The organism is Methylobacterium sp. PvP105, from assembly GCF_017876975.1.
GTDB lineage: Bacteria > Pseudomonadota > Alphaproteobacteria > Rhizobiales > Beijerinckiaceae > Methylobacterium > Methylobacterium radiotolerans.
Genome location: NZ_JAGIPA010000001.1, coordinates 611,815 through 722,819, shown reverse-complemented (window position 1 = coordinate 722,819; position 111,005 = coordinate 611,815). Strand labels below are relative to the sequence as shown.

Below are 111,005 nucleotides of genomic sequence, written 5' to 3'. Positions count from 1 at the left end.
ATTTTGACGTCGGGACCGTTGGATTCGTAGGAGCGCGTCAGCGGATTCGGACCCTTCGGCCGATTCCGGCCGCGCATCCGTCGATTCTGGTTTGGTCTCATCGGTCTGTAATGACCCTCGTTCACGCAAACGACTGTCTACGGAGGCGCCCGGGCGGATCTCGTGGCGCAGTCCGGCCAAGCGCATCCGGCGGCGCCGCGCGTGGGACCGCTCTTCGGTCCGCGCGTCTGCCTGACCATCCCTCGAACCAGGCGCCCGGTGAAAGCCGCCGATCCTCAGTCGATTGTCAGGTTCGAATGTGTCGTCCCGCCGCGCTGGCACCGGCGCGTTCTGGTTCGACGGTCTAGGGGGATCAGCGAACCAGCCGGCGACCCACGGTCACCACCGACCTTACAGCCGTCCGTCTTAACGGACGGTTCGCGATCTTCAAGCCGACTCTAGCGTTCCCCGGTTGATGCAACAAGCAATTTTTCGGTGCCGGGATGGTTGACCCTGACTTAGGCATCCCTGTGGCCGGAAAAAAGACCCTCCGGCCGATCGAAACTCAGCACCCGGTCGTGACCGGCGAGGTCGCGGGTCAATCCGCGGGCGCGGTAGCCTGCGGCGCGCGCCAGATCCGTCACGGCCGCCGCCTGATCGTAGCCGATCTCGAGCACGAGCAGGCCGCCCGGGGCGAGACACGCCCCCGCGCCGCCCAGGATCCGCCGGTATGCCTCGAGGCCGTCGGCACCGCCGTCGAGGGCAGCGGCCGGGTCGTGCCCGCGGACCTCGCGCTCCAGGGTCCCGATGACGGCGCGGGCGATGTAGGGCGGGTTCGAGACCACGAGGTCGAAGCAGCCCCATAGGGCGTCGCACCAGTCACCGGCCACGAAGCGCGCCCGGTCGCCGACGCCGTTCGTGACGGCGTTGTCCCGGGCAACGCGCAGGGCGCCCTCGGAACGATCGAGCCCGACGCCGGTGGCGCGGGGTCGCTCGGACAGGAGGGCCGTCAGGATGCAGCCCGACCCGGTCCCCAGGTCCAGGCAGCGGAGCGGAGCGGCGCGGTCGGGCCGCGCCGCCAGCGCGACCTCGACCAGGATCTCGGTGTCCGGGCGCGGCACGAGCGTGTCGGGCCCCAGCCGGAACGGCAGGCCCCAGAACTCCCAGGCGCCCAGGATGCGGGCGACCGGCTCGCCGGCGAGCCGCCGGGCCAGCGCCGCCGCGAGGGACGCAGCGTCCGCTGGGCCCAGGCGCCGGCCCCCCTCGATCAGCAGGTCTCTTGTCTCCAGGCCCAGGATGCCGAGCAGGAGGAACCGGGCGTCGCCCGCGGCTTCGGCAACGCCGCCGGCGTGCAAACGCGCCGTCAGCGCGCGGAGCGCCTCGCGGCGCGACAGATCCTGGAGCGCGTCCGGCGTCACGGCGCGGATCAGGCCATGCCCTCGGCGGCCAGGAGCTCAGCCTGGTGCTCGGTGATGAGGGCGTCCACCACCTCGTCGAGGGCGGTCCCGGCCATCACCTCCTCGAGCTTGTAGAGGGTCAGGTTGATCCGGTGATCGGTCACGCGACCCTGCGGAAAGTTGTAGGTCCGGATCCGCTCGCTGCGGTCGCCGGAGCCGACCTGCGCCTTGCGGTCGGCCGCGCGCGCCGAATCCTTGGCGTTGCGCTCGGCCTCGTAGAGCCGCGCCCGCAGGAGCGCCATGGCGCGGGCCCGGTTCTTGTGCTGCGACCGCTCCTCCTGGACGAAGACGACGATGCCGGTCGGCAGGTGGGTGATGCGGATCGCCGATTCCGTCTTGTTGACGTGCTGGCCGCCCGCGCCCTGGGCCCGCATCGTGTCGATCTTCAGGTCGGCGTCGTTGACGTGGATGTCGACCTCCTCGGCCTCGGGCAGCACCGCCACGGTGGCGGCCGAGGTGTGGATCCGGCCCTGCGTCTCGGTGTCGGGCACCCTCTGCACTCGGTGAGCACCGCTCTCGAACTTGAGGCGGGCGAAGACGCCACGTCCCTTCACCTCGGCCACCACCTCGCGGAAGCCGCCGACGGTGCCCTCGCTCTCGGAGATCACCTCGACCCGCCAGCCCTTCGACTCGGCGTATTTCGCGTACATCCGGAACAGGTCGCCGGCGAAGAGGGCGGCCTCGTCGCCGCCGGTGCCGGCGCGGACTTCCAGGATCGCGCTCTTCTCGTCGGCGGCGTCCTTGGGCAGGAGCAGGAGCTGGAGGGCCCGGTGGGCGGTCTCGAGCGCCGCCAGCGCCTCCGGCTTCTCCTCGGCGGCGAGCGCGCGCATCTCCGGATCCGTGCCGGGCTCGTCGATCAGGGCCTCGACGCCCGCGAGGTTCTCCAGCGCGGCGCGGTAGGCGCGGATCGCCGCCACGACCGGGTCGAGGTCGGACAGCTCGCGGGAGAGCTGGACCACCGTCTCGGGATCGATCTCGCCGGAGGCGAGCTGCGCGGTGACGATGTCGTGCCGCGCCAGGATGGCGTCGAGGCGCTCGGTGGGAAAGGGGATCATCGCCCGTGTTTCTGCAGGTCTGCGCGCGCCGTTCCGGGCCGGGCGCGGGTCTCGTCCCGGGGACGGAGACGCGTGGCTTCGAGGGTGTAGGACCCGGTAGGACGTCCCCCAAATCCACGCCTCGTCCGTCCGAGAGCGGAAGCCGCGGCGCGTCGACCGAAATCGTCGTGGCGTTGCCGTACAACCCCGGCCGAATGTTCGGCAAGGGTCGCGTTCGCGCTTAGATAGGGATGCCGTGCGCGTGCGCGAAGGCCGTGAGCGCCGGGCGCAGGGAGTCGCCGTCGTGCATCCGCGCCATCTCGGCGTCGATGAGCTCGGCGACGGCGGCCGCGTCGAGGCTCAGCACCATCGCCTTGACGGGGCCGATCGCGGCCGGCGACATCGACAGCTGGCGGTAGCCGAGGCCGATCAGCGCCATGGCGTCGAGGGGCCGGCCGCCGATCTCGCCGCAGACCGTCACCGGGCAGGAGGCCGCGTTGGCCCGCTCGGCGATCAGCCGGAACGCGCGCAGCGCCGCGACACTCAGCGGATCGAACCGGTCGGCGACCCGCCGGTTCTCGCGGTCCACCGCGAACAGGAACTGCATCAGGTCGTTCGATCCGACCGAGAGGAAATCGGCCTCCTTGGCGATCTCGTCGATCTGGAACAGGAGCGAGGGCACCTCGATCATCGCGCCGAGGCGGCAATCGGTCGGGAGCCGGTAGCCGTGGCGTCGCAGGTAGGCCTTCTCGCGCTCGACGATGCCGCGGGCGCGCACGAACTCGTCCACCGTGGCGACCATCGGGAACATGATCTTGAGCGGGTCGCCGTCGGCGGCCTTGAGGAGCGCGCGCAACTGCATGCGCAGCAGCGCCGGCCGGTCGAGGCCGATGCGGATGGCCCGCCAGCCGAGTGCCGGGTTCTCCTCCTCGAGCTTGGCCATGTAGGGCAGGATCTTGTCGCCCCCGATGTCGAGGGTGCGGACCGTGACGGACTTGCCCGCCGAGGCCGCGAAGACCTTGCGGTACAGCTCCTCCTGCTCGGCCGCCGACGGCATGCGCTGCGCCACCATGAACTGCAGTTCGGTGCGGAACAGCCCGACTCCCTCGGCCCCGGTCTCCTGCAGGTGGCTGAAATCGACCAGCAGGCCGGCGTTGAGGTGCAGGCCGACCCGCACGCCGTCGCGGGTCTGGGCCGGGACGTCGCGCAGCGCGCGGTACTGCTCCTGCCGGCGGGCGCGCAGGCGCACCATCTCGGCGTAGGCGGCCTCGACCTCGGGGCCGGGCCGGACATGGATCTCGCCGGCCACGCCGTCGACGATGATGGCGTCGCCCGCGTCGCACAGGGCGGCGGCGTTCTCCACCTCGCCCACCGCCGGGATACCGAGCGCCCGGGCGACGATCGCCACGTGGCTCGTCGGACCGCCCTCCTCGAGGACGATGCCGCGCAGGGTCGACGCCTCGTAATCGAGGAGCGCCGCCGGCCCCATGGTGCGCGCCACCAGGATGGCGTTCTCGGGCAGGACCAGGGCGCCGGCCGCCTCGGGACCGATCAGGGTGCGCAGGACGCGGTTGGCGAGGTCGTCGAGATCGTGCAGCCGCTCGCGCAGGTAGGGATCCGACTGCCGCATCATGCGGGCGCGGTTGTCCGATTGGACCCGCTCGACCGCGGCCTCCGCGGTCAGGCCGGAGCCTACGGCCTCGCGCATCCGGCGGAGCCAGCCCTTGTCGTGGGCGAACATCCGGACGGTCTCGAGGACCTCACGGGATTCGGCGGTGCCGATCCGGTCGCCGCGCTCCACCAGCGCGTCGATCGCCGAGCGGACCTCCTCGATCGCCGCGTCGAGGCGGGCGACCTCGCGCTCGACGTTCTCGGCGATCAGCGTCTTCACCACGACGCGGGGCTCGTGGAGCACCACGTAGCCCAGGCCGATCCCGTCCGCGAGGGCGATGCCCCGGGCCAGGACCGGGCGCCGGGCCGCGGTGCCGGCGTCCGGCGCCAAGCCCTCCAGCTCGCCCGAGGCGATCATCTCCGAGAGCACCATCGCGGTGGTCTGGAGCGCCTCGATCTCTTCCTCGGAGTAGACGCGGTAGGTCTTGTTCTGGACCGTCAGGACGCCGAGCGTGTTGCCGGCGCGCAGCAGCGGCACGCCCAGGAAGGCGTGGTAGGCCTCCTCGCCCGTCTCAGGCCGGTACGAGAAGGCCGGGTGGTTCTGTGCGTCCGAGAGGGAGAGCGGCTCCGCCGTGCGCGCGATGAGGCCGACGAGGCCCTCGTCGGTGCGCATGCGGGTCTGGTGCACCGCCTCGCGGTTCAGGCCCTCGGTGGCGAACAGCTCGAGCGTGTTGTCGTCGCGCAGCACGTAGACCGAGCAGACCTCGGCCACGACGTTGGCGGCGATCAGGACGACGATGCGGTCGAGGCGCGCCTGGGGGCTGACCGGCTCCGCCATCGCTTCGCGGAGGCGGCGCAGCAGCAGGCGCGGGCCTCCGGGCGCAGCGGGCATCGGTTCGTCGTTCCAGCGTCGGTGAGTGGCCTTGGCGTCGACCACCCTGCAACCTTGGCGCCAAACCCGGGACGGGCCGGCGCCGGATGGACCGGACCGCTGATCCCAGAGGCGTTCTGGGATCGGCGGATCGGCCCGTGACTGTTCAGTTCACACCACGCGCCCCGCTCGAACCCGCGTCCCAGGCTCAGGCCTGATCCAGGCCGTATAGCGAGTGAAGCGTGCGCACGGCAAGCTCCGTATAGGCGGCGTCGATCAGCACGGAGAACTTGATCTCCGAGGTGGTGATCGCGCGGATGTTGATACCCTTCTCGGCGAGCGCCCGGAACGCCTTCGCGGCGACGCCCGCGTGGCTGCGCATCCCGACGCCGATCGCCGACACCTTCACCACGTCGGTGGCACCCTCGATCTGCGCGTAGCCGATCTGCGCGCGGGCCTCGTCGAGGATCTTCCGGGCACGCTCGTACTCGGCGGACGGAACCGTGAAGGTCATGTCGGTGGTCGACTGGTCACCCGACACGGTCTGGATGATCATGTCGACGTTGATGTTGGCGTCGGCCAGCGGCCCGAAGATCGCGGCCGCGACGCCCGGGCTGTCCTTGACCTTGCGCAGGGTGATCTGCGCCTCGTCCCGGGAGAAGGCGATCCCGGTGATGATCTGCTGTTCCACGATGTCGTCCTCGTCGCAGATGAGGGTACCGGGACGCGCGGCGTCCGGCGGATCGAAGGAGGACCGGACCGTGGTCGGCACCCGGTGGACCATGGCGAGCTCCACCGAGCGGACCTGCAGCACCTTGGCGCCGAGCGAGGCCATCTCCAGCATCTCCTCGAAGGTCACCCGCTCCATGCGGCGGGCCTTCGGGACGATGCGCGGGTCCGTGGTGTAGACGCCGTCCACGTCCGTGTAGATGTCGCAGCGCTCGGCCCCGATCGCGGCCGCCACGGCCACCGCGGAGGTGTCGGAGCCGCCGCGGCCCAGCGTCGTCACCCGGCCGGTCTCGTCGTGGACGCCCTGGAAGCCGGCGATGACCGCGACCTCCCCCTTGGCGAAGCCCGCCTCGAGGTTGCTCGGGTCGATCTCGGCGATGCGGGCCGAGCCGTGCGCGTCCGACGTCACGACCGGGATCTGCCAGCCCTGCCAGGAGCGGGCCTTGATCCCGTCCTTCTGCAGGGCGATCGCCAGGAGGCCGGCGGTGACGAGCTCGCCGGACGCCACGACGGCGTCGTACTCGCGCGGATCGTAGAGCGGGTTCGCGTCCTTGACCCAGTCGACCAGCTCGTTGGTCTTGCCCGACATGGCCGAGACGATCACGGCGACGTCGTAGCCGGCCGCGACCTCGCGGGCGACGTGGCGCGCCACGTTGCGGATACGGTCGACGTTGGCGACGGAGGTGCCGCCGAATTTCATCACCAGACGGGGCATGGTCTCTCGGTCGCGGGTTCCCGGTGGCGATTGAACGGGCCGCTGCAGCCCCGTCCGGACGGTGCCCGGCGGGTACAAGCGGCCCGGGGGAGTGTCAACAACCGGCCAAGCATGGCGCCCGCGCGCCGCGGCGACTTCCGGGCGATCGCCGTGCTAGAGCGCGGGCACGACGCAGCCACGAAACCGCGCGGCGGATCCCGGCCGCCGGCATGAGGACGGAACACGATGGACAGGTCAGCCACGGACCGGGTCACGGAAGGCTTCGTCGACCGCGCCGAGGTTGCGCGCTTCGACGCGCTCGCAGCCACGTGGTGGGACGAGACCGGCCCGATGCGCGTCCTGCACCGGTTCAACCCGGTGCGGCTCGCCTACATCCGCGACGCCCTCTGCCGGCGCTTCGGTCGCGACCCGAAAGCCCCCTTCCCGCTCGACGGGCTGACGATCTGCGACGTCGGCTGCGGCGGCGGAGTTCTCTCGGAGCCGCTGGCCCGTCTCGGCGCCCGGGTGACCGGGCTCGACCCGGCCGAGCAGAACGTCGCGGTCGCCCGAACCCATGCCGAGGCGGCCCGGGTGCCGGTGGATTACCGCGGGCAGACCATCGAGGCGGTGGTCGCCGGCGGCGAGAGCTTCGACGCGGTGCTGATCATGGAGGTCGTCGAGCACGTCTCCGACATGCCGGCCTTCGTGCGGACCGCCTGCGCGGCGGTGAAGCCCGGCGGCATGCTGTTCGGGGCCACCCTCAACCGGACGCTGCGCTCCTTCGCGCTCGCCATCGTCGGCGCCGAGTACGTGCTCGGCTGGCTGCCGCGCGGCACGCACGACTGGGAGAAGTTCGTGACGCCGGACGAGCTCGCCCGCGCGATCCGGGCCGGCGGCCTCGACGTCACCGACACGGTCGGCGTCGTCTACAACCCGCTCACGGACGGGTGGCGCACCGGCCGCGACAAGGCGGTGAACTACATGGTCGCGGCCGAGCGGTCGGCGTGAACCGGTCGCGTCCGCCGCCGTTGCCATCGCGGCGGAGGACGCGGCGATGCTCGAGAAGATTCCCGGTGTGCTCGGCGAGGCGCTGTCGGGGCTGAAGGCGGGCCTGGACAAGACGACGTCCCGCGCTGACTTCCCCGACGTGCCCGAGACCGTGACGCTGTCGAGCCCGGCCTTCGCCGACGGGGCGGACTTGCCCGCCCGCTTCACGGCCGACGGCGCGGGCGTGTCGCCGCCCCTCGCCTGGAGCGGGCTGCCGGCGGGCACCGCCGCCCTCGTCCTCCTCGTGGAGGATGCGGGCAGCCCGACGCCCCGGCCGCTGGTCCATCTCATAGCCTGGTCGGTCCCGCCGGAACCCGCCGGCCTGTTGGAGGGTGCGCTGCCGGGTCCCGGCCACGCGGGCACCGTGGAGGCCGTGGGCCGGAACAGCTTCCTGCGCGCGGAATGGCTGCCGCCGGACCCGCCCACCGGCCACGGGCCGCACCCATACCTCTTCCAGATCTACGCGCTGCGGCAGCCCCTCGCCCTTGCCGAGGCGCCGGGCCGCGGCGCGCTGATCGAGGCCATGCGCGGTCAGGTCCTCGCGAAGGGGATATTGACCGGCGTTTACCATCGTCCCTGATCCGGCCGATACCGATGCGATACAGCTCAGCCCTGCAGAACTCGCGCGTTGTGCCGCATTCGTGATCTCAGTATTGTGTCGACCAACGAAGCGGTCTGGGCAGACCGCCTGAAAAATGGCTGGAGGTCGGGCCTGTGGGCGTCGGCGTGCGCACGAAGCGGCGGGGCGGCAGCAGTGTGGCGCGCGCGCTCGCTGTGTCGGATGTCGGGACTTGGACCTGGCACATCGCCGACGATGTTCTCCGGTGCGACCCCGTCGCGGCGACGATGCTGGGCCTGCCCCGAACGAAGAGCGGCAGCGGGACGACTTTCGGGGCCTTCCTCGACCGCATCCACCCGGAGGATCAGCGGCGGATCGCGTCGATCCTCGACGACCTCCGCCGGCAGGGCGGCCTGTACATCGCGCAGTACCGGACGGTTCCGGCGCCGGGCGAGGTCCGGTGGATCCTCGCGCGTGGCCGCTTCATCCTCGACGCGCAGGGCGGCGTCAGCGAGGCCCACGGGATCGTCATCGACGTGACCGAGCGCGGCCGCGACGGCTTCCTCGACGAATCCGCCTTCTGCGCGACCGACGTGGCCGCCGGCGGCATCGACCGGGTCGCCGAGATGGCCCTGGCCCTCTACAACGCCGCCGAGGACGGCCTGCCCCGGCCGGGGTTCGAGCGCCTGAAGCCGCTGCTCGACGTGCTGCTGCACGAGATCGGCCGGCAGCTCGTGCTCGCGCCGGCCGTGCCGGATCTCGACAGGGTTCACTGAGCCGCCCCGCCTCCGCTCGATGCCCGTCGCGCCTTGCCTTCCGGGGGCGAATCCTGATATGGCCGCGCCATCCCGCGATGCGTGAGCCGTGATCGCCGGACGCGACGCCGCGTCCAGCCTCGTGACCACGTTCCCGACACCCTACACAACGGACGGCCCTCCGGGCTCGAGAGACCCATGAAGATCCGCAACTCCCTCAAGTCCCTGCGTGGCCGCCACCGCGACAACCAGCTCGTGCGCCGCAAGGGCCGGGTCTACGTGATCAACAAGACCCAGAAGCGCTTCAAGGCCCGCCAGGGCTGAGGCCGCTCCGCCCGGTCAGGCCGGGTCGGACGACGATCGACGTTGGGACGGCCGTACCCGAAGGGGCGCGGCCGTTTCCGCATGCGCGCGGCACCGCGGCACGTTGACGGATCCCGGGCCGGCGCACAGTCTGGCCGCATGACGCCGACCCGCCTCCTCGCCGCCCTGGTCTGCCTGTCGGGCCTCGCCCTGGACATCCCGGCGGCGCGAGCGGCTCCGGAGACCGGGCGTCCCGGCCGCACCGCTCCCGAGGGGAAGCCGGCCCCCAAGCCGCCGAGCCTCGACGACCTGTTCGCCCGCCTGCGCGCCAGCGAGGACCCGGCCGAGGCCAAGGGCATCGCCCGGCTGATCGAGCGGCGCATGGCCGGGTCGGGCAGCCCGACCGCCGACCTCCTCACCGACCGCGCCCGGCAGGCGGTCACCGCACACGACTTCCCCCTGGCGGCCGAGCTGATGGACCGCGTCACCGCCCTCGAGCCGAACTGGTCGGAGGGCTGGAACCGGCGCGCGACGGTGTTCTGGCTCCTGTCCGACAAGGACGACGCCCTGGCGGACCTGCAGCGGGCCCTGGTGCTGGAGCCGCGCCACTTCGAGGCCTGGGCCGCGATGGGCCGGATCTACGAATCGCTCGACGACAAGGCGCGGGCGCTCGCCGCCTTCCGGCGGGCGCGGGCGCTCTACCCGCAGATGGAGAAGATCGGCGAGGCGATCAACCGCCTCACTCCGGAGGTCGACGGCCGCGACCTGTGAGCCGGGTGACCGCCGTCCTCCTCACCCTCCTGGCCCTGCCCTTCGCCCTCGCCGGGCTCGTCCTCGCGGCCGGCGCACTGGCGACGCTGGCCATCACCCTGCGGGTCGGCGCCGCCCACCCGCCGGCAGGCCCGTTCGTGGCGGTCACCGGCGGCCGGCTCGCGACCCTGCAGGACGGGCCGGCCGACGGACCGCCCGTCGTGCTCCTGCACGGCGCCTCGGCCAACGCGTCGGATCCGATGGAGGGGATCGGCCACCGGCTCGCGGCGCGGGGTTTCCGGGTCATCGCCTTCGACCGGCCGGGCTTCGGCTGGAGCGACCGGATCGGTGGCGGCGACACCGCGCCCCCCACGGCGCAAGCCGCCTTGATCGCCGAGGCGCTGGAACGGATGGGTGTCGGCCCGGCGCTCGTCTTCGGCCATTCCTGGGCCGGCGCCCTGGCCCTCGCCCTCGCGCTGGATCACCCGGACCGGGTGTCGGCCCTCGCCCTCGCAGCGCCGGTGGCGATGCCCATGCCGGACCGGATGCCCGATCTGCCCTGGTACTGGCGGCTCGCCGTGACCCCGCCGGTGGCGTGGCTGCTCAGCCGGACGGTCGGGCCGCCCATCGCGCAGCACTTCCTGCCCGAGGCGGCGCGACGGGTCTTTCAGCCGCAACCGCCGCGGGCAGATTACCCGGAGCTGGCGCGGTCGGACCTGGTCCTGCGGCCCGGAACCCTGCTCGCCAACGTCCAGGACCTGCTCGGCCTGCCGCGCGCCGTCGCGGCGCAGGGTCCGCGCTACGGCACGATCCGCGTGCCCACCCTGGTGATCTCCGGCGAGGCGGACCCGATCGTCCGCGCCGACGCGCAGGCGGTGCCGCTGGCCCGCGCGATCCCCGGGGCGCGGCTCGTGCTGCTACCGGGCATCGGCCACATGCTCCAGTACGTCGCCGCCGATCGCGTCACCGAGGAGGTGGCCCGACTCGCCGGCGCAACGGGCACGGCCGGTCCGGAGGCGGCCGTCGCGCACTGACGCGCCGGCCGGTCTTGAACTCGTATCCCGGTGCCATCAGGCCTTCTCGGCATGCTCGCGAGTGATGAAGGTCAGACGCACGAGGTTGGTGGCGCCCGGCGTGCCGAACGGCAGGCCGGCCACCACGATCACCCGGTCCCCCACGGCGGCGAACTTCTCGCGCACGGCGAACTTGGCGGCCCGGAACGACATGTCGTCCACGTCGCTGGCGTCCTTGGTGACGATCGGGTGCGTGCCCCAGGCCAGGGCGAGGCGCCGCGCCGTCTCGCGCCGGGGCGTGAGGGCGATCACGGTGGCGTTCGGGCGCTCGCGCGACAGGCGCAGGGCCGTGGAACCGGAATTGGTCCAGGCCATGATCGCGTCGAGGCTCAGCGCGTCGACCATCTGGTGCGCCGCCGCCGCGATGGCGTCGGCCGCCGTCTCGTCCGGGGTCGCGCTCTGCGCCCGGATGATCGACCAGTAGATCGCGTCCCGCTCCACCTGCTCGGCGATGCGGTTCATGGTCTCCACGGCCCCGATCGGGTGGGCGCCCGAGGCGCTCTCCGCGGAGAGCATCACGGCGTCCGCCCCCTCGTAGACCGCTGTGGCGACGTCGGAGACCTCGGCGCGGGTCGGCACAGGCGCGGTGATCATCGACTCGAGCATCTGGGTCGCCACGACCACCGGCTTGCCGTAGCGCCGGGCGCCGCGGGTGATGCGCTTCTGCACGCCCGGCACCTGCTCCAGGGGCATCTCGACACCGAGGTCACCGCGGGCGACCATCAGCCCGTCGGAGATCTCGATGATCTCGTCGAGGCGCGCCAGCGCCTGCGGCTTCTCGATCTTGGCCATCACCAGGGCGCGGCCGGCGCAGACCTTCTTCACCTCGGCCACGTCCTCGGGGCGCTGGACGAACGACACGGCGATCCAGTCGGCACCGGCGTTCAGACCGGCATCGAGGTCGGCCCGGTCCTTGTCGGTCATCGCCGGCACCGGGATCACGGTGTGCGGCAGGGACACGCCCTTCCGGTTCGAGATCCGGCCACCGACCTCGACGCGGGTCACGGCGCGATTGTGCGCCGTCTCGAGCACGGTCAGCCGCAGCTTGCCGTCGTCGACCAGGATGGCGTGGCCCGGCTCCAGCGCCTCCAGGATCTCGGGATGCGGCAGGTGGCAGCGTGCGGCGTCGCCGGGCGTCGGGTCGCCGTCGAGCACGAAGGTGCCCCCGGCCTCGATCATCGCGGCGCCCTCCGCGAAGGTGCCGAGCCGCAGCTTCGGCCCCTGCAGGTCGACCAGAATGCCGATCGGCCGCTTCGCCTCGCGCTCGATGGTGCGGATCGCCTCGACCTTCTCGGGCAGCTTCTCGCGCGGCAGGTGGCTCATGTTGAGCCGGAATACGTCGACGCCCGCGCGGAACAGCCGCTCGATCATCTCCGGCGAATCGGAGGCCGGACCGAGGGTGGCGACGATCTTCGTGCGGCGTGACCGTTTCAAGCGTATTTCCTCCGTGTTCTCGTTGCCGCGCAGCGTCGAGCGCCGGCGGTTAGAAGATCTGGCTCAGGGAGCGCCGATCGGCTGTGAGCATCCCCAGCCGGACAGCGTCAAGGCCGCAATCACGGCCGCCGTCGTCACATTACGGTTTCGCCGGCGCGTCTGCCCGGTTCGGATCCGTGAGCTGGATGGTCCAGCTCTTCTGCTCGCCGGTGTCGACTTCGAAGAAGCCGTTCCGGTCGTAGCCGCGGGCGAGACAATCCTCGATCCCGCGAATCGTGAACTCCGAATCGCGGGTGCACATCAGCGAACGGCCGCTCCACTCGCCGCCGCGCGTGTAGTCGACCGCGAAGACGTAGTAGAACCGCGCCGCCAGCGCGCCCTTGAGCAGCGTCTCGCAGGCTTTCGGCGCCAGATCCCACCAGCCCTCCGTCACCCACCCCTGGGGGTCGCGGTAGCCGAGCGAGATCCCGACCTTGCTGGCGGTCTGGTTGCACAGGCGCAGGTCCGCCCTGGCGGGACTCGCGCCGAGGAGCGCGAGGCCGAGGACCGTGACTGCCGGGAGGAGCTGAGCCGCCGAGACGCGAGACCTAGTTGACGAGGATGATGCGGCAGTCGTTGACATTGGTGCAGGTCGGACCGGGGTTCACGAGGTCGCCGAGGGCCGCGAAGAAGGCGGTGGAGTCGTTCTGCTCCAGCATCGCGGCCGGGTCGAGGCCGGCGGCCCGGGCCCGCTTGAGGGTCGTGGGGTCGACGAGGCCGCCCGCCGGGTCGGTGGCGAGGCCCCGCCCGCCGTCGGTCCCGTCGGTGTCGGCGCTGATGCCGAAGATGCCGGGCTCGCCGTCGAGCGCGACCGCCAGCGCCAGGGCGTATTCCTGGTTCGGGCCGCCATGGCCCTCGCCGCGGATGGTGACGGTGAGCTCGCCGCCGGAGATCAGCGCGACGCGCTTGCCGGCCGCCTTGTGGCGCTTGGCCTCGGCCGCGTGCTCGGCCGCGACCTCGCGGGCCTCGCCCTCCAGGTCGGCGCCCAGCAGGATCGGCTCGTAGCCGGCCGCGCGGGCCGCCTCGGCGGCGGCGTTCAGGGCGTCGATCGGCCGGGCGATGATGCGGTACTCGGCGCGGGCGAAGGCGGGATCGCCGGCCTTCGGCGTCTCGTTGTTGGGGTCGTTCAGGAGGCGCACCGCCTCCTCGGGCAGCGGGATGCCGCGCTTCTCGCAGATGGCCCGGGCATCGGCCAGGGTCGACGGATCGGGCACGGTCGGTCCGGAGGCGATCACCGCCGGATCGTCGAAGGGCACGTCCGAGATCGCCAGGGTCAGGACGCGCCGGGCGTTGCGGGCCGCGAGGGCGAGACGGCCGCCCTTGATCCGCGAGATGTGCTTGCGCACGGTGTTGATCTCGCCGATGGGCGCGCCGGAGCGGAGCATCGCCCGGGTGATCGCCTGCTTCTCCACGAGGGTCAGGTCGCCGGCCGGGGCGATCCAGTTGGCCGAGCCGCCGCCCGAGAGCAGCACCAGCACCTCGTCGTCCGGGCCGGCCTCGGTGGCGAGCCGCAGCGCCTCCCGGGTCGCCGAGATGCCGGCCTCGTCGGGGACCGGGTGGCCCGCCTCGACCATGTGGATGCCCGGCGCGTCCTGTCCGTAGCCGTGGCGCGCCACCGCGAGGCCGACGATCCGGTCATCCCCGAGGCCGTGCTTCTGGCGGTAGAAGCGGCTCGCTACGGCGCTCATGCTGCCGGCGGCCTTGCCGGCGGCCAGGATGATCAGACGGCCCGGGCTCGGCTCCGGCAGGTGCGGCGGCAGGCAGAGATCCGGGTGGGCGGCGCGGATCGCGGCCGTGAGGATCGAATCGAGGAGCGCGCGCTGGTCCCGGGTGGCCGCGTCGGCGACGGGCGGAACGGTCTCGGTCATGGCGTTGAACGGGCTCCTCTCTCCATTGTGTCGCGCGATCCCCGCCCGTTTCTTCCCTGGGCGGCGGGCCCGTTTCTTGCCGTGAGCGCACGATCCTTGATAGGTGATCTGCCCGAGCGGCCGCGCGACGGCAAGCGCCATCGGCGCCCTCGCACAGATCTGAAGACCTCTCGGAAGACCTCGGAGCCCCGTGACCCGTCCGGAGACAGAAACGGCCGTCGCGCCCCCACATCCCTGCGAGATCATTCCCGGCGATCCCGCCTGCGGCCTCGTCATCGCCTGCGACCACGCCTCGAACTTCGTCCCGCCGGACATCGCGCTCGGCGTGCCCGCGTCGGAATATGCCCGGCACATCGCCTACGACATCGGCGCGGCGGCGGTGACGCGCAGCCTCGCGGCGCAGCTCGGCGCCCCGGCGATCCTGACGAACTTCTCCCGCCTCATCATCGACCCGAACCGCGGGCGCGCCGATCCGACCCTGGTGATGCGCCTGTCCGACGGTGCCGTCGTGCCGGGCAACGCCCGGATCGACGAGGCCGGGAAGCAGGCCCGGATCGCCCGCTTCTACGCGCCGTTCGACGCGGCCATCGACGACGCGATCGCCGCCGCCCAGTCAGCCGGCCGGCCGCCGGTGCTCCTGACCATGCACAGCTTCACGCCCTACTGGCGCGGGATCGCGCGGCCCTGGCAGGTCGGCATCCTGTACGACCGGGACGAGCGCTTCGCCCGCCCGCTCATCCGCGCGCTGGAGGCCGATCCGGCCGGGCTCACCGTCGGCGACAACCAGCCCTACGGCGGCGGCCTGCCGGGCGACACGATCGACCGCCACGCCACCGCCCGCGGCCTCGCGAACGCCCTCGTCGAGATCCGCCAGGACCTGATCGCCGGCGCGGACGGTCAGGCTGAGTGGGCCGCGCGCTTCGCCCGCATCCTGCGCCCGCTGCTCGCGGCTTGATCTCCGTCCGGCCGGTCCCGAAATCGGGAGCGGCCCGCCAGACCTGAAGAGAGTTGCGACGAATGAGCGAGATCGATCCCCGGACCCAGACGGAACTCGAGGCCGCGGTGTTCCGCCGCCTCGTCGCGCATCTGCGCGAGCGGACGGACGTGCAGAACATCGACCTGATGAACCTGGCGGGCTTCTGCCGGAACTGCCTGTCGAACTGGCTCAAGGACGCCGCCGACGGCGCGGGCGTGGCCCTGACCAAGGACGAGAGCCGCGAGGCGGTCTACGGGATGCCCTACGCCGAGTGGAAGGCGCGCTTCCAGACGGAGGCGAGTCCGGAGCAGCAGGCCGGCTTCGCGGCCGCGCCGCCCAAGGACCACTGAGGCTGCGCCCGCGTCGCGGCGGATCGGCTAAGCTTCCAGTAAGGCCGGCCCGTTAACCACGGGTCCAGGGCGCAACCGCGCCGCGCATTCGGGAGAGCCCCATGAACGCCCATTCGATGCCCACCGCCGCGCAGCGGCCCGGCGGCGACGTCTCGTCGGCCGAGGGCGTGGCCGCGGACGAGCTGAAGCAGTTCATCGAGCGCCTGGAGCGTCTCGAGGAGGAGAAGGCCGGCATCATGGGCGACATCAAGGAGGTGTTCGCCGAGCTGAAGGGCCGGGGCTTCGACGCGAAGGCGGTTCGCACGATCCTGCGCATCCGCAAGCAGGACCACAGCGAGCGCCAGGAGCAGGAGGCGATCCTCGAGCTCTACATGCAGGCCCTCGGCATGGCGTAGTCGGACCGGGCGGCGAAGCGGCCGCCCGATCTGCAGCCCCGCTTCCGACAGGACCGCATCGCAGCGGTGGCCGGAACCTGCACGGCAATGTCGATCGTGTCCCGACTTGGCCGGCCCCGACCACCCATCCGGCCGCTCACCGGCGCGGTGGTGTCCGACGCGGTGACGGCCGGGGACAGCGAGTGGGTGTCGGTGAGCCGCGCCCCGCCCCGCCTCCGGCCGTCGATGATCGGCTAGGTCGCGACGCTCGAGGGGCTGCCGTGCAGACTGCTGGTCGAGCACGCCGCGCATTCACGTCGCGGACGGAAGCGCGCGGCATCCGATCCACGGCATGAGCCCCGACACTGACAGACGCGTGACGGATCCCAAGGATCGTATCCCGAGGATCCGTCCGAAGGATCCCCCTCCCGCCGGGAGAGGGACCGATCTCAGGCCGCGCGCTTGGCCCGGTTCAGCAGCTTGCGGTTGACCAGCACCTCGGCGATCTGCACCGCGTTGAGGGCCGCGCCCTTGCGGAGGTTGTCCGAGACGCACCAGAAGTTCAGGCCGTTCTCCACCGTCGCGTCCTCGCGGATGCGCGAGATGTAGGTCGCGTCCTCGCCGGCCGCCTCGTGGGGAGTCATGTAGCCGCCGTTCTCGCGCTTATCGATCACCAGCACGCCGGGGGCGGCGCGCAGGATCTCGGTGGCCTTCTCGGCCGAGAGCGGCTGCTCGAACTCGATGTTCACCGATTCCGCGTGCCCGATGAAGACCGGAACGCGAACGGCGGTCGCCGTCAGCTTGATCTTCGGGTCGAGCATCTTCTTGGTCTCGGCGACCATCTTCCACTCTTCCTTCGTGTAGCCATCCTCCATGAACACGTCGATGTGGGGGATGACGTTGAAGGCGATGCGCTTGGTGAACTTGCCGCCCTGCTTGATCTCGCCGGCGGTGAACACGGCGCGGGTCTGGTTGAACAGCTCGTCCATCGCCTCCTTGCCGGCGCCGGAGACCGACTGGTAGGTCGACACGACGACGCGCCTGATCGTGGCCGCCTCGTGGAGGGGCTTGAGCGCGACGACCAGCTGCGCGGTCGAGCAGTTCGGGTTGGCGATGATGTTGCGCTTGGTGAAGCCCACGACCGCGTCGGCGTTCACCTCGGGCACGATCAGCGGCACGTCGGCGTCGTAGCGGAACGCCGACGAGTTATCGATGACCACGCAGCCCTGCTGGCCGATGCGGGGCGACCACTCCTTCGAAGCCTCGCCGCCGGCCGACATCAGGCAGATGTCGGTGTCGGAGAAGTCGTACGTGTCCAGCGTTTTGACCTTGAGCGTCTTGTCGCCGTAGGAGACTTCCTGACCCTGGCTGCGGCGCGAAGCCAGCGCCACGACCTCGTCGGCGGGGAACGCCCGCTCGGCCAGGATATCGAGCATCTCGCGGCCCACGTTGCCCGTGGCGCCGACGACGGCGACCTTGTAACCCATCTCTCGTCTCCGCGCGGAAAACCCCGACCGATCCGGGTGCCGCGCCTGTGCCAGTACAATCGGCCGAAGGATCGTTCGTGCCGGACGCGCCCGCCAAACGGGCGCGGCCGCAGACCCCGTCCTCCGCAGAGGTGGGGGCGACGGCCGGGTCGAGCAAGGCGCGCAAGGGCGCGCGCTGTCAAGGCCGCCGACAGCGCAACACTCGATTCACCCTGCCTCCGGAAACCCGGTGACGGCCTCCAGCCGGGAGAGGGAATTCAATCCTTCGGCGCGACCCTGACCGCCCATCCCCGCGGCCTCCCGCCGCCACGGAGCACGCCCCTGACCGGAACAGCGCACCTCGTCGATCGGATCGGGCTCGGCGTGCCGGGCGGCCGGGCCGCGCGCGGGCCGGACACCCCGGGCTCTCCGGGCTCTCTGGGCGTGCGCATCGTCCTGGCCTCCGCGGCGATCGCGCTGCTGTGGGCCCTCCCCCGCTGGCCCGGCGAGACCTCGACCTCCGCGCCCGCGCCGCCGCCGGCCGCGGAGACCGCCTTCGTCCCGTCGGTTCAGGCCTCGCCGGCACCGCCCGCGGCCTCGGTCGCCCAGTTCGGCCTCGCGGAGCCGGGGCTCGATCCGGTGCGTGTGTCCGCCCGCGTCGATCCGCGGACCGGGCTGCGCGAGGACACCCTGATCCGCGGCGACGTCGCGGCGATCGAGGCGCCGGCGCTGCGGGTCCAGCTCACCCGCGGGTTCCGCTCCGGCGCACCGCCGACGCTCTTCGTCCTCATGGCCCGGCGCGCCGCGAACGGTCCGGCCCTCGACCGGCCAGCCCTGGCCGTGGCCCGGACCGGCGCCCGCGACCAGATCCGCACCAAGTTCGGTGCGGTCGAGACCCTGGAGGTGACCTTCGCGGGCCCCGCGCAGCGGACCTGCACCGGCTTCGTCACCCGCGACACGGCGTTCCAGCTCGACGGATGGCTCTGCGCGCCCCTCGCGCGCCCGCCGGAGCCGCAGGCCCTCGGCTGCATGCTCGACGCGCTGAGCCTCGTCGACCTCGCCGATGCCGCCACGACGGCGGCCTTCTCGGTCGCGCCCGATCCGGCGGGCGCGTGCCCGGCATCGTCCGGGACAGAGCCGCCCGGGAGGGCCGGATCGTTAATCCGGCGGCCGCAAAATAAAAAATGAGGCCGGAGTGTGGCAAAACGCACAAGCTCAGCCATAAGGGCGGAACAACAGCCTCGCCCAAGCGTCTTATCGTCAAAGGCGGCGAACTGTTAAGCTTCGGTCGCCATACTGATGGCACTCAAGGACAAGGTTGGCCATGCGCTCGCTCAAGATCGCCCTTCTCGGCGTCGTCGCCGCCACCGGCCTCGGCGCTCTGGCCTCCGCGCCCGCCCAGGCTCAGGATGGCTACATCACCGGCCCGATCTACCGGGTCAGCCGGCCCCTGCCGATCCGCGTGCGTCCGCGCAGCTGGCTCGACGCCGGCAACGTGCCGCTGACCTCGAACGTTCCGGGCGCCGGCGGCTCGCGTAACCCGGCCCTGAACCCCTACCTGATCGCGGCGTCGAACCAGCTGACCCCGCCCTACGGCCCGACCGACCGCTTCGGCCGCGGCATCCTTCCGGACCCGATCACCAACGGACCGTTCATCGGCGCCCGCTCCTCGGCGATCCGCAACGTCGACCTCTCCTTCGTCGACCGGCTGGATCCGACCTCGCCGCTCTACGGCCGCCCCTACTGAGCGGCCCGACCAGACAACATAATGTTCGCGAAGCGCGGGTCCTCGGGCCCGCGTTTTTCGTTGGCGGGCATGCCGGCCCACGCCTTCACCGGGGCTGGATATCCTGTATGCCAAGTGCCGCGGGAGCGCGTGGGCTGCCGAGGCCGGGAACTGAGCGATGAAGCCGTTCGACTGGGTGACCGGGTATCCGTCGCTGCGGATGCCGATGTTCGGGCGCAACTGCGTGGCGACCTCGCACGCGCTGGCAGCGCAGGCCGGCATTCAGATGCTCCAGGCCGGCGGCAACGCCGTCGACGCGGCGATCGCCACGGCGGCCACCAAGACCGTCACCGAGCCGTGCAGCAACGGTCTCGGCTCCGATGCCTTCTGCATCCTGTGGGACGGGAAGGCGTTGCACGGCCTCAACGCTTCGGGCGGGGCTCCGGCCGCCTGGAGCCGGGACTACTTCCTGCAGAAGTACGGCGCCGCCGAGCGGCCGCCGATGCGCGGCTGGGACTCGGTCACCGTGCCGGGCGCGGTCGCCGCCTGGGCGGCGCTGAGCGAGCGCTTCGGCCGGCTCCCCTTCGCCGACCTGATGCAGCCCGCGATCCGCATCGCCGAGCGCGGCTACCTCGCCCCGGCCGTGGTCCAGCAGAAATGGGCGGCCGCGGCCCGGATCGAGGCGATCACCCGCCAGCCGGGCTTCTCGGAGTTCTTCCTGCCGCGGGGCCGGGCACCGGATGTCGGCGAGCTGGTGACCTTTCCCGGCGCCGAGAAGACCCTGCGGCTGATCGGCGAGACCAAGGGCGAGGCCTTCTACCGGGGCGAGATCGCCGAGGCGATCGCCGCGCACGCGCGGGCCAACGGCGGCGCGATGACCGCCGCCGACCTCGCGGCGTTCCGCCCCGAATGGGTCACGCCGACCGCGAAGGATTACCACGGCTACACGTTGCACGAGATCCCGCCGAACGGCCAGGGCATCGCGGCGCAGATCGCGCTGGGCCTCCTGGAGCAGTTCGACCTCGGCGGCCTGCCGGTCGACGGGCCGGAGTCGCAGCACCTGCAGATCGAGGCGATGAAGCTCGCCTTCAGCGACACCTACCGGTACGTCGCCGACCCGCGCGGGATGGAGGTGACGCCGGAGGCCATGCTCGACCCCGCCTACCTCGCGGAGCGCGCCAAGCTGATCGACCGGAATCGCGCCCAGGTCTTCGGGCCGGGCAAGCCGCCCGCGGGCGGCACGATCTACCTCACCGCCGCCGACGAGTCCGGCATGATGGTGAGCTTCATCCAGTCGAACTTCATGGGCTTCGGCTCGGGCGTCGTCGTCCCGGGCTGGGGCATCTCCCTGCAGAACCGCGGCTACGGCTTCGTGCTCGATGCGGAGAGCCCGAACGTGGTGGCGCCCGGCAAGCGGCCGTTCCACACCATCATCCCAGGCTTCCTCACGAAGGACGGTGCGCCGGTGATGAGCTTCGGCGTGATGGGCGGCAACATGCAGCCGCAGGGGCACGTCCAGACGCTGGTGCGGATGATCGACCACGGCCAGAACCCGCAGGCGGCCTGCGACGCGCCGCGCTGGCGGGTCAACGAGGGCCTCGACATCAACGTCGAGGCGGCGATGCCGGGCGCGACGCTAGAGCGCCTGAAGGCCCTCGGCCACCAACTCGAGGTGATCGAGGACAGCTACCAGGATTTCGGCGCCGGCCAGTTCATCTGGCGGATGGGCGATCCCGCCGTCGAGGGCTACGTGGCCGCGAGCGACCCGCGCCGCGACGGGCAGGCCGTCGTCTGGTGACGCGCTACTTGACCTGCACGCTGTCCACCACTTGCCGGAACTTGGCGAGGACGCCGTCGCGCTGATCCTGCCGCACGACGCCGAGGGCGCGGATGTAGCCGTCCGGTGCGAACCGGATGGTCTGCATCACCACCACCGGCTGATTGGTCGGCTGGTCGAGGGCGCGGGCCACGATCTCGTGCCAGTCGACACCGTTCGAGCGGTAGCTCTGCGCCCGCTCGATGACGAAGTCCTTGAGGGTCTGATTGGACGCCAGGGCGGCGCGGGCGAAGCCGTCGCGCTGCTCGGCCCCGGGCGGCTGCTGCACCGCCTGCGCCAGGACCAGGATCGGCTGCTCCAGATTCTGCATCTGGTCCTTGGGCCCGCTGGTGAGGAGGACCGAGTTGCCGGCCATCACTCGCACCGGCCGGAAGCCCGCCATGTCGGCGATGCGGAAAGGCAGCGCGTCGACCTGCTGGGTCAGCGAGAGGGCCGGCCGGAGCTTGACGCCGGTCACCATCTTGCGCATCGAGGCCTCGGTCTCGGCGTCGGGCAGTGCCTGGGCGATGATCAGCCCGGTCACGGTCGGCGTGCCGACGACGAGGATCCACTTCCGGATCGCCGGCGCGGACGAGCCGGGATCGGCGGGCTGCTCACCGGTGTAGAGCATGCCCTCGTTGTCGCCGATCTTGACCTCCTCGCGCTTCTCGACCGCGAAGCCCTGGCTGAGGAGGTTGGCGTCGGTGAAGCCGCTGACGAGCTCCGCGAAGGCGTTCGCGGGCAGTTCGACGACCGACACGGTCGCGCCGCCCTCCTTCCGCTCGAAGCCCGAGAAGCGCCGCGACAGCGACATGTCGGCGGGCGGGTCGAAGCCGAAGCGCGAGCCCGCGGGATAGACGGGATCGCCGGCCCGGGCGGCCGAGCCGAGGCTGGCCGCGAGCGCGGCTGCGCACAGAACCCGTCCGAGACGCAGCGTCAGGTTGCGCATCCGCATCGAAAACCGGTTCTCCTGGTGGACCCAACTTTGGGTTAGTCCGCACCCGATGGGTCTGCCGGGCGACCTGTTCTGTCAAGCCGGCAACGCGGCGCGCCTGCGTTCACGATGAAGGGAAAGCGCGAGCGCGGCGGCGGCGGCGATTCCGACGCCGTAGGCGAGGAGATTCCACGGCGAGAAGATGGAGCCGAGGAGGAGCTGACCCGGCAGGGTCGTCCGGAAGGCGTCCAGGGCCGGCGTATGGACGAGCCGGCTGGTCTCGATGAGCGCGGCGGCCGCGAAGGCGGCGATCAGGCAGATGCGCAGGCCCCAGCTGCCGGGTCGCAGGGCCGCGACCAGAAGGAACAGCATCGCCCCCCACAGGAGGCCGCCACCGTAATGGTGGATCGCGAGCGGCAGGCGCCAGGGCGGCACGCGCAGCAGCAATCCCAGGGCGATCACCGCGGCCGCGAGGCCGAGATGGGTCGCCCGCGCCAGCGGCAGAGTCCGCCGCGCCGGCGCCGTCGGCGCGATCGGCCAGGTCGCGATGCCGTTCGCCCGGGCGACCAGGGTGTAGGACACGATCATCAGCAGGAACCAGGACGAGAGCTTGGCCACCGGGACGACCGACCAGTGCTGCCGCTGACTCGGGTAGAGCCACGTGCCGGAGAGCGTGCCGAAACTCTCGGCGAACCAGATGAACAGCGCGACGAGCAGCAGGCCGAGCAGCAGCGGCATGGTGCGGTGTTCCCGCCAGACCTTGAAGTACACGGTCGCGGGGGCGAAGGCCGCGAACGCGACCGCGATGAGGCCGGCGCGCAGGTCGATGCCGCGGTGATCGATGAGGAAGTTGACGTAGATCGCCACTGACAGGACCGCGAGCAGGCGCAGGCTCGGGTGCCGGGTGAAACGGAAATCGAACAGGCGCCAGACGCGGGCAAGATAGCTGCCGACGGCCGCCTACATGAAGCCCGTGAACAGCGGGACGCCGCCGAGCCGGAACAGGTTCGCCTCCGGGTAGACCCAGCTGCCGATCGCGGTCTTGTGGATCTCCATCGCCGTGCCGATGACGTGGAAGACCAGGATCACACGGGCCTCCGACCACGTCTCCATCCGCAGCCGCAGCATCGCGACCTGGAGCAAGAGGGCGGCGAGGAACAGCGCGTCGTAGCGGGCGATCGGCGCGTGGGCCGGCCAGACGAGGCGCGTGCCGAGCATCAGCGCCAGAAGCAGGCCCCCGAACAGGCAGGCCCAGCCCTGCTTGAGCCCGAATCGGACGAATTCGTAGAGCCCGGCCGCGGCGCGGCCGCGCGCAAGCGCCGCCTCCTGGAGGCGGCCCTCGGCCGCGACGAAGCCGGCGAGCGCCGGCCACTGCGCCGCCGCACTGTCGCGCGCGCGCGGGATCGGGACCGGCGTTACGGACGGCTCCGCGTCCGGGTCTCGCTCGCGCGTCATGCCGGGCCCGGCACCGTGACGCGCCGCAGGGTGAGATTGCAGCGACCGCCCGGCGGCAGGAACGCGGGGCCGTCCGCCGCAGCCAGCAGGTCGCCGTCCGCGTAGAGCCGGTCGATGCCGTGGAAGACCAGCCGCGACGCGCCGCCCATCACCAGCGCGTCGCCGGCCTGCAGGCGGATCGAGCGGGTCGGGCCCGACCGGCTCAAGCCGCCGTACCGGAACAGGGCCGCCGCGCCGAGGGACAGCGACACGACCGGCGCCGCGAGATCCGCCTCGTCGCGATCCTGGTGGAGGCCCATGCGGGTGCCCGGGGCGTAGAGGTTGATGAGGCAGGCTTCCGGCGGTGCCGGGTAGGCCGCGAGCGCCGCCCACGCCGCGCGGGCGGTCGGCGGCAGGGCCGGCCATGGCCGCCCGGTCTCGGGATGGTCCGGCTGGTAGCGGTAGCCCGCGACGTCCGAGACCCAGCCGAGCGGGCCGGCATTGGACATCCGGACCGAGAATGGCTTTCCGGTGCGGGGCATGCGCGGCGTGACGGGCGGTGCCTCGGCGAGGATCGCGGCGATCTCGGAGGCGAGCCGCGCACGGGCCGTCGCGTCGAGGAAGCCGGGGTGGTGGATCAGGCCCGGAGCGAGTTCCGTCGCCACTCAGCGGCCCGCGTCGACGTCCTGGTCCAGCACGGTCTTCGACGCGACCGTGGTGTCGGCGTTCAGGCGGTAGACCAGCGGCACGCCGGTCCGGATCTGGAGGTCCGGCACCTGCGCCTCGGTCAGGCCGTCGAGGACCATGACGAGGGCGCGCAGCGAGTTGCCGTGGGCCGCCACGAGGACCCGCTGGCCGGCCATCACGGGCGGGAGGATCGTCGCCACGTAGCAGGGCAGCACCCGCGCGGCCGTGTCCTTCAAGCTCTCGCCGCCGGGCGGCCGCACGTCGTAGCCCCGGCGCCAGGCGTGGACCTGCGCGTCGCCCCAGCGGGCGCGGGCCTCGTCCTTGTTGAGGCCGGAAAGGTCGCCGTAATCGCGCTCGTTCAGGGCGCGCTCGCGCAGGATCGGGATCTCGGAGAGGCCCATCTCCTCCAGCACCAGCGCGCAGGTGCGCTGCGCCCGGATCAGTGCGGAGGTGAAGGCCACGTCGAAGCCGTAGCCGTCCCGCTTCAGACCACGGCCGGCGGCCCGCGCCTCGGCGACGCCGCGCTCGGTCAGGTCCGGGTCGCGCCAGCCCGTGAACAGGTTCCGGAGGTTCCACTCGCTCTGGCCGTGCCGGACGAGGACGAGGAGCCGCTCCATCGCCGTCGCGCCGCCGGTCACAGGTCGAGCACGTCGGTCATGGTGTAGAGCCCCGGCGGCTTGGGATGGGCCCAGAGCGCGGCCTTGACGGCGCCCGTGGCGAACAGGCCCCGGTCGGCGGCGTGGTGGCTGATCGTCAGGCTCTCGCCGGTGCCGGCGAAGATCACGCTGTGATCGCCCACGACGCTGCCGCCCCGCAGGGTAGCGAAGCCGATGTCGCCCGGCCGGCGGGCACCGGTATGCCCGTCCCGGGTCGAGACCCGGACCGCCTTCAGGTCGACGCCGCGGCCCTCGGCGGCGGCCTCGCCCAGCATCAGCGCGGTGCCGGAGGGGGCATCCACCTTCATGCGGTGGTGCATCTCGGCGATCTCGATGTCGAACTCGTCGCCCAGGGCCTTGGCCACCCGGCGGACCAGGGCAGCCATCAGGTTGATGCCGAGCGACATGTTGCCGGACTGCACGATGCGGGCGTGGTAGGAGGCCGCCTTCAGCTTGGCGAAGTCCTCCTCCGACAGCCCGGTCGTGCCGACGACGTGCACGATGCGCGCCTGGGCGGCGAGCTCGGCGAAGGCCACCGTGGCGGCCGGCGCGGTGAAGTCGAGGACGCCGTCGGCGGCCGCGAAGGCCGTCAGAGCGTCGTCGGTGACGGGCACGTCGAGGGGCGGCAGGCCGGCGAGCACGCCGGCGTCCTGGCCGAGCGCCGGCGAGCCGTCGCGCTCGATCGCCGCCGAGAGCGTGCAGCCCTCGGCCTGCGCCACCGCGCGGATCAGCATTCGCCCCATGCGCCCGTCGGCGCCGACTACCACGAGCCGCATTCCGTTCCCCAGCTAGCCGTCACACGCAGGCGGGAACAGGACCGCGCCGGCCCCGCCCCTGCCCGCCACGCTGTCCGGGCGCCCGCTCCGCCGCACGGGCGGCGGGAGCCCGGTCGCTCTCACTCCTTCTCGGGAGCGATCTGCTCGAGCCCGCCGATATGCTTCTGCGCGTAGAGCGGCAGGCCGATCTGCTTGATCAACTCCAGCTGGGTCTCGAGGAAGTCGATGTGACCCTCCTCGTCCTCGGCCAGATCCTCGAAGAGGCGCTTGGACACGCGGTCGTTGATCGAGTCGCAGTACTTCGCGGCCTCGAGGTAGAGGCTGCGGGCCTCGTTCTCGGCGGCGAGATCGGATTCCAGGATCTCCTGGACATTCTGGCCGATCCGCAGCGGGTCGAGTTCCTGTAGGTTCGGGAACCCGTCGAGGAACAGGATCCGGTCGATGAACCGATCGGCGTGGTTCATCTCCTCGATCGATTCCTTGCGCCAGAACTTCGCCAGCTCGACGTAGCCCCAGTCATTGAGCATGCGGAAATGCAGCCAGTACTGGCTGACGGCGGTCAGCTCGCTGCGCAGGCCGCGATTCAGATACTCGATGACCTTGGTGTCGCCCTTCATGCCCCCGTACTCCTTACCGTGCTCTCAGGCGGGGGGTAGAAGCATCAGGCCGCGACTCCCTCATCCGCAGTTTGGAACTTCACCAAACTACACGCGCTGGCGCAAGCCGTCGAGCAAGCATGGCTGCTCTCCGCCGCCGCGGCCTCGCCCAACGCGTTCTGCATGATCGCCCGGATCGTACGGGCGCAGCGCCCGCATTTCGGGCTGCAGCCGAGGCAGGCATAGACCTGCGCGGGCGTGCGCGGGCAGCCGGGTCCGGGCGCCAGGCAGCCGCGGACCGCGCCGTCCGATATGACGTTACAAGAACAGACGATCATGCGCGCCGCAAATCCCGTCATCCCCGTGCCCGCCGCGGTCGTCGACGACCGTCCGGAGCACCCGTGCCAGTTTAGAAGAGTTGAAAAGTAGCTGACTTTTCAATACCTTATTGGCCGCGGTCGACATGGCACCGCGGGTCGCGCGGGTCAAGGGCGTGCGATCTAAGTGTGCCCCAACTGTCAGGCGGGCCTTCAGCGGGCGAGCTCGCGCAGGCCGAGCCGGATGAGCACCTTGGCCTCGGCGCCCTCCCCCGCGCCCTTCAGCGCGGCCGCGATGGCGGCGGCGGCCTGGACCTGCGGGTAGCCGAGATTGACCAGGGCCGAGACGGCGTCCGTCACCGGCTGCGGGGCGGCGCCCTCCTCGACGGCGCCCGCGAGGGCGACCAGCGCCGGGTCGACGGGCGCGAAGGCCGGGGCCTTGTCTTTGAGCTCGGCGGCGAGCCGGGCGGCGAGGCGCGGCCCGACCCCCGGGGCCCGGCTGATCGAACCCTTGTCGCCGGTGGCGATGGCGCTCGCCAGCGCCTCGGGCTCGAGCACCGAGAGCACGCCGAGCGCCACCCGGGCGCCGACGCCCTGGACGGTCTGGAGCAGGCGGAACCACTCCCGCTCGGCGTCCGAGCGGAAGCCGTAGAGGCGGATCATGTCCTCGCGGACGTGGGTCTCGATCGACAGCTCTGCGGGCTCGCCGACCTTGGGCATGCGCTGCAGGGTCCGCGCCGAGCAGTGCACGATGTAGCCGACTCCCGACACGTCGAGGATCACGAAATCCTCGCCGAACGAGTCCACGACGCCCTTGAGCTTGCCGATCATGCCACGCCTGCCGCTGTCCCGGGTTGCCTACAGAACCGCGGCGGCCTCCGCCAGACGTGCTTGAGCGCGCAGGGAGATCATGAAATCACGGGCCCGCGCCGGTCGAGCTTGGCCGGTCACGGGGGGATGACATGCGCGCGCCACTTCTTGTCCTGATCGGCCTGCTCTGCGCCGGCCCGGCCCGGGCGGCGGAAAACCCGGCGGCCCCGCCCGCACCGGTCGCCCCGAGTGCCGATCCGACCCAGGTCCGGCCCGGCAGCTACGTCCTCGATCCGGATCACGGCAAGGTCACGTGGTCGGTCTCGCATCTCGGCTACTCGACCTATTACGGCCAGTTCACCGGACTCAGCGGCACGCTCCAGCTCGACCCGAAGGCGCCGGAGAAGAGCCGCCTCGAGGTGACCGTGCCGCTCGGCGGCGTCATCACCGGCAGCGCGCGGCTGAACGAGCACCTCGCGGCCCCGGACTTCTTCGACACGGCCAAGTTCCCGACCGCCACCTTCACCGCCACCAAGGTCGAGCCGACCAGCCCGACGACCGCGCGGATCACCGGCGACCTCAACCTGCGCGGGACGGTCCGGCCGTTCGCGATCGACGCCACCTTCAACCAGGCCGGCATCCATCCGGTGGATCAGCGCTACACGGTGGGCTTCGACGGGCGCGCCGTCGTCAAGCGCTCGGATTTCGGCATCAACGCCTACCTGCCGCAGCTCGGTGACGAGGTCAGCCTGCGCATCGAGGGCGAGTTCAAGGCCACGCCCTGACGGCCGGTCCGCCGGCCGGCCGCGAGTTCTCCCGGGTGGCGATGCCGGGGGCGCCGGCGTCCCGCGGCGTCCGCGGCGGTGCCGGACAGCGGATGCGAGCCGGGGCGGCGGGTGACGCCCCGGCGCCGGGGGTGTAGTCAGCCGCCGTCGCGGCGCCGCGGCAAGGGGGCGGCCCTCACAGGTCCTCGTTCCTCACGGGCGACGCCCGACATTGTCCCGAGCGGGGCGCGCCACCGCGCCGATCGATGCTCACCCTGGAGGCCAGAGCCGTGCGGCGTGTCGGTGTCCCCACTCTTGCCCTGACGCTGTGTCTCGCGGGGACGGCCGCCGCGCAGGTGCCGGCGGCGCCCTCGCCCCTCGACAATTACGCGTCGGCGGCGGCCACGACCATCATCGCCGAGCAGGCCTGTCCGGGCGTGCAGGTCCGGGCCGGGCAGCTGACGACGCTCCGCCTCGCGGCCCGGGTCAATGCCGGGCAGGAGGCGATGCTGGAGGAGAAGCTGCGGACCCGCGCCACGCAGGTGCGCCAGCAGCTCGCCGCCGACGGCCGGGACACCTGGTGCGCGCAGGCGCTCGCCGCCTTCGGCCCGGAGGGAAGCGTCGCGAAGGGCATCCTGGCGACCGGCGCGCCGATCCGCTGACGCCGCCCGGCAGGCCGCAGCGGATTGACATGGCGCCGCCGCGCCCGTACTGACCTCGCACGGCGCGCGGCCTCTGCTGGGGTCCGCGCGTTTCGCGTTGTCCGGGCCGAACGCCCGCGCAATGACTTCAAACAAGAAGCCGGTCCAGGGGCAGCCGTCCCGGAGGCCGTTCGAGAACACGAGAGAACGATGTTCGCAGTCATCAAGACGGGCGGTAAGCAGTACCGCGTCGCCGCCAACGACACCATCACGATCGCCTCCCTGGCAGGCGAGGCCGGCGAGGCCGTGACCTTCGGCGAGGTCCTCCTGTTCGCCGACGGCGCGGGCGCGACCCAGGTCGGCGCCCCGACCCTGTCGGGCATCAGCGTCACGGGCGAGATCGTGCGCCACGGCCGCGACAAGAAGGTCATCGCCTTCAAGAAGCGCCGCCGGCAGAACTCCCGCCGCAAGCGCGGCCATCGCCAGGACCACACGGTCGTGCGCATCACCGGCATTTCGGCCTGACGCACGCCAGACGCTGGGCGCGTACGGTCCCCTGAGAGGGATCGATCCGCGACCGCATCCAAGCCACTCAGAATTCGGAGCTCATCCCATGGCACACAAGAAGGCTGGCGGCTCGTCCCGCAACGGTCGCGACTCGGAAGGCCGGCGCCTCGGCGTCAAGAAGTTCGGCTCGGAGGCCGTGATTCCGGGCAACATCATCGTGCGTCAGCGCGGCACCAAATGGCATCCCGGCGCCAATGTCGGCATGGGCAAGGACCACACGATCTTCGCGCTGGTACCGGGCCATGTCCGCTTCGAGACGCGCCGCGGGCGCGCCTTCGTAGGTGTTACCCCGCTGGCCGAGGCCGCGGAATAAGAGGCGGGCGCCCTGAGTGGCGAAGCTGGCGTCCCGCCCGGTGTCCCACACCGGACCGGAGACGTCGTTGCCGAGCCCCTGACGGGCCAGGTCGGACGGAACACCGGGGAGGATGGGACGCCATCCTCCCCTTCGTCGTCTTGAGGCGGTGGCCCGGAGCCGGGAACGCCGCCCTGCGAGGGCACGATGTTCCCCGATCTGACCCGCGATGACGTTTTCCGGATCGAGACACGGCGGCTGTGGCTGCGCTGGCCGACAGCCAAAGACAGGGACGCGATCCTGAAGCTGGCCGGCGACCCGTCTGTGGCCGCGATGCTGGCGCGTGTGCCGCACCCGCTCCCGGCCCCGGCGGTGGACGCGTTCCTGCTGCAGGCGCGCTCGCAGAACGCCGCCGGGTCGGCGCTCACGCTCGCCCTCGCGCCTCGGGCGGCGCCGGGCAGCCTCATCGGTGTCATCAGCATCGAGGAGCGGACCGACGCGGCCCCGGAGCTCGGCTACTGGCTCGGGCAGCCCTACTGGGGCAGCGGCCTGATGGCCGAGGCCGTCACGGCCCTGTGCCACGCCTTCTTCGCCTATACCGGCGGGACGGAACTCGCAGCGTCCGCCCGCACGGTCAACCCCGCGTCCCGGCGCGTGCTGGAGACCTGCGGCTTCGTGCAGGCCGGCAGCGCGACCCGGCCGTTCCCGGCGCGCGGCGCGGATCTGCCGGTCGATCTCTTCAGCCTCGACCGGCGGCGCTGGCAGGCTTCGCCGTCGGAGCCGGCGATGACGCGGGCCGCCTGAGGCGGTCCCGCGGCGCCGGGGCTGGCCGGCGGCCGCTCACAGGGTGATGGTGCGGGTCGCGAATCCGCGCCCGACAAAGGATTCAGGTCGTGAAGTTCCTCGACGAAGCCAAGGTCTATGTCCGCTCCGGTGACGGCGGTCCCGGCTGCGTCTCGTTCCGGCGCGAGAAGTTCATCGAGTTCGGAGGACCGAACGGCGGCGACGGCGGCCGGGGCGGCGATGTCTGGGTGGAATGCGTCGAGGGTCTCAACACCCTGATCGACTACCGATACCAGCAGCACTTCAAGGCGAAGAAGGGCGAGCACGGCATGGGCTCGAACTGCCACGGCGCCAACGGCGCCGACACGGTCCTGAAGGTCCCGGCCGGCACGCAGATCTTCTCCGAAGACGGCGAGACGCTTCTCGCCGACCTGACCGAGGTCGGCCAGAAGATCCGTCTCGCGAAGGGCGGCAACGGCGGCTTCGGCAACGCCTACTTCACGACGTCCACCAATCGCGCCCCGAAGCACGCCAACCCCGGCCAGGAAGGCCAGGAGATGTGGATCTGGCTGCGGCTCAAGCTGATCGCCGATGCCGGCCTCGTCGGCCTCCCGAATGCCGGAAAGTCGACCTTCCTGGCGAGCGTCACCGCGGCGAAGCCGAAGATCGCCGACTACCCGTTCACGACCCTGCATCCCGGCCTCGGCGTGGTGCGGTCGGACGGGCGCGAGTTCGTGCTCGCCGACATCCCGGGCCTGATCGAGGGTGCCCACGAGGGCGTCGGCCTCGGCGACAAGTTCCTCGCCCATGTCGAGCGCTGCCGGGTGCTGCTGCACCTCGTGGACGGCACGAGCGAGCATGCCGGCAAGACCTACAAGCTGGTCCGCGGCGAGATCGAGGCCTACGGCAACGGCCTCGCGGAGAAGCCCGAGATCGTGGCGCTCTCGAAGGCCGACGCCCTCGACGCCGACACCCTCAAGAGCCAGGTGGCGAAGCTGAAGCGCGCCGCCGGCCGCGCGCCGCTGATCCTGTCCTCGGCGAGCCGCAAGGGCGTTCCCGAGGCGCTGCGGGCGCTCCAAACCGAGATCGACGCCAGCGCCGAGGCCGAGCGGAAGCCGGTAGCCGCCTGGCAGCCGTAGCCCTCGACCGACTGTTCAAAGGGCGGCTCTTGGTTCACACCCGCCGTCGACGCGCCGTCCCGCAAGAATCATGATCCCTGCCCTCGAAGAATTTCGCCGTGTGGTCATCAAGGTCGGCTCGGCCCTGCTGGTCGACCGCAGTGCCGGCCGCCTGCGCCATGCCTGGCTCGCGGCGCTGGCCGAGGACATCGCGGAGTTGCACGGGCGCGGCGTCGACGTTCTGGTCGTGTCGTCCGGCAGCATCGCCCTCGGCCGGACGGTGCTGGGTTTGCCGCCCGGCGTCCTGCGCCTGGAGGAGAGCCAGGGCGCGGCCTCGGTGGGGCAGATCACGCTGGCGCGCCACTGGGCCGAAGCTCTGGGCCATCACGGCATCGTCGCAGGCCAGATCCTCGTGACGCCGCAGGACACCGAGGAGCGCCGCCGCTACCTCAACGCCCGCGCCACCGTGCTGAAGCTCCTGGAGATGCGCGCGGTCCCGGTCGTGAACGAGAACGACACGGTGGCGACCTCGGAGATCCGCTACGGCGACAACGACCGGCTCGCCGCCCGGGTCGCCACCATGATCGACGCCGACGTGCTGGTGCTGTTCTCGGACATCGACGGCCTCTACACCGCGCCGCCCAAGAGCGATCCGGACGCCCGCCACCTCGCCGTGGTCGAGCGCATCACCCCGGAGATCGAGGCGATGGCCGGCGGCCCGGCCTCCGAGCTGTCGCGGGGCGGCATGCGCACCAAGGTCGAGGCCGCCAAGATCGCCGCCTCGGGCGGCACGCACCTGGTCATCGCGGACGGACGCGGGAAGAACCCGCTCAAGGCCGTGCGGGACGGCGCGCGCTGCACGTGGTTCCTGTCGGGCTCCACGCCGACGGCCGCCCGGAAGACCTGGATCGCCGGCTCCCTCGAGCCACGCGGCACGCTGACGATCGACGCGGGTGCCGAGCAGGCGCTCCGGAGCGGGGCCAGCCTGCTCCCGGTGGGCGTGCGGGCGATCGAGGGCAGCTTCTCGCGCGGCGACGCCGTGATGATCCGCGATCCGGAGGGCCGGATCCTGGGCCGCGGCCTGGTGGCGTACGACAGCGCCGAGGCCGCGCTGATCATCGGTCATCCGAGCGCGCGCATTCCGGAACTGCTCAATTATCCCGGTCGCGCCTGGATGGTGCACCGCGATGACTTGGCACTGTTCTAGAAGTCGCGGACATAAGCTAATCTATATACAATTTTTCCTCTCAATTACCGTCACAATTCCCGGCCCGGCACTCTTGTCGGGACGGCGCTCGATGTGCAAATACGGCGCTTTCCCCCGTCCGGGTCGCGCGTGCGGCCGTCGACAACCGAGGACGCCAGCGTGCCCGTCCTGAACCTGAGATCGGACTTCGCCGAGGCCGATGCCCTCCCGGAGCAGATGGGGGCGATCGGCCGTCGCGCCCGGGCGGCGGCGCGGCGCATGGCGCTGGCCTCGGCGCGGACCAAGGACGCGGCGCTCAAGCTGATCGCCGAGCGGATCCGCGCGAGCCGCGACGAGATCCTGAGCGAGAACGCGCGGGACGTGGCCGCGGCCCGGAGCGCGGGTCAGACCGCCGCGCTGATCGACCGGCTCACCCTCGACCCTGGGCGCCTCGCGGCCATCGCGGACGCCGTCGAGAAGGTCGGGTCGCTGGCCGACCCGGTCGGTCGCCAGCTCGCCGCGATCGAGCGGCCGAACGGCCTGCTGATCGAGCGCATCGCGGTGCCGCTCGGGGTCGTCGGCGTGATCTTCGAGGCGCGGCCCAACGTGACGGCGGATGCCGGAGCGCTCTGCCTCAAGGCCGGCAACGCGGCGATCCTTCGCGCCGGTTCGGACAGCCATCGCAGCGCCATGGCGATCGCGAGGGCCATGAGCCGGGGGCTCGCCGATGCCGGCCTGCCGGAGGACGCGATCCAGCTGGTGCCGACCCGCGACCGCGCCGCGGTCGGGCTGATGCTCGCCGGCCTCGACGGCTGCGTGGACGTGATCGTCCCGCGCGGCGGCCGCGGCCTCGTGGAGCGCGTCCAGGCCGAGGCGCGCGTTCCGGTCTTCGCCCATCTCGACGGCATCAACCACGTCTACGTCGCCGCGGCGGCCGACCTCGACATGGCCCGCACCGTGCTGCTCAACAGCAAGATGCGCCGGACCAGCGTCTGCGGCGCCGCCGAGACCCTGCTGGTCGACCGTGCCTGCGCGGCGACGCACCTCGCGCCGCTGGTCCAGGCCCTGCTCGACGCCGGCTGCGCGGTCCGGGGCGATGCCGCGACGCGCGCGGTCGATCCGCGCGTGACGGCCGCTTCCGAGGAGGATTGGCACACCGAGTACCTCGACGCGATCATCGCGGTGCGGGTGGTGGACGGGATCGAGGCCGCCATCGAGCACATCGAGACCTACGGATCGCATCACACGGACGCGATCATCACCGAGAACGACGCCGAGGCGACCCGTTTCCTGGCCGAAGTCGACTCGGCGATCGTCACGCACAACGCCTCCACGCAGTTCGCCGACGGCGGCGAGTTCGGCTTCGGGGCCGAGATCGGCATCGCCACGGGGCGGATGCACGCGCGCGGGCCGGTGGGCGTCGAGCAGCTCACCACGTTCAAGTACCGGGTCCACGGCACCGGCCAGATTCGCCCGTGATCCGACCTGAAGGTCCGGCGTGCGGCTGACCCTGCCGCCGAGCGCCCCCGGCATGCGGATCGGCCTCTACGGCGGATCCTTCAATCCGGCCCATCTGGGCCACCGGCACGTGACCCTCTCGGCCCTGCGGCGGCTCGGGCTCGATCGCGTCTGGTGGCTGGTGAGCCCGGGCAATCCGCTGAAGAGCCGGTGCGCCCTCCCCTCCGTCGCAGCGCGGTGCGCCCAGGCGCGCGAGATCGCCCGGCACCCCCGGATCGCCGTGACAGGGATCGAGGCGGCGCTCGGCGTCCGCTTCACGGTCCAGACGCTGCGGTTCCTCACGCGCCGGTGTCCGGGCGTCCACTTCGTCTGGATCATGGGGGCCGATTCCCTCGGCACCTTCCATCGCTGGAAGGGTTTCGCCGAGATCGCGCGACTCGTGCCGATCGCCGTCATCGACCGGCCCGGCTTCACCATGACGCCGCTGAGCGCCCGGGCCGCGCAACGCCTCGCCGACGCCCGGGTCCCCGAGGCGGCGGCATCGACGCTCGCGCTACGGTCGCCGCCGGCCTGGGTGTTCCTCCACGGGCCCCGCTCGACCCTCTCGTCCACGCAGATCCGCGCGCGCAGGGGCGCGCCGACGCCGCGACCGCAGCCTGCGCGGTTGCAATCGGGGCGCGATACCGCCAATTTCACCTGATCCCGCAAGGCCCGACGTCGCCGTGCGGCAGAACGAGGAACCAGGACTCTGCCCGAGACCAGTCGCACGGAGACGATCCGCACCCCCGTCCAAGCCCCGGTCGAAGCCGGTCAGGCGCGCTCGGACGATCTGAAGGCACTCGCCCTCGAATGCCTCGACGACATGAAGGCCGAGGAGACGATCGCGATCGATCTGGCCGGCAAGACCTCGCTCGCCGACACGATGATCATCACGTCGGGTCGCTCGCAGCGGCACGTCGGGTCGATCGCCGACAAGATCATCCAGGAGATGAAGAACCGCGGCTTCGGCAATGCCCGGGTCGAGGGCATGCCGGCCTGCGACTGGGTGCTGATCGACGCCGGCGACGTGCTGGTGCACATCTTCCGCCCCGAAGTCCGCGGCTTCTACAATCTCGAGAAGATGTGGGGCGCCGACCGTCCCGTCGGGCTCGCGGCCGGCTAGGCCGGACCGAGGTCCATGCGCCTGATCCTGGCCGCGGTCGGACGGCTGAAGGCCGGGCCGGAGCGCGAGCTCGCGTCACGATATCGCGACCGCGCCGCACAACTCGGACGCGGCCTCGGCTTCCCGTCCTGCGACAACGTCGAGATTCCGGAATCCCGGGCCCGTCGCGCCCCCGACCGGTGCGCCGAGGAGGCGGCGGCGCTCGCGACCTATCTGCCCTCCGGCGGAGTCCTCGTCGCCTACGACGAGCGCGGCCGGGCCGATCTCGGCAGCGAGGCCCTGGCAGAACGCGTCGCCGGCTGGCGCGATGCGGCCCGGCCGGCTCTGGTCGTGACGATCGGTGGGCCGGACGGGCTGGACGCCTCAATTCGGACGCGGGCCGAGTTGATCCTGTCGTTCGGGGCCGCCACCCTGCCCCACGGACTCGTTCGCGTGCTCGCCCTCGAACAACTCTATCGCAGCCTCACGATCCTGGCCGGACACCCCTACCATCGCGGTGAGGCGGGCTGAACGGCCGTGGGGAAGTCCGAGACCGAGGCCGAGTCCAACCCCGTGCCGCGGCGCGGACGCGCGGCATTCGCCCTGCTGGCCGTGCTGTCGATCACCGTGGCCGCGCGCGCCGAGGCCCCGAAGCCCACGGACCCCGAGGCGATACAGCGGGCCAACGAGGAGCGGGAGCGCCGGGCCGAGAACCTGAAACGCGTGCAGGACGCCCTGGCCGCCAGCGCCGGACAGCGCGCGCAGTTCGAGGCCGAGATCGCCGCGATCGGGTCTGACCGCGCGAAGCTCGACACAGCCCTCCTCGACGCGAACCGGCAGGCGCAGGCGACGGAAGATCGCCTGAGCCGCCTCGAGGAGCGCCTGAAGGCGATGAGCGAGAGCGAGGCCGCGATCCGGCACTCGCTGCAGGGTCGGCGCGGCATCGTCGCCGAGATCCTGGCGGCGCTCCAGCGCATGGGCCGTCGTCCGCCACCGGCCGTGCTGGTGAGTCCCGAGGACGTGCTGGCCGCGATCCGGACCTCGATGCTGCTCGGCGCGGTGGTGCCGGAACTGCGCGGTGAGGTCGACACGCTCGCGGCCGATCTCGCGGAAATGATCAGGCTGCGCGGTTTGATCGCGCAGGACAAGGAAGGGCTCTCGAGCGATCTCGCCGGCTGGGCGAGGGAGCAGCAGCGCCTCCAGGCCCTCGTCGCGGCCCGGCGCGCACGGCAGGCGGAGGTTGAGAGCGGCCTGACCGCCGAACGGCGCCGGGCCACCGAGCTCGGCGCGCAGGCCAAGACCCTGAAGGATCTGCTCGACCGCACGGAGGCGGAGGTCGCGGCGGCGAAGCGCTCCGCCGAGGAGGCCAAGGCCGCCGCGGAGCGCGAAGTGCGCATCACCCAGGAGCGGTTCGCCGCGGCCGGCTTCCGCGATCCCGCGCGGCTGGCCCCCAAGGTGCACTTCGCCGAGGCACGGGGCGAAGTGCCGCGGCCGGTGAGCGGTCGCGTCGCACGGGGATTCAACCAGCCCGATGGCAATGGGGGGACGACGCGCGGCGTGTCGTTCACGACCCGCCCGAAGGCTTCGGTCTCCTCCCCGGCCGACGGGTGGGTGCAGTTCGCCGGGCCGTTTCGGTCCTATGGCCAACTCTTGATCATCAACGCGGGCGACGGCTACTATCTTCTGCTCGCGGGAATGGACCAGATCAGCGTCGAGGTCGGTCAGTTCGTGCTCGCGGGCGAACCGGTCGGCAGCATGGGCGACAAGGGTGCGGGTCCCGGCGGGTCCGAGGGTGATCCCACGCTCTACGTCGAGTTCAAGAAGGACGGCGGCTCCATCGATCCGGAGCCGTGGTGGGCGAAGAGCCCGAATAATACGGTACTTGGCGAGAAGGTTCGCGGCTGATGCGCAAGACTTCCCTGATCATGCTCGGCGCCTTCCTCGGTGCCGGAACGTCCATGGTGGCGACCCAGACCGACTTCCTGTCGGGTCCGCGGGCCGTGGCCGCCTCGGCCGAGACCTACCGCCAGCTCAGCCTGTTCGGCGACGTCTTCGAGAAGGTCCGCACCGACTACGTCGAGAAGCCGGACGAGTCGAAGATGATCGAGGCGGCCGTCAACGGCATGCTGACGTCGCTCGATCCGCACTCGAGCTACATGGACGCCAAGGCGTTCCGCGACATGCAGACCACCACCCGCGGCGAGTTCGGCGGGCTCGGCATCGAGGTCACGATGGAGGACGGCCTGATCAAGGTCGTCACGCCGATCGACGACACCCCCGCGGCGAAGGCGGGCCTGCTCGCGAACGACATCATCACGCAGATCGATGACGACCAGGTCCAGGGCCTCACCCTGAACCAGGCGGTCGACAAGATGCGCGGCCCGGTGAACTCGAGCGTGAAGCTCAAGATCACCCGCAAGGAATCGAAGGATCCGATCGACGTCACGCTCACCCGCGACGTCATCAAGATCAAGCCGGTGCGCTCGAAGATCGAGGGCGGCGACGTCGCCTATATCCGCCTCACCCAGTTCAACGAGCAGACCTTCGACGGCATGCGGGCCGCGATCGACAAGCTCACCGGCGAGATCGGTGCCGACAAGATCAAAGGCTACATCGTCGACCTGCGCAACAACCCGGGCGGCCTGCTCGATCAGGCCGTGATGGTCTCGGACGCCTTCCTCGATCGCGGCGAGATCGTCTCCACCCGCGGCCGCAACCCGGACGAGACCCAGCGCTTCTCCGCCAAGGCGGGGGATCTGACCAAGGGCAAGCCCATCGTGGTGCTGGTCAACGGCGGCTCCGCCTCGGCCTCCGAGATCGTGGCCGGCGCCCTCCAGGATCACAAGCGCGCGACCATCATGGGGACGCGCTCCTTCGGCAAGGGCTCGGTGCAGTCGATCATCCCGCTCGGCGGCTCAGGCGCCCTCCGGCTCACCACGGCGCGCTACTACACGCCGTCGGGCCGCTCGATCCAGGCCAAGGGCATCGAGCCGGACGTCGAGGTCACGCAGGACGTGCCGGACGAGCTCAAGGGCAAGGACGAGACGAAGGGTGAGGCCGGGCTCAAGGGCCACCTGAAGCAGAAGGACACCGACGAGCGCGGCGGATCCTCCGCCTACGTCCCGCCGGACCCGGCCAAGGACAAGCAGCTGATCTCGGCCGTCGACTTCCTCCACGGCATCCAGAAGGGCGCCGCCAACGGGACGCCCGCGCCGCAGCAGCAGAAGCCGAGCCTGCCGAACTGATCACGCGGCCTCGCGCTGCGCCAGGACCCGATCCCGCCCGGCCACCCCCGGGCGGGATTTCCCGTTCTGGGACCGAGCATTAGCGGAACGTTAACCATACCCGGCCGCAATGGATCCGAGGGTTGGGACCGCGCCGACCGGCGCAGGAACCGCGATCCCGTATCGAGAGCCGCTTGACCGAGTCCACCGACGATATCCTCACGCGCCCCCTCGGGGTGCCGGAGGCGGCGCCGGCGCAGCCCGAAGGCCGGATCGGACGCCTCGTCGCGGCTGGCCGCCGGCCCCGGGTCGCGGCCGCCGCGCTCGCGGCCAGCTTCGTGGTGGCGGCCGGCCTGGTGCTCGCGCTGGGGGACCCGCACGGCGGTGAGCCCCGCGTCCAGGTGGCGATCACGATGCGCGAACCCGCGGCCCGCCCGGCCGCGCAGGCGCCAGCCGCACAGCAGCCCCAGGTGATCACGACGGAACCCGGAACCGCGCCGCTCCAGCGCAGTGCCGAGGAGGTCGAGACCGCCTCCGGCGTCACGGTCGTGCGCCCGGCCGGCAGCGGGCCGAGCGAGGCGGTGGTGATCCGTGTGCCGCCGCCGAGCGCCCCCCGTCTCGCCCAGGCCCCGGATCCGCGGATCAGCGAATCCGGCCGCCACGGTCTCATGCCGAAGCTGGGCGAGGGCCGCATCCGCGCCCTCGACGTGTACGCCCGATCGGAAGAGGCCGGCTCGGGGCCGCGCATCGCGATCGTGGTGACCGGTCTCGGTGTCGGCCAGGCCGCCACCGCCGGCGCCACCGCGCGCCTGCCCGCCGCCGTGAGTCTCGCCTTCCTGCCCTACGGCGGCGAGGTCGAGCGCGCCGCCGCGCGCGCCAGGGACGCGGGCCACGAAGTGTTCCTGCAACTCCCGATGGAGCCCTTCGACTATCCCGACAGCGACCCGGGCCCGCAGACGCTGCTCACCGCGTTGAAGGGGCTGGAGAATGCCGATCGGCAGGCCTGGGCGATGGCGCGCTTCCCGGGCTATGTCGGCGTCGTGAACTACATGGGCTCGAAGCTCATGGCCGATGCGGCGTTCGAGCCGGTCCTGCGCGAGATCGGCGCCCGCGGTTTGGGGTTCCTCGACGACGGCACGGCTCCGAAGCCCGCGGTCGCGCCCGCCAACAAGGGGAAGACGCCGGTCGCCCGCGCCGAGATCGTCCTCGACGCCACGCCGCGCGCCGACGCGATCGACGCCGCACTCGCCCAGGCCGAGGCTCGGGCCCGCGCCAACGGCTTCGCCCTGGTCTCGGCGACCGGGACACCGCTGAGCGTCGATCGGATCGCGCGCTGGGCGAAGGAGATCGAGTCCCGCGGGCTGCGCCTCGTGCCGGCGAGCGTGGCGCTGCGCGGCGCCCGCGACAAGCGAGTCTCCACGGCTGATTGAACGCGACCGTGTCGAAAGTCAGCGCAAGTAGATCCGGCACCGTCCGGATCGGTGAAGACTTGGTCGACGTTGCCGCCTCGCCCACCCCTGACCTATGGTCGCCGCGATGGTAACGGATTCGGACCCAGGCACTGCCCTGCCCTATCGCCCCTGCGTGGGCATCGCCCTGATCGCGCCGTCGGGCGGCGTCTTCGTCGGGCGTCGCAGCAAGGAGGCGGGTCCCGAGCACGTCGACGGTCCGCACATGTGGCAGATGCCGCAGGGCGGCATCGATCCCGGTGAGGATGCGGAAGCCGCCGCACGGCGCGAGCTCTACGAGGAGACCAACGTCCCGCCGGAGGCGGTGAAGCTCCTCGCCGAGATCCCGGACTGGCTGCCCTACGACCTGCCCCCGGCGGTGATGAAGCAGGCCTGGAAGGGCCGCTACCGTGGCCAGACGCAGAAATGGTTCGCCTACGGCTTCGTCGGCAGCGAGGACCTGATCGACGTGCTCCGGCCCGGCGGCGGCGCTCACAAGGCGGAATTCGACGCTTGGCGCTGGGCGCAACTCTCCGAACTTCCGGACCTGATCGTCCCATTCAAGCGGCCGGTCTACGAGCGGGTCGTCGCGGCCTTCTCCGGCCTCGATCGCTGGGCGGCGCGGTCATGACCGCGCGGACGGGGCGCTGAGGCCGTGCGCTGGCTCGCGGTCCCGGTCGCTCTCGCCCTGGCGTGGCTCGCCTTCACGATGAGCCCGCTCTGGTCGCTCTACGACCTCGCTCAGGCGGTGCGTCGGCACGACGCCGCCTATGTCGAGAGTCACGTGAACTTCAGGACGCTGCGGCTGTCGCTGGTCCGGCAGATCACCGCCGCGATGCGCGCGGCCTCTGAGAGCGATCCCGACCTGGAGCCGCGCGACCGCCAGCGCCTGAACGACGCCGCCTACGGGCTCGCCCTGGCGCTCGCCGAGACGATGGTGACGCCGGAGACGGTGATGGATCTGCTGGCCAACGGCTGGCCCGACAAGCTCGACGTCGAGCGGCCGGACGGCACCCGGTCTGAGGGCTTGGTCATCCGCGGCCTCGGGCGGCTCATACCCTACTACGCGGCTCTGGAGATGCGCGGCTTCCGCGCGGTCGTGATCCCGATCCCGCCGGAGGGGCCCCGCCCGGAACGCACGCGGATCCGGCTGCGGCTGCGCGGCCTGAGCTGGCGCCTCGTGGATATCGAGATGGCCGACATGCTGCGCGAGCAGATCGCCGCCAAGCTCAGCCGCGCGCTGGCGCGCGCCAAGATCGGCGCCAGCGCCGGCGAGGAGCGCTGACGGGCGCCGCGCCCCGGACGGCCGCGGCTCGCTACTTCGCCTTCGGGGCGCCCGCCGCGTCCTTGGGCTCGCGCGCCTCGATCAGGTCCTCGGCCTTCTCCTCGTCGGTGTCGCCGCTCTGCTCGATGGTCTTGCTCGGATTGGCCAGGAGGGAGCGCACGATCCCGAGCAGGACCTCGCACTCGCCCGGAAACTTGTAGCTCTCGAGGACGATGGCGGCGTCGCGCAGGGTCCGGAGGTCGCGGACCAGCTGCGCGTTAGCGTCCTCACGGAGCTCGCTCTTCTTGGCGATCGCCTCCTCGATCTGCGCGCCCTTCACGTCGCAGGCCGCCCGGGCCGGCGATGCGGCGACCGCGGCGGCGAGCGCGAGGCCGATTGCGGGAAGAGAGCGCCACATGGCGGGTATCCTCGGAGGTCCGGTTCAGAAGGATCGGAGGGGCGCGGTGCGCAGGACATCCTGCGTCAGCGCCACGAGCTGGCTCGGACGGTAGGGCTTCGGCACGAAGACCGAGCCCGGAACCGCCTCGCAGGTTGCCAGGGAAGCCCGGCCCCCGGAGGTGTAGACCACCGGGAGATCGGGCGAGAGCCGGCGGGCGCACCGGGCGAGCGACAGGCCGTCCGTGTTGCGGGCCAGATCGATATCGGTGAAGAGCAGGTCGACGCTCTCCCGGGACAGGATCGCCTCGGCCTCCCAGGCATCGGCGGCGGTGAGCACCCGGTACCCCTCGTCGAGGAGCGCCTCGGCGGCCAGCTCGCACACGGTCGGCTCATCCTCGACGACCAGGATCGTGGCGACGCCCCGGTCCGGGACGGGCAGGGTCGGGCAGACGAAAGCGGCGGCGAACGGAACCATGACGCAACTCCCACTCACCCGGCGGGGGCACGATGTCCCCGAGCCGGATCGCTGGGGCAACGGCCCCTTCCGACGCGGCGTTCACCGTGTTTGCATCGAATTGCTCGGGTTTGGTGAGCGGCGCGTTAACCGCGGCCCGGCGTCCGTGAACGAAGGCGTTCGAATGGTTAACGGAGCGTTACCGGCCCGCGACGGCGAGGCCGAACGGTGAACCGCCGCTGGCAGCTGGGCGTCGGCCTGCTCCTCACCGGTATGGCGGGCTACGTCGACGCCCTCGGCTTCGTGAGACTGGGCGGCCTCTACACGTCGTTCATGAGCGGCAACACCACGCAGCTCGCCGTTCTCGGCGCCCAGGTCGAGCTGCACCGCATGATCCTCCCCGCGATCCTGATCCTCGCGTTCCTCACGGGATCGGTCCTGGGGAGCGGGCTGGCGATCCTCGTGCCGCCGCGGTGGACGACGCCGGCGGTCCTCGCCTACGAGTCCCTGCTGATCCTCGCCGGTCTGGGACTCGGCCTCCAGTCGCCCGAGCTCGGCCTCGCGGCCTTCTTCGTCGCCGTGGCGATGGGATCCCAGAACGCGGTGCTGGCGCAGGTGAAGGGGTTCAGGGCCGGCACGACCTTCGTGACCGGCGCGCTCTTCAGCCTCGGCCAGAAGATCGCGCAGGCCCTGACACGCACCGGGGATCCTCTCGGCTGGCTCGGCGACGCCTCCGTCTGGATCTCGCTGCTGTTCGGCGCCTATCTGGGCGCGCACGCCTACCAGCAGGTCGGCCTGTACGCGCTGATCGCCCCGGCGGCGATCTCGGGCGGGCTGGCGTTGATTACCGCGTTCCTGGTCTTGCGCACCGCGCCGCCGGCCGCGAAGGTCCCCCCGACATGAGCAGCCCCGTCAGCAACCCGTCCCTCACCAGTCACGTCGCCGCGCTGGAGCCCGGCGAGCACGTGCTCGCCGCGCACTTCCTCAAGGACGTGCCGGCCCTGGCGCTCAGCGACGGCACGGTCGCGCTGGTGCGGGCGGACGGGATCGCGCGCGTCGCCGCGCATCCCGACAGCGGGATCCTCGTCGCGGCCGGCGGTGTCGACCGGCTGGTCACGGGGGGCGACGACGGGCGCGTGGTGGCGATCCGCGCCGACGGGGGGATGGAGCAGCTCGGCCTCGCCAAGGGCGGTGCCTGGATCGACGCGCTGGCGGTCCATCCCGACGGTGGCGTGGCGTGGTCGGCCGGCCGCTCCGTCGTGGCCCGGGACGCCAAGGGCCGCGAGAAGACCTTCGAGGCGCCGTCCTCCGCGCGCGGCCTCGTCTTCGCGCCCAAGGGGTACCGGCTGGGTGTCGCCCACTACAACGGCGTGAGCCTCTGGTACCCCAATCTGGAGACGCCCGCCGAGGTGGTCACCTGGAAGGGCTCGCATATCGACGTGACGTGGTCGCCGGACGGGCGCTTCGTGGTGTCGACCATGCAGGAGAACAGCCTGCACGGCTGGCGCCTGCAGCCGGACCGCGGCCACATGCGGATGTCGGGCTATCCCGGCAAGGTCCGCTCCATGTCGTGGTCGTTCGACGGCAACTGGCTCGCCACGAGCGGGGCCGAGGCGGCGATCGTGTGGCCGTTCGACTCCAAGGAGGGTCCGACCGGCAAGGCGCCGCGCGAATGCGGCGTCCGCCCCGCCCGCGTCTCCCGCGTGGCCTTCCACCCTAGGGCGCCGGTGCTGGCCATGGGCTACGAGGACGGCTGCATCCTGCTCGTCCGCTTCACCGACGCGGCCGAGCTGCTGGTGCGCCCCGCCGTCCAGGGAAGCGGCGTGACGGCGCTCGGCTGGGACGCGCGCGGCGGCCGGCTGCTGTTCGGCTGCACCGACGGCAAGGCCGGCCTCCTGACGCTGCCGGGCTGAGCCCACGGAGGCGAGCGTCGTCGCGCCCGCGGCTGGAACCGGGGCCCCGTGCGTGCTCTTTGTCGGGGGTCGATTCCCCGCCGGAGGCCAGACATGTTTCGCGTGTTCCGCACCTTCGGCCTCGCCCTCGGCCTGCTCGGAGGCGTGGTCGCCGCGCAGGCCCCCGAATTCGCGCAGCAATACGCGCAGCGCCTCGGCGGCGCCGCCGACGAACTCCGTCGGCAGGTGGCGGTCCTCGAATCCGACGCGCAGGCCACCGGCACGACGCGCGAGGGCGCCATCGACCGGCTGCGCGCCAGCCCGGACCAGCTCGTCGCCCGCCGCGGTGAGGCCGCCCAGGCCGACATCGCCCGTCTCGCCCGCCTGCGCGCCCAGCAGCAGGCCCTGGCCGCGGCGACGAGCCCCCTCGGCCGGGTGGTGGCGATGCTGCGCGATCCCGACCTGCCGGTGGCCGAGGCCGCCTACCGCGAGTTCCGCCCGGCCGTACCCACGAGCGCCGACGGCCTCGCCGCGGGTCTGATCGGTTTTTTTGTCGCGTGGGGTGGCTGGCGCGTCGCCTCGGATGTCGGCCGACGAGCGGTCCGTCGGCGCCCGCGGGAATCCGCGACCGCGGCGTGAGCGCGGTTCGCGCGGGCAAGACTGTGGCGCAACGTCTACAGCGGCTTGCGCGAGCCTTGCGTATCGAGCAGGGATCCGGCCGTCCCGGTCCGGGAGAAGGCGCAAGATGCCGCGCGCGTCGAACTCCACCACCATCGATCCGGCGCTCGACGCCGCCGCGCTGCTGCGGCGCATCGGCTTCTTCGGCCTGTTCGTGGTTCTCCCGGTCCTGGCGCAGGTCGCGCGCCGCGCCTCGGTGATCCTCGCGCCGATCGCCGTGATCCTCCTGATCATCGCCAGCGTCATCGACCGGCGGCAGCGCCCGGTCCGCCCGGCGACCTACCGTCTCCTGACCGCTCCGGCCTTCCTGGCCGGCATGCTGGTCGTGCTGTGGTCGGCCCTGTCGCTCACCTGGACGCCCTTCCTCGGGCCCGCGCTGGAGCGGCTCGCCAATCTCGGCGCAACGATCGGCCTCGCCCTCCTGGGCTACCTCGCCCTCCCCGACCGGATGCGCTCGGCGAATCTCTACCTCCTGCCACTCGGCGTCGTGGCGGGGGCGATCGTGGCGATCATGCTCGGGCTGTTCGGCGCCCACCTCGCGCCGTCCGGCGTCGAGGATGACGGCGCGCTCGATCGCGGCCTTGTCCTGCTCATCCTGCTGCTCTGGCCGGCCCTCGCGTGGCTGCGATCCCGCCGCCGCGACCGGGAGGCGCTGGGCCTCGCGCTGCTGGTCGCCCTCGCCCTCACGGTCCAGCCGGACGGGACCCAGATCGCCGCCCTGTCGGTCGGCGCCGTCGCCTTCGCGCTGACGAGCTACCGCCAGGGGCTCGGCGTGATGCTCACCGCCACCCTCTCGGCCGCCCTGCTGGCCGCGGCGCCGCTGCTGCCCTTCCTGGCGCGGCCGGTGGGGGCCGCGCTGCTCGGGCCGGTCGCCCCCGCGGTGCTGTCGCTGAAGAGCTGGCAGAAGGTCGTGACCTCCGATCCGGTGCGGCTGATCACCGGGCACGGCTTCGAGACGGCCCTGCGCGGACGGCTGGTCGGCCTGCTGCCGGCCAACGCGCCGACAACGGCGCTCTTCGAGTTCTGGTACGAGCTCGGCATCGTCGGCGCGCTCGCTGCCGCCTTCGCCCTCTACGCCTCGATCCGGCGGGCCGGCCGGGACGGCCCGGCCCTGGTGCCCGGCGCGATGGGCTGCTTCGCGGCCGCCTTCACGGTGGCCTGCCTGAGCGTGGGGCTGACCGCGGTGTGGTGGCTGACCACCCTCGCCATCGCCATCGTGGTCTTCGTCGCGGTGGAGCGCGGCCAGTTCCGGACCAGTCGGCCGAAGGTCGCCAAGCTGCACCGCCTGCAGACGCGGGGGGAGTGAGCGGTCAGGCGCGCAGGAAGCCGTGCAGGCGGATCCAGGCCAGGAACAGGCCGGGCCACGCCGCCGCGGGTGTGCCGGGCGCGCCGAGGCCGAAGCCGTGGCCGCCGCGCTCGAACAGGTGCAGCTCGGCCGGGACCCGCGCCTTCCGCAGCGCCGAGAACATCAGCAGCGGATGGTCGGCCACTGCGACGGGATCGTCGATCGCCTGGACCAGGAAGGTCGGCGGCGTCTCCGGCCCGACCTGCAGGTCCACCGAGTAGGTCTTCATCTCGTCGGGGGTGACGTCGTCGCCGACCAGGATGCGGCGGGTCGCGGTCCGGTCGAACGGCTTGCGCATGGTGATGACCGGGTAGATCAGACCGGCCAGCGCGGGCCGGATCGGCTGGGCGTCGGTCGCGTCGACGCCCGCGTACAGGTCCCGGGCGCTCCCGACCGCGGTCTCGCCCATCAGGTGGCCGCCCGCCGAGAAGCCGAGGACGCCGACCCGCGCGGGATCGATGCCGAACTCCGCGCCGCGTGCCCGGACCAGCCGGAGGGCGCGCTGTGCGTCCTGACGCGGTGCGTCCGGTCCCGAGCCCCACCCCTCCGCCGGCAGGCGGTAGACGAGGAGGAAGACGGTGACGCCGGCGGCGTTCAGGACGCGGCCGACCGGGACGCCCTCGTTGCCGATGGCGATGAACTCGTACCCGCCGCCGGCCGCGACGATCATCGCGGCGCCGTTGGGATTGGCCGGCCGCATGACCAGCAGACAGGGTCGCGACACGCGCGTGATGTCGCCGAACGTCCCCTCGACGTAGCGGTAGCCGTCCGCGTGCGGTCCGTCACCGCCGCCCGGCGGCGCGCCGGGCCACAGCTCGATCACCTGCAGATCCGCGCCGGGGAGCGAGCGTGGCAGCGCCCGGACCGACTCGTGCGGGAGGGGCGGCGGTGCCGTCTCCGCGGCCCCTCCCGCCCCGGTGCCGCGCAGCCCGAGGGCGCTTCCGAGACCGGCGAGCAGGAAACGGCGGTCGAGGCGCAAGGGCATCTCCCGGATGCGGCCGCGGGCGGGACCGCCGCGCGGCGAACCCGGCTCCCGCAGGAGCGCGGGTGCAACGTCCGTCGGAGCGGCACGGGTTCCGTCGCGGCGGCGCGCCTCAGCCCTTCCGCGCGATGACCGCGACGTAGAAGCCGTCGGTCCCGGTCCGCAGCGGGCTCATCTGGATCCCGTGGGCCGTCTTCCGCACCGCTGCCCGGAGCGACTCCGGTCCTGCCGTCAGCACCTCATCGGCGGGGACGACGTCGAAGCGGCCGCGCCAGCCCGACAGGAGGCCGGAGACGGCCGCGTCGTTCTCGGCCGAGAGCAGCGAGCAGGTGATATAGACGATCCGCCCGCCGGGCCTGACCAGCCGCGCCGCCCGATCGAGGACCTGGGCCTGCTCGGTGGTCCGCAGCGCGAGGCTCCCGGGCCGCAGCCGCCACTTGGCATCGGGATTCCGGCGCCACGTGCCGGACCCGGTGCAGGGCGCGTCGACCACGACCCGGTCGACCTTGCCGTCGAGATCCGCGAGGACATCGGCCCGCGCCTTGCCGCTGCGCGGGGTCCGCACCTCGGCCTGCGCACCGGACCGGCGCAGGCGCTCGTGGATCGGCGCGAGCCGGCGCGGATCGCCGTCGGTGGCGATGAGGCGGGCGCTGTTCCCGGTCTCAGCCGCGAGCGCCAGGGTCTTGCCGCCGCCGCCCGCGCAGAGGTCGACGATGGTCTCCCCGGCGCGGGGCGCGGCGAGGAGCGCGGCGAGCTGCGAACCCTCGTCCTGGATCTCGTACCAGCCCTCAAGGAACTCCGCCTCGACGTGGAGCGCCGGACCGCGGCCGTCGGCGCCGATCGGGACGCGGAGGCCCGCCGGCGCGTGCGGTGTCGGCGCCGCGTCGAAGGCCGCGAGCGCCGGCAGGATCGCGTCGCGGTCGCCGCGCAGGGCGTTCACCCGGATATCGAGGGGCGCCCGCCGCGCCAGCGCCTTCAGCTCCGGGACGAGGTCTTCGCCGAGCGTGGCCGCGAGGTCCGGGAGCACGAAGGCCGGGGCGTCCCCCGCCACTTCCGGAGGCGCGTCCTGCAGCGACCCGCCGTCGAGGCGCGCGTGCTCGTCGTCGCTGAGGGGGGCCGGCGCGAAGCGCTCGCCGGTGAACAGGTCCGCGACCGAAGCGGCGGCGAGTCCCTGCTGGAGGCGCAGCGTCCCGATCAGGATGGCGCGCGGCGTGTCCGCGCCCATGATCCAGGCCGCCGAGGCCCGCCGCCGCAGGGCGTCGTAGACGAGGCTGGCGATGCCCGCGCGGTCGCCCGAGCCGGCGAAGCGGTGGGCGAGGCCCCAGTCCTTGAGGGCGTCGGCGGCCGGTCGACGGCGCTCGGCGATATCGGTCAGGACTTCGATGGCGGCAGAGCAGCGAGCGGCGGGAGTCAGGGGTCAGATCCTTCGGAATGCCTCGACGACGACGTGAAACGGCCACGCTTGGCCCACGATGCCGCCACGTTACGGCCGAGCTTCCTGCACCTTCGCGGCGCAGACCGTGCTGCGGGCGGCTCGCCGTGCGGGCCGCCGCGTGTCGTATGGCATCCGCCCGCGCCGGACCAGACCGGTCCGTCGCCGGGCGCATCCCGGGAGTACCCAGCCCATGACGTCCACCGTTCGCGTCGCCCTCGCGGCCCTGGTCACCGCCACGCTCGCCGCCTGCGCGAGTGCGCCCGCCGCCCAGCCGGAGCTGACGCCGGTGCCGCGTCCGCGCGTCGATGCCAAGACGCAGCTGGAATACGGCAACCCGCCCCCGCCGCCCGGCCGCTACTGAGACGTCCGCGCGGGGGTGCGGTTCAGGCCGCTTCCCGCGCCCGGCGGGCCTCGTACGCCTTGAGGCCCGTGTAGACCGCGGTCAGGAGCGGGAACGGCACTTCCGGTGCCAGCCGCTCGCCGCGGGCGATCAGGTCGCCGATCACGTGGTCCGCCTCGATCCGGCCCCTGTTCTCGATGTCGCGCAGCATCGAGGCCGTGAAGGTCGAACCCGCCGCCGTCAGCTGCGCCCGCGCCCGCTCCGCCACGACGGCCCGCGGCTCGAAACCGCTCGCCGCCGCGACGCTCGTGCACTCCGCGTGCAGCGCGGTGATCAGCGCGGTGCCCCCGGGCGCCGCCACGATGTCGCCGACCGCGGCGCGCATGAGCGTGGTCGCCCCGGCGAGCGTCGCCAGGAACACCCACTTCTCCCACATCTCCTGCAGGATCACGTCGCTCAGGCGCGGCTGGAACTTGAGGCCGCGCATCAGCGCGTCGACCGCCTCGATCCGCGACGAGCGCGACCCGTCGCGCTCGCCGTAGGTGATGCTGCACAGCTCGCTCATGTGGCGGATCGCGCCGTCCGGCGCGAGCGTCGCGGCGATCGCGCAGGAGCCGCCGAGCACCCGCTCGGCGCCGAACCGGGCGTCGAGGACGTCGAGATGCGACATGCCGTTGAGCACGGGCAGGATCGCGGTGTCGGGCCCGACGGCCGGCGCCAGGTCCGCGACGGCGCTGTCGAGGTCGTAGGCCTTGCACGACAGCAGGATCAGGTCGAACCGCCCGGCCCCGGCCAGCTTATCGGCCGTGACGGTGGGCGGATCGGGCAGGTGCAGGTCGCCGAGCGGCGAGCGGACGTTCAGGCCGTCCGCCGCCAGCTTCGCCGCCCGCGCCGGCCGCACCAGGAAGGTCACGTCGGCGCCCGCCTCGGCGAGGCGCGCCCCGTAATAGCCGCCGGTCGCGCCGGCCCCGACGATCAGCGTGCGCATCGGTCCCTCAGGTCCGCGACGGGTAGTTCGGGCTCTCGCGGGTGATCGTCACGTCGTGGACGTGGCTCTCGCGCAGGCCGGCATTGGTGATGCGGATGAACTGCGCCCGCTCCTGGAACTCGGGGATCGTGGCGCCGCCGACGTAGCCCATGGCGGCGCGCAGGCCGCCGGCGAGCTGGTGAAGGACGTTGCCCACCGGGCCCTTGTAGGGGACCTGCCCCTCGATTCCCTCCGGCACGAGCTTGTGGGTGTCGTTCACCTCGGCCTGGAAGTAGCGGTCGGCCGAGCCGCGGGCCATGGCGCCCACCGAGCCCATGCCGCGGTACGACTTGTACGAACGGCCCTGGTAGAGGAACACCTCGCCGGGCGCCTCGTCGGTCCCGGCGAGCAGCGAGCCGAGCATCGCCACCGAGGCGCCGGCCGCGATCGCCTTGGCGAGATCGCCGGAATACTTGATGCCGCCGTCGGCGATGACCGGGATGTCGGCCTCGCCGGCCGCCTCGACGGCCTCCATCAGCGCGGTGAGCTGCGGCACGCCGACGCCCGCAACGATGCGGGTCGTGCAGATCGAGCCCGGGCCGATGCCGACCTTGATGGCGTCGGCGCCGGCATCGATCAGCGCCTTGGCGCCGTCCCGCGTCGCGACGTTGCCGGCCACGACCTGCACGGCGTTCGAGAGCTGCTTCACCCGGGCGACGGCGTCGAGCACCTTGATCGAGTGGCCGTGGGCGGTGTCCACCACGATGACGTCGCAGCCGGCGTCGATCAGGCGCTCGGCCCGCTCGAAGCCGCTGTCGCCCGTCGTCGTGGCGGCGGCGACGCGCAGGCGGCCCTGCTCGTCCTTGACGGCGTTCGGGTAGGCGACGCGCTTCTCGATGTCCTTGACGGTGATCAGGCCGATGCAGCGGTAATGGTCGTCGACGACCAGCAGCTTCTCGATCCGGAACTGGTGGAGCAGCCGCTTGGCCTCGTCCTGCGTCACGCCCTCGCGGACCGTGATCAGGCGGTCGCGGGTCATCAGCTCGGCGACCGGCTGGTTGGAGTTCGTCGCGAAGCGGACGTCGCGGTTGGTCAGGATGCCGACGAGCTTGCCCCGCGAGCCGTTGGGGCCGCGCTCGACCACCGGGATCCCCGAGATGCGGTTGAGCTTCATCACCTCGAAGGCGTCGGCGAGGGTCTCGTCGGGGTGGATGGTGATGGGGTTCATCACCATGCCGGACTCGTACTTCTTGACGAGGCGGACCTGCTCGGCCTGCTCCGGCGGCTCGAGGTTGCGGTGGATGACGCCCATGCCGCCGTTGGCCGCCATGGCGATGGCCATCGGCGCCTCGGTGACGGTGTCCATCGCCGAGGCGAGGATCGGCAGGTTCAGGGGGATCGTGCGGGTCAGCCGCGAGGCGACGCTGACCTCGGTCGGCATCACCGAGGAGGCGGCGGGCCGCAGGAGCACGTCGTCGAAGGTGAGGCCCTCGATGATCGATGCGGTTTCTACTCGGGCCATGTGCCAACTTTCCTCGGACGGCGGCGCGTTGGGGGTCGCGCTACGGGATCGGGTTGGCAAGTGCCAGTATCACGGGCTCCGCGAGGGCGCCAATGCGCGGTTGATGCGTCGCAGCGCGAAAACGCGCATGGCTCGGGGCTTATCCACGCCCGGTCGAGGCGCGCGGCGGCGTCCTGACGGGATCTCAGCCGTCAGGACCGAGGCCCCCCGCCGTCTACCGAGGGGAGCGGGCACGGCGGCGAGCGGCCTAGCGCATCGCCGGCGCGGCCGGGCCCTTGTCGGTGTACTCGGGCGGCAGGCCGATATAGTCGCCGAGCATGCCGTCGATGCCCGGAGCGCGGCCGAACGCCTCGCAGTCGGGGTCGAGGGGCGCCTCGCCGAGGGTCGTGATGCGGATCCGGTCCCAGGTCGGGATCGTGTTGGGGGCCGTGAACGGGTCGTCGCCGGTCGCCAGCATGTAGCCGAAATCCTGGCCGAACTCGCCGGCGAGGTCGTAGGCGTCGCTGGCGCGGGAGAAGCGCGGCTGGCTGGTGAAGGAGTTCGCCGCGCCGCCCCACACCATGGCGGCCCGCTGCTCGCGACGCCGGTCCAGCGCCTCGGCCTCGACGGTCAGGCTGCCGAGCCCGATCGGCACGCGCGGGATCGGCACGCGCCCGACGCCCTCGGCGAAGCTCAGGCCGAGCTGCGACGCCACGGTCACGCCCGCGGAGCCCGCGATGGTCGCGCCGGCCCCGAGGAGATCGGTCGGCTCGACGCGGGTGACCTGCGCCCGCACGGTCAGGTCGGCATCACGGCTCGTGACGATGTCGTACTTCAGCGACAGGTCGTAGCAGAGCGCCCGGTCGGCGGCGTTCGCGATGAGGCGCCGCTCGGCCGCGGTCAGCGGGGCGGCACCGGACACGTCCGCGTGGAACGCCGTCGGGATGATGCGCACCGTGCGGGCCTTCGCCAGGGCCGGCCGGTCGACGTAGATCCGCGAGGCCGAGGCGACCTGATCGCTGGACTTCAGCCGGTCGTAGCGCGTGAGCGAGCCGCGATCGTTGAGCAGGACGGTGCCGCAGGCGGCCACCATCGACAGGAGGGCGACGCCGGCGGCGATCCGCGGCAGGGAGCGGATCTTGCTGGGGCTGGACTGCATCGAGTTCCTCGCGCGCCGGCCCCGGGCCGGCTGAAGCGGCCTCACGGACGCGTGATGGAAACTTAGCCATTGGAGCACCCGCGAAAAAGGTGGCTCCGCGCCGCTGCTCAACCTCTGTTGCACGATGGATACATTCGCGAAACACGAGGGTGCGAGGTGGCCGCGCTGCCGTGCAACCGCGGCGGCGCGCCATGCGTCTGCTGTGTGATGCCTGCCACCGCCCAAAGACCGCTCTGGATCGTCCCCCTGACGGTCGCCACCGCGCTGTTCATGGAGAACACCGATTCCACGGTGATCGCCACGGCGCTCCCGAGCATCGCGGCGAGCCTTCACGAGGACCCGATCGCCCTCAAGCTCGCGCTGACCTCCTACCTGGTCAGCCTCGCGATCTTCATCCCCGTAAGCGGCTGGATGGCGGACCGGTACGGGTCGCGGACCGTGTTCCGCGCGGCCCTCGTGGTGTTCATGGCGGGCTCGCTCGCCTGCGCGGCCGCGAACGGGCTCGCGTGGTTCGTCGCCGCGCGGTTCCTCCAGGGCATGGGCGGCGCCATGATGGTGCCGGTCGGACGGCTCGTGGTGCTGCGCAGCGTGCCGAAATCGCAGCTCGTCACGGCGCTGGCCTACCTGACCTTCCCGGCCCTCGTCGGCCCGGTGCTGGGTCCGCCGGTGGGCGGCCTGATCACCACGTGGTTCGACTGGCGCTGGATCTTCTTCATCAACCTGCCGATCGGCTGCGCCGGAATCGTCCTGGCGAGCCTGTACTTCGAGGATGTGCGCGAGCCGGAGCGGCCGCCCCTCGATCTCCTCGGCTTCGTGCTGCTCGGGACCGGCCTCGCCGCCCTGATGCTCGGCCTCGCCTCCCTCGGCCGCCACCTGCTGCCGGCGGCCGTCTCGTGGGGCTGCCTCGCCGCGGGCGCGGTGCTCCTGCCCCTCTACTGGGCGCATGCCCGGCGGGTGGCCTACCCGATCGTCCGGCTCGACCTGATGCAGCGGCCGACCTTCCGAGTCGCGGTGCTCGGCGGCAGCCTGTTCCGGATCGGCACCGGTGCCATCCCGTTCCTGCTGCCGCTGATGCTGCAGGTCGGCTTCGGGCTCGACGCGCTGCAGTCCGGCCTGATCACCTTCGCGGCGGCGGCCGGCGCGATGTTCGTGAAGACCCTGGGTCCGCGAATCCTGCGCCGCACCGGCTTCCGCGCGCTGATGGTCTGGAACGCGCTGCTCGCCTCGGCCTTCCTGGCGGTCAACGGGTTCTACACCGCGCAGACGTCCCACTGGATCATGGTGATCCTGCTGTTCGTCGGCGGCTGCTCGCGCTCCATCCAATTCACCTGCGTCAACGCCATCGCGTACGCCGATCTCGAATCGAAGGAGATGAGCGCGGCCACGAGCTTCGCCAGCGTCTGCCAGCAGCTGTCGCTGAGCCTCGGCGTCACGCTCGGCGCGCTGGCGCTCGAGGGAAATGCCGGGTTTCACGGTCGGACGGAGATCCAGGCGTCGGATTTCGGGCCCGCCTTCTTCGCCGTCGCCGTGATCTCGGCGGCCTCGGCACTGGCCTTCCGCAACCTGTCGCCGGATGCCGGCGCGGAGATCTCCGGGCGGAAGATGGCTGCCGCGCCGCCCGCCCCGACGACCGAGATGAGGCCGCGGCACGGCTGATCAGGCCGCGGCGCGGGCCGGCGGCCTGCCGGCAGCGCGCTTGCCGCCGTTCCGCGGCGCGCTGCCCTTGCCGGACGCCTTCGCGGCGGCGGGCTTCGCGCTCGGCGCCGCCGCGCGGGTTCCGGCGCGCCAGCCCTGCCAGCTGAGGGCGCCCGGACCGCTCAGGGCGTACATGAGGAACCCGCCCGCGAGGCCGAGATCGGCCAGCATCAGCGCGCGCTCGGCGACCGCGGCGGGTCCCACATAGTACCAGAACGGGTGGAGCACGAAGGCCGTCACGGCGGCGAACAGCGCGAGCGCCAAGCCGGTGAGCCCGGGCAGGACCCCGAGGATCAGGGCGAGCGGTCCGAATACCTGGACCAGCACGGCGGCGGTGGCGACGCCATTGGGAAACGGCATCCCGGCCCCCGCGAGCGTCAGCGCGAATCCCGACACGTTGAGCGCCCGGGCGATCCCGGTCGGCAGGAGCGCGGCGGCCAGCAGCAGGCGCGCGACGAGGAGGGTTCCGTCCTGGGCGCGGGCGAGCATGGGCGTGTCCGGTCGGCGGGGATCAGGACCGGAGCTTTGCAACTTTCCGCTGAAGACCGCGTTAAGGGCGCCCGTTCAACCGCCGACGCCGCCGCGGAAGAGTCGGCCGCGCTCGGTCCAGGCGACCACGAGGAGCGCCAGGGCGCCCAGACTGGCGTAGCCGATCGCCACGGGAAGCACCGTGCCGTCGAAGGACTGGCCGATCAGGAAGCCGCAGAGCGCGCCCAGGATCGTCGTGTAGAAACCCAGGAACGACGAGGCCGTGCCGGCGATGGCGCCGAGCGGCTCCAGCGCGAGGGCGTTGAAATTCGGCATCGCGAAGCTGATCAGGAACTGGTTCACCGCGAGGATCGAGAGGAACAGCGCCAGCGGCGGGTGGCCGCGATAGGCGAGGCCGACGCCGACCTGCACCAAGCCGACCAGCGTGAACGCGATGACGCCGCTGTGCGACATCGCTCGCATCCCGAGCCGCCGGACCACGCGGGCGTTGATCAGCGTCGCCGCGCCCATGGCGCCGGCCACGAGCCCGAAGGCCAGCGGGAAGAGCGGGCCGAGGTGGTACAGGCCGGTATCGAAGACCTGCTGGGCCGAGCCGACGTAGCCCATGATGCAGCCGGTCATCAGCCCGAGCGCGGTGGCGTAGCCGACGGCGACGCGGGTCTTCAGCGTCAGCCGAATCGCCTCCCAGGTCGCGGCCGGCGAGAGCGGCCGGCGGTACTCCGGGTGCAGGGTCTCGGGCATCCGCAGGGAGAACCAGAGCGTCAGCCAGAAGGCGAGGACCAGCATCGAGACGAAGACGTAGACCCACGAGCCCAGCGCCAGCATCATGCCGCCGATCGCCGGCGCGATCATCGGGACGATCAGGAACACCATCATGGTGAGCGACATCACGCTCGCCATCTCGCGGCCGGCGAACCGGTCGCGCACGATCGCCACCGACAGCACCCGCCCGCCGGCGGCGCCGATGCCCTGGATGATCCGCGCGGCGAGCAGCCAGCCGAAACTCGGCGCCACCATGGCGAGGCCGCAGCCGACCACGTAAATGGCGAGGCTCGCCAGCAGCACCGGCCGGCGCCCGAGGGCGTCGGAGACCGGTCCGTAGACGATCTGCGCGAAGCCGAAGCCGATCATGTAGACGTAGACGAGGAGCTGCAGCCGGTTGGGATCGGGCACGGCGAAGCGCGCCTCGATGGCCGGGAACGCGGGCAGCAGGTTGTCGATGGAGATTGCCGTCACCGCCATCATCAGGGCGATGATGGCGACGAACTCGGCGAAGCCCGGCCCCGACCAGGGTCGCGGGGCGCGGACGTCCTGGACCGGCGGGACGGGCCGAATCGCGATGGTCACGGCGGGCTCTCGGAATGCGCTGGAACGCGCCGACCAGGGCTCGTCCTTCGCGGCGCAGTTGTGACAACCCTGCCCGCGCCGCGCAGTTCAGGCCGGCAGCGGGCGCAGGACCGGCTCGCTCGGTTTCCGACCGACGAAGGCGGCCATCATGGCGGCGACCAGGCAGAGCAGGCCGGCCGACACGAAGGCACCGAGATAGGTGCCGCTCTCGGTCCGGACCATGCCGGCGAGCCACGCCGCGGACGCCGCGCCGATCTGGTGCGCGGCCGCGATCCAGCCGAACATCAGCGCGGCGTTCTCCTCCCCGAAGGATTTGCCCGCGAGCTGGACGGTGGGCGGAACCGTGGCGATCCAGTCGAGCCCGTAGAAGACCGCGAACAGCGACAATCCGTAGAAGCTGTAATCGAACGAGTAGGGCAGGAAGATCAGCGAGAGGCCGCGCAGCCCGTAGTACCAGGCGAGGAGCTTGCGCGAGTCGAACCGGTCGGTGAGCCAGCCCGACGCCGTGGTGCCGATCAGGTCGCAGATCCCCATCAGCGCCAGAAGGCCGGCGGCCGTGACCTCGGCGATGCCGTGATCGATGCAGGCCGGGATCAGGTGGGTGCCGATCAGCCCGTTGGTCGAGGCGCCGCAGATGAAGAACGTCCCGGCGAGCAGCCAGAAATCCCGGGAGCGCAGGCCGATGCGCAGACCGCGAAGCGCCCGCACGGCCGGGTTCTCGGTCAGAACCGGCGTCGGCGTCACCGCGTCCTCGCCGTAGCGGGGTAGCCCGAGATCTGCCGGTCGGTCGCGCAGGAACAGAGCGGCCAGCGGGATCAACGCCAGGGTCGCGCCGGCGACCACCAGGGAGACGGACCGCCACCCCTGCCCCACCGCGATCGAGGCCAGCATCGGCAGGAAGACGAGCTGCCCCGTTGCGCTGCTCGCGGTCAGCAGGCCGAGCACGAGGCCCCGGCGCTTGGCGAACCAGCGACCTGCCACGGTGGCGCCGAGCACGTTGGCCACCATGCCGGATCCGGATCCGACGACCAGGCCCCAGAGCAGGACCATCTGCCACGGCGCGGTCATCAGGCTCGTGGCGGCGGTGCCGATCGCCAGGATCAGCAGCGCGCCGCAGACCGAGCGCCGCAGGCCGAACCGCTCGATGATCGCCACCGCGAACGGGCCGATCATCCCGTACAGGAAGATATTGAGCGCGATGCCGACGCCGATCGTGGCCGCCGTCCAGCCGAACTCCCGCTCCCAGGGGACGATCAGCACGCTCGGCGTGGCGCGGACCCCGGCCCCGACGAGCAGGACCAGGAAGGTCACCGCGACGACGGTCCAGGCATAGTGCAGGCGCGAGCCGGGGCGCGTCTCTGTCAGGGCGGTCATGGACGGGCTCCGGAAGCGGTGCAGATCGGTCAGGCGGCGGAGATCAGGGCCTCCGCCACCGCGGAGACGGTCGCGGGATCGACCCGGGCATTGATGCGGCTCTGCGCCTCGCGCCAGTAGGGCGTCGCGACCGCGAGAGCCTCCCGGCCCGACGCGGTCAGGGACACGCGGCGCTCGCGCGGATCCGCCGCGCCGGGGGTGATGGCGACGAGGCCGCGGCGCTTGAGCGGGTCGAGGTTGCGGCCCATCGTGGTCCGCTCCAGCGCCGCCTCGGCAGCGAGGCGCGAGACCGGGACCGGCCCGAGCCGGTCCAGATGGCGCAGGATCGCGAATTGCGTCACCCGGAGGCCGGTCGGCTTCAGGGCGGCGTCATAGCTCGCCGTCAGCGCCCGCGTGGCGCGACGCAGGGCGGAGCAGGTGCACGGCTCGGGCGACGGGGCGCTCATGGCATAGGTGTATATGCACGCATCGCGCGCCCGGCAAGCCGACGCTGACGGTTCGCGACGATCGACACCCGTCGGCGCGGAAACGGCCGGGCGCCGTCATCGACACGGCCGGTCACGCTGCTATCGCTGGGGCGAGTGACCCGGTTCGGGAGAAGCGCGATGACACTCGAGACCGCGACGGCGTTGTCCTCCTCGGAGCAGAAGACGGCCCGCGCCGGGCTGATAGAGGCGGCCGCCGACATCGTCACCGAGCAGGGCGGCCCGGGCGGCTTCGTCCGCGACCTGTTCGGCCGCGTGACACCGGAGGATCTCGCCCCCTACGACGCCTCGGTCCTGGCGGACCTCGCCGCCCGCGCCCGCGCCTTCCTGTCCGAGCCCCGCAGGCCCGGCGACCCGGCGCGGATGCGCCTGAGCGACCGCGAGCTGGTGCGCGACGGCCGTCCGTGCGAGACGACGGTCCTCGAGGTCATCAACGACAACCGGCGATTCCTGCTGGACTCGACCCTGGCTGAACTGACCGAGCAGGGCCTCGCTCCGCAGCTCGTCGCGCACCCGATCCTCGGCGTGGAGCGGGACGGCGCGGGCGGGCTCATCCGGGTGGTCGGAGAGACGACCGCTGACGCGCAGGGGAGTCTCGCGCGCGAGAGCTTCATCCACATCCATCTCGACCGCCTGGCGGTTGAGACCGGCGAGCGGCTCCTGAACGCCCTCGCGGCCGTCTACCGCGACGTCGCCCTGGCGGGTGACGACCGCGACGCCATGCTGGCGCGCCTCACCGACCTCGCCGCCGATCTCGGGCGCGGGCCGACGCCGATGCCGGAAACGGAGACCGAGGAGGCGCGCGCCTTCCTCGAATGGCTGACGGACGGCCAGTTCCTCATCCTCGGCATGCAGGAGCACGGCATCGCCGGCGAAGCCCACCCACTGGTCGAGGGGTCGAGCCTCGGCGTGCTCCGCGATCCCGGCGCCACGCCCCTGCGCCGGGGCCGGACGCCGGTGGACTACACGCCGGAGATCCTCGCATTCCTGGAGGAGCCGCAGCCGCTGATCATCACCAAGGCCAGCGTGAAGTCGCGGGTCCACCGCTCGGCCTACCTGGACTATGTCGGCGTCAAGCTGTTCTCCGGCCTCGGCAAACTCTCGGGCGAGGTGCGGATCGTCGGCCTGTTCACCGCCTCCGCCTACACGAGCCCAGCCCGCGAGGTGCCCGTGCTGCGCCGGAAGGTGGAGGCCGTGGTCGATCGCGCCGGCCTGGACCCGACGAGCCATGCCGGCCGGAGCCTCCTCGCCGTGCTGGAGGGCTACCCGCGGGACGAGCTCTTCCAGATCGACAGCGAGCGGCTCTACCGGTTCACCCTGGCGATCGCCGCGCTGGCCGACCGGCCGCGGGTCCGCGTGCTGTCCCGCCCCGACCGGTTCGGCCGGTTCGTCTCGCTGCTCGTCTACGTCCCGAAGGACCGCTACGATTCCGCGGTTCGCGGCCGGATCGGCAGCTATCTGGCCGAGACCTACCGCGGGCGGCTCAGCGCGGCCTACCCCGACTATCCGGAAGGCTCGCTGGCCCGGATCCACTACATCATCGGCCTGCCCGATCAGGGCAGCCCCGAGCACGATCCCGCCTCCCTCGAGGCCGGGATCGTCGCCCTGGTCCGGACCTGGGGCGACGCGCTGCGGGCGGCGCTGGCCGAATCCCAGGGCGGCGACCGCGCGCGCCGGCTGGCCGCCCGATACGGCGACGCGTTCTCGGCCGCCTACCGGGACGATTTCCAGCCCGAGAGCGCCGTCGCGGACGTGCTGATCCTCGACGGCCTCGGTGAGACGCAGCCGCGGGCTGTCCATCTCGATCGGCGCCCCAGCGACGCCGCCGCGCAGGTCCGCCTAAAGGCGTTCTCGCGCGGCACGGCGATCGCGCTGTCCGACCGGGTCCCGGCGCTGGAGAATCTCGGCTTCCGCGTCCTCAACGAGCGCACGTACCAGATCGCGCCGTCCGGCACGGAGGAGGCCGCGCGGGTCTGGCTGCACGACATGCTGATCGAGCGCGCCACCGGCGCCCCGATCGACCTCGCGGCGCTGGAGCGGCCGCTGGAGGCGGCGATGCTCGCCATCGCGGACGGCATCGCGGAGTCCGACGGCTACAACCGGCTCGTCCTGGAGGCTGCCCTGCCCTGGCGGGAGGCGGCCCTGCTCCGGGCCCTCGGCCGCTACCTGCGCCAGCTGCGCATCCGCTACGGGCAGGACTATCTCGCGGGCACGCTGAGCCGCCACGCCGGGATCGCGCGCGCGATCGTGGCCCTGTTCCGCGCCCGGTTCGACCCCGCCCTCGCCGGCGACCGGACAGCCCAGGAGGCGGAGGTGCGCGCCGGCATCGAGACCGCCCTCGCCGGTGTCACGAGCCTCGACGACGACCGGATCCTGCGTCGGTTCGTCAATCTCGTCGAGGCGGCGGTGCGGACGAACTTCTACCAGACCGGCGCCGACGGGCAGCCTCGGGAGACGATCAGCTTCAAGTTCGCCTGCGCGAAGGTGACGGCGATGCCGCTGCCGCGGCCGTTCTTCGAGATCTTCGTCTACGCGCCCCGCGTCGAGGGCGTGCACCTGCGCTTCGGCTACGTCGCCCGTGGCGGGCTGCGCTGGTCCGACCGGCCGGAGGATTTCCGCACCGAGATCCTCGGCCTCGTGAAGGCCCAGCAGGTGAAGAACGCCGTGATCGTGCCGGTCGGCGCGAAGGGCGGCTTCTTCCCGAAGCGGCTGCCGCCGGCCTCCGACCGGGCCGGCTGGATGCAGGAGGGGACCGAGAGCTACCGGATCTTCATCCGCACGCTCCTCGAGCTGACCGACAACATCGTCGACAACGCCATCGTGCCGCCGCCCGACACGGTGCGGCACGATCCCGACGACGCCTATCTGGTGGTGGCGGCCGACAAGGGTACGGCCACCTTCTCGGACATCGCCAACGCCCTCTCGCTGGAGAAGGGCCACTGGCTGGGCGACGCGTTCGCGTCCGGCGGCAGCCAGGGCTACGACCACAAGGGCATGGGCATCACTGCCCGCGGCGCCTGGGAGGCGGTGCGCCGGCACTTCCGCGAGATCGATGTCGACGTGCAGACCGACCCCATCGTCACGGTCGGCGTCGGCGACATGTCGGGCGACGTGTTCGGCAACGGCATGCTGCTCTCCGCGAGCCTCCGCCTGATCGCGGCCTTCGACCACCGCGACATCTTCCTCGACCCGAACCCGGACGCCGCGCGCAGCTTCGCCGAGCGGCGGCGTCTGTTCGACCTGGGGCGGTCCTCCTGGGCGGACTACGACAGGAGCCTGATCTCGGACGGCGGCGGCGTGTTCTCGCGCAGCCTGAAGACCGTGCCGCTCTCGGACGCGATTCGGTCCGCACTGGGCTTCGATCGGTCCGAAGCGACGCCTACCGAATTGATGCTGGCGATCCTGAAGGCGCCCGCCGACCTGCTCTGGTTCGGCGGTATCGGCACCTATGTCCGGGCCACCACCGAGACCGACGAGGATGCCGGCGACCGCGCCAACGATGCCCTGCGCATCACCGGGCCGGAGCTGCGCGCGAAGGTCATCGGCGAGGGCGCGAATCTCGGCCTGACGCAGCGCGGACGCATCGAGGCGGCGCGCGCGGGCGTCCGGCTCAACACCGACGCCATCGACAACTCGGCCGGCGTGAACACCTCGGACGTCGAGGTCAATATCAAGATCGCGCTCATGACGCCGGAGCGGGACGGGAGGCTCAGCTACGAGGCGCGCAACGCCCTTCTCGCCGACATGACCGACGAGGTGGGGCGCCTCGTGCTGCGCAACAACGAGTTGCAGACGCTCGCCCTGTCCCTCGCCCAGCGCGGCGGCCTCGGCGAGACCGGCTTCGCGATGCGGACGATGCAGGCGCTGGAGGCGGAGGGGCGGCTCGACCGGGCGGTGGAGTTCCTGCCGGACGACGGCACGCTCGCCGAGCGCATGCGGCGGAACGAGGGGCTGACCCGGCCGGAATACGCGGTGCTGCTGGCCTACGCGAAGCTGTCGCTGCACGACGCGATCCTCGAGAGCGCCGTGCCGAACGACCCGTATTTCGACCGCGAGCTGCAGCGCTACTTCCCGAAAGCCCTGCGCGATCGCTTCCCGGACGCCGTCAAGGGCCATCGGCTGCGCCGCGAGATCATCGCCACGGCACTCGCCAACATCATCGTCAACCGCGGCGGCCCGTCGCTGGTGACGCGCCTCGTCGACGGCACCGGGGCCGACGCCGCGACCATCGCCAAGGCCTACGCGGTAACTCGCGACGCGTTCGGCCTGATGGAGCTGAACCTCGCCATCGACGGCCTCGCGGGCCGGGTCTCCGGCACGGGGCAGCTCGACCTCTACGCGGAGGTGCAGGATCTGCTGACGAACCGCATCGTGTGGTTCATCCGCAACCTCGACCTGAGCGGCGGCCTCGCGCCGGTGGTCGCCCGCTATAGGGACGGCATCGCCGCCGTGGAGGCGGCCCTGCCCAAGGTGCTCGGCGACGAGGCGCTGGCGACGATCGGCGCCCGCGAGTCTGAGCTGACCGGGCACGGCATGGCGCCGACCCAGGCGCGGCGCCTCGCCTCGCTCGGGGCGCTGGTCTCCGGCCCCGACATCGTCCGGGTGGCCGAGGCCAGCGGCCGGCCGGTCGAGGAGGTCGCGGCGACGCATTTCGCCCTGGAACACGCCTTCCGCCTGGACGATCTCGCCGCCGCGGCCCGGACCGTGCCGGTGGCCGACACGTTCGACCGCGTCGCCCTGGAGCGGGCGGGCGCCGGCATCGCCGCCGCGCACCGCAAGCTCACGGCCGAGGTGGTGGCGGATCTCGGCGCCGGGCCGGACGCGGTGGAGGCCTGGATCCGGGCGCGCGGCGCACCGCTCGCCCGGATCCGCGAGGCCGTCGACGCGATCAGCGCGTCCGGCCTGACGGTGTCCAAGGCGACCGTGGCGGCGAGCCTGCTCGGCGACCTCGTCCGGACCGACTGAGCGATCAGGCGCCGAGCGCGGATGCCGGGGCGGCGCCCTGGCGCCCGCGACTGACCGCGGTGAGCACCAGCCCGAGACCGGCGAGCGACACCGCCGCGGCGATCAGCGGCAGCTGGCCGTAACCGGCCCCGAGCGTCAGCGCCGTGCCGCCGATCCAGGCGCCGGCGGCGTTGCCGAGATTGAAGGCGCCCTGGTTCAACGTGGAGGCGAGGTTCGGGGCGTCGCTGGCCGCCTCCACGACCCAGATCTGCAGGGGCGAGACGAGGGCGAAGACCAGCCCCGACCAGAGCACCACCACCGCCACCGTGAGCACGGGATGGTGCGCGACCGCGGCGAGCACCAGCAGGGCCGCCACGATGCCCAGGAAACTGCCGATGATCGTAGCCATCGGACCGCGGTCGGCCAGATGGCCGCCCAGCAGATTGCCGACGGTCAGGCCTGTGCCGGCGGCGAACAGCACGCCGGTCACGCCCTGCGGCGTGAAACCGGTCACCCCGGTCAGGAACGGCGTGACGTAGGTGAACACCGTGAAGAAGCTCACCGAGGACAGGGTCGAGATCAGCATCGGCCGCAGCACCGGCCAGCGCCCGAGCGCGCGGAACTCGCTGACGAGCCGGCCGCGCGTCCCGGGGAGCCCATCCGGCACGCAGAGCTGGATCGCGAGCCCCGCCGCGAGCCCGATCACGACCACCGCCCAGAAGGTCGAGCGCCAGCCCGCCTCCTGCCCGAGGGCGGTGCCGAGCGGCACGCCGAGCACATTGGCGAGGGTGAGGCCCGCGAACATCAGCGAGACCGCCTGCGTCCGCTTCTCCCGCGGCACGAGATCCCGCGCCACGACGGCGCCGATGCCGAAGAACGCGCCGTGGGCGAAGGCCGTCAGGATCCGCGCGGCCATCAGGAGGCCGTAGCTGGGTGCCAGCGCGCAACCGAGGTTGCCCGCGAGGAACACGGCCATCAGCGCGAGGAGCGCGGTCTTGCGCGGCAGTCCCGCGGTAGCGATGGCCACGATCGGCGCGCCGACGACCACGCCCATGGCGTAGCCCGAGACCAGATAGCCCGCCTGCGGAATGGTGACGCCGAAGCTCTGCGCCACCTCCGGGAGCAGGCCCATGATGACGAATTCGGTGGTGCCGATCCCGAACGAGGCGACGGCGAGGGCGAGGATCGGCAGAGGCGGCACGGGGACGTCCTTCGGCGCGGGCGGGTTCCGATGGTGCAGAGCAGCATCGCAGCGCGGTCGCCGTTGGATAGCGTCGGGGGCGCGGCGCACAGTTGCGCGACGCGCAGGGGCACGGGACGTCGGTGCGCGTCCACCGCCGCGGCCCGATCAGGGTGCTGCCGATCGGTCGAGCGGCGCGCCGGGAACGCGGAACAGCCCAGTCCTTGGTCGTCCCCTTACTCGGCCAGCACCTTCTTCCGGCCCCGCGATTTGGCGGCCGGCGCGGGCGGCGCCTCGGGTGCGGCCGCGGTCCCGCCGCGGGTCTTGCGGCGCTGCTGTCCGAGGCCGAGGGCGCGGGCCAGCTCGGATCGCTGCGCCGAATAGCTCGCCGCGGTCATCGGATAGTCCCGCGGCAAACCCCACTTCTCGCGGTAGGCCTCGGGCGTCAGGCCGCGCAGCGTCAGGTGCCGCCGGAGCGTCTTGTACGGCTTCCCGTCCTCGAAGCTGACAATATGATCAGTCGTGACCGACTTGCGGATCTGGGACGGACTTAATTTTTCAACCGCCGAATTCGCGGCGCGACCTTGAGTTGTCAAACCGTTCAGCGCCGCGTGGATCCCGCCGATCAATCCGGGAAGTTCCGACACCGGAACGGAATTGTTCGACACGTAAGCGGCGACGATATCGACTGCGAGCCCGATCGCCGGGCCGTGCTCGCTGCCTGCGTTCTCACTCACGTCAAACCTCAGGAGTTACAGTTGTTCGGGTCGATCAATCCCTATCGGATGCGATCGAAGTCTGAGCGTCTTTAGCATAGTATACGCGAAATCTCAATCGTATTCGTGATGGACAAGTCAGATCGCTGCGTCGCTGCCGGATCCTGCCGCCACGAGGCCGTTGACGGGCCATTAACCACGTCGCCGCTAGGGTTCGTTAACCATGCCGGCAACCTGTTCTGGGGCGGCGTGACCTGTAATCTCCGCACGCGGGTGCCGGGGACTTTGGCGGAGACCGGGATCAGGTGCGGACGGCGGCTGACCGGTGGGAACGGCGGAGGATGCGGCTCGTCGCGGCGGCGCTCGGAGTCGCGCTCGCGGCGCCCGCGGCAGCCCAGCGGTTCGATGCGACGAGCCCTGTCACCGGGCAGCCCGACAATCCCGGTATCGGCCAGGACACGGCCCCGAACGGTCTGCCCGCGCTCAAGCGCAGCATCCCGGACGGCCTGAACCGCGACCAGACCCGCGGCGCGCTCGGCGGCGACGCGACCGGCGGCGAGCAGACCGGCGGCGACAGCCTCCGATCACCGCTCTCGCCCCCCGCGCCCACGCAGATCCCGGGTCAGCCCGGCTTGTCCCAGCTCAGCACCCGCGTCACCACGGGGGGACGGCGCACCGGCGGATCCTCGACGGCGCCGGCCAACCTCGCGCCGTCGACCCTCCTGCGCACGCGGGCCGCGCCGCCGCGGCGGATCGGCTCCGCGACGCGGCGAGTGACCCAGGACGTGACGCAGATCCCGCCGCCGGCGCTGCGGCTGACGCCGGTGGTCCAACAGGCAGTGGTCGGCGTTCCGAACCCGCAGGTCGTGACGCCGATCCGGCCGACCCTCCCGTTCCAGTCCATCGCGCCGGCTCTCGGGCTCCTGACCCCGGGCTTCATCCTTGGCACCGACCTGGCGCGCGCGATCCCGACCGACCCGGCCTACGCGCCGATCGGCTATCAGGTCGGGACCTTCACGGTGCTCCCGACCTTCGCGCAGAGCGTCGGCTACGACACGAATCCGGACCAGACCACCCGCCAGATCGCCAAGGGCTCGGTCGCGCTGCGCACCGACGCCACGGTCGACTTCCGCAGCAACTGGGCCTCCAGCTCGCTCCAGGGCTCTCTCCGGGGATCCTACCTGGAGACGCCGCAGAACGAGGCGGCGAGCCGCCCCGCGGCCGACGGCGTGGTCCGGCTGCGCATCGACGCCAACCGGGACCTGCGCATCGACGCGGAGGGGCGGTTCCTGGTGGACACGCAGCGGACGTCGAGCGCCAACCTCCAGGCCGCCACCGCCACGACGCGGCCGCTCCTGGCCGTCTACGGCGGTTCGCTCGGGGCCACGGAGACGTTCAACCGCCTGTCGGTCACCCTGCGTGGGTCCGTCGACCGCTCCGAGTTCGACAATGCGCGCCTCGCGGACGGGACGATCGTCAACCAGTCCGACCGCAACCTGAACCAGTACAGCCTGCAACTGCGCACGGCCTACGAGATCAATCCGGATTTCAGCCCGTTCATCGATCTGCTCGGCGATACGCGCGTCTACGACCAGCGCTTCGACGCGACGGGCATCCGACGGGATTCGGACGGCATCGCGGTCGCCTTCGGAACGAGCATCGGCCTCGCGCGCTCGGTGACGGGCGAGATCTCGGCCGGCATCCAGCACCGGACCTACGTCGATCCGAGCCTGCGCGACATCAACGCCCCGCTGCTCAACGCGGCCCTCGTCTGGGCGGCGAGCCCGCTCACCACCGTGCGGTTCACCGCCGCGACCGGCGTTACCGAGACGACGATCCCGGGCTCCAGCGGCGTGCTCACCGAGGTCGCCACGCTGGAAGTGCAGCATGACCTGCTGCGCAACCTCTCGATCGTCCTCGGCGGATCGTATCTCCGGAACGACTACCAGAGCAGCAGCATCCGCGAGAACGGCTTCTCGGCGACCGCGCGGCTCGACTACCACTTCACCCGCTGGCTGACCCTGCGCGGCACTTACATCTATCAGAAGTTTGACAGCACGGTCGCCGGATCCAGCTTCCGGGAGAACACCTTCCTGCTCGGCCTGCGGGTGAACCCCTGAGGCGGCGTCAGAACCGTTCCGTCCAGGGACGCAGTTCCAGCTCGGAGGTCCAGACGCTTCGGTCCTGACGCAGGAGGTCGCGATAGGCCCGGGCGATGGCGTCGGGATCGAGGTGGCTGTCGGGCGCCTCCGGCGGCTCGCCGCCGCGGGCCGGATTGCGGATCGCGCCGTCGATCACGATGTGGGCGACGTGAATGCCCCGGGGCTGCAATTCGCGAGCGAGGCTCTGGCCGAGTCCCCGCAGGGCGAACTTCCCCATGGCGAACGGCGACGACTCGGCGAAGCCCTTCACGCTCGCCGACGCGCCGGTCAGCAGGATCGCGCCGTGGCGGCGCGGCAGCATCCGGCGCGCCGCGGCCTGCGCCACCAGGAATCCGCCATACGCCGACACCATCAGGGCCCGGGCAACCGCGTCCGGATCGAGGTCGGCGACCGGGCCGCGGAGGCGGCCGCTCGCGTTGTAGACGACGACGTCCGGGGGGCCGCCGAGCGCGGGTTCGAGGCGGGCGAACAGGGCCTCGACCTCCGCGGGCTGGCTGGCGTCGCAGGCGTGGACCGCCGCGCCCGTCTCGGCCGCCAGCGCGGCGAGCTTGTCGACGTTCCGGGCGGCGAGGCCGACCGCCATGCCGTCGGCCGCAAGCACGCGCGCGAGCGACGCGCTGAGGCCGGAGCCTGCCCCGACGATCAGGGCTCTTGAATAGGTCGGGATCATCGTGCCCTCCTCCGCTGGCCCGCCCCGGGCCGATAGGAACCTTTTCGGTCGCCGGTCATCACGTCAGTCCCGGCGTTGCGCGAAGAACGCCCTGAGCAGGGCCGCCGCCTCGCGCTCGCGGAAACCACCGTAGACTTCCGGCGCGTGGTGACAGGTCGGCTGGTCGAAGACGCGCGGCCCGTGCTCGACCCCGCCCCCCTTCGGATCGGCCGCGCCGTAGTAGAGCCGCCGGATCCGGGCGAAGGATATCGCGCCGGCACACATCGGGCACGGTTCCAGGGTGACGTAGAGATCGCAGCCGACGAGGCGCTCGGTGCCGAGCGTGGCGCAGGCCGCGCGGATCGCCAGGATCTCCGCATGCGCCGTCGGATCGTGCAGTTCGCGCGGCCGATTGTGGGCGACCGCCAGGACGGTCCCGTCCCGGACCACCGCGGCGCCGACCGGGACCTCCCCGGCCGCGGCCGCGGCGCGGGCGGCCGCGAAAGCGTGATCGAGCGCGGTCAGGCTTCCGGACGCTTCCGCCCTGGCCGGATGGATCGGATCGGCAGCCAAGCTGTTCTCATTCCACTGACGCGACGGGCATCGGGCAGCGGGCTCGCCTGATCCAGGTCAATGTTAAGGCCTGGAACATTCCGCCGACCGTGACCGTTTCAGGAACCAGTGCGGCGTCGCCGCAGATCGAGCAAGAGGACAACGCCATGAGCAGCACCACCGACAAGATCAAGGGCGTCGCCAACGAGGCCCTCGGCAAGGCCAAGCAGGGCATCGGCGACGTGACCGGCAACGACAAGCTCAAGGCCGAGGGCGCCGCTCAGGAGCTCAAGGGCAAGGCCCAGGGCACGGTCGGCGACGCCAAGAGCGCGGTGAAGTCCGCCACCGACAAGCTCTGATCGTCGAGCGCGACCGGAACGGAACCCGCCGCGCGCGGGTTCCACAACTGAACCGACCCGAATAACGCGAGGATGCCATGATCGGTTGGGCTGTCACGTTTCTCGTCGTCGCTCTCGTGGCGGCGCTCCTCGGTTTCGGCGGCATCGCCGGCACGGCGATGGAGGCGGCCAAGATCGTCTTCTTCGTGGCGATCGCGCTGTTCCTGATCTCCGCCGTGTTCGGTGTGATGCGCGGGCGTTCGCCCAGGCTCTGACGCCGACGGGTCCCCGACCCGCGATCCGGTCTTCGAGGCGGTCCCAGCGGGCCGCCTCTTTGCGTTGAGGGCACCTGCCCCCGTGCACAACCCGTCTCGCCTGTCGAGACCGGCTCTGATAAGCGGCAAGCATGAGCGACTTGCCGAACGACGATAAGCCGGAGGGGACCGCCCGTCCGGCCCCCGAGTCAGCGCGCACCGAGGGTTGGGCGCCGCCGACCGATGCGGGCCGCGCCGACACCGAGGGCGACGGGTCCGCCAAGTCCGCCGCGAAGAAGGCCGCCCGAAAGGCCAAGCCGCAGCCTCCTCAGCAGACGGTCCCTGCGCCGGAGCCCGAACCCGCCTCGTCCGCCGACACCGAGGGCCTGATCGAGACGCCGCCCGGCGAGCGCATCGCGAAGGCGATGGCTCGGGCTGGCATCGCCTCGCGGCGCGACGCCGAGACGATGATTGTGGCCGGACGCGTGAGCGTCAACGGCGAGACGCTGACGTCCCCCGCCCGCAACGTCACCGAGAACGACCGCATCCTGATCGATGGCGAGCCGATGCCGTCGCGGGAGCGCAGCCGCCTGTGGATCTTCCACAAGCCGCGGGGCGTGGTGACGACCGCCCGGGATCCGGAGGGCCGGCAGACGGTGTTCGACGTGCTCCCGGAGGATCTACCCCGGGTCGTGGCTGTCGGACGGCTCGACATCAACACCGAGGGGCTGCTGCTCCTCACCAACGATGGTGGGCTCGCCAAGGTGATCGCGCATCCTGACACGGGCTGGCTGCGCCGCTACCGGGTCCGCGCCCACGGCGACACCGATCAGGCCCAACTCGACCGGCTGGCCAAGGGCGTCACCATCGACGGGATGGAGTACGGCCCCGTCGAGGCGACGCTCGACCGGGTGCAGGGCGACAACGTCTGGCTGACACTCGGCCTGCGCGAGGGCAAGAACCGCGAAGTCAAGCGCATCCTGGAGCATCTCGGGCTCTCGGTGAACCGGCTGATCCGGCTCTCCTTCGGGCCGTTCCAGCTCGGCGACCTAGAAGTCGGTCTGGTCGAGGAGGTGCGGACCCGCGTGCTCAAGGATCAGCTCGGCAAGAGCCTCGCCGAGCAGGCCGGCGTGGATTTCGACAGCCCGGTCCGCGAGCCGATCGCGCCGTTCGGCGGCACCCGCCCGGCGGATCGCGATGCCAAGTCCGCGCAGCCGGCGCCGGCCCGGCGCAACGCCGCGCGTCCCGCGCCGGCGCCGCGCGTCTCGACCGGAGGCGCCGGTCCCGGACCGCGTAGCTCCACGTGGCGCGATGAGGACGCGGCGAAGCCCCGGGGCACGCGCGTGCCCCGGCGCGGCGCGGATCCCCGGACCGCACAGGCGGCCGCGGCGGAACGCGGCCGCGAGCGCGTCGGCTCGATCCGCGCCGGTGAGCGCCGGGTCGTCGTCGAGCGGCTGTCCGCCACACCGGCGGAGCCGGCCCCCGTCGCCAAGCCGAAGCGCCGCTTCGCCGACCGCGGAGCGCCGGAGCGACAGGAACGCCCCGCCGGTCCGCGCAACGAGCGCCGCGGCGACGAGCGCCCGCGTCGCGAGACCGCGCGGAGCGACGCACCGCGTGACGAGCGGCGATTCGACGAGCGCGGCGGCAAGTCCGGAGGACGGCGCGAACGGACGTTCGAGGCCGGGCCGACCGAGGGGACGTCGCGCAAGCCGGGCGGGTTCCGCGGCTCGAAGCCGGCCGGCGCTGGGGGCAAGCCCGCGTTCGGCGGCCCGAAGACGGGGGCGCCGCGTCCCGGCGGAAGTCGCCCCGGTGGCAAGCCCGGCGGATTCACCGGTAAGGCGGGCGGCCAGGGCACGCGCAGCGGCCCGGGCGGCGGCCCGAGCGCGGGCGGCCGTCCCGGTGCGCCGCGCGGCGGCGCCCGGCCCGGCGGCGGCAGGCCGCCCCGCGGGACGCGATGAGGATCGTCGGCGGCGCGTGGCGAGGCCGCCGGCTTGCCGCGCCGCGCACCGACGCCATCCGGCCGACCTCGGACCGGCTGCGCGAGTCGGTGTTCAACGTGCTCGCGCACGCCTATGACGACGCCGTGGCCGGCGCCCGGGTCCTCGACCTGTTCGCCGGCACGGGCGCCCTCGGCTTCGAGGCGCTGTCGCGGGGCGCGACCTACGCCCTCCTCGTCGACGAGGGCGCCGAGGCGCGCGCGGTGATCCGCGAGAATATCGAGGCCCTCGGTGCCGAAGGCGTGACGCGCCTGTTCCGGCGGGACGCGACCCGCCTCGGCCCGGCTTCCACAGCGGGCACCTTCTCGCTTGTCTTCTGCGATCCGCCCTACGGCCGCGATCTCGCGCCCCGCGCCCTGAGAAGCGCCGCCGAGGGCGCGTGGCTCGCGCCGGGGGCTCTCATCGTCGTCGAGGAAGTCGAGGCCGCTCAGCTCGTCTGGCCGGCCGGCTTCGCGGAGCTGGAGCGGCGCGTCTACGGCGACACGGCCGTGGCGATCGCCCGGTTCGCCGCCTGAATCGCCCCTAGTCCCGAATGCTCGGAGCCGGATCCGCAGCGCCGACCTGGGGCCCGAAATGGATCGCCAGCCAGACGGTGGGCGATTCGGTCCATTCGACACGGTGCCGACGATGGGGCGCGATCAGCACGGCGTCGCCCGCGACCAGGCGACGGGCCTGAGCCTCATCGGCGAACCGCAGGTCGGCCGCGCCCGTCAGGACAGCGACCCATTCGGCATGCGGCTGGTCGTAGTAGAAGCCCGGCGGGCTCGCCTGACCGGTTGAGACGATGCGCTCCACCCGCAGGCCCGCATCCGAGACCAGGACCGACACGATCTCGTCGTCCGCCCGGAGCGGCAGATCGGCGAGCAGACGGGTCACGCGTGTCGGGAGTGGATCCATGACCCCGCCTGGAGGGCGCGCGTGACGCCGGTTCGGCGCCAGGCGACGCCGCATGTCATGCGTTGCGCGACGGGCCGGGCGCCTGCGCTGCCGCCTCGTCCGCCGACCGGGTATGGCCGATCCGCGCCGCGGACTTCACGAGCGAGAGCACGTCGCGGCGCATCTGATCGTCGGCGATCTGATTGTACGCCCGGAGCAATTCGACGGCGCCGGCAACGCGCAGGAGCGCGGGACCGCTATCGGTCGTCGCCTCGGGCTCCGGCTCGAAGAAGCTCGAGACCGGAACCCCGAGCCGCTCGGCGATGGCCTGGAGGCGACCGGCACCGACACGATTCTTACCGGTCTCGTATTTCTGGACCTGCTGGAAGCTGACGCCCAGCGCGCTGGCCAGCGCGGACTGGCTCAGCCCGTTCGCCGCCCGAAGGAACGCGATGCGGCTGCCGACCCCGTGATCGATGGCTGTGGTCTGCTTCGGCTTGGGGGTTGGGTTCGCCATAGTTGGTAGTCCGGATGTTCTTGCTGTTGGCAGGCTTGCTCGCCCGGATCCGGGGCGCCAATCACAACCGACAGGTGCAACATTGCGCGGCCAAGATCCAGACCTGACATCTGTTAGTGCCACAGGTCAGCCGCGCGCGCAACGAATGGTTACGCTTTCGAAATCTTAGGTCCGGAAGACCGCGATCCGGGCCCTCCAATGCCCGCCAGCGGAACAACTCAAATACCGTGCCTAGTCAAATATAAGTGAGTTGGATCGGCTAAAAAATCACTTTCTAAGACTGTAGGGCGCGATCGGGTTGCCTACGCCGCGCTCGCCCATGGCGCCGATCCCTTCGAAGCCTGCGTGATGGGAAACGGTCGATTCACGGCGCGACGCCGCGCGATGCCGGCGGACTTACGCCGCCGGGCCGAGCCAGTCGGCGACGATTCGCAACTGCTCGTCGTCGAGCAGCGCCGGCGCGTGGCCGCAATCGGGGATCTCGACACGCCGCGTCGGCGGTCCCCGCCGGGTCATCTCGTCGGCGGTCGAGGCGAGGAGCAGTTCCGAGTGCGCACCGCGCAGGAGCAGGACCGGACAGGTGATCGCGTCCCAGTCGCGCCACATGCTCACGCTGTAGACGCGGCCCGGACGGAACGCGTCGCCGATGCCGGGATCGTAGTGGGGCCGCCAGCCGCCGTTCGGCTCCTGGAAGAAGCTGTGCTTGGCGATGTGTCGCCACTGCTCGTCGGTGAGCGGCCCGAAGGCACCCAGCACCGTGCGCAGGCGCGACTCGCCCGATGCGAGGTTGTGGTGGAGCCGGGGCGCGTCGCGCAGGCGCGATCCGATCTCGCGGATCGGCGCCCAGGGCAGGAACGGGCCGATATCGTTGATCACCATGCGGCGGATCGGGGACCGGGCGGCGGCGGCCAGGACCATGCCGGTCAGGCCACCGAGGGAGGTGCCGACCCAGTCGATCTTCCCGGGAACCCGGAGATGGGCGATGAGCGCGGCCATGTCGGCGGCGTATTGCGGCAGGCCGTAGAGTTCCGGATCCTTCAACCAGCCGCTCAGGCCGCGCCCGGGCAGGTCCGGGCAGATCACCCGGTAGCCGAGCTTCGCCAGCCGGTAGCCCAGGGCGTCGAAATCGCGGCCCTGGCGACTGAGGCCGTGGACGCAGACGACGACGTGCGGGCTGTCCGGGTCGCCCCACTCCACGTAGGCGATGCGGTGGAAATCGTGGGGTGCGTAGGCCTGGAAATGGCCGGTCCGGAACGGCACGTCGGCGCGGCATAGGTCGTCGAGCCGCGGCATGGTCTCGGGTCCGGTATCCGGCGCCGCGGTGCCGGCGGTCACGGGGTCTCCGTGCGCGCGGCAGCCTCGCGGGCGAGACGGCCGGTCGTCTGGTGGAGGTCGACCATCTGGTCGGTCAGCCGACGGGCCTGCTCCTGCAGGAACGCGATGTTCAGCGCCGCGACCTCGCGGGCGTCGGCCGCCTTGGCGACGCGGTCCGCGAAGTCCAGGCTCGCGCGGACATTGGTGTCGGACGCGACGAGCATCCGGTGACCGATCTCGCGCATCGCCGCCATGGCATGGACGGCGTTGTCCTCGAAGGCGTTGTATAGCCGGGCGCCGGCGGCATCCCACTGCTCGCGCATCCGGCGAGCACCCGCCACGTTGCTGTCGGTGAGCTGGTGCGCGGTCTCGCGGCTGGATCCCATCACCGAGCGCCAGCCCTCGAAGCTCTGCGCCATCGACGCCTCGAAGGCATTCAGAGCCATCTCGCCCGCCTCGGCGAAGCGCTCGTACGCCTCGCGCGCGCGGGCGACGCCGCTCTCGGCCACGGCGCGGCCGGTCTCCCCGGAGATCGTCGGCAGGTTGTCGTTCCCCACAATGGTCTCCCGGATGGGCCGGTCGCACGCGGCCTCGACGACGCATGGCTGGGATACGGGCATCCGCCAGCGCCGTTCCCCCGTCAACCGGGCCCTGTAACAGAATCCGCCCCCGGCCCACATTGTCCCGGCGACCGCGATTGACAGGCGGGGCGGCCGCGAAATCATCGTCGCGCGGAGCGCACGCCACGCCCGCCGCCCGATCAGAAGGCTGCACGATGACGGGAACCAGTCCGACCCGAGCCGAACTCCGTGAGAACGGCTCCCACCCGTTCGAGGCCGGGCTCGCGCGCCGGGCGGCCAACTACGTGCCCCTGACCCCCGTGAGCCTGCTGGCGCGGGCCGCCGCCGCGGCGGGCGCGCGGACCGCCGTGATCGACGGCGACCGGCGCCTCACCTACGCGGACCTCTACGCGCGCTGCCGGCGCCTGGCCGCGGGCCTCGCGGCCCGGGGGATCGGGCCGCTCGACACCGTGGCGATCCTTGCGCCGAACGTCCCGGAGATGATCGAGGCGCATTTCGCCGTGCCGATGCTCGGCGCGGTGCTGAACCCGCTCAACACCCGCCTCGACGCAGCGACGATCGCGTTCTCGCTGCGGCACGGGGGCGCCCGGGCGCTCCTCGTCGAGGCCGAGTATGCCGGTCTGGCCGCGCGCGCCCTGGCGGATCTCGCCGAGCCGATCCTCGTCGTGGCGATCGGCGATTCCGGGATCGACGGGGCGCTGTCCTACGGGGATCTGCTGGCGGAGGGCGATCCGGACTACGCCTGGGCCGGCCCCGAGGACGAGTGGCAGTCGCTCTGCCTGCTCTACACGTCGGGGACGACCGGCGACCCGAAAGGCGCCGTCTACAGCCATCGCGGCGGCTATCTTCAGGCCCTGGGCAACGCCGTGACCTTCGGCCTGACCGGCGAGAGCGTGTATCTCTGGACGCTGCCGATGTTCCACTGCAGCGGCTGGTCCTACCCCTGGGCGAGCGTCGCGGCCTGCGCCACGCAGGTTTGCCTCCGCAAGGTCGAGCCGGCGGCGATCTTCCGGCTGATCGCCGAGCACGGGGTGACGCATCTGTGCGGGGCGCCGATCGTCCTCTCGATGATCGCGCACGCCCCGGCCCAGGACCGGGTGCCGTTCCCACAGCGGGTGCGCTGCGCGGTCGGCGGCGCGGCGCCGTCCTCCACGATCATCCGCACCATGGAGGAGCTGGGCTTCCAGGTGACTCATCTCTACGGCGCCACCGAGAGTTACGGTCCCGCGACGGTCTGCCTGGCGCAGCCGGACTGGACCGACCTCCCCGATACCGAGCGCTACGCCCGCATGGCCCGGCAGGGCGTGCCCCTGGCGACCCTCGAGGCGGTGAGCGTGGCCGACACCGCGACCGACGTGCCGGTGCCGCGGGACGGCACGACGGTCGGCGAGATCCGTCTGCGCGGCAACACGGTGATGAAGGGCTACCTCGGCAACCCGGGGGCGACCGAGGCGGCCCTCGCCGACGGCTGGTACCGGACCGGCGACCTCGCGGTGTGGCATCCCGACGGGTCGGTGGAGATCAAGGACCGGGCGAAGGACATCATCATCTCGGGCGGCGAGAATATCTCCAGCCTGGAGGTGGAGGAGGTGCTCATGCGCCACCCCGCAGTGATGCTGGCGGCCGTCGTGGCGCGGCCGGATCCGACCTGGGGCGAGAGCCCGTGCGCGTTCCTGGAGGTGAAGCCCGGCACGAGCGTGCCGAGCGAGCAGGAGTTGATCGCGTTCTGTCGCGAGCACATGGCGCGGTTCAAGGTGCCGAAGACGGTCGTGTTCGGGCCTTTGCCGAAGACCTCGACCGGCAAGATCCAGAAATTCGTCCTGCGCGAGCAGGCGCGGGATCTCTGACCCGCGTCGGACCCGAGGACGAGCTCGTCCGGGGCGATCGCTACAGGCCGGAGACGAGGTGGCCGCCGTCGACCGCCAGGACGCTGCCGGTCATGTAGGCGCCGGCCTCCGAGGCCAGGAGCAGGAGCGGTCCGTCGAGCTCGGCCGCCTCCCCGAGCCGGCGCTGCGGGATGCGCCTGATCAGCGCCCGGCCGGCATCGGACTCGAAGAAGGCGTCGTTCAGCTCGGTCTTGATGTAGCCCGGCGCGAGGGCGTTCACCCGGATCCCGTAGCGGGCCCATTCGAGCGCGAGGCTCTTGGTGAGCTGGACCACCGCCGCCTTCGACGTGGCGTAGGGCGCGAGCCCGCCGGTGACGCGCAGCCCGAGGATCGACGCGATGTTGACGATGCTGCCGCCCGCGCCGTGCCGGACCATGCGCCGGCCGGTGGCCTGGGCGACCTGCCACACGCCCTTGAGGTTGGTGTCGAGCACCGCGTCCCAGTCGGACTCGGCAAGGTCGAGGGCCGGCTTCGTCGCCGTCACGCCGGCATTGTTCACCAGCACCGCCACCGGTCCGAACCGTTCCTCGGCGGCGTCAAGCGCGCGCTCGACGCTCGCGGCGTCGGTGACGTCCATGACGACGGCGTGGGCTTCACCGCCCGCCGACGCGACGCGGGCGACGGTCTCGGCGAGGGCATCGGCCCGGCGGGCGCCGAGCGACAGGCGCGCACCGGCGCGTGCCAGGGTTCCTGCGAAGTGACGGCCGAGGCCGCTGGAGGCGCCGGTGACGAGGACGTGGCGGCCGGCGAGGTCGAACGGGCCCGCCATCTCAGCGCACCGCGGCGAGGGCCGAGGCGACGCGCCGCGTGGCGGCCCGGCACGCGCCGGTGATGACGGGATCGGTCATGGCTCTGCGCCTCCCCTGAACGCGCCGCCGCCCTTGGACTGCGGCGTCGAAACCTGTTGTGGACCGGCGCCGTCCGGTCCGCCAGCCGGGCCGGTGCGCCCGCCCGCTCAACGACGTCCGAACAGCCGCTCGATGTCAGCGAGCTTCAGCTCGATCGAGGTCGGGCGCCCGTGATTGCACTGTCCGGAATTGGGCGTCGCCTCCATCTCGCGCAGGAGGGCGTTCATCTCCTCCGGCCGGAGGCGGCGCCCGGCCCGGATCGAGCCGTGGCAGCTCATGCGCGACAGGATCGCGTCGAGACGCCGCCCGAGCGGGCCGCCCTCCGTCGCGGCGACGCCGCTCTCCTCGTCGCCGCTGGCCTGCAGGGCGTCGAGGATGTCGGTGACGAGATCGCGCGTCGAGGCACCGATCAGCGCGGCCGGCACCTCGCGCACGAGCACCGCCCCCGGCCCGAACGCCTCGATGGACAGGCCCAGCCGGTCGAGATCCGGGGCGGCCGCGACGAGCCGGTCGGCCTCCTCGGGGCTCATCTCGACGACGTCCGGGATCAGGAGACCCTGCCGGGCGATGCCGCCGGCTTCCCGCTCAGTCTTCATCCGCTCGTAGACGAGGCGTTCGTGGGCGGCGTGCTGATCGACGATCACGAGGCCGTCACGGGTCTGGGCGAGGATGTAGGTCTCGTGGATCTGTGCGCGGGCGGCGCCCAGTGGATGATCGAGCGCCTCCGCGGCCTCGTCGGCGACGCGGGTATCGGCCTGGGGCGGGGCCGCCACGGCGACGGACTCAGGCCCGGTCCAGACGGCCTGAGCGGACTCGCCGAAGCCGGCCGGCTCGACCCGCGCCGGCTGCGGCGCCGGCCGCCACGCTGTGGACGGACGGTAACCGGACGGCGCCGCGACCGAGGGCGCGCCGCTGGGGAACGGGCCGGGACGGGTCGGCCGGAACAGGCTCGGTGCGGTGGCGCCGCTGTGGGTCGCGAGCGGTGGGCCGGCCGGCCGCAGGGCGTCGAGGGTCCGCGCGGCGCCCGTGGTGGCCGAGCGGGCGCCGCCGCGGCGCAGGGCGTCGTGGATCGCGCTCACGATCAGCGCCCGCACGAGGCCCGGCTCGCGGAAACGCACCTCGGTCTTGGCCGGGTGGACGTTGACGTCGACGAGGCTCGGGTCGCACGCGACGGCCAGGCCGAGGACCGGGTGCCGGTCGGACGCCAGGGTATCGGCGTAGGCGCCGCGGATCGCCCCGAGCAGGAGCCGGTCGCGCACCGGGCGGCCGTTCACCGCGAGGTGGATGTGGGTCGCCGCGCCGCGGTGGTAGGTCGGCAGGCCGACATGGCCGGTCACCGCGAAGCCCTCCCGGGCCAGGGAAACCGGCAGGGCGTTGGCGAGGAAGTCCTGTCCCAGCACCGCGGCGAGCCGGCGCAGCTCCGCTTCGGCCCCGGTCTCGGCCGGCAGGACCAGGGGCTGCCCGGCATCCGCCCTCAGGGTGAAGCGGATTCCGGGCTGCGTCGCGGCGAGGCGGCGCAGCGTCTCGGCGATGGCGGCGTTCTCGGCCCGGTCCGACTTGAGGAACTTGAGCCGCGCCGGGGTGGCGGCGAAGAGTTCGGTCACCTCGATCCGGGTGCCGCGCTGGGCCGGCGCCGGGCGGACCTGACCCTTCAGCCCCGCCTCGACCGTCAGGCTCGCCCCCGCCTCGGCCTCCGGCGTCCGCGTGACGATGGCGAGCCGCGACACCGCGCCGATCGACGGCAGGGCCTCGCCGCGGAAACCGAGGGTGTCGATCGCCGTGAGGTCGCCGCCCGGGAGCTTGGAGGTGGCGTGCCGCTCGACCGCGAGGTCGAGATCGTCCGGGGTCATGCCGCGGCCGTCGTCGACGACCCGGATCAGCCGGCGCCCTCCGGCCTCGACGGTGACCTCGATCGCCCGGGCCCCGGCATCGATCGCGTTCTCGACCAGCTCCTTCACGGCCGAGGCCGGGCGCTCGACCACTTCGCCCGCGGCGATGCGGTCGACGAGCACGGGATCGAGGCGGCGGACGGACGGCGCGGACAGGGATGTCATCGGCGCGCAGGATAGTCCCTGCGCGGCGGCGATCCAATCGCGGCGGCCGCGCCGTCTCTTCAGGCGCGGCGCTGCGACCCGCCCAGGGAGATGCGGCCGGTGCCGCCGCGCGCGCCGCGGCTCGCCGCCGCCACGGGACGGCGGGACAGGTCGTAGAGGACGTTTCCGACGAGGCCCGCGGTCCGCCGCAGGGTCGCGCCCTCGCAGGTCGCGGCGACGCGGACGCCGATCGCGTGGGTGTGGCTCCGGCCGTAGAGCCAGACGGCGAGTCGGGCGCGGGTCGCCTCCGGGATCCCGTCGAGCAGGAACGCGGCCCCCTCCGGATCGGCCTTGATCAGGCGGCCCACCACGTCCGGCTCGACCGGACAGTCGAGGGCGGGATCGTCGATGCTGAGCGTTCGATCCTGGTTCATGGCAGCCCCTGACAGTGCGGAGCCGTCAGGGTGGGCAGTCTTGGTTAACGAAAGCTCACCAGGGGTTGTGAGCCTTCATACCCTGGTGCAGGTCGCGACAGCGGCGTTGCGGCGGTGCAACCGGCACCTGCCCGGAAGCCCGACCCTAGAGCGGCCGGCGGATCATGCGGGCGATCAGTCCGACGATGCCCTCGCGGAACAGCAGAACGCAGAGCACGAAGACGCAGCCCTGGATGATCGTCACCCAGGCCCCGAACTGCGCGAGGTACGTCTCCATCGTGACGATCACCAGCGCGCCGACGATCGGACCGAACACCGTCCCCATGCCACCGACGAGGGTCATGAGCACCACCTCGCCCGACATCGACCAGTGCACGTCGGTGAGCGAGGCGAGCTGGAAGACGATCGCCTTGGTGGAGCCCGCGAGCCCGGCGAGCGTCGCCGAGAGGACGAACACGGCGAGCTTGTACTGGCTGGCGCGGTAGCCCAGCGAGATCGCCCTCGGCTCGTTGTCGCGGATCGCCTTCAGCACCTGCCCGAAGGGCGAGTGGATGATCCGGTAGATCAGCAGCATCCCGGCCATGAACACCACGGCCACGACCGCGTACATCACCCGGTCGTCCGCGAGGCTGATCGCGCCGAACAGGTTGCCGCGCGGCACCGCCTGGATGCCGTCCTCGCCGCCGGTGAACTTCGCCTGCAGGGAGAAGAAGAACACCATCTGGGCGAGCGCCAGGGTGATCATCGAGAAGTAGATGCCCTGCCGGCGGATCGCCAGGGCGCCGAAGACCAGCCCCAGCAGCGCGGCCGTGACCGTGCCGGCGAGGATCGCCAGCTCGGGCGTGAAGCCCAGGCTCTTAGCCGTGTAGGCGCAGAGGTAGCTCGCCATGCCGAAATAGGCGGCGTGGCCGAAGGAGAGCAGGCCGCCGTAGCCGAGCAGCAGGTTGAAGGCGAGCGCGAACAGCGCGAAGCACAGCACCTTCATCAGGTAGACGGGGTAGAGGACCAGCGGTGCTACGACGAGCAGCACGGCGATACCGACGAAGATGAGGCGGTGGAGCGCCTTGTCGTCCCGGCTCGTCGGCAAGGCGGCGGCGATCGGGGCGGCGTCGAGGGCGGCGGTGTCGGCCATGGGGGTGCCTCAGATCGCGATCAGGCCGTGCGCCCGAACAGGCCGGCGGGTTTGACGAGCAGCACCAGCACCATGATCACGAAGATCACGGTGGCCGACGCCTCCGGATAGAACACCTTGGTGAGCCCCTCGACGAGGCCTAGGGTAAAGCCCGTGATCACCGAGCCGATGATCGAGCCCATGCCGCCGATCACCACCACGGCGAAGACCACGATGATGATGTCGGCGCCCATGTTGGGATTGACCGAGTAGATCGGCGCCGCCAGCACCCCGGCGAAGCCCGCGAGCGCGACGCCGAACCCGTAGGTCAGCGTCAGGAACAGCGGCACGTTCACCCCGAAGGCCTGGACCAGGGTCGGGTTCTCGGTGGCGGCCCGGAGGTAGGCGCCCAGCTTGGTCTTCTCGATGACGAGCCAGGTGGCGATGCAGACGGTGAGCGACGCCACCACCACCCAGGCCCGGTAGTTCGGCAGGAACATGAAGGGCAGGCGCTGACCGCCGGACAGCTCGGCCGGGATCGCGTAGGGCAGACCCGAGACGCCGTACTGGTTGCGGAAGAGGCCCTGGATGATCAGCGCGAGACCGAAGGTGAGCAGCAGGCCGTAGAGGTGATCGAGCTTGTAGAGCCGGGCGATGAGCACCCGCTCCAGCACGATGCCGAACGCGCCCACCACGATCGGGGCGAGCCCCAGCGCCCACCAGTAGCCGAGTCCGACGTAGGTGAGCAGCATCCAGGCCACGAACGCGCCCATCATGTAGAGCGCGCCGTGGGCGAAGTTGATGATGTTGAGGAGCCCGAAGATGATCGCGAGCCCCAGCGACAGGATCGCGTAGAACGAGCCGTTGATCAGGCCGAGCAGCAATTGCCCGAACAGGGCCTGCGTCGGCACACCGAAGATCGTGGTCATGGCCGTTCTCCGCGCCCCGATCCCACCGTCAGCCCTTCACCAGCGGGCAGTTGCCCTCGTTGAGCGGCCGGAAGACCTGGTCGCCCGGGATAGTCTCGAGCTTCTTGTAGAGGTCCCATTCGCCCTTCGACTCGGCGGGCTTCTTGACCTCGAACAGGTACATGTCGTGGATCTTGCGGCCGTCCGCGCGGATCACGCCCTTGCCGAAGAGCGGGTCGTCGGTCGGCATCGCCTTCATCTTGGCGACCGTGGCGGCCCCGTCGGCGGTCGACTTCAGCTCGGCCACCGCTTTCAGGTAATGGAGCACGTCCGAGTAAACGCCCGCGTGGTTCGCGGTCGGCTTCGAGGCGTTCTTCATCTGCTTGGCGAACCGGTCCGAGAAGGCGCGGGTCTGATCGTTCAGGTCCCAGTAGAACGGCTCCGTCAGGACCAACCCCTGGGCGACCTTGGTACCCAGCGAGTGCACGTCCGACGAGAAGACCAGGAGGCCGGCGAGCGCCTGCCCGCCCTCGGTGATGCCGAACTCACCCGCCTGCTTGATCGCGTTGATCGTGTCGGTACCGGCATTCGCCAGCCCGATCACCTTGGCGCCCGACCCCTGCGCCTGCAGCAGGAAGGACGAGAAGTCGGAGGTCGGGAAGGGCGTCTTCACCGAGCCGACGACCTTGCCGCCGTTCTTGGTGATCACCGCGCTGGTGTCGCGCTGAAGGGTCTGGCCGAAGACGTAGTCGGCGGTGAGGAAGAACCACGTGTTGCCGCCGCGCTTCACCATCGCGCCGCCGGTGCCGTTGGCGAGCGCCACGGTGTCGTAGACCCAGTGGATCGTGTTCGGCGTGCATTGCGGCCCGGTGAGATCCGCCGTGCCGGCGCCGGTGTCGATGAAGACCTTGTTCTTCTCCTTGGTGACCTGGCTGATCGCCAGCGCCACCGAGGAGGTCACCCCGTCGGTGATCATGTCGACGGCGTCGCGGTCGTACCATTGGCGGGCGATCGCCGCGCCGACATCCGGCTTGTTCTGGTGGTCGGCGGAGACGATCTCGACCTTCAGGCCATGCTGCTCCGGCTTGAAATCCTCGACGGCCAGCTTCGCGGCGACCACCGAGCCCTCGCCGCTGATGTCCGAATAGGCGCCCGAGCGGTCGCCCAGGATGCCGATCTTCACGTTCGTCTGCGCGGCCGCAGTACCCATCATCAGGGCACCTGCGAGGGCAGCGAGGGTCACGGGCCGGGCGATGCGTCCGAACATTTCGTTTCCATCCTCCAGCGGCGCGGCGGATCTCCGCCGGCCGAGTATCGGGTCGCCGTTTGCTGGCGCTTCTACGGTTTTCGCGTACGGGATTCAGACGCCGAGATAGGCGTGCAGCTTGTCGATATTGGCGTCAAGCTCGGCATTGGGGATCATGTCGACCACCCGTCCCTGCTCGATCACGAAATGCCGGTCCGCCAAAGTCTGGGCGAAGCGGAAATTCTGCTCCACCAGAACGATGGTGTAGCCCTGGGCCTTCAATTGCTGGATGGTCCGGCCGATCTGCTGGACGATGACCGGCGCCAGACCTTCCGTCGGCTCGTCGAGCAGGATCAGCTTGGCGCCGGTGCGCAGGATGCGTCCGATCGCCAGCATCTGCTGCTCGCCGCCCGAGAGCTTGGTGCCCTGGCTGCCGGCGCGCTCCTTGAGATTCGGGAACAGAGTGTGGATCTCCGCCACCGACATGCCGCCGGGCTTCACCCGCGGCGGCAGCATCAGGTTCTCGTGGACCGTCAGGCTCGCGAAGATGCCGCGCTCCTCCGGCACGTAACCGATTCCGAGCCGCGCGATGTTGCGCGAGGCCATTCGGACCGTCTCGACGCCGTCGTAGACGATCGAGCCCGAACGCTTGCCGAGGATGCCGATGATCGCCCGCAGGGTCGTGGTCTTGCCGGCGCCGTTGCGGCCGAGCAGCGTGATCACCTCGCCCGCGCGCACGTCGATGTCGATGCCGTGGAGGACGTGGCTCTCGCCGTACCAGCCTTCGAGGCCGCGGACGGTCAGCAGCGCGCCGGTCGCGGCCGCCGGAGGTACCTTGAGAGCCGCCTCAGGCATGTCCCGCCCCGATATACGCTTCGACCACGCGCGGGTCCTTCGAGACCGTGGCGTAGTCGCCCTCGGCCAGCACCTGGCCGCGGGCCAGCACGGTGATCCGATCCGACAGGGAGGCGACCACGGAGAGGTTGTGCTCCACCATCAGGATCGTCCGATCCTTCGAGACCCTGCGGATGAGGGCCGCGGTCCGGTCAACGTCCTCGTGGCCCATGCCGGCCATCGGCTCGTCGAGCAGCAGCATCTCGGGATCGAGGGCGAGCGTCGTGGCGATCTCCAGCGCGCGCTTGCGCCCGTAGGAGAGTTCGACCGCCAGCACGTCGGCGAAGTCCGAGAGGCCCACCGCCTCGACGAGGGCGAGCGCCTCGCCGTTCAGCGCGCGCAGAACCCGCTCGGCCCGCCAGAAGTCGAAGGAATCGCCGCGCCGCCGCCGCTGCAGGGCGATGCGGACATTCTCCATCACCGTCAGGTGCGGGAACACCGCCGAGATCTGGAAGGAACGCACGAGACCGAGACGGGCGACGTCGGCCGCCTTCAGACCGGTGATGTCGCGATCCTTGTAGCGGATCGTGCCCGCGGTGGGGATCAGGAACTTGGTCAGCAGGTTGAAGCAGGTGGTCTTGCCGGCGCCGTTCGGCCCGATGAGGGCGTGGATGGTGCCGCGTTCCACTTGCAACGCCACGCCGTTGACGGCCCGGAATCCGCGGAATTCCATCGTCAGGCCATCGGTCGCCAGGATTACATCCCGTGCCAAGCGTGTCCCTCCCGGGTTTGATTTCTTGCCGCCATATCGCCGATCCGCGACGGCACAGTCCATCGCAAACGCTCGTGGCGGCGCGACAATCCCCCGGGAGTGATATCAGTCGCGGCCCGTGTCATGCGGGCGGCGGGACCGTGCTTGACCGCGCCGCGGCCCCCACTTAACTCAGACAATTCGAGACCACGGTCGTTAGAGGGATTTCAGCATGGTCGGTCGCGCGGCCTACATCGCCGTCGACTGGGGCACGACGAACCGGCGGGCCTTCGCCATGTCGGAAGCGGGAACCGTCCTCGACAGTTTGGGCGACGACCGCGGCATCCTTGCCCTGACGCCCGACGCGTATCCGGGGGAGATCGCGGCCCTGCGCGCGCGGTTCGGGGCGCTTCCCATCATCGCCGTCGGCATGGTCGGCTCCAACCGCGGCTGGCAGGCGGCGCCCTACGTGGCCGCGCCGGCGACCCTGGCCGCCCTGGTCGATGCCTGCCTGGAGCCCGCCCCCGACGTCCGGATCGTTCCGGGGGTGGCCCTGCGGGACGGTGCGCGTCCCGACGTCATGCGGGGCGAGGAGATCCAGGTCTTCGGAGCGATCGGAGCGGGGGCGGCGCCCGCGACGGCCCTGTTCTGCCAGCCCGGCACGCACAACAAGTGGATCGAGACGGTCGACGGGGCCATCACCGATTTCACCACCGTGATGACCGGGGAATTCTTCGCCCTCCTCCGGACACACGGCATCCTGGCGGGAACCCTCGACGGCGCCGTCGAGGACGGGACGAGCTTCCGCGCGGGCGTCCGCCGCGGTCTCGCGTCCCGGAACCTCGCCGCTACCCTGTTCGAGGTCCGCTCGGGCCTGCTGCTCGAACGGCTCGGGCCCGGCGATGCCGCCGCCCATGCCAGCGGCATCCTGATCGGCGCCGATCTCGGCACCCGGGACGACCTGCAGCGGCGCCCGGTCCACCTGCTGGGCGGCGGCCACCTCGCGGCGCTCTACGCGGCCGCCATCACCGAAGCGAATGGGGATCCGGTGATCGTCCCCGACGGTTCAACCACGGCCGGTATCCACGCCATCTGGAGTCTGCGGGCATGACGATCCTCGAGCGGTTCGAGGCGGCCTTCGTGGCCTGCCCGCTCGTCGCGATCCTGCGAGGCCTCACGCCGGACGAGGCACCGGATGTCGGCGAGGCCCTGGTCGGAGCCGGGTTCACCCTCGTCGAGGTGCCCCTCAACTCGCCCGACCCGCTGCGGAGCATCGCCGTGCTCGCCGAGCGCCTGCACGGGCGGGCGCTGGTCGGGGCCGGCACGGTCCTGACCCCGTCGCAGATCGGCGAGGTCGCCGCCGCCGGCGGGACCCTCGTGGTGTCGCCGAACGTCGATCCGGCCGTCATCGGCGCGACGGTCGCGGCGGGACTCGTCTCGCTACCGGGCTATCAGACCCCCACCGAGGCCTTCGCGGCCCTAGCGGCCGGCGCCACCGCGCTGAAACTGTTTCCGGCGGACGTCGCGACGCCGCTGGCGCTCAAGGCGCATCGCGCGGTCCTGCCGCCGGACACGCGGGTCCTGGCCGTCGGCGGGGTGATGCCCGAGAGCATCGCGGGCTGGCGGCAGGCGGGTGCCGACGGATTCGGGCTCGGGTCCAATCTGTACCGGCCCGGCAAAGCGGCGGCCGACGTCGCCCGCGACGCCGCGACCTACGTGGCGGCGTTCGAGCGCTCGATCTGAGAACACGGTCGGCTGTCCGCCCGAAGGTCGGCTCGTACGGTCGCAGCCGCCCGAACACGCCTGCGCGACGGGTCTATCGAAGGATCAGTGATAACCGGTCGCGGTCGGCCACGTCGCCGGCAGGAGAGGCGCCGCGCTATCGGCGATTCGCGATCTCGCGTGCCGGCCGCTCGGACCGGTCGACGACCGTCCGGCAGGCACCGCTCAGCGCCCCCCGCTTCTCGCGCAGGCAGAGGGTGATCGCTCCCGCGTTCGGGATCTGTGCCGCGCACAGGCGCATCACGTCCGGCGTGCAGGCAGCCCGGTCGGCGCTCGTCTCCGCCAGCGTCGGTGACGCGCCGACGAGGACGGCGACCAGAGCGAAGGGGGCAGATTTCATCGCGGTAGGTCTCCTGAGCGGATCGGGTGCAGCGAGCGGCCAAGCCTCGGCGTCCGGCGAGAACGCCGAGGCCGGAGAAGATATCCCGTCGCGCTTGTTTCAATCTGACGCAGGGCGTCGCCAGCGGCCCGGGACCGGCACCCTCAAGGCCGTCCGGCCGGTAGGATCGCTCCGGTCGTCGCGGGCTCGACCAAAGCTGCGCCGACAACCGCCTGTGTTTTCTGACGATCGAGCTTGTCCGCCGAGACGAGCGCGGCAGCGATCAGGGCCGACACTGCCAGCGTCGCCTTCACCACATCCCAGACCCGCGCCAGCATGGTCGAACCTCAACGGCGTCATCGAATGCGAGCGGCGGATCCGCCTCATCTATCCGCCCGACCTGCATCCTCGAACGCAGCCCTTCCCAAAACCTTTCTCGCGGAGCCGGAGACTGCATATCGACCATCGCGTGATGCAATCAGGTCTCACTCCACATCTCACGCAGGCGCCAGGCGCGGGGTCTCACCCGACCGTCGACTCCGCGGCCGCCTCGGCGGCCAGAGCCTCGAAGACCAGGGCGTGGCGTCGCGCCAGGGCATCGACATCGTGCGTGTAACCGCCGCCGATCACCGCGGCGAGGGCGATCCCGCGGGCACGAGCCTGGGCCACGACGAACCGATCGCGGGCGAGCAGGCCGTCATCGGTGAGGCAGAGACGGCCGAGGCGGTCGTCGCGATGGGGATCGACGCCCGCATTGTAGAAGACGAGATCCGGCGCGAACGCGTCGAGGAGCGGCGGCAGTCGGGCGCGCAGGACATCGAGGTAGCCGGCATCGTCGAGCCGGTCGGGCAGACCGATGTCGAGGTCGCCGGCGATCTTCTGGGCGGGATAATTGTTCTCGCAATGGATCGAGAGCGTGAACAGGTCGGGACTGAGCGCGAGGCAATCCGCGGTCCCATCGCCCTGATGCACGTCCAGATCCACCACGAGGACGCGCCGGACCAGACCTTCGGCCTGGAGGGTGCGGGCCGCCACCGCGACATCGTTCAGCACGCAGAAGCCGGCGCCCTGCTGGCGCCGCGCGTGGTGGCTGCCGCCGGCGGCGCTGCCCGCCAGCCCTTCCGCGAGGGCGAGGCGCCCGGCCAGGAGTGTGCCGCCCACCGACGCGCGCGAGCGACGGACCAGGGCGGCGTCGACCGGCAGGCCGATGGCCCGTTCGATCTCGCGGCCGACATCGCAGGCGAGCACCGCGTCCACGTAGGCGGGATCGTGCGCGCGCAGCAGGATGTCCGCGCTGGCCGGCTCCGGCGTGACGAAGCCCAGGGGTGCCAGGCCCTTGGCGACCAGCGTCTCGGCGAGCAGACCGTACTTGCGCATCGGGAAGCGGTGGCCGGACGGGAGCGGCGCCTCGTAGGCCGGGTGAAAGGTGATCGGCGGAATCACGCGGGGCAGCCCAGATCGGCCATGAGGCCCCGGGCCAGCGCCTCGCCGCTGTCGTAGGCCGCCTCGATCCGGGCTCCGAGGCACCAATCCCCGGCCGCGCCGACGCGCAGGTCCGGATCGTACAGGCAGGGCTTCTGGAGCGCCGTCTCGACCTGGGCGTAGCGCCAGCGATGCGCCTCCGCGTGCGACGGCCGGAGCCCGGTACCGAGAACGTCCTCGGCCGCCTCGAGAAGTTCGGCGACGACCGCCTCGCGCGCGGCCTCGAGGTGTCGGCGGGACCATTCCGGCGTCGCGTGCACCGTCAGCCGGCAACCGGCAGGTCGCCCGGGCTTCGAGGCATCGTGCGCGATCAGGCCGATCGGATCTGTCCGGGGCTCGATCAGGACATCCGGCGGCGACGCGTCCGTTGCCACCATGAGGGACCAGCAAGGCGCGTAGGAGGCGCGGCCGATGCCGGGCAAGGCGACACCCGACGCGTCGAGCAGCGTCGCGACCTGAGGGGCCGGGAAGGTGATCGCGATGCCGTCGAACGGGCCGTGGACGGTGCCGGACGCGTCCTCGACGTGCCAGCGCGGGCCCGCGCGTCGAAGCCGCACGACGGTCGTGGCGCTCGAGACCGGAAGCCCCCTGAGCAGGGCGCGGACGGGCTCGGTCATACCGGGCACACCCACATACCGGTCGGCGCCGGCCCAGGGCTTGACGATGCCCCGCTGCGCCCAGCATTCGAGCTGAGCCGCGAAGGCGGGACCGCGCGCCCGCATGAACTGCGCGCCATGATCGAACTGCATGTCACCGGCCCGCCGGGTCGCCATGCGCCCCCCGACCCCGCGCCCTTTATCGAGGACCTGGACGCGGAGCCCTGCCTGAGAGAGCCGGCGCGCTGCGGCCGCGCCGGCCATGCCGGCGCCGAGGACCGCGACAATTCCGTGCTGGTTCACGCCCTGCCCCGCCTCGCCGAACGGCCCTGACGACCGCGCGGCGGCGAAGATAGAGGACGCGATGCGCGACGTCAGAGCGACGGAATCGCGCTGCACGACGGATCGATGCGTCGCGACGCGGATCCGGTCGAGAAGTCCGACAGCGTCCCGCGTCGATCGGTGGCGCTCTGGTGCGGGTAGAGGGAATCGAACCCCCACGCCTTGCGGCTGGCGATTTTGAGTCGCCCGCGTCTACCAATTCCGCCATACCCGCGTGCCAGGGGCTCTTCGCATAGGTCGGCAGCTCCGGCCAAGTGTTGTTTTTGCGCGGGTCGTCGATCTGGCCAAGGTCTCGCACCTATGCTCAAAGGGCGGCCGATCGCTCAAATCGGGACCTTGAATGCTCCGCCGGCTCTACGCGTGGATCCTGGCCCTCAGTGACCGGCCGTCCGCGCCCTACGCGCTCGGCGCCGTGGCCTTCGCAGAAAGCTCCTTCTTCCCGGTGCCGCCGGACGTGATGCTGGTGCCGATGGCGGTTGCCCGGCCGGACCGGGTCTGGCTCTACGCCACGATCACGACGGTCGCCTCGGTCCTCGGCGGCCTCGTCGGCTACGCCATCGGGGCCCTGCTGTTCGACTCCGTCGGCGAGTGGCTCATCCGCCTCTACGGCCTGCAGAACTCGGCCGCGACGTTCCAGGATTCCTACGCGCGCTACGGCCACTGGGTGATCCTGCTGAAGGGACTCACGCCGATCCCCTACAAGCTCGTCACGATCACGTCGGGCTTCGCGCACTACAGCCTGTTCTGGTTCACGATCCTGTCGATCGTGACCCGCGGCGCCCGCTTCTTCATTCTCGCCGGATTGCTCGGGCGCTACGGTGTGCAGATCCGCGGCGTGCTCGACCGACACCTGAACGCGGTCGCGGCGATCTCCGTCGCCGTCATCGTCCTCGGCTTCCTGCTCTTTAAGGTAATCCTGTAGCGATGAACACGGCGGCTGCCCTGCGCCTCAAGACCGCTGGCCTCTGGCTCGCGATCGCCTCCGCCCTCACGGTCGGGGCCGCGCTCGTGCTCCAGTACGGATACGGCTACGCGCCGTGCAAGCTCTGCCTGACCGAGCGTCTGCCCTACTACGCCGCCGTACCGCTGGGCCTGCTGGCCCTGTTCCTGCCGGAGCGTCTGGCGCGGATCGCCCTCGGGCTCGCCGCTCTCGGCCTCCTCTACGGGGCCGGGATCGGGGTCTACCACGCCGGCGCGGAATGGGGCTTCTGGCCCGGACCCGCCGATTGCGGCGGCGGCACCGGCGCCAATCCGGGTCAGATCGGCGACTTCCTCAACAGCCTGCAGACCACGAAGGTCGTCGACTGCTCGGTGGCCGCGCTCCGGGTGCTGGGCGTGTCGCTCGCCGGCTGGAGCGCCGTGATCTCGGCCGTGCTGGCCTCGTTCGCGGGGACCGCCGCCCTGCGTCCCTGACGCGTCCCGGCCGGCGGAACCGCTCAGTTCCGGTCGTCGGGCAGGATCGGGATCGCCGCCACCTCGATGCCCTCGTCGATCAGGGCGCGCGCCTCCGCGGGGCTCGCCTCGCCGTAGATCGAACGCCCCTCCGCCTCGCCGTAGTGGATCTTGCGCGCTTCCTCGGGAAAGCGCGCCCCGACATGCTCGGAATTCGCCACGACGTGCTCCCGGAACGCGCGCAGCATCGCCCGCATCTGACGCTCCGGCTCGGCGACCATGGTCACGGGTGCGTCCGCCCTGGGAACCGGCGCGGGCGCGCGGTCCCGATCCGTGCGGGCGACGCTCGGCACCATCAGGGCCTTGCTGACCTTGGCGCTGTCGCAGACCGGACACGTCACGAGGCCGCGTGCGACCTGGGTGTCGTAGGAATCGGAGGACGGGAACCAGCTCTCGAAGCCGTGCCCGGTGTCGCAGACGAGACTGTACCGGATCATTCTGTTGCTTGCTGGGGTGCCTATTGCGCGGCCTGAACGCGCGGACCCACGCGGTCGACGGTGAACGGCCGGGCGTGCTGCAGCGCGGGGATGCGGGCGCGGGCCTCGGCGACCTGCGCGAGGTCGATTTCCGCCAGGATGATCCCGGGCTCCGCCCCGCCGGCATCGGCGAGGACGCGGCCCCAGGGATCGACGATCAGCGAGTGCCCGTAGGTCTCGCGCCCGTCCTCATGCTGTCCGCCCTGCGCCGCAGAGATCACGAAGGCGCCGGTCTCGATGGCCCGGGCCCGCTGGAGCACGTGCCAGTGAGCCTCGCCGGTCTGCCGGGTGAAGCAGGCGGGGGCCGTCAGAACGTCGGCGCCCGCCTCGGCGAGGGCACGGTACAGGGCCGGGAAACGGATGTCGTAGCAGATCGTCAGGCCGAGCGTGGCCCAAGGCGTCTCGGCGAGCACCGCGCAGGCGCCCCCGGAATAGGTCGCCGATTCCCGCCAGCGCTCGCCGCTCGGCAGGTCGACGTCGAAGAGATGCAGCTTGTCGTACGACGCCAGGATCTCGCCGTCGGCGCCGATCAGGTAGGCGCGGTTGGCGATCTTGTCGCCGGACTTGACCGCGATCGAGCCGATCTGGACGAGTGTCCCGGTCTGACGCGCGGCCTCGCGGAGCGCCGCCAGGGTCTGGTCCTCCTCCTCGGTGGTGACGTGCGCGAACAGGCGCTCGCGGCTCCGCTCGACCAGGGAGGTCATCTCGGGGGTCTGCACGTAGGCGGCGCCCCGGGCCGCCGCCTCGCGCACGCCCGCCACGGCCGCGTCGCGGTTGGCGACCGGGTCCCGCCCCGACCGCATCTGCACGCAGGCCGCCGTGAAGCGAGACTCAGGCATCGGCCGTGTCCTTGAGCAGCGGGTCGAGCTTGCCGGCCCGGTCCAGGGCGTAGAGGTCGTCGCAGCCGCCGACATGCGTGGCGCCGATGAAGATCTGGGGAACGCTGGTGCGGCCGCCGGCGCGCTCGACCATCGCGGTCCGGGCGCCCTGAACGCGCTCGACGTCGATCTCCTGGAAGGCGGCGCCCTTCTCCTTCAGCAGGCTCTTGGCCGCCGAGCAGTAGGGACACCAAGCCGTGGTGTAGATTGTGACCGGCTGCATCGCGATCGTCGCCCCGCCCGTGAACGCCCGACATATAGGAGCGCGGGGCGCGGCTTGCCTATGCCCCTGTGGTCACAGGGCAACGCGCGCGCCGTCGGCGACGCGCGGGCAGGATCAGGCGGCCAGGAGCTTCTCGACCTCGTTCACGAGGTCGCGGAGGTGGAAGGGCTTCGACAGGACCTTGGCGTCCTTCGGGGCCTTCGAATCCGGGTTGAGGGCGACGGCCGCGAAGCCGGTTATGAACATCACCTTGATGTCGGGATCGAGTTCGGTGGCGCGGCGGGCCAGCTCGATGCCGTCCATCTCGGGCATCACGATATCGGTCAGCAGCAGCTCGAACGGCTCCTCGCGCAGCCGGTTGTAGGCGGAGAGGCCATTGTCGAAGGACAGGACATCATAGCCCGCGTTCTGCAGCGCCTTGGCCAGAAACCGGCGCATATCGTTGTCGTCTTCCGCCAGCAGGATTTTCATCGGCCGGATCCGAGCCTTCGAGTCGAGAAGTTGATCCCATAAAGGGAGGCGATGGTAAACAAGGTGTTAGGATGGAGCGCGCAGCCGGCGCCGCGTGTCTCCCGGGCGACTGCGTCAGCCGCCGGTGCGGAGTGGACAGGCGATCGTTCGCGCACCACAGTGAGCGCCTGCCGTCCTCGTTCAACCGCTGGGGTGCCCAACAGCCGATGACTGCAACCGAACCGGTACAGCCAGACGCCTTCGGATTTGCCCCGGCCTTCGCGGTCGACGAGCCCGCGGCGCACACCCTGCCTTTCGTCTTCAATACCGGTCATTCCGGGGCCGTCTACCCCCCCGACTTCATCGCGGCCTCGCGGCTCGACGCGCTGACCCTGCGCCGCTCCGAGGACGCCCACGTCGAGCGCCTGTTCGCGTCGGTCGTCGAGTTGGGGGCGCCGCTCCTGCGTGCCAACTTCCCCCGCGCCTTCCTCGACGTGAACCGCGAGCCCTACGAGCTGGACCCGCGCATGTTCGAGGGGCGTCTTCCACCCTTCGCCAATACCCGGTCGATGCGCGTCGCCGGTGGCCTCGGGACGGTGCCGCGAGTCGTCGCCGACGGCCAGGAGATCTACGCCCGCCGCCTGCCGGTCGCCGAGGCGACCGCCCGGATTGAGAATCTGTACAAGCCGTATCACCGCGCGCTGCGCGGACTGGTCCAGCGCACGGCGCGCACCCACGGCCACTGCATGCTCGTCGACTGCCACTCGATGCCGTCCTCGAGCCTGGGCCGCGATCCGGACATGAAGGCGGACGTGGTCCTGGGCGACCGCTACGGAACGGCGTGCGCCCCCGTCCTGATCGACGGGTTCGAGGCTGCGTTCCGGGCGCGGGGTTTCCGCGTGGTGCGCAACAAGCCCTACGCCGGCGGCTTCATCACGGAGCATTACGGCGAGCCGAACCTCGACCGCCACGCGCTCCAGATCGAGGTGAACCGGGGCCTCTACATGAACGAGGCCAGCCTCGCGACGACGGCCGGATTCCCGGGCCTGGTCGAAGCCCTGCGCGCTGTCATCACCGACGTCGCCAGGGAGCTCGACGAGCTGGTCCCTCGCCAAATGGCCGCGGAATAGCGGTCCCGGCCCACCCGCTCCTAGAGAAGAGTGACGCTGTACCGGACAGAAAAAAGGCCACTCCCGAAGGAGCGGCCCGAAGTCTAGGGAGGAAACGCCCAAGAAGGGCAACGAGACCGCGACGCCATCGCGATCTCGCAACGCACAAATTAAAGTGCGCCGCACAAGAAGCAAGCGCAAAACGTCCGGACCGGCCGCACTGCGCGCATACCTGAACCGCGTTCGCCGTGAGCGTCGCCCCCGACGCCGCGAAGAGCGGGCTGATCTTTCGATCGATAGTGAAGAACCCTGACCGCCGCGGCCGGCGACCGGGGTTCCGAACCGTCGGAGCTGTCGCCGGAACGTGCCGGCGGCAGGCCCGCAATCGTCGGACCTGCGCCCGGCGTGCCGATCAGCCGTGATGCTTCAGCAGCTTCTCGATCTCGGCCCGCAGGGGACCCGCGAGATCGTTCCGCTCCAGGGCGTAGGCGAGGTTCGCCGTGAGGAAGCCGAGCTTCGAGCCGGTGTCGTAGGTCCGGCCCTCGTAGCGCATGCCGAAGAACGCCTGCGTCGCCATCAGGTCGATCATGGCGTCGGTGAGCTGGATCTCGCCGCCCGCGCCCTTCTTGCCGTGCTCCAGGATCCCGAAGATCTCGGGCTGCAGGATGTAGCGCCCGGAAATGATGAAGTTCGACGGTGCCGTGCCCTGCTTGGGCTTCTCGACCATCCCGGTGATCTGGAACGACTGGCCGTAGGTCTCGCCGACGCTGACGATGCCGTACTGGTGCGTCTCCTCGGGAGCCACCTCCTCGACCGCGATGATGTTGCCGCCGTGGCGATCGTAGGCGGCCAGCATCTGCTGCATGCAGCCGCGGCTCAGCATGTCGGGGAGCAGCACCGCGAACGGCTCGTCGCCGACGATCTCGCGGGCACACCACACCGCGTGGCCGAGGCCGAGCGGCGCCTGCTGGCGGGTGAAGCTGGTCTGGCCGGCCTTCGGCAGGTCCTTCTTGAGCTCCTCATAGGCGGCCGTCTTCCCCCGCTCCTGCAGGGTGTGGTCCAGTTCGAACGCGATGTCGAAGTGGTCCTCGATGACCGCCTTGCCGCGGCCAGTGACGAAGATGAAGTGCTCGATCCCCGCCGCGCGGGCTTCGTCGACGACGTGCTGCACCACCGGCCGGTCGACGACCGTGAGCATCTCCTTCGGGACCGCCTTGGTGGCGGGCAGGAAGCGCGTGCCAAGGCCCGCGACGGGAAGGACGGCCTTGCGGATCGGTTTCATCGAGCGGTAACCCCGGAACTGGATGGAACGACGTGGTCAGCTGTGCGGTCAGTGAGATAGCTTAACGCGAGCCGTCGCAAGCATGTACGTCGATAGTATGAGGTGGCGGGGCGTAAATTTCCCGTCTGCAAAAGCGTATGCCGGTGCCGGGGTGGGGGCAGAGGGGGTGAGATGGCGGTTCTGGTGACGGGTGGTGCCGGCTACATCGGCAGCCACATGGTGCTGGCGCTCCTCGACGCCGGCCATGAGGAGGTCGTCGTCCTGGACGATCTGTCCACCGGTTTCGACTGGGCGGTCCCGGAGGGCGTGAAGCTCGTCGTCGGCGACGTGGCCGACCAAGCCCTCGTGACGCAGACGATCCTCCAGCACCGCATCGACGCCCTGGCCCATTTCGCCGCCAAGATCGTCGTGCCCGATTCCGTAGCCGATCCCCTGGGCTACTACCAAGCCAACACGGTGAAAACCCGCTCGCTGATCGAGGCCGCGGTACGCGCCGGCGTCAAGCACGTGATCTTCTCCTCGACCGCCGCCGTCTACGGCGAGCCCGACGTCACGCCGGTTCCCGAGGATCTGCCGCTCAACCCGATCAACCCCTACGGCCGCTCGAAGCTGATGAGCGAGTGGATGATCGCCGACGCCGCCGCGGCGCACGGCTTCTCCTACGTGGTCCTGCGCTACTTCAACGTCGCCGGCGCAGATCCGGAGGGGCGGTCCGGCCAGTCGACGCCGAATGCCACACACCTCATCAAGGTGGCCACCCAGGCGGCGCTCGGACAGCGCGCCCGGCTCGACGTCTTCGGGACCGACTACCCGACCCCGGACGGGTCGTGCCTGCGCGACTACATCCAGGTGTCGGACCTCGCCGAGGCGCATCGCCTCGCCCTCGACCACCTGCGCTCCGGCGGCGAGAGCCTGACGCTGAACTGCGGCTACGGGCGCGGCTACTCGGTGCTCGAGGTGGTCGAAGTCGTGAAGCGGATCTCCGGCCGCGATTTCGAGGTGCGCCTGTGCCCGCGCCGAGCCGGCGATCCGGCCCAGATCGTCGCCGAGGCGGCGCGCATCCGCGAGCGCCTGGGGTGGCAGCCCCGGCACGACGACCTCGACGCCATCGTCGACCAGGCGCTCGCCTGGGAACAGCGCCTGGAGAAGCGCAATCGGATCTGACCGGATGCTCTCCCGCCGATGGTTTCTGGCCGCGGCGGCGTCCCTCGCCACCGGGGAGGCCCGCGCCGAGGACGCCTTCCGGGCGTTCATCGAGGCCCTGCGTCCGGACGCGGCGGCGCGGGGTGTCACCGCGGCGACTTTCGACGCGGCGTTTCGCGGGATCACGGGACCCGATGCCGGCATTCTGGCGCGCACCCGCCGCCAGAGCGAGTTCGTCCGGCCGGTCTGGGAGTACCTCGTCGGCGCGGTCTCGGCCGGCCGCATCGCGCGCGGACGCGCCCGTGCGGCGGCCCTCGCGTCGACCCTGACGGCAATCGAGGGCCGCTACGGCGTTCCGGGGCGGATGGCGATGGCGTTCTGGGGCGTCGAATCGGACTTCGGAGCGAGCGCGGGCAGCGTTCCGACGGTCCGGGCGCTGGCGACGCTCGCCGAGGCGCGGCACCGCGGCGGCCTGTTCCGCGACGAGCTCCTGGCCGCGCTCACGATCCTGCAGCGCGGCGACATCGCGCCGGACCGGATGAGCGGCAGCTGGGCCGGCGCGATGGGTCAGGTGCAGTTCCTGCCCTCCACCTACCTGGCCCACGCGGTCGACTTCGACGGCGACGGCCGCCGCGACATCTGGACCAGCGAGCCGGACTCGCTGGCATCGATCGCGGCCTACCTCAAGGATCTCGGCTGGAATCCGGCGCTCTCTTGGGGCTACGAGGTGCTCCTGCCGAAGGACTTCGACCTGAGCCGCTACGCGGGCGATCTCGGCAGCTTCGCCGAGCGAGGCGTTCGCCGCACCGACGGGAAGCCGCTGCCGGGGACCGGACGTGCCAGCCTGTTCCTGCCCGGTGGCCTGGGGGCGCCGGTCTTCCTGATCACCGACAATTTCGAGGTGATCCGAGGCTACAACACCTCGGATTCCTACGCGCTGGCGGTGGGACACCTCGCAGACCGACTCGCCGGCGGTCCGCCGCTGGCCGCGCCTTGGCCAGCCGCCGGCGCCCGCCTCGACGGGCCGGGCCTCCGCGCCCTGCAAACCGGCCTCGCGGCGGCCGGCTTCTACGACGGGCCGACGGATGGAAGGGCCGGCCCGAAGCTGCGCGAGGCGGTGCGGCGCTACCAGATCAGCGCCGGATTGCCGGCCGACGGCTACGCCACGCCGGCCCTGCTCGACCGCGTCACCGGCAAGGCGGCACCGCGACGCTGAGCCCGTCGAGAGGTTTAGACCCGCGTGCTGCTTCCGCCTATAGTGGCCGCGTTCCGAACGGGTCCGGTTCGGCGTGAAGCGTACGGAATGCGCATGGTCCTCGCTCGTCGGCGTCACTCGGAGCGTCCGCTGCTCCTCGGGCTCGCAGCCCTGCTGGGGCTGGCGGGGCTGGCGGCCATCGGCGGTCCGGCCCGCGCGCAATGGGGCGACAGTTACCAGCAGCAGCAGGGCGGCACCTACTACGAGGCACCGCCGCGTCGGCGGCCGCGGGACGCCTATTACCGCGACGACGGGACGTACGGGCGTCAGCCCCGTTACGCGCCGCAGCAGGAGGCGCCGCGCCAGTTCTACTGGCCCTGGGAGGACAGGCCGCAGCCGGTGGCGCCGCAGCCGGAGCGCACCTACCGGGCGCCGCGCCAGCGCAATCCCTACGCGACCGGCGAGGCGCAGCGACCGGCCCCCGCGGTGAAACGGCGGGTCCGTCCGGCCCGGGCACCGACGCCGCCGAAACCCGCGGTCGCCAAGACCGAGCCGAACGTCCAGATCGCCGTCTTCGGCGATTCCCTGGCCGACCACCTCGCCAAGGGCCTCGACGACGTGTTCGAGGACAATGCCGACGTCGCCGTGATCGACCGCGCGAAGGGCGACAGCGGTCTGGTGCGCAAGGACGTCGTCGACTGGCCGAAGGTCGCGCAAGACTACCTCCAGAGCAACGGGAAGGTGCGCTACGCCCTGGTGATGATGGGCGCGAACGACCGACAGCCGATCCGCGAGGGCGACGAGACGGCCGAGCCTCTCACGGACCGCTGGCGCGCGCTCTACCGCGCGCGGGTGGAGGCGCTCGTGAAGGTCTTCACCGACCGCAAGATCCCGCTGATCTGGGTCGGGTTGCCGCCCGTCCAGAGCGAGACGCTCAGCCGGGATCTCGCGTCCCTGAACGACATTGTCCGCGACACCGTCGGCAAGGCCGGCGGGACCTACGTCGACATCTGGCCGGGCTTCGTCGACGACCGGGACCGGTACGCCGCGTCGGGCCCGGATCCGGAGGGCCAGATCGCCAAGCTCCGCACCGCGGACGGCGTGCATTTCACCAAAGCGGGCGACCGGAAGCTCGCCCACTTCGCCGATGTCGAGCTGAAGCGGCTGATGGGCGCGGTGCCGGGCACGACCGAGCCGTCGCCGACCGCGACCGTGGCGCCGACCGCGCCGTCCTCGACCCCCGGGCCCAGCCTCGACGGCACCGCGCCGGCCACCGACACCGCGGCGATCGATCGTCAGATCACCGCGATGCTGCCGAGCCTGCCCGAGCCGCCCGGCGTGCCGGCGCTTCCGGTGAAGCCCGCGGCCGGCCCCGTGGTGCCGCTGAGCCGGAGCGAGGTGTCGCCCGGCGGCGCGCTGCTCAACGGACGGCCGCGCGACCCCGACAATTCCGGGACCGTGGAGCGGACGCTGCTGCGCGGCAACGCACCGATGCCGCAGCCCGGCCGCGCCGACGATTTCCGCTGGCCGCCCGGCTAAGCCGGGTGGATCCTCCGTGCGCCCTCAGCGCGGCAGGACGCTGGCGCCCATCAGGGTCTCGTCGATGGCGCGCGCCGCCTGACGTCCCTCGCGGATCGCCCAGACCACCAGGGACTGGCCGCGCCGCATATCGCCCGCGGCCCAAATCTTCGCGTCCGAGGTGCGGTAGTCCTCCTCGTTCGCCTCGACATTGCCGCGCTTGCTGACGCCGATCCCGGATTGCTCGAGGAGCCCCTTCTGCACCGAGCCGGCGAAGCCGATCGCCATGAAGACGAGGTCGGCGGGCAGCACAAACTCTGTCCCGGCGATCGGCTGGCGCTTGGCATCGACCCGGGCGCAGACCACGCCGGTGAGCTGGCCCTTCTTGTTGCCCTCGAGCCGCAGGGTCGCGGCCTGGAACTCGCGCTCCGCACCCTCGGCCTGGCTCGACGAGGTCCGCATCTTGGTCGGCCAGTAGGGCCATACGGTGAGTTTGTCCTCCCGCTCGGGCGGGCGCGGGCGGATGTCGAGCTGCGTCACCGACAGCGCCCCCTGGCGGAAGGCGGTGCCGACGCAGTCGGAGGCGGTGTCGCCGCCGCCGATGACGACCACGTTCTTGCCCGAGGCCAGGATCGGCTGCTCGCCGTTGCCGCGCATCGGCTCGGCGCTCACGCGCCGATTGGACTGGACGAGGTAGGGCATCGCGTAGTGCACGCCCTCGAGGTCCTGGCCGGGCAGCTGCGGGTTGCGGGGATCCTCGGCGCCGCCGCAGAACATCACGGCGTCGAACTCGGCCTTGAGCTCGTCCACCGACTTCGTCACGCCGATGTTCTGGTTGTAGTGGAAGACGACGCCCTCGGCTTCCATCTGGCGCACGCGCCGGTCGATGTGGCGCTTCTCCATCTTGAAGTCCGGGATGCCGTAGCGGAGCAGGCCGCCCGCCTTCGGCTCGCGCTCGAACACGTGGACGTCGTGCCCGGCACGGGCGAGCTGCTGGGCCGCCGCCATCCCGGCGGGGCCGGAGCCCACGATCGCGACGCGCTTGCCGGTGCGGGCCTGCGCCGGCTCGGGCTTCACCCAGCCCATGTTCCACGCCCGGTCGGCGATCGCCTGCTCGATCGTCTTGATGGCGACCGGCTGGTTCTCGAGGTTCAGCGTGCAGGCCTCCTCGCAGGGCGCGGGGCAGACGCGGCCGGTAAACTCCGGGAAATTGTTCGTGGAGTGGAGGTTGCGGGACGCCTCCTCCCAATCCGACTGGAACACGAGGTCGTTCCAGTCCGGGATCTGGTTGTGGACCGGGCAGCCCGTCGGCCCGTGGCAGAACGGGATGCCGCAATCCATGCAGCGGGCGGCCTGTTTCGTCAGGTCGTGCTCATCGAGCGGCAGCGTGAACTCGCGGAAGTGCCGGACCCGGTCGGCAGCGAGCTGGTACTTCTGCTCCTGCCGGTCGAACTCGAGGAAGCCTGTGATCTTGCCCATTGGTCAGCCCCTGGGCCGGCCAGTCTCTGACTGCGCTGCCCGCGTCGTCGTCTCGTGTCAGTGCGTGACCGGGCGGCAGACCGCCCGGTCTGAGGAAGCTGCCTACTCGGCGGCCACCGGCATCCGCGCCATCTCCATCTCGCGCAGGGCCCGGCGGTACTCCACCGGCATCACCTTCACGAACTTGGTGCGGTAGCCGCTCCAGTCGTCGAGGATCGCCTTGGCGCGGGGGCTGCCCGTATACTTGAGATGGTTGGTGATGAGCTGCGTCAGCCGCTCCTCGTCGTGACCGGACATGTCGGCCAGGATGTCGACCCGCCCCTTGGTCTCCAGATCGCCGTCCTGGTGGAAGCGACGCATCAGGTCGTCCTCCTCCTCGACCGGCTCCAAGTCGACCATCGACAGGTTGCAGCGCGCCGAGAACGAGCCGTCCTCGTCGAGCACGTAGGCGATGCCGCCGGACATGCCGGCCGCGAAGTTGCGCCCGGTCTCGCCGATCGACACGACCACGCCGCCGGTCATGTACTCGCAGCCGTGATCGCCCATGCCCTCGACCACCGTGATGGCGCCGGAATTGCGCACCGCGAAGCGCTCGCCCGCGGAGCCGCGGATGTAGCACTCGCCGGCGATCGCCCCGTACAGCACGGTGTTGCCGACCATGATGGTCCGGTCCTGCGGCGACTTCAGCGCGTCGCTCGGCCGGATGATCAGCTTGCCGCCCGACAGGCCCTTGCCGACGTAGTCGTTGCCGTGACCGGTCAGCTCGACGGTCACGCCGGCAGCGACCCACGCGCCGAAGCTCTGGCCTGCCGTGCCGGCGAGCCTCACCACGATCGTGTCGTCGGGCAGGCCCTCGTGGCCGTGCGCCTTCGCCACCGCGCCGGAGAGCATCGCGCCCGCGGCCCGGTCCGAGTTCCGGATGGTGTCGGTGATCACCACCGGCTCACCGGTCTCGATGGCGCGCTGCGCCTTCTCGATCAGGCGCCGGTCGAGGACCGTGTCGATCGGGTGGTGCTGCACCTCCACGTGGCGGATCGCCGTGCCCTCGGCCACCTTGGGCCGGTGGAACAGCTTCGTGAAGTCGAGCCCGCGCGCCTTCCAGTGGGCGATGGCCTCGACCTTGTCGAGCACGTCGGAGCGGCCGACCGCCTCCTCCAGCTTCGTGAAGCCGAGCGACGCCAGGATCTCCCGCACCTCCTCGGCCACGAAGAAGAAGTAGTTCACCACGTGCTCGGGCGTGCCCTTGAAGCGCTTGCGCAGCACCGGATCCTGGGTGGCGACGCCCACCGGGCAGGTGTTCAGGTGGCACTTGCGCATCATGATGCAGCCGGCGGCGATCAGCGGCGCCGTCGAGAAGCCCATCTGGTCGGCGCCGAGCAGCGCCGCGATCATCACGTCGCGCCCGGTCCGGATGCCGCCGTCGGCCTGGAGGGCGACGCGGCCGCGCAGGCCGTTGAGCACCAGCGTCTGCTGGGTCTCGGCCAGCCCGGTCTCCCAGGGACCGCCCGCGTGCTTGAGGGAGGTCAGCGGCGCCGCGCCGGTGCCGCCGTCGAAGCCCGAGATCGTGATGTGGTCGGCGCGCGCCTTGGCGACGCCGGCCGCGACCGTGCCGACGCCGACCTCGGAGACGAGCTTCACCGACACGTCCGCCGACGGGTTCACGTTCTTCAGGTCGAAGATCAGCTGGGCCAGATCCTCGATCGAGTAGATGTCGTGGTGCGGCGGCGGGGAGATCAGGCCGACGCCCGGGGTCGCGTAGCGGACCTTGGCGATCTTGGCGTCGACCTTGTGGCCGGGCAGCTGACCGCCCTCGCCGGGCTTGGCGCCCTGCGCGACCTTGATCTGCATCATGTCGGAATTGACGAGGTATTCCGTCGTGACGCCGAACCGCCCGGAGGCGACCTGCTTGATCGACGACCGGCGCGAGCGCCCGTCCGGCAGGGGCTTGAACCGCTCGACCTCCTCGCCGCCCTCGCCCGAGTTCGAGCGGCCGCCGAAGGAGTTCAGCGCGATGGCGAGCGTCTCGTGCGCCTCCTTGGAGATGGAGCCGTACGACATGGCGCCCGTGGCGAAGCGCTTGACGATCTCGGAGGCCGGCTCGACCGCGTCCAGCAGGACCGGCGCGCGGCCGATCTCGGTGGCGGACTTGATCCGGAACAGGCCGCGCAGCGTCTTCAGCTGGTGCTCCTGGCGGTTCACCAGCTCGGCGTATTCCCGGTAGCGCTCCGGCACGTTGAGGCGCACGGCGTGCTGCAGCGTCGCCACCGTGTCGGGCGTCCAGGTGTGGGTCTCGCCGCGCAGGCGGTAGGCGTACTCGCCGCCGACATCGAGGGCGTTGCGGTAGACCGGCGCGTCGCCGAAGGCGTCGCGGTGACGGCGCGCGGTCTCCTCCGCGATCTCCGCCATGCCGACGCCCTCGATGGTCGTGGCCGTGCCGAAGAAGTCGCGGCCGACGAAGGTCGAGTTCAGGCCGACCGCGTCGAAGATCTGCGCGCCACAGTAGGACTGGTAGGTGGAGATGCCCATCTTGGACATCACCTTCAGCAGGCCCTTATCGATCGCCTTGATGTAGCGGTAGATGATCTCGTCGTCGGTGAGGTCCGGCGGGAACTCGTCCTTCATGTCGAGCAGCGTCTCGAAGGCGAGGTACGGGTTGACCGCCTCGGCGCCGTAGCCGGCGAGGCACGCGAAGTGGTGCACCTCGCGCGGCTCGCCGGACTCGACCACGAGGCCGACCGAGGTCCGAAGTCCCTTGCGGATCAGGTAGTTATGCACGGAGGCCGTGGCCAGCAGCGCCGGGATCGGGATCCGGTCCGGCCCGACCGCCCGGTCGGTGAGCACGATGATGTTGTAGCCGCCGCGCACCGCCGCCTCGGCGCGGTCGCAGAGCCGGTCGAGCGCCCCGTCCATGGCCGCCGCGCCGGTCTCGGCCGGGTAGGTCATGTCGAGTGTCTTGGTGTCGAACCGGTCCTCGAAATGCCCGATCGAGCGGATCTTCTCCAGATCCGCGTTGGTCAGGATCGGCTGGCGGACCTCCAGGCGCTTGCGCCGGGACGCGCCCTCCATGTCGAGCAGGTTCGGCCGCGGCCCGATGAACGAGACGAGGCTCATGACGGCCTCCTCGCGGATTGGGTCGATCGGCGGGTTCGTGACCTGCGCGAAGTTCTGCTTGAAGTAGGTGTAGAGGAGCTTCGACTTCTCGGAGAGCGCCGAGAGCGGCGTGTCCGTGCCCATCGAGCCGACCGCCTCCTGGCCGGTGACGGCCATGGGCTGCATGAGCAGCTTGAGGTCTTCCTGCGTGTAGCCGAAGGCCTGCTGGCGATCGAGCAGGCTGACGTCGCCCCGCGACTCGCGCGGCTGCACCGGGCGCAGATCCTCCAGCACGATCTGGGTGTTCTTCACCCAGTCGGCGTAGGGGTGCGCGGCGGCCAGCTCGCCCTTGATCTCCTCGTCGGAGACGATGCGACCCTTCTGGAGGTCGATCAGCAGCATGCGGCCCGGCTGGAGGCGCCAGGACTGGACGATCTTCTCGTCCGGGATCGGCAGGGTGCCCATCTCGGAAGCGAGCACCACGAGGCCGTCGTCGGTCACGATGTACCGCGCCGGGCGCAGGCCGTTGCGGTCCAGGGTCGCGCCGATCTGGCGGCCGTCCGTGAAGGCCACGGCGGCCGGGCCGTCCCACGGCTCCATCAGGGCAGCGTGATACTCGTAGAAGGCGCGCCGCTCCTCGCTCATCAGCGGGTTGCCGGCCCAGGCCTCCGGGATGAGCATCATCATCGCGTGGGCGAGCGGGTAGCCGCCCTGCACGAGGAACTCGAGGGCGTTGTCGAAGCAGGCGGTGTCGGACTGCCCCTCGTAGGAGATCGGCCACAGCTTCGAGATGTCGTTGCCGAACAGGTCGGAATCGACGCTCGCCTGGCGGGCCGCCATCCAGTTGACGTTGCCGCGCAGCGTGTTGATCTCGCCGTTATGCGCGACCATCCGGTACGGGTGCGAGAGCCGCCACGTCGGGAACGTGTTGGTGGCGAAGCGCTGGTGAACGAGGGCGATCGCCGAGACGAAGCGGTCGTCCTTCAGGTCGAGGAAGTAGCCGCCGAGCTGCGTGACCAGCACCATGCCCTTGTAGACGATGGTCCGAGTCGACACGGAGACCGGGTAGAACTCCTTCACCCGCGGGTCGTCGAGGCCGTAGACCTTGTTGGAGATCACCTTGCGGGCGACGTAGACCCGGCGCTCGAACGCGTCCTGGTCGGTGACCGAGGCGGGCCGGCCGATGAACACCTGACGGTGATGCGGTTCGGTGGCCTTCACGGCGTCGCCGAGATCCTCCGGGTCCACCGGCACGTCGCGCCAGCCGAGGAGCGGAAGGCCCTCGGCGGCCAGGGCCGATTCGACGATCTCCTGGATGATCGCCCGGGGCTCCTCCGCCTTCGGCATGAAGAACTGCCCGATGGCGTACGAGCCCGCGGGCGGAAGCTCGAAGCCGAGACGCGAGCACTCCTCCGCGAAGAAGCCGTGCGGGATCTGCGTGAGGATGCCGCAGCCGTCACCCATCTTGGGATCGGCGCCCACCGCGCCGCGGTGATCGAGGTTCTCCAGGATCTTCAGACCCTGCTCGACGATCGCGTGGGTGCGGCGGTCGTGCATATCGGCGATGAAGCCGACACCGCAGGCGTCGCGCTCGTGAGCCGGATCGTAGGAACCCTGGGCTTTCGGAAGGGCGGGGTCGCGCACGATGAGCGGCATGGCGCCGCCGCGGGGGGCGGCAGCCTGGGCCGTGAACGCAGCAAACTCGTCGGCGGGTCTGCGTTGTGACATGCTTCGTCTCGTCCTTCCCTCGAACCCGTCCGCAGCCAAGAACCCGCGAGCATGTTTCATGCCCGCAAGCCGTCGGCGCCCCGCGCTCGGCCTCTTGCCGCAGGCCATCCGGCCGGTCCCGGAGGACCCGTCCGTCGGCTCGCGTTCATCGAGGACCCGGACCGCTCGAGGAGCGGCGCGCTGGCGCGCCCGTGTCCGTCTACCGTTCTCTCTCGCCCGCGCGCGAGACGGCGACGGCCGGGATGCACAGCCGATGGGACAGTTGTGCTGTCCTAAGTCGCGAAACTGCCAGATTGAAATGTTTTCAGCAAGAGACAGCCGACGGGCACGGTGTCGCCGCTCTGGATGACGGGTCGCGGCACGCATCGCGCCTCCGCAATCTCGCCCGAATCGCGGGGTCTACCGGGCAGGCCGAGCACAAGCGGCATGCGGGGCAACGACCTCGCCGGCATGGTCGAGGTCCGGGTCCACCGGCCCGGACCATGCCGGAACCGGACACTCTGCCGGGTCTCCAAACCCAAAACGCACAAGAGTGACGATGACGAGCAGAGTCGCTGCGCGCCTTCAATCCCCGATGATCAGAACGCTTCGCGCCGGCTTCATGTCGGTGCTCGCTCTCGTGGGAGCGAGCGCCGGCGCGCGCGCGCAGTTCGCCTTCGAGGACGAAGTCCTTCCGCCGCGCGTCGTGGCCTGGCGCCTCGCCGACCGCGGGTTCAGCGGCCTGAGCCGTCCGCGCTTCGACGGGCGGGTCTACGTGGTCGACGCCGTCGGTCCCGCCGGCGCGCCCGTCCGGCTGTTCGTCGATCCCATGACGGGTGCAATCGTGGGCCGCCGCCCGATCGGCGCGCCCGAGACGGTCGCGCGGCTGGAGCGGCCCGCACCGGGATTCGGCTGGACCGAGGACGAGGTGGTGCCCCGTCGCGCGATGCGCCCCGTCCCCTCCGAGGACGGCCCGGTGGCGCGGACGCCTCGCCGGCCGGCCGGCGAGGCGCTGCGGCCTGACGCCAACCCGGAAGGCGTGAATCCCGACAATGTCGGCCGGACCGCTCCGCCGAAGCGGGTCGCGCGCGGGGCGCTCGCCAGGACCCCGGAGTTGAAGCCGCCGCCCCGAACCTCCCCCCAGGCGCCGGCCCCCAAGCTCGCGCCGGCCGATGCGGCCAAGGCGGATCCGAATGCCGGGCCGGCGCCCGAGACCAAGGCGGCGTCGATCGAGAAGACGCCCGCCGCGGCTCCCGCTCCGCCGTCCGCCACGCCGTCGAAGCCGGCCGACGCCGCCGTGGCAGGAGCGCCCAAGCCGGCCGCGAAGGACTGGAAGGACCCGCCCACCGACAAGAAGCCGGTCCGGGTGATCGGGGGCGCGACCGTCGTCCCGGGCCAGGCCGAGTAGTCTCGGAGACCGAGGCGAGCGCGTCACGCGCCGTCGGTCAGCCGCTCGGCGCCCGTGAACACCGTGACCGTGTCGGCCCGCGCGATGGCGCAGAGCGTCATGCCGTAGGAGCGGGCGCGCTCCAGGGCCAGGGACGTCGGCGCCGAGATGGCAACGATGACGGCCGCCCCGAGGCGCGCGGCCTTCTCGACCATCTCGAACGAGCAGCGGCTGGTGATGACCAGGAACCCGGCGTCCACGGCCGTGTCCGTCCGCATCAGGGCGCCGATCAGCTTGTCCAGGGCGTTGTGGCGGCCGACATCCTCGCGGACCGCGGCGAGGCCGCCGTCGAGGCGAGCCCAGGCCGCGGCGTGGACCGCGCGGGTCTCCGCACCGAGCCGCTGTGCGCCGTCGAGGTCCGCCAGGGCGCGCGCGATGGCCGGCAGCGCGACCCGGACCTCGGAGGCCGCCCGGCCTCCGGCCCGCGGCAGCTGCGCCAGATCCTCGATGCCGCAGACCCCACAGCCGGTCCGGCCGCTGATGGCGCGCTTGCGTGCCAGATGCTCGCGGAGCCGTCCCGGCGCGAGATCGACGTGGAGGCGAAGTCCGTCCGGCCCGGCCTCCACCCGGGTCGCGCGGATCTCCTCCGCGCTGTCCACGATGCCCTCCGTCAGGCTGAACCCGTAGGCGAAATCCTCGAGGTCGGCGGGCGTCGCCATCATCACGGCGTGCGGCACGCTGCCGTAGACGAGGTTGACCGGCGCTTCGACGGCGAGCGGCCGCGTGCCCGATCTCGGCGCCGAAGCCGCATAGGGCATCACCTGCATCGGCGCCGGCACCGCGCAGGGCAGAGGACCGGACGTGAGGCTGCCGGTTTGCGTGGACATCGTGGACTCCGCAGGCGTGACACGAACGCGTCGCGACGCTTCATCCCCGGCGCGACGCGACGGGGAACAATTTTGCCGCCCCCCTAGTGCGCCGACGCCACGAGGCGCCGTCAACTGGCTGGAAAGCGCGCGATGCGACGCTTGTGCGGTTGCACGTGGCCGGCCCTTGTGGTCTGAAGCGCCGGTCGGATAATGCCGGGTAACACAACCGGTACTCCGTCACGTCGGTACAATCCCGCACGCGGTCAAGACGGGAAGGTCCGGCGGCAGCCAGATAGTTCAGGGGAGCCACGAGAGGCAGATGCGGACGGTGCGGACGATCAACCGGTCACTCTGGAGCCTCGCCGCTCTCGGCGCCCTGCTCTTCCCGATATCCGGCGCGCAGGCCGCGGGCTTCGGTCAGCCCGTGCCGTGGGAGATGGACCGGCAGATCCCGGTCACCGAGAACGCGCGCGACATCCTGAACTTCGAGATCGGACTGCACTGGCTGTCCCTTGCCATCTCGGTCTTCGTCCTCGGACTCATCCTCTGGTGCGTCTACCGCTTCGGCGAGAAGCGGAACCCGACGCCCTCGCGGACCACGCACAACACCGCCATCGAGATCGCCTGGACGATCGTGCCGGTGCTGATCCTGGTCGCCGTGGCGATCCCGTCCTTCCGCCTGCTGCGCACGCAGCTCTCGGATCCGAAGGCCGACATGATCGTCAAGGTCATCGGCCATGCCTGGTACTGGTCGTACGAGTACCCGCAGACGGAGGCCGGCGGCGGCTTCACGTTCGATGCCAACCTCGACGAGGACAAGCAGCCGCGCCTGCTCCAGACCGACAACGAGATGGTCGTTCCGGTCAACAAGATCGTGAAGATCCAGGTCACCGCCGCCGACGTGCTGCATTCCTGGGCGATGCCGGCCTTCGGCTTCAAGATCGACGCCGTCCCAGGCCGGCTGAACCAGATGTGGTTCAAGGCCGACAAGGAGGGCACGTTCCACGGCCAGTGCTCGGAGCTGTGCGGACAGCGCCACGCCTACATGCCGATCGTGGTTCGCGTGGTCAGCGAGCAGGCCTACGCCGACTGGCTGAAGGAGGCGAAGACCAAGTACGCCCGCATCGACACCGGCACGAGCGTCGCCGAGGCGCGCTGAGCCCCGGCTGACCGACCCGAACCCATCAGATCCACAAGGCATCCGAATCCATGGCTACAGCCGCAGCCCATGCAGAGGCCCACGAGGTCCACGACCATAAGCCGTCGTTCTTCGCCCGCTGGTTCCTGTCGACGAACCACAAGGACATCGGCACGCTCTACCTGCTCTTCGCCTTCTGCGCCGGCATGATCGGCGCGTTCCTCTCCTTCGGCATCCGGATGGAGATGGAGGCGCCCGGCCTGCAGTACTTCTCGAATCCCGCGACCTACAACGTCTTCGTCACGGGCCACGGGCTCATCATGGTGTTCTTCATGGTGATGCCGGCGCTGATCGGCGGCTTCGGCAACTGGTTCGTGCCCCTCATGATCGGCGCGCCCGACATGGCGTTCCCGCGCATGAACAACATCTCGTTCTGGCTCACGGTCGCGGGTTTCTGCTCGCTGCTCTGCTCGCTGTTCGTCGAGGGCGCTCCCGGCGCGTCCGGCGCCGGCACCGGCTGGACCGTCTACCCGCCGCTCTCGACCGCCGGCCATCCCGGCCCGGCCGTCGACTTCGCCATCTTCGCCCTGCACCTGTCGGGCGCGGGCTCGATCCTCGGCGCGATCAACTTCATCACGACCATCCTGAACATGCGCGCCCCGGGCATGACGCTGCACAAGATGCCGCTCTTCGCCTGGGCCGAGCTGGTGACCGCGTTCCTCCTGCTGCTGTCGCTGCCGGTGCTCGCGGGCGCCATCACGATGCTGCTGACCGACCGCAATTTCGGAACGACCTTCTTCGATCCGGCCGGCGGCGGTGACCCCATCCTGTACCAGCACCTGTTCTGGTTCTTCGGTCACCCCGAAGTGTACATCATGATCCTGCCGGCCTTCGGCATCGTGTCGCACATCATCGCTACCTTCTCGCGCAAGCCGGTCTTCGGCTACCTCGCGATGGCCTACGCCATGGTGGCGATCGGCGTGGTCGGCTTCGTCGTGTGGGCCCACCACATGTACACCGTCGGTCTGTCGCTGCAGACGCAGTCCTACTTCGTGTTCGCCACGATGGTGATCGCCGTCCCGACCGGCGTGAAGATCTTCTCGTGGATCGCCACCATGTGGGGCGGCTCCATCCGCTTCACCGCCGCGATGCACTGGGCGGTGGGCTTCATCTTCCTCTTCACGGTCGGCGGCGTCACCGGCGTCGTGCTCGCCAACTCGGCGGTCGATAAGTACCTGCACGACACCTATTATGTGGTGGCGCACTTCCACTACGTCCTGTCTCTCGGCGCCGTGTTCATCATCTTCGCCGGTATCTACTACTGGTTCCCGAAGATGACCGGCCACATCATCCCGGAATGGGCCGGCAAGCTGCACTTCTGGCTGGCCTTCATCGGCGCGAACATCCTGTTCTTCCCGATGCACTTCCTCGGACTGGCCGGCATGCCGCGCCGCTACGCCGACTACCCGGACGCCTTCGCCCAGTGGCACAAGGTGTCGACCTACGGCGGCCACATCTTCGGTCTCGGCATGTTCGTGTTCGTGATCGGCGTGGTCCTGGCCTTCCGCTCGAAGGAGCGGGCCGCGGACAACCCGTGGGGTGAAGGCGCCACCACCCTCGAGTGGACGCTCTCCTCGCCGCCCCCGTTCCACCAGTTCGAGACGCTGCCCCGCATCGTCGACGAGCCCGGCGCGCACTGATAGACACCCCGCGAGGGCCGCATCCGCGGCCCTCGCCCTTACCCGGAGGCCGGTCGGCCGACCTCCCGGCAAGGGCGAGCGATGAGGGCGATCCGCACGGGCCGAGGTAGACTCCCTGGGCCCCGCTCACGCCGATCCTTGGAACACGTCGAATTCGAGACACGACTCGGCCGTGACGCGCGCGGCCGGGCGCCGACACAGCAGCGGCAGACGCGATGACGAGCCTGACGAACACGATCGGACCGGACGTTCCGGGTCCGGCCCTCACGACCGCCAACGGCGACGTTCCGGACTACTTCGCCCTGCTGAAGCCCCGGGTGATGGTCCTCGTCATCTTCACCGCGCTGGTCGGCATGGTGGTCTCGCAGGGCCACGTGCAGCCGGCCATCGGCGCGATCTCGCTCCTCGCCATCGCGGTCGGAGCCGGGGCGTCCGGCTGCCTGAACATGTGGTGGGACGCCGACATCGATGCGGTCATGAGCCGGACCGCCACCCGGCCGATCCCGTCGGGCCGGATCACCTCGGAGGAGGCGCTGGGCTTCGGGCTGTTCCTGTCGGTCGCCTCGGTGGTCGTGCTCGGGCTCGCCGCCAATCTCCTGGCCGCCGCGCTCCTCGCCTTCACCATCGTGTTCTACGCGGTGGTGTACTCGATGTGGCTGAAGCGGGCGACCGCTCAGAACATCGTCATCGGCGGCGCCGCGGGCGCCCTGCCGCCGGTCATCGGCCAGGCGGTGGTGACCGGGTCGATCGGCATCGAGTCGCTGATCCTGTTCGCCATCATCTTCATCTGGACCCCGCCGCACTTCTGGGCGCTCGCCCTGATCAAGGCCGACGAGTACGCCCGCGCCGGCATCCCGATGATGCCCAACGTGGCCGGCCCGGCCTCCACCCGCCGCCAGATCGTGTGGTACTCGCTGCTCCTCGCGCCGCTCGGCCTCGTCCCGGTGGCGCTGGGCTTCGGCGGGCTCGTCTACGCTGTGGTCGGCCTGGTGGGCGGCCTCGGCATGGTGGCCTTCAGCATCCGGGTGCTTCGGAACCCGGAGGGCGATGCCGAGCGGCGCGCCGCCATGGGCATGTTCGGCTTCTCGATCCTCTACCTGTTCGCGCTGTTCTCGGCGCTCCTGGCCGAGCAGAGCTTCGGCCTGTTCCGCCCGGTCCTGGGTTGAGCGCCATGGCGGATCCCGAGATCCAGTACCGGCCGCTCACGCCCGAGCAGGAGGCGCGGCGCCGCAAGCGGTCGATCGCGATCGCGCTGGCCCTCGGTGCCTGGGTTCTGCTGTTCTTCGTGCTGACGATCGTCAAGCTCGGACCGCAGATCCTGAGCCGGCCGATCTGAGGCGTTCGCGATGACACTTCCTCCTTCAGGACCGAGCCGGGCCGCGACGCGAACGGCCCTGGCGTGCGCGGGTCTCGCCGTCGGCATGGTCGGCCTCGCCTTCGCGTCGGTGCCGCTCTACGACGCCTTCTGCAAGGCAACCGGCTACGACGGCACGCCCCGGCAGGGGCCGGCGCTCTCGGCCTCAGCGGCGCGGACCGACGACAGCATGGTCGTCCACTTCGACACGAACGTCGCGCCGGGCCTGCCCTGGAAGTTCATCCCGGAGGTGAGCAGCGTCGAGGCGAAGCTCGGCGAGACCAAGACGGTCTTCTTCCGTGTGCAGAATACCGGCAGCACGCCCTCGGCGGGGGTCGCCACCTTCAACGTCCA

At 71.3% G+C, this 111,005-nt stretch carries 111 protein-coding genes, 1 tRNA gene and 1 pseudogene (2 of these 113 only partly in view); 55 read left to right on the top strand and 58 right to left on the bottom strand.

Annotated elements, in window-relative coordinates; translation table 11 throughout:
* The 5 genes from J3A75_RS03500 to J3A75_RS03480 form a co-directional block, all read right to left on the bottom strand.
* Positions 1-77, bottom strand: the 5' portion of a protein-coding gene (locus J3A75_RS03500) for a DUF4167 domain-containing protein (RefSeq protein WP_029359052.1). 976 nt of this gene lie to the left of the window's left edge; 77 of the gene's 1,053 nt are visible here — the first part of the coding sequence; it begins with the start codon at positions 75-77; its stop codon lies off the left edge, out of view.
* A 420-nt stretch (positions 78-497) separates the two neighbouring features.
* Positions 498-1,397, bottom strand: a complete 900-nt coding sequence (prmC, locus tag J3A75_RS03495) for a peptide chain release factor N(5)-glutamine methyltransferase (RefSeq protein WP_029359054.1) — start codon at positions 1,395-1,397, stop codon at positions 498-500.
* A gap of 8 nt (positions 1,398-1,405) precedes the next feature.
* On the bottom strand, positions 1,406-2,491 hold the full coding sequence (gene prfA / locus J3A75_RS03490; protein WP_012317162.1) for a peptide chain release factor 1: 1,086 nt from the start codon (positions 2,489-2,491) through the stop codon (positions 1,406-1,408).
* Between the two features lie 220 nt (positions 2,492-2,711).
* Positions 2,712-4,973, bottom strand: a complete 2,262-nt coding sequence (gene ptsP, locus J3A75_RS03485) for a phosphoenolpyruvate--protein phosphotransferase (protein ID WP_012317161.1) — start codon at positions 4,971-4,973, stop codon at positions 2,712-2,714.
* Positions 4,974-5,160: 187 nt separating this feature from the next.
* The gene (locus J3A75_RS03480) at positions 5,161-6,396 is read right to left on the bottom strand and encodes an aspartate kinase (RefSeq protein WP_043072921.1); all 1,236 of its coding nucleotides are present in this window, start codon (positions 6,394-6,396) and stop codon (positions 5,161-5,163) included.
* A 225-nt stretch (positions 6,397-6,621) separates the two neighbouring features.
* On the opposite strand from J3A75_RS03480, the gene ubiG reads away from it, so the two are divergent.
* From ubiG to J3A75_RS03450, 6 genes are all read left to right on the top strand, one after another.
* Positions 6,622-7,383 (top strand): bifunctional 2-polyprenyl-6-hydroxyphenol methylase/3-demethylubiquinol 3-O-methyltransferase UbiG, encoded by a 762-nt coding sequence (gene ubiG, locus J3A75_RS03475; protein ID WP_070998280.1) that lies wholly within the window; start codon positions 6,622-6,624, stop codon positions 7,381-7,383.
* 46 nt (positions 7,384-7,429) lie between these two features.
* Positions 7,430-8,002: a YbhB/YbcL family Raf kinase inhibitor-like protein gene (locus J3A75_RS03470; RefSeq protein WP_020091503.1), complete on the top strand. Its 573-nt coding sequence runs from the start codon at positions 7,430-7,432 to the stop codon at positions 8,000-8,002.
* A 134-nt stretch (positions 8,003-8,136) separates the two neighbouring features.
* Positions 8,137-8,757, top strand: a complete 621-nt coding sequence (locus J3A75_RS03465; RefSeq protein ID WP_070998278.1) for a PAS domain-containing protein — start codon at positions 8,137-8,139, stop codon at positions 8,755-8,757.
* A gap of 177 nt (positions 8,758-8,934) precedes the next feature.
* Complete coding sequence (ykgO, locus tag J3A75_RS03460) at positions 8,935-9,060, top strand: type B 50S ribosomal protein L36 (protein WP_003601867.1); 126 nt, start codon at positions 8,935-8,937, stop codon at positions 9,058-9,060.
* Between the two features lie 138 nt (positions 9,061-9,198).
* Complete coding sequence (locus J3A75_RS03455) at positions 9,199-9,810, top strand: tetratricopeptide repeat protein (protein ID WP_012317156.1); 612 nt, start codon at positions 9,199-9,201, stop codon at positions 9,808-9,810.
* Positions 9,807-10,823 (top strand): alpha/beta fold hydrolase, encoded by a 1,017-nt coding sequence (locus tag J3A75_RS03450; protein ID WP_070998276.1) that lies wholly within the window; start codon positions 9,807-9,809, stop codon positions 10,821-10,823. The genes J3A75_RS03455 and J3A75_RS03450 overlap by 4 nt, the downstream gene beginning before the upstream one ends.
* 36 nt (positions 10,824-10,859) lie before the next feature.
* Here the strand turns inward: J3A75_RS03450 and pyk are convergent, their stop codons facing one another.
* From pyk to J3A75_RS03435, 3 genes are all read right to left on the bottom strand, one after another.
* On the bottom strand, positions 10,860-12,296 hold the full coding sequence (gene pyk, locus J3A75_RS03445; protein WP_012317154.1) for a pyruvate kinase: 1,437 nt from the start codon (positions 12,294-12,296) through the stop codon (positions 10,860-10,862).
* Positions 12,297-12,435: 139 nt separating this feature from the next.
* On the bottom strand, positions 12,436-12,918 hold the full coding sequence (locus tag J3A75_RS03440) for a DUF1036 domain-containing protein (RefSeq protein WP_012317153.1): 483 nt from the start codon (positions 12,916-12,918) through the stop codon (positions 12,436-12,438).
* Positions 12,884-14,203 (bottom strand): glycerate kinase, encoded by a 1,320-nt coding sequence (locus J3A75_RS03435; protein ID WP_070998274.1) that lies wholly within the window; start codon positions 14,201-14,203, stop codon positions 12,884-12,886. The genes J3A75_RS03440 and J3A75_RS03435 overlap by 35 nt, the downstream gene beginning before the upstream one ends.
* Before the next feature lie 190 nt (positions 14,204-14,393).
* On the opposite strand from J3A75_RS03435, the gene J3A75_RS03430 reads away from it, so the two are divergent.
* The 3 genes from J3A75_RS03430 (at position 14,394) to J3A75_RS03420 (ending at position 15,924) form a co-directional block, all read left to right on the top strand.
* On the top strand, positions 14,394-15,158 hold the full coding sequence (locus tag J3A75_RS03430; protein ID WP_024827861.1) for an N-formylglutamate amidohydrolase: 765 nt from the start codon (positions 14,394-14,396) through the stop codon (positions 15,156-15,158).
* A 62-nt stretch (positions 15,159-15,220) separates the two neighbouring features.
* Entirely contained in the window at positions 15,221-15,529 is a 309-nt protein-coding gene (locus tag J3A75_RS03425; RefSeq protein WP_029359065.1) for a DUF1244 domain-containing protein, read from the top strand.
* Positions 15,530-15,645: 116 nt separating this feature from the next.
* Positions 15,646-15,924, top strand: coding sequence for a DUF2312 domain-containing protein (locus J3A75_RS03420; RefSeq protein WP_026604676.1), 279 nt, complete (start codon positions 15,646-15,648; stop codon positions 15,922-15,924).
* 428 nt (positions 15,925-16,352) lie between these two features.
* On the opposite strand, the gene J3A75_RS03415 is transcribed toward J3A75_RS03420, so the two are convergent.
* A complete protein-coding gene (locus J3A75_RS03415) occupies positions 16,353-17,390 on the bottom strand; it encodes an aspartate-semialdehyde dehydrogenase (protein WP_012317148.1) in 1,038 nt (345 codons plus the stop codon).
* Between the two features lie 423 nt (positions 17,391-17,813).
* Between J3A75_RS03415 and J3A75_RS03410 the strand changes: the two genes are divergently transcribed.
* From J3A75_RS03410 to J3A75_RS03400, 3 genes are all read left to right on the top strand, one after another.
* The gene (locus tag J3A75_RS03410) at positions 17,814-18,557 is read left to right on the top strand and encodes a hypothetical protein (RefSeq protein ID WP_312892333.1); all 744 of its coding nucleotides are present in this window, start codon (positions 17,814-17,816) and stop codon (positions 18,555-18,557) included.
* Between the two features lie 136 nt (positions 18,558-18,693).
* Positions 18,694-19,116 carry a hypothetical protein gene (locus J3A75_RS03405; RefSeq protein ID WP_012317146.1) on the top strand — a complete coding sequence of 141 codons (423 nt, stop codon included), beginning with the start codon at positions 18,694-18,696 and terminating at the stop codon, positions 19,114-19,116.
* A 157-nt stretch (positions 19,117-19,273) separates the two neighbouring features.
* Entirely contained in the window at positions 19,274-20,893 is a 1,620-nt protein-coding gene (locus J3A75_RS03400) for a gamma-glutamyltransferase family protein (protein ID WP_209649697.1), read from the top strand.
* 4 nt (positions 20,894-20,897) lie between these two features.
* On the opposite strand, the gene J3A75_RS03395 is transcribed toward J3A75_RS03400, so the two are convergent.
* The 9 genes and pseudogenes from J3A75_RS03395 to ruvA all read right to left on the bottom strand — a co-directional run bounded on the left by J3A75_RS03395 (position 20,898) and on the right by ruvA (position 27,142).
* Positions 20,898-21,866, bottom strand: a complete 969-nt coding sequence (locus J3A75_RS03395) for a hypothetical protein (RefSeq protein WP_209649695.1) — start codon at positions 21,864-21,866, stop codon at positions 20,898-20,900.
* Between the two features lie 75 nt (positions 21,867-21,941).
* The gene (locus tag J3A75_RS36330) at positions 21,942-22,280 is read right to left on the bottom strand and encodes a DUF2809 domain-containing protein (protein WP_409518684.1); all 339 of its coding nucleotides are present in this window, start codon (positions 22,278-22,280) and stop codon (positions 21,942-21,944) included.
* 78 nt (positions 22,281-22,358) lie between these two features.
* Positions 22,359-23,300: pseudogene (locus J3A75_RS03390) on the bottom strand (DUF817 family protein); the annotation flags it as partial.
* A complete protein-coding gene (locus J3A75_RS03385; protein WP_070998269.1) occupies positions 23,297-23,944 on the bottom strand; it encodes an alpha-ketoglutarate-dependent dioxygenase AlkB family protein in 648 nt (215 codons plus the stop codon). The gene J3A75_RS03385 and the pseudogene J3A75_RS03390, both read right to left, overlap by 4 nt.
* Positions 23,945-24,583 (bottom strand): 2,3-bisphosphoglycerate-dependent phosphoglycerate mutase, encoded by a 639-nt coding sequence (locus tag J3A75_RS03380; protein ID WP_071000611.1) that lies wholly within the window; start codon positions 24,581-24,583, stop codon positions 23,945-23,947. It lies immediately after the preceding gene.
* A gap of 17 nt (positions 24,584-24,600) precedes the next feature.
* Entirely contained in the window at positions 24,601-25,398 is a 798-nt protein-coding gene (gene dapB, locus J3A75_RS03375) for a 4-hydroxy-tetrahydrodipicolinate reductase (RefSeq protein ID WP_012317140.1), read from the bottom strand.
* A 119-nt stretch (positions 25,399-25,517) separates the two neighbouring features.
* A complete protein-coding gene (gene bfr, locus J3A75_RS03370) occupies positions 25,518-26,015 on the bottom strand; it encodes a bacterioferritin (RefSeq protein WP_012317139.1) in 498 nt (165 codons plus the stop codon).
* A gap of 44 nt (positions 26,016-26,059) precedes the next feature.
* Complete coding sequence (locus J3A75_RS36325; RefSeq protein WP_083374474.1) at positions 26,060-26,332, bottom strand: bacterioferritin-associated ferredoxin; 273 nt, start codon at positions 26,330-26,332, stop codon at positions 26,060-26,062.
* 192 nt (positions 26,333-26,524) lie between these two features.
* On the bottom strand, positions 26,525-27,142 hold the full coding sequence (gene ruvA, locus J3A75_RS03365; protein WP_024827869.1) for a Holliday junction branch migration protein RuvA: 618 nt from the start codon (positions 27,140-27,142) through the stop codon (positions 26,525-26,527).
* 131 nt (positions 27,143-27,273) lie between these two features.
* On the opposite strand from ruvA, the gene J3A75_RS03360 reads away from it, so the two are divergent.
* The 16 genes from J3A75_RS03360 (at position 27,274) to J3A75_RS03285 (ending at position 41,028) form a co-directional block, all read left to right on the top strand.
* On the top strand, positions 27,274-27,906 hold the full coding sequence (locus J3A75_RS03360; protein ID WP_070998267.1) for a YceI family protein: 633 nt from the start codon (positions 27,274-27,276) through the stop codon (positions 27,904-27,906).
* A gap of 269 nt (positions 27,907-28,175) precedes the next feature.
* Positions 28,176-28,547, top strand: a complete 372-nt coding sequence (locus tag J3A75_RS03355; protein ID WP_244632913.1) for a hypothetical protein — start codon at positions 28,176-28,178, stop codon at positions 28,545-28,547.
* 189 nt (positions 28,548-28,736) lie between these two features.
* On the top strand, positions 28,737-29,051 hold the full coding sequence (gene rplU / locus J3A75_RS03350) for a 50S ribosomal protein L21 (protein ID WP_010683509.1): 315 nt from the start codon (positions 28,737-28,739) through the stop codon (positions 29,049-29,051).
* An 88-nt stretch (positions 29,052-29,139) separates the two neighbouring features.
* Positions 29,140-29,406, top strand: coding sequence for a 50S ribosomal protein L27 (gene rpmA / locus J3A75_RS03345; RefSeq protein WP_012317134.1), 267 nt, complete (start codon positions 29,140-29,142; stop codon positions 29,404-29,406).
* 186 nt (positions 29,407-29,592) lie between these two features.
* The gene (locus J3A75_RS03340; protein ID WP_012317133.1) at positions 29,593-30,189 is read left to right on the top strand and encodes a GNAT family N-acetyltransferase; all 597 of its coding nucleotides are present in this window, start codon (positions 29,593-29,595) and stop codon (positions 30,187-30,189) included.
* Positions 30,190-30,278: 89 nt separating this feature from the next.
* Positions 30,279-31,307 (top strand): GTPase ObgE, encoded by a 1,029-nt coding sequence (gene obgE / locus J3A75_RS03335; protein WP_012317132.1) that lies wholly within the window; start codon positions 30,279-30,281, stop codon positions 31,305-31,307.
* 70 nt (positions 31,308-31,377) lie between these two features.
* Positions 31,378-32,493, top strand: a complete 1,116-nt coding sequence (gene proB, locus J3A75_RS03330) for a glutamate 5-kinase (protein WP_012317131.1) — start codon at positions 31,378-31,380, stop codon at positions 32,491-32,493.
* Between the two features lie 159 nt (positions 32,494-32,652).
* Positions 32,653-33,951, top strand: coding sequence for a glutamate-5-semialdehyde dehydrogenase (locus J3A75_RS03325; RefSeq protein ID WP_043072912.1), 1,299 nt, complete (start codon positions 32,653-32,655; stop codon positions 33,949-33,951).
* Between the two features lie 19 nt (positions 33,952-33,970).
* Positions 33,971-34,630 (top strand): nicotinate-nucleotide adenylyltransferase, encoded by a 660-nt coding sequence (locus J3A75_RS03320; protein ID WP_209649694.1) that lies wholly within the window; start codon positions 33,971-33,973, stop codon positions 34,628-34,630.
* 129 nt (positions 34,631-34,759) lie between these two features.
* A complete protein-coding gene (gene rsfS / locus J3A75_RS03315) occupies positions 34,760-35,092 on the top strand; it encodes a ribosome silencing factor (protein ID WP_085985303.1) in 333 nt (110 codons plus the stop codon).
* Positions 35,093-35,107: 15 nt separating this feature from the next.
* Positions 35,108-35,602, top strand: a complete 495-nt coding sequence (gene rlmH, locus J3A75_RS03310) for a 23S rRNA (pseudouridine(1915)-N(3))-methyltransferase RlmH (RefSeq protein WP_012317127.1) — start codon at positions 35,108-35,110, stop codon at positions 35,600-35,602.
* A gap of 42 nt (positions 35,603-35,644) precedes the next feature.
* On the top strand, positions 35,645-36,976 hold the full coding sequence (locus J3A75_RS03305) for a murein hydrolase activator EnvC family protein (RefSeq protein WP_041372452.1): 1,332 nt from the start codon (positions 35,645-35,647) through the stop codon (positions 36,974-36,976).
* On the top strand, positions 36,976-38,316 hold the full coding sequence (locus tag J3A75_RS03300; RefSeq protein WP_012317125.1) for a S41 family peptidase: 1,341 nt from the start codon (positions 36,976-36,978) through the stop codon (positions 38,314-38,316). Before J3A75_RS03305 ends, J3A75_RS03300 begins: the two co-directional genes overlap by 1 nt.
* A 173-nt stretch (positions 38,317-38,489) precedes the next feature.
* Positions 38,490-39,725, top strand: coding sequence for a divergent polysaccharide deacetylase family protein (locus J3A75_RS03295; protein ID WP_043072911.1), 1,236 nt, complete (start codon positions 38,490-38,492; stop codon positions 39,723-39,725).
* A gap of 94 nt (positions 39,726-39,819) precedes the next feature.
* On the top strand, positions 39,820-40,374 hold the full coding sequence (locus J3A75_RS03290; protein WP_012317123.1) for an RNA pyrophosphohydrolase: 555 nt from the start codon (positions 39,820-39,822) through the stop codon (positions 40,372-40,374).
* 24 nt (positions 40,375-40,398) lie between these two features.
* The gene (locus J3A75_RS03285) at positions 40,399-41,028 is read left to right on the top strand and encodes a DUF2939 domain-containing protein (protein ID WP_070998265.1); all 630 of its coding nucleotides are present in this window, start codon (positions 40,399-40,401) and stop codon (positions 41,026-41,028) included.
* Between the two features lie 31 nt (positions 41,029-41,059).
* On the opposite strand, the gene J3A75_RS03280 is transcribed toward J3A75_RS03285, so the two are convergent.
* Both J3A75_RS03280 and J3A75_RS03275 read right to left on the bottom strand, forming a co-directional pair.
* Entirely contained in the window at positions 41,060-41,425 is a 366-nt protein-coding gene (locus tag J3A75_RS03280; protein ID WP_012317121.1) for a hypothetical protein, read from the bottom strand.
* Between the two features lie 24 nt (positions 41,426-41,449).
* Positions 41,450-41,881 (bottom strand): response regulator, encoded by a 432-nt coding sequence (locus J3A75_RS03275; RefSeq protein WP_012317120.1) that lies wholly within the window; start codon positions 41,879-41,881, stop codon positions 41,450-41,452.
* Positions 41,882-42,088: 207 nt separating this feature from the next.
* Here J3A75_RS03275 and J3A75_RS03270 point away from each other — a divergent pair, with 207 nt between their 5' ends.
* The 4 genes from J3A75_RS03270 (at position 42,089) to J3A75_RS03255 (ending at position 45,736) form a co-directional block, all read left to right on the top strand.
* Positions 42,089-42,763: a YoaK family protein gene (locus tag J3A75_RS03270; RefSeq protein ID WP_012317119.1), complete on the top strand. Its 675-nt coding sequence runs from the start codon at positions 42,089-42,091 to the stop codon at positions 42,761-42,763.
* Positions 42,760-43,773, top strand: coding sequence for a WD40 repeat domain-containing protein (locus J3A75_RS03265; RefSeq protein ID WP_070998264.1), 1,014 nt, complete (start codon positions 42,760-42,762; stop codon positions 43,771-43,773). The genes J3A75_RS03270 and J3A75_RS03265 overlap by 4 nt, the downstream gene beginning before the upstream one ends.
* Before the next feature lie 93 nt (positions 43,774-43,866).
* Complete coding sequence (locus J3A75_RS03260; RefSeq protein ID WP_070998262.1) at positions 43,867-44,391, top strand: DUF2937 family protein; 525 nt, start codon at positions 43,867-43,869, stop codon at positions 44,389-44,391.
* Between the two features lie 106 nt (positions 44,392-44,497).
* Entirely contained in the window at positions 44,498-45,736 is a 1,239-nt protein-coding gene (locus J3A75_RS03255; protein WP_058607565.1) for a hypothetical protein, read from the top strand.
* A gap of 4 nt (positions 45,737-45,740) precedes the next feature.
* On the opposite strand, the gene J3A75_RS03250 is transcribed toward J3A75_RS03255, so the two are convergent.
* The gene (locus J3A75_RS03250; protein ID WP_029359083.1) at positions 45,741-46,754 is read right to left on the bottom strand and encodes an alpha/beta hydrolase; all 1,014 of its coding nucleotides are present in this window, start codon (positions 46,752-46,754) and stop codon (positions 45,741-45,743) included.
* A gap of 115 nt (positions 46,755-46,869) precedes the next feature.
* On the bottom strand, positions 46,870-48,171 hold the full coding sequence (locus tag J3A75_RS03245; protein WP_209650906.1) for an RsmB/NOP family class I SAM-dependent RNA methyltransferase: 1,302 nt from the start codon (positions 48,169-48,171) through the stop codon (positions 46,870-46,872).
* 211 nt (positions 48,172-48,382) lie between these two features.
* On the opposite strand from J3A75_RS03245, the gene J3A75_RS03240 reads away from it, so the two are divergent.
* A complete protein-coding gene (locus tag J3A75_RS03240; protein WP_012317113.1) occupies positions 48,383-48,553 on the top strand; it encodes a hypothetical protein in 171 nt (56 codons plus the stop codon).
* Between the two features lie 22 nt (positions 48,554-48,575).
* On the opposite strand, the gene panE is transcribed toward J3A75_RS03240, so the two are convergent.
* The 3 genes from panE to J3A75_RS03225 form a co-directional block, all read right to left on the bottom strand.
* Complete coding sequence (gene panE, locus J3A75_RS03235) at positions 48,576-49,520, bottom strand: 2-dehydropantoate 2-reductase (RefSeq protein WP_024827883.1); 945 nt, start codon at positions 49,518-49,520, stop codon at positions 48,576-48,578.
* A 7-nt stretch (positions 49,521-49,527) separates the two neighbouring features.
* Entirely contained in the window at positions 49,528-51,021 is a 1,494-nt protein-coding gene (gene guaB, locus J3A75_RS03230; RefSeq protein ID WP_012317111.1) for an IMP dehydrogenase, read from the bottom strand.
* Positions 51,022-51,268: 247 nt separating this feature from the next.
* Entirely contained in the window at positions 51,269-52,159 is an 891-nt protein-coding gene (locus J3A75_RS03225) for a DUF3313 domain-containing protein (protein ID WP_012317110.1), read from the bottom strand.
* Positions 52,160-52,366: 207 nt separating this feature from the next.
* Here J3A75_RS03225 and J3A75_RS03220 point away from each other — a divergent pair, with 207 nt between their 5' ends.
* Positions 52,367-53,815 (top strand): MFS transporter, encoded by a 1,449-nt coding sequence (locus J3A75_RS03220; protein ID WP_059410079.1) that lies wholly within the window; start codon positions 52,367-52,369, stop codon positions 53,813-53,815.
* On the opposite strand, the gene J3A75_RS03215 is transcribed toward J3A75_RS03220, so the two are convergent.
* The 4 genes from J3A75_RS03215 to J3A75_RS03200 form a co-directional block, all read right to left on the bottom strand.
* Positions 53,816-54,343 (bottom strand): DoxX family protein, encoded by a 528-nt coding sequence (locus J3A75_RS03215; protein ID WP_012317108.1) that lies wholly within the window; start codon positions 54,341-54,343, stop codon positions 53,816-53,818. It lies immediately after the preceding gene.
* 75 nt (positions 54,344-54,418) lie between these two features.
* A complete protein-coding gene (locus tag J3A75_RS03210) occupies positions 54,419-55,585 on the bottom strand; it encodes a multidrug effflux MFS transporter (RefSeq protein ID WP_041372450.1) in 1,167 nt (388 codons plus the stop codon).
* Between the two features lie 192 nt (positions 55,586-55,777).
* A complete protein-coding gene (locus J3A75_RS03205; protein WP_070998256.1) occupies positions 55,778-57,064 on the bottom strand; it encodes an MFS transporter in 1,287 nt (428 codons plus the stop codon).
* Positions 57,065-57,093: 29 nt separating this feature from the next.
* Positions 57,094-57,510: a MarR family winged helix-turn-helix transcriptional regulator gene (locus J3A75_RS03200; RefSeq protein ID WP_070998254.1), complete on the bottom strand. Its 417-nt coding sequence runs from the start codon at positions 57,508-57,510 to the stop codon at positions 57,094-57,096.
* A gap of 159 nt (positions 57,511-57,669) precedes the next feature.
* Here J3A75_RS03200 and J3A75_RS03195 point away from each other — a divergent pair, with 159 nt between their 5' ends.
* Entirely contained in the window at positions 57,670-62,514 is a 4,845-nt protein-coding gene (locus J3A75_RS03195) for an NAD-glutamate dehydrogenase (protein WP_070998252.1), read from the top strand.
* 4 nt (positions 62,515-62,518) lie between these two features.
* On the opposite strand, the gene J3A75_RS03190 is transcribed toward J3A75_RS03195, so the two are convergent.
* Together J3A75_RS03190 and J3A75_RS03185 are read right to left on the bottom strand one after the other, a co-directional pair.
* On the bottom strand, positions 62,519-63,694 hold the full coding sequence (locus J3A75_RS03190) for an MFS transporter (protein WP_209649692.1): 1,176 nt from the start codon (positions 63,692-63,694) through the stop codon (positions 62,519-62,521).
* A gap of 215 nt (positions 63,695-63,909) precedes the next feature.
* Positions 63,910-64,410 carry a MucR family transcriptional regulator gene (locus tag J3A75_RS03185; protein WP_024827887.1) on the bottom strand — a complete coding sequence of 167 codons (501 nt, stop codon included), beginning with the start codon at positions 64,408-64,410 and terminating at the stop codon, positions 63,910-63,912.
* 320 nt (positions 64,411-64,730) lie between these two features.
* Between J3A75_RS03185 and J3A75_RS03180 the strand changes: the two genes are divergently transcribed.
* The gene (locus J3A75_RS03180; protein ID WP_024827888.1) at positions 64,731-66,509 is read left to right on the top strand and encodes an outer membrane beta-barrel protein; all 1,779 of its coding nucleotides are present in this window, start codon (positions 64,731-64,733) and stop codon (positions 66,507-66,509) included.
* A 7-nt stretch (positions 66,510-66,516) separates the two neighbouring features.
* Here the strand turns inward: J3A75_RS03180 and J3A75_RS03175 are convergent, their stop codons facing one another.
* Together J3A75_RS03175 and J3A75_RS03170 are read right to left on the bottom strand one after the other, a co-directional pair.
* Positions 66,517-67,221 (bottom strand): SDR family NAD(P)-dependent oxidoreductase, encoded by a 705-nt coding sequence (locus J3A75_RS03175; protein ID WP_024827889.1) that lies wholly within the window; start codon positions 67,219-67,221, stop codon positions 66,517-66,519.
* 63 nt (positions 67,222-67,284) lie between these two features.
* On the bottom strand, positions 67,285-67,773 hold the full coding sequence (locus J3A75_RS03170; RefSeq protein WP_012317099.1) for a nucleoside deaminase: 489 nt from the start codon (positions 67,771-67,773) through the stop codon (positions 67,285-67,287).
* Positions 67,774-67,919: 146 nt separating this feature from the next.
* Between J3A75_RS03170 and J3A75_RS03165 the strand changes: the two genes are divergently transcribed.
* From J3A75_RS03165 to rsmD, 4 genes are all read left to right on the top strand, one after another.
* A complete protein-coding gene (locus tag J3A75_RS03165) occupies positions 67,920-68,111 on the top strand; it encodes a CsbD family protein (protein ID WP_012317098.1) in 192 nt (63 codons plus the stop codon).
* A 77-nt stretch (positions 68,112-68,188) separates the two neighbouring features.
* Positions 68,189-68,365: a DUF1328 domain-containing protein gene (locus J3A75_RS03160; RefSeq protein ID WP_012317097.1), complete on the top strand. Its 177-nt coding sequence runs from the start codon at positions 68,189-68,191 to the stop codon at positions 68,363-68,365.
* Positions 68,366-68,496: 131 nt separating this feature from the next.
* A complete protein-coding gene (locus tag J3A75_RS03155) occupies positions 68,497-70,302 on the top strand; it encodes a pseudouridine synthase (protein ID WP_012317096.1) in 1,806 nt (601 codons plus the stop codon).
* The gene (gene rsmD, locus J3A75_RS03150) at positions 70,299-70,856 is read left to right on the top strand and encodes a 16S rRNA (guanine(966)-N(2))-methyltransferase RsmD (RefSeq protein ID WP_012317095.1); all 558 of its coding nucleotides are present in this window, start codon (positions 70,299-70,301) and stop codon (positions 70,854-70,856) included. Before J3A75_RS03155 ends, rsmD begins: the two co-directional genes overlap by 4 nt.
* A 7-nt stretch (positions 70,857-70,863) precedes the next feature.
* Here rsmD and J3A75_RS03145 read toward each other — a convergent pair whose 3' ends face one another.
* From J3A75_RS03145 to J3A75_RS03130, 4 genes are all read right to left on the bottom strand, one after another.
* Positions 70,864-71,238, bottom strand: a complete 375-nt coding sequence (locus J3A75_RS03145) for a cupin domain-containing protein (RefSeq protein ID WP_012317094.1) — start codon at positions 71,236-71,238, stop codon at positions 70,864-70,866.
* Positions 71,239-71,293: 55 nt separating this feature from the next.
* The gene (locus J3A75_RS03140) at positions 71,294-71,734 is read right to left on the bottom strand and encodes a helix-turn-helix domain-containing protein (protein ID WP_012317093.1); all 441 of its coding nucleotides are present in this window, start codon (positions 71,732-71,734) and stop codon (positions 71,294-71,296) included.
* Between the two features lie 396 nt (positions 71,735-72,130).
* A complete protein-coding gene (locus tag J3A75_RS03135) occupies positions 72,131-73,069 on the bottom strand; it encodes an alpha/beta fold hydrolase (protein WP_043072898.1) in 939 nt (312 codons plus the stop codon).
* Positions 73,066-73,605, bottom strand: a complete 540-nt coding sequence (locus tag J3A75_RS03130; protein ID WP_012317091.1) for a phasin family protein — start codon at positions 73,603-73,605, stop codon at positions 73,066-73,068. The genes J3A75_RS03135 and J3A75_RS03130 overlap by 4 nt, the downstream gene beginning before the upstream one ends.
* A gap of 218 nt (positions 73,606-73,823) precedes the next feature.
* Between J3A75_RS03130 and J3A75_RS03125 the strand changes: the two genes are divergently transcribed.
* A complete protein-coding gene (locus J3A75_RS03125) occupies positions 73,824-75,476 on the top strand; it encodes an AMP-binding protein (RefSeq protein ID WP_209649690.1) in 1,653 nt (550 codons plus the stop codon).
* Positions 75,477-75,516: 40 nt separating this feature from the next.
* Here the strand turns inward: J3A75_RS03125 and J3A75_RS03120 are convergent, their stop codons facing one another.
* From J3A75_RS03120 to J3A75_RS03085, 8 genes are all read right to left on the bottom strand, one after another.
* Complete coding sequence (locus tag J3A75_RS03120) at positions 75,517-76,284, bottom strand: SDR family NAD(P)-dependent oxidoreductase (protein WP_053620428.1); 768 nt, start codon at positions 76,282-76,284, stop codon at positions 75,517-75,519.
* A gap of 186 nt (positions 76,285-76,470) precedes the next feature.
* Entirely contained in the window at positions 76,471-78,417 is a 1,947-nt protein-coding gene (mutL, locus tag J3A75_RS03115; RefSeq protein WP_024827893.1) for a DNA mismatch repair endonuclease MutL, read from the bottom strand.
* Between the two features lie 59 nt (positions 78,418-78,476).
* A complete protein-coding gene (locus tag J3A75_RS03110) occupies positions 78,477-78,830 on the bottom strand; it encodes a hypothetical protein (RefSeq protein WP_012317087.1) in 354 nt (117 codons plus the stop codon).
* A gap of 145 nt (positions 78,831-78,975) precedes the next feature.
* Positions 78,976-79,962 carry a branched-chain amino acid ABC transporter permease gene (locus J3A75_RS03105; RefSeq protein ID WP_024827894.1) on the bottom strand — a complete coding sequence of 329 codons (987 nt, stop codon included), beginning with the start codon at positions 79,960-79,962 and terminating at the stop codon, positions 78,976-78,978.
* A 20-nt stretch (positions 79,963-79,982) separates the two neighbouring features.
* Positions 79,983-80,870 (bottom strand): branched-chain amino acid ABC transporter permease, encoded by an 888-nt coding sequence (locus J3A75_RS03100; RefSeq protein WP_012317085.1) that lies wholly within the window; start codon positions 80,868-80,870, stop codon positions 79,983-79,985.
* Between the two features lie 28 nt (positions 80,871-80,898).
* Positions 80,899-82,116 carry an ABC transporter substrate-binding protein gene (locus tag J3A75_RS03095; protein WP_012317084.1) on the bottom strand — a complete coding sequence of 406 codons (1,218 nt, stop codon included), beginning with the start codon at positions 82,114-82,116 and terminating at the stop codon, positions 80,899-80,901.
* Positions 82,117-82,209: 93 nt separating this feature from the next.
* Entirely contained in the window at positions 82,210-82,950 is a 741-nt protein-coding gene (locus J3A75_RS03090) for an ABC transporter ATP-binding protein (protein ID WP_012317083.1), read from the bottom strand.
* Positions 82,943-83,701, bottom strand: a complete 759-nt coding sequence (locus tag J3A75_RS03085) for an ABC transporter ATP-binding protein (RefSeq protein ID WP_012317082.1) — start codon at positions 83,699-83,701, stop codon at positions 82,943-82,945. The genes J3A75_RS03090 and J3A75_RS03085 overlap by 8 nt, the downstream gene beginning before the upstream one ends.
* A gap of 211 nt (positions 83,702-83,912) precedes the next feature.
* On the opposite strand from J3A75_RS03085, the gene J3A75_RS03080 reads away from it, so the two are divergent.
* Positions 83,913-84,791 (top strand): 2-dehydro-3-deoxygalactonokinase, encoded by an 879-nt coding sequence (locus J3A75_RS03080; RefSeq protein WP_024827898.1) that lies wholly within the window; start codon positions 83,913-83,915, stop codon positions 84,789-84,791.
* Entirely contained in the window at positions 84,788-85,423 is a 636-nt protein-coding gene (locus tag J3A75_RS03075; protein WP_029359143.1) for a 2-dehydro-3-deoxy-6-phosphogalactonate aldolase, read from the top strand. Before J3A75_RS03080 ends, J3A75_RS03075 begins: the two co-directional genes overlap by 4 nt.
* A gap of 136 nt (positions 85,424-85,559) precedes the next feature.
* On the opposite strand, the gene J3A75_RS03070 is transcribed toward J3A75_RS03075, so the two are convergent.
* The 5 genes from J3A75_RS03070 to J3A75_RS03050 form a co-directional block, all read right to left on the bottom strand.
* The gene (locus tag J3A75_RS03070) at positions 85,560-85,802 is read right to left on the bottom strand and encodes a hypothetical protein (RefSeq protein WP_012317079.1); all 243 of its coding nucleotides are present in this window, start codon (positions 85,800-85,802) and stop codon (positions 85,560-85,562) included.
* A gap of 143 nt (positions 85,803-85,945) precedes the next feature.
* Entirely contained in the window at positions 85,946-86,119 is a 174-nt protein-coding gene (locus J3A75_RS03065) for a hypothetical protein (protein ID WP_012317078.1), read from the bottom strand.
* A 184-nt stretch (positions 86,120-86,303) separates the two neighbouring features.
* The gene (locus J3A75_RS03060) at positions 86,304-87,224 is read right to left on the bottom strand and encodes a histone deacetylase (RefSeq protein ID WP_179239926.1); all 921 of its coding nucleotides are present in this window, start codon (positions 87,222-87,224) and stop codon (positions 86,304-86,306) included.
* Positions 87,221-88,123: an NAD(P)/FAD-dependent oxidoreductase gene (locus J3A75_RS03055; protein ID WP_043342882.1), complete on the bottom strand. Its 903-nt coding sequence runs from the start codon at positions 88,121-88,123 to the stop codon at positions 87,221-87,223. The genes J3A75_RS03060 and J3A75_RS03055 overlap by 4 nt, the downstream gene beginning before the upstream one ends.
* A 207-nt stretch (positions 88,124-88,330) precedes the next feature.
* A tRNA-Leu gene (locus tag J3A75_RS03050) sits at positions 88,331-88,415 on the bottom strand.
* Positions 88,416-88,541: 126 nt separating this feature from the next.
* Between J3A75_RS03050 and J3A75_RS03045 the strand changes: the two genes are divergently transcribed.
* Positions 88,542-89,123: a YqaA family protein gene (locus J3A75_RS03045; protein ID WP_012317075.1), complete on the top strand. Its 582-nt coding sequence runs from the start codon at positions 88,542-88,544 to the stop codon at positions 89,121-89,123.
* A gap of 2 nt (positions 89,124-89,125) precedes the next feature.
* Positions 89,126-89,614: a disulfide bond formation protein B gene (locus J3A75_RS03040; RefSeq protein ID WP_012317074.1), complete on the top strand. Its 489-nt coding sequence runs from the start codon at positions 89,126-89,128 to the stop codon at positions 89,612-89,614.
* Positions 89,615-89,637: 23 nt separating this feature from the next.
* Here the strand turns inward: J3A75_RS03040 and J3A75_RS03035 are convergent, their stop codons facing one another.
* The 4 genes from J3A75_RS03035 to cpdR form a co-directional block, all read right to left on the bottom strand.
* A complete protein-coding gene (locus J3A75_RS03035) occupies positions 89,638-90,090 on the bottom strand; it encodes a DUF1178 family protein (protein ID WP_012317073.1) in 453 nt (150 codons plus the stop codon).
* Between the two features lie 20 nt (positions 90,091-90,110).
* A complete protein-coding gene (locus J3A75_RS03030) occupies positions 90,111-90,968 on the bottom strand; it encodes a carbon-nitrogen hydrolase family protein (RefSeq protein WP_012317072.1) in 858 nt (285 codons plus the stop codon).
* Positions 90,961-91,230, bottom strand: a complete 270-nt coding sequence (gene grxC / locus J3A75_RS03025; RefSeq protein ID WP_012317071.1) for a glutaredoxin 3 — start codon at positions 91,228-91,230, stop codon at positions 90,961-90,963. The genes J3A75_RS03030 and grxC overlap by 8 nt, the downstream gene beginning before the upstream one ends.
* 114 nt (positions 91,231-91,344) lie before the next feature.
* Complete coding sequence (gene cpdR / locus J3A75_RS03020; RefSeq protein WP_003603128.1) at positions 91,345-91,701, bottom strand: cell cycle two-component system response regulator CpdR; 357 nt, start codon at positions 91,699-91,701, stop codon at positions 91,345-91,347.
* Between the two features lie 206 nt (positions 91,702-91,907).
* Between cpdR and J3A75_RS03015 the strand changes: the two genes are divergently transcribed.
* On the top strand, positions 91,908-92,810 hold the full coding sequence (locus tag J3A75_RS03015; protein WP_012317070.1) for an N-formylglutamate amidohydrolase: 903 nt from the start codon (positions 91,908-91,910) through the stop codon (positions 92,808-92,810).
* Between the two features lie 391 nt (positions 92,811-93,201).
* Here the strand turns inward: J3A75_RS03015 and galU are convergent, their stop codons facing one another.
* Positions 93,202-94,071 carry a UTP--glucose-1-phosphate uridylyltransferase GalU gene (gene galU, locus J3A75_RS03010; RefSeq protein ID WP_024827903.1) on the bottom strand — a complete coding sequence of 290 codons (870 nt, stop codon included), beginning with the start codon at positions 94,069-94,071 and terminating at the stop codon, positions 93,202-93,204.
* A 171-nt stretch (positions 94,072-94,242) separates the two neighbouring features.
* Here galU and galE point away from each other — a divergent pair, with 171 nt between their 5' ends.
* The 3 genes from galE to J3A75_RS02995 all read left to right on the top strand — a co-directional run bounded on the left by galE (position 94,243) and on the right by J3A75_RS02995 (position 97,948).
* Positions 94,243-95,235 (top strand): UDP-glucose 4-epimerase GalE, encoded by a 993-nt coding sequence (gene galE, locus J3A75_RS03005; RefSeq protein ID WP_070998248.1) that lies wholly within the window; start codon positions 94,243-94,245, stop codon positions 95,233-95,235.
* Positions 95,236-95,239: 4 nt separating this feature from the next.
* Complete coding sequence (locus J3A75_RS03000; RefSeq protein ID WP_059409009.1) at positions 95,240-96,430, top strand: lytic murein transglycosylase; 1,191 nt, start codon at positions 95,240-95,242, stop codon at positions 96,428-96,430.
* Between the two features lie 87 nt (positions 96,431-96,517).
* Complete coding sequence (locus tag J3A75_RS02995; RefSeq protein ID WP_029359140.1) at positions 96,518-97,948, top strand: DUF459 domain-containing protein; 1,431 nt, start codon at positions 96,518-96,520, stop codon at positions 97,946-97,948.
* A gap of 24 nt (positions 97,949-97,972) precedes the next feature.
* Here J3A75_RS02995 and J3A75_RS02990 read toward each other — a convergent pair whose 3' ends face one another.
* Positions 97,973-99,406, bottom strand: a complete 1,434-nt coding sequence (locus tag J3A75_RS02990) for a glutamate synthase subunit beta (protein WP_012317065.1) — start codon at positions 99,404-99,406, stop codon at positions 97,973-97,975.
* Between the two features lie 102 nt (positions 99,407-99,508).
* Entirely contained in the window at positions 99,509-104,224 is a 4,716-nt protein-coding gene (gene gltB / locus J3A75_RS02985) for a glutamate synthase large subunit (protein ID WP_070998247.1), read from the bottom strand.
* 574 nt (positions 104,225-104,798) lie between these two features.
* Here gltB and J3A75_RS02980 point away from each other — a divergent pair.
* A complete protein-coding gene (locus tag J3A75_RS02980; protein ID WP_043072889.1) occupies positions 104,799-105,611 on the top strand; it encodes a hypothetical protein in 813 nt (270 codons plus the stop codon).
* Positions 105,612-105,634: 23 nt separating this feature from the next.
* On the opposite strand, the gene fdhD is transcribed toward J3A75_RS02980, so the two are convergent.
* Entirely contained in the window at positions 105,635-106,477 is an 843-nt protein-coding gene (fdhD, locus tag J3A75_RS02975; protein WP_058607577.1) for a formate dehydrogenase accessory sulfurtransferase FdhD, read from the bottom strand.
* 301 nt (positions 106,478-106,778) lie between these two features.
* Here fdhD and coxB point away from each other — a divergent pair, with 301 nt between their 5' ends.
* The 5 genes from coxB to J3A75_RS02950 form a co-directional block, all read left to right on the top strand.
* Positions 106,779-107,618, top strand: a complete 840-nt coding sequence (coxB, locus tag J3A75_RS02970; RefSeq protein ID WP_012317061.1) for a cytochrome c oxidase subunit II — start codon at positions 106,779-106,781, stop codon at positions 107,616-107,618.
* Between the two features lie 50 nt (positions 107,619-107,668).
* Positions 107,669-109,297 (top strand): cytochrome c oxidase subunit I, encoded by a 1,629-nt coding sequence (gene ctaD, locus J3A75_RS02965; protein WP_012317060.1) that lies wholly within the window; start codon positions 107,669-107,671, stop codon positions 109,295-109,297.
* A 215-nt stretch (positions 109,298-109,512) separates the two neighbouring features.
* Entirely contained in the window at positions 109,513-110,463 is a 951-nt protein-coding gene (locus J3A75_RS02960) for a heme o synthase (RefSeq protein WP_070998242.1), read from the top strand.
* Positions 110,464-110,468: 5 nt separating this feature from the next.
* Positions 110,469-110,633, top strand: coding sequence for a hypothetical protein (locus tag J3A75_RS02955; RefSeq protein ID WP_012317058.1), 165 nt, complete (start codon positions 110,469-110,471; stop codon positions 110,631-110,633).
* 10 nt (positions 110,634-110,643) lie between these two features.
* A protein-coding gene (locus J3A75_RS02950) for a cytochrome c oxidase assembly protein (RefSeq protein ID WP_029359136.1) crosses the window boundary here: on the top strand, positions 110,644-111,005 show its 5' portion. 250 nt of this gene lie beyond the right edge of the window; only the first 362 of its 612 coding nucleotides appear in the window; it begins with the start codon at positions 110,644-110,646; its stop codon lies off the right edge, out of view.

Coding starts and splice junctions, on each gene's coding strand:
- grxC (WP_012317071.1), bottom strand. CDS start 91,230: ATGCAGCCGGTCACAATCTACACCACGGCTTGGTGTCCCTACTGCTCG.
- J3A75_RS03160 (WP_012317097.1), top strand. CDS start 68,189: ATGATCGGTTGGGCTGTCACGTTTCTCGTCGTCGCTCTCGTGGCGGCG.
- J3A75_RS03180 (WP_024827888.1), top strand. CDS start 64,731: ATGCGGCTCGTCGCGGCGGCGCTCGGAGTCGCGCTCGCGGCGCCCGCG.
- J3A75_RS03105 (WP_024827894.1), bottom strand. CDS start 79,962: ATGGCCGACACCGCCGCCCTCGACGCCGCCCCGATCGCCGCCGCCTTG.
- ubiG (WP_070998280.1), top strand. CDS start 6,622: ATGGACAGGTCAGCCACGGACCGGGTCACGGAAGGCTTCGTCGACCGC.
- J3A75_RS03195 (WP_070998252.1), top strand. CDS start 57,670: ATGACACTCGAGACCGCGACGGCGTTGTCCTCCTCGGAGCAGAAGACG.
- J3A75_RS02980 (WP_043072889.1), top strand. CDS start 104,799: ATGATCAGAACGCTTCGCGCCGGCTTCATGTCGGTGCTCGCTCTCGTG.
- coxB (WP_012317061.1), top strand. CDS start 106,779: ATGCGGACGGTGCGGACGATCAACCGGTCACTCTGGAGCCTCGCCGCT.
- J3A75_RS03275 (WP_012317120.1), bottom strand. CDS start 41,881: ATGGTTCCGTTCGCCGCCGCTTTCGTCTGCCCGACCCTGCCCGTCCCG.
- J3A75_RS02995 (WP_029359140.1), top strand. CDS start 96,518: ATGCGCATGGTCCTCGCTCGTCGGCGTCACTCGGAGCGTCCGCTGCTC.
- ykgO (WP_003601867.1), top strand. CDS start 8,935: ATGAAGATCCGCAACTCCCTCAAGTCCCTGCGTGGCCGCCACCGCGAC.
- J3A75_RS03340 (WP_012317133.1), top strand. CDS start 29,593: ATGTTCCCCGATCTGACCCGCGATGACGTTTTCCGGATCGAGACACGG.
- J3A75_RS03210 (WP_041372450.1), bottom strand. CDS start 55,585: ATGGCGGTGACGGCAATCTCCATCGACAACCTGCTGCCCGCGTTCCCG.
- J3A75_RS03400 (WP_209649697.1), top strand. CDS start 19,274: ATGAAGCCGTTCGACTGGGTGACCGGGTATCCGTCGCTGCGGATGCCG.
- J3A75_RS03470 (WP_020091503.1), top strand. CDS start 7,430: ATGCTCGAGAAGATTCCCGGTGTGCTCGGCGAGGCGCTGTCGGGGCTG.
- rlmH (WP_012317127.1), top strand. CDS start 35,108: ATGCGCCTGATCCTGGCCGCGGTCGGACGGCTGAAGGCCGGGCCGGAG.
- J3A75_RS02960 (WP_070998242.1), top strand. CDS start 109,513: ATGACGAGCCTGACGAACACGATCGGACCGGACGTTCCGGGTCCGGCC.
- J3A75_RS03220 (WP_059410079.1), top strand. CDS start 52,367: ATGCCTGCCACCGCCCAAAGACCGCTCTGGATCGTCCCCCTGACGGTC.
- J3A75_RS03480 (WP_043072921.1), bottom strand. CDS start 6,396: ATGCCCCGTCTGGTGATGAAATTCGGCGGCACCTCCGTCGCCAACGTC.
- J3A75_RS03075 (WP_029359143.1), top strand. CDS start 84,788: ATGACGATCCTCGAGCGGTTCGAGGCGGCCTTCGTGGCCTGCCCGCTC.
- fdhD (WP_058607577.1), bottom strand. CDS start 106,477: ATGTCCACGCAAACCGGCAGCCTCACGTCCGGTCCTCTGCCCTGCGCG.
- J3A75_RS03395 (WP_209649695.1), bottom strand. CDS start 21,866: ATGCGGATGCGCAACCTGACGCTGCGTCTCGGACGGGTTCTGTGCGCA.
- ptsP (WP_012317161.1), bottom strand. CDS start 4,973: ATGCCCGCTGCGCCCGGAGGCCCGCGCCTGCTGCTGCGCCGCCTCCGC.
- J3A75_RS03055 (WP_043342882.1), bottom strand. CDS start 88,123: ATGGCCGGCGCGGCCGCAGCGCGCCGGCTCTCTCAGGCAGGGCTCCGC.
- J3A75_RS03175 (WP_024827889.1), bottom strand. CDS start 67,221: ATGATCCCGACCTATTCAAGAGCCCTGATCGTCGGGGCAGGCTCCGGC.
- J3A75_RS03065 (WP_012317078.1), bottom strand. CDS start 86,119: ATGCTGGCGCGGGTCTGGGATGTGGTGAAGGCGACGCTGGCAGTGTCG.
- J3A75_RS03360 (WP_070998267.1), top strand. CDS start 27,274: ATGCGCGCGCCACTTCTTGTCCTGATCGGCCTGCTCTGCGCCGGCCCG.
- J3A75_RS03155 (WP_012317096.1), top strand. CDS start 68,497: ATGAGCGACTTGCCGAACGACGATAAGCCGGAGGGGACCGCCCGTCCG.
- gltB (WP_070998247.1), bottom strand. CDS start 104,224: ATGTCACAACGCAGACCCGCCGACGAGTTTGCTGCGTTCACGGCCCAG.
- J3A75_RS03455 (WP_012317156.1), top strand. CDS start 9,199: ATGACGCCGACCCGCCTCCTCGCCGCCCTGGTCTGCCTGTCGGGCCTC.
- J3A75_RS03015 (WP_012317070.1), top strand. CDS start 91,908: ATGACTGCAACCGAACCGGTACAGCCAGACGCCTTCGGATTTGCCCCG.
- J3A75_RS03425 (WP_029359065.1), top strand. CDS start 15,221: ATGAGCGAGATCGATCCCCGGACCCAGACGGAACTCGAGGCCGCGGTG.
- J3A75_RS03300 (WP_012317125.1), top strand. CDS start 36,976: ATGCGCAAGACTTCCCTGATCATGCTCGGCGCCTTCCTCGGTGCCGGA.
- J3A75_RS03440 (WP_012317153.1), bottom strand. CDS start 12,918: ATGTCAACGACTGCCGCATCATCCTCGTCAACTAGGTCTCGCGTCTCG.
- J3A75_RS03255 (WP_058607565.1), top strand. CDS start 44,498: ATGCCGCGCGCGTCGAACTCCACCACCATCGATCCGGCGCTCGACGCC.
- J3A75_RS03100 (WP_012317085.1), bottom strand. CDS start 80,870: ATGACCACGATCTTCGGTGTGCCGACGCAGGCCCTGTTCGGGCAATTG.
- rsmD (WP_012317095.1), top strand. CDS start 70,299: ATGAGGATCGTCGGCGGCGCGTGGCGAGGCCGCCGGCTTGCCGCGCCG.
- proB (WP_012317131.1), top strand. CDS start 31,378: ATGATCCCTGCCCTCGAAGAATTTCGCCGTGTGGTCATCAAGGTCGGC.
- J3A75_RS03240 (WP_012317113.1), top strand. CDS start 48,383: ATGACGTCCACCGTTCGCGTCGCCCTCGCGGCCCTGGTCACCGCCACG.
- J3A75_RS03405 (WP_012317146.1), top strand. CDS start 18,694: ATGCGCTCGCTCAAGATCGCCCTTCTCGGCGTCGTCGCCGCCACCGGC.
- J3A75_RS03290 (WP_012317123.1), top strand. CDS start 39,820: ATGGTCGCCGCGATGGTAACGGATTCGGACCCAGGCACTGCCCTGCCC.
- ctaD (WP_012317060.1), top strand. CDS start 107,669: ATGGCTACAGCCGCAGCCCATGCAGAGGCCCACGAGGTCCACGACCAT.
- J3A75_RS03045 (WP_012317075.1), top strand. CDS start 88,542: ATGCTCCGCCGGCTCTACGCGTGGATCCTGGCCCTCAGTGACCGGCCG.
- J3A75_RS02955 (WP_012317058.1), top strand. CDS start 110,469: ATGGCGGATCCCGAGATCCAGTACCGGCCGCTCACGCCCGAGCAGGAG.
- J3A75_RS03035 (WP_012317073.1), bottom strand. CDS start 90,090: ATGATCCGGTACAGTCTCGTCTGCGACACCGGGCACGGCTTCGAGAGC.
- J3A75_RS03225 (WP_012317110.1), bottom strand. CDS start 52,159: ATGCAGTCCAGCCCCAGCAAGATCCGCTCCCTGCCGCGGATCGCCGCC.
- J3A75_RS03110 (WP_012317087.1), bottom strand. CDS start 78,830: ATGAACCAGGATCGAACGCTCAGCATCGACGATCCCGCCCTCGACTGT.
- J3A75_RS03120 (WP_053620428.1), bottom strand. CDS start 76,284: ATGGCGGGCCCGTTCGACCTCGCCGGCCGCCACGTCCTCGTCACCGGC.
- galU (WP_024827903.1), bottom strand. CDS start 94,071: ATGAAACCGATCCGCAAGGCCGTCCTTCCCGTCGCGGGCCTTGGCACG.
- J3A75_RS03080 (WP_024827898.1), top strand. CDS start 83,913: ATGGTCGGTCGCGCGGCCTACATCGCCGTCGACTGGGGCACGACGAAC.
- J3A75_RS03205 (WP_070998256.1), bottom strand. CDS start 57,064: ATGACCGCCCTGACAGAGACGCGCCCCGGCTCGCGCCTGCACTATGCC.
- J3A75_RS03260 (WP_070998262.1), top strand. CDS start 43,867: ATGTTTCGCGTGTTCCGCACCTTCGGCCTCGCCCTCGGCCTGCTCGGA.
- bfr (WP_012317139.1), bottom strand. CDS start 26,015: ATGAAGGGCGACACCAAGGTCATCGAGTATCTGAATCGCGGCCTGCGC.
- J3A75_RS03435 (WP_070998274.1), bottom strand. CDS start 14,203: ATGACCGAGACCGTTCCGCCCGTCGCCGACGCGGCCACCCGGGACCAG.
- J3A75_RS03000 (WP_059409009.1), top strand. CDS start 95,240: ATGCTCTCCCGCCGATGGTTTCTGGCCGCGGCGGCGTCCCTCGCCACC.
- J3A75_RS03125 (WP_209649690.1), top strand. CDS start 73,824: ATGACGGGAACCAGTCCGACCCGAGCCGAACTCCGTGAGAACGGCTCC.
- J3A75_RS03415 (WP_012317148.1), bottom strand. CDS start 17,390: ATGGGTTACAAGGTCGCCGTCGTCGGCGCCACGGGCAACGTGGGCCGC.
- cpdR (WP_003603128.1), bottom strand. CDS start 91,701: ATGAAAATCCTGCTGGCGGAAGACGACAACGATATGCGCCGGTTTCTG.
- prfA (WP_012317162.1), bottom strand. CDS start 2,491: ATGATCCCCTTTCCCACCGAGCGCCTCGACGCCATCCTGGCGCGGCAC.
- rpmA (WP_012317134.1), top strand. CDS start 29,140: ATGGCACACAAGAAGGCTGGCGGCTCGTCCCGCAACGGTCGCGACTCG.
- galE (WP_070998248.1), top strand. CDS start 94,243: ATGGCGGTTCTGGTGACGGGTGGTGCCGGCTACATCGGCAGCCACATG.
- J3A75_RS03200 (WP_070998254.1), bottom strand. CDS start 57,510: ATGAGCGCCCCGTCGCCCGAGCCGTGCACCTGCTCCGCCCTGCGTCGC.
- J3A75_RS03380 (WP_071000611.1), bottom strand. CDS start 24,583: ATGGAGCGGCTCCTCGTCCTCGTCCGGCACGGCCAGAGCGAGTGGAAC.
- J3A75_RS03165 (WP_012317098.1), top strand. CDS start 67,920: ATGAGCAGCACCACCGACAAGATCAAGGGCGTCGCCAACGAGGCCCTC.
- J3A75_RS03280 (WP_012317121.1), bottom strand. CDS start 41,425: ATGTGGCGCTCTCTTCCCGCAATCGGCCTCGCGCTCGCCGCCGCGGTC.
- J3A75_RS03265 (WP_070998264.1), top strand. CDS start 42,760: ATGAGCAGCCCCGTCAGCAACCCGTCCCTCACCAGTCACGTCGCCGCG.
- J3A75_RS03030 (WP_012317072.1), bottom strand. CDS start 90,968: ATGCCTGAGTCTCGCTTCACGGCGGCCTGCGTGCAGATGCGGTCGGGG.
- J3A75_RS03215 (WP_012317108.1), bottom strand. CDS start 54,343: ATGCTCGCCCGCGCCCAGGACGGAACCCTCCTCGTCGCGCGCCTGCTG.
- J3A75_RS03040 (WP_012317074.1), top strand. CDS start 89,126: ATGAACACGGCGGCTGCCCTGCGCCTCAAGACCGCTGGCCTCTGGCTC.
- J3A75_RS36325 (WP_083374474.1), bottom strand. CDS start 26,332: ATGATCGTCTGTTCTTGTAACGTCATATCGGACGGCGCGGTCCGCGGC.
- J3A75_RS03145 (WP_012317094.1), bottom strand. CDS start 71,238: ATGGATCCACTCCCGACACGCGTGACCCGTCTGCTCGCCGATCTGCCG.
- J3A75_RS03140 (WP_012317093.1), bottom strand. CDS start 71,734: ATGGCGAACCCAACCCCCAAGCCGAAGCAGACCACAGCCATCGATCAC.
- J3A75_RS02990 (WP_012317065.1), bottom strand. CDS start 99,406: ATGGGCAAGATCACAGGCTTCCTCGAGTTCGACCGGCAGGAGCAGAAG.
- mutL (WP_024827893.1), bottom strand. CDS start 78,417: ATGACATCCCTGTCCGCGCCGTCCGTCCGCCGCCTCGATCCCGTGCTC.
- J3A75_RS03095 (WP_012317084.1), bottom strand. CDS start 82,116: ATGTTCGGACGCATCGCCCGGCCCGTGACCCTCGCTGCCCTCGCAGGT.
- rplU (WP_010683509.1), top strand. CDS start 28,737: ATGTTCGCAGTCATCAAGACGGGCGGTAAGCAGTACCGCGTCGCCGCC.
- J3A75_RS03090 (WP_012317083.1), bottom strand. CDS start 82,950: ATGCCTGAGGCGGCTCTCAAGGTACCTCCGGCGGCCGCGACCGGCGCG.
- J3A75_RS03070 (WP_012317079.1), bottom strand. CDS start 85,802: ATGAAATCTGCCCCCTTCGCTCTGGTCGCCGTCCTCGTCGGCGCGTCA.
- guaB (WP_012317111.1), bottom strand. CDS start 51,021: ATGGCCCGAGTAGAAACCGCATCGATCATCGAGGGCCTCACCTTCGAC.
- dapB (WP_012317140.1), bottom strand. CDS start 25,398: ATGCGGCTCGTGGTAGTCGGCGCCGACGGGCGCATGGGGCGAATGCTG.
- J3A75_RS03420 (WP_026604676.1), top strand. CDS start 15,646: ATGCCCACCGCCGCGCAGCGGCCCGGCGGCGACGTCTCGTCGGCCGAG.
- ruvA (WP_024827869.1), bottom strand. CDS start 27,142: ATGATCGGCAAGCTCAAGGGCGTCGTGGACTCGTTCGGCGAGGATTTC.
- panE (WP_024827883.1), bottom strand. CDS start 49,520: ATGCGCACGCTGATCGTCGGGGCCGGCGCGACCGGCGGCTATTACGGG.